Genomic DNA, 84287 nt, shown 5'->3' with positions numbered 1-84287 from the left:
AACAATGAAAACCGAAAGTGTCAGAAAGTGTCAACTTGACTTGTTAATAGTCCAGATAAATACAATTTTTTATTGGATACTCACTCTTTGCACATATTCCATTGCAAGTGCAGATTAGCATGCCAATGACAACAATTTACTATTAACCACAACCTCCACCGTGGAGCAATCCTCTACCACTTTTTCATTAACTCGTGGGCTAATGAATCCTTGAAAAGTATATGCCAATGCCTTAGCCTATGAATAAAAGCGATTTAAAAGCAGGTGATGTATGGATGAAAGCTTTAGTTGAAAAGTTGATTTCGTGGATACGGGAGCAAGTACACTTGGCTGGTTGTGAAGGAGTCGTAGTGGGATTGAGCGGAGGCCTTGATTCGTCGGTGACGGCCGTTCTTTGCAAGAAGGCTTTTCCCGACAACTCACTGGGTGTAATCATGCCTTGTCATAGTAATCCTAGAGATACAGAGGATGCCAGATTGATTGCCAAGAAGTTTGACATCGATTCCAGGACCGTGGTTTTGGATGAGGTCTTTGATCTGTTCTTATCTAAGCTTCCCAATACCGTCGATGATTCTAATTCGCCACGAAAGGAAATGACCGTTGCCAATCTGAAACCGCGTCTGAGAATGATCACCCTCTACTACTTCGCCAATTGTTTGAATTATCTTGTGGTGGGGACGGGAAATAAAAGCGAAATTTCCGTGGGTTACTTTTGTTATGATGAACACACCAGGGCGGTGACAACCGAGGGCCTGAAGACTTACAAAGATTTGAAGCCTGGTGACAGGGTGCTCAGTCTCGATCTGAATACAGGACATGTTATCGAGTGCCCTGTGGCGGGTGTATATGTCTTTGATTACGAGGGAGAGATGCTGGCCTATGGTGGAGGACGAGGTTCCAAGATAGACCTGATGGTTACACCAAATCATCGGATGTTAAGAGAGTGGTACGGTCGGCCGCGGTTTTGCCGGGCTGATGAATGGCCTCGGCGTCCAACGCTAACACCTACCCCTAGGCCTTGGAAGGGGACACAGCCACCATCGGTGTTCGAATTTGATCACGAGGGTATCGGGGCTAATGCACGGCGCTTCGCACCGATGCCAATGGATGAATTTCTTTATATCTTGGGTTTGTACATTGGCGATGGACATGCCCAGACTTCCACCGTAGTGCAGTCCGTGAAGGGCAGCGGGGATACTAATCGCGATCCCGAAACGGGCCGATTTGTAACTGTAGATACCCCTGCGATCCCGAGGGACTACACCGGCTATAGAACATGGTTTGCTCTGCCTGAGGGTAGCGAAGCCCGCTCTAAACTGATCGCTCTGCTTGAGAAAAATGGTATCGCATATGGAACGACCGATATGCAAGTCTGGGTATACGGCAGGCCATTCTACCGCGCAATGGAGGCCTGCGGGACATCAGCCCAAGCGAAGCACATTCCATCTTGGGTTATGAACTATCCAGCCGAATACCTGATGCGGCTAATGGAGGGCTTAATGGATAGCGATGGGGATGGACGCGGCTACTATTATACCGCTTCACAACGCCTGGCCGAGCAAGTTGTGGAGTTAGCATGTAAGATAGGGACAAACGTCACCCTTAGAACACGCCCCGCGAAAACGTGTGTCCGAACTGATGGTGTTGAGATAAAACCCTCAAAGAGCTATGAGCTCTCGATTTATGGCAACGGTCGGCGCTGGTTGCATGGTGCCAAGTTTAAGCGGGTATTTTACAAGGGGGTGGTGTGGTGCCCTGATGTACCGGGAACACACAACTTGCTAGTGGAAAGAAACGGGAGGTTTTTGTTTTGCGGCAACACCAAGTATGGTGATGGTGGGGTGGACATCCTACCCTTGGGCAACCTCCTAAAGACACAGGTGCGCCAACTAGCCAAGGAGTTAGGCATCCCCGATGAGATCATCGCCAAGCCCCCCAGCGCTGGGCTGTGGAGGGAGCAGACCGATGAGGAGGAATTGGGTGTCACCTACGAAGAGTTGGATCAATATCTCCTCACAGGGAAGGCTTCCAGGGAGATAAAGGATAAGATGGATCGCCTAATCGAAGCCAGCATCCATAAGAGGCAGATGCCACCCGTTCCCTCCTTTTGAGGGCAGAACCTTCAGAATGCACCACTCATATTTTTGGATCAAATCTTAAATTTGCTCGCCAGCGAATCAGCCAGTCTCTGTTTGCCTATAACCTGTGGATTTGGATTGACGATTGAAAATGCCTAAAACAGGAATCTTTGGGAGGAGAATGATGCATGATAAATAAGAGCACCGAGAGCATAGATCCAGCAGCATTGCAGATGATCGAGAGGGCAAAGGGCGAAGGTCTTTCAACTTGTTTCAGTCGAGTGGATGAAATTGAGCCATGCCCCATCGGCATTGGTGGAGGTTGTTGCAAGGTATGTTTCATGGGTCCGTGCCGTTTAGCCATTAGGCAGGAGGGGGGAAAGAACGGGCGTTTGTGGGGCAACCCTGGACACCATAGCAGCAAGGAATTTAGCCAGAGCTATAGCTGGAGGTTGCGCTGCTCACGCCGATCATGGTCGTGATCTTGCTTTTGCTCTACTTGCAATTGCTGAGGGCAAAGCTCCTGGTTTAAGAATAAAGGATTTCAAGAAACTACGCACCGTAGCCAAGCATATGGACGTAGAGGTTAACGATGCTTCCCAGCGGGAGATTGCCCTGCGGGTGGCAAATACCGCTCTTGCGAATTTCGGCCAACAACGGGGTGAACTTGCCTATATCTCCCGAGCTCCTCAAAGGCGTCAGGAACTTTGGCGCAAGTTGGGCATCGTCCCCAGGGGATCGACCGCGAAGCGATAGAGCTAATGCATCGAACCAATATGGGAACCGATCAAGACCCAGAGCATATTCTACTGCAGGCGTTGAGGGCTTCATTGGCGGATGGTTGGGGAGGATCGATGCTGGCCACGGACCTTTCGGATATATTATTTGGCACTCCCAATCCACTAAATGCCAAGGTCAATTTGGGAGTATTGAAAGAAGACGAGGTAAACATAGTGGTGCATGGACATGAACCCATCCTTTCAGAAATGATTGTGAGAGCTGTCAAAGATAAAGATTTACTTAAGTTTACCAAGTCAAAAGGGGCTAGAGGAATAAACCTCGTGGGCATTTGCTGCACCTCGAATGAGATTTTAATGCGCCATGGGATACCCCCGGCTGGTGACTTTCTCCACCAAGAGTTAGCCATCATTACCGGGGCCGTCGATGTCATGGTTGTGGATGTGCAATGCGTGTTGCAAGCATTAGCTAGGTTGGCAAAGCATTTCCACACCAAGCTCATCACCACCTTCCAAAGGCAAAAATCCCCGGCGCCATTCACATCGAGTTTGACGAGCAAAGGGGTCTCGATATCGCCAGGGAAATTGTGAGGATGGCCATCGATAATTTTCCCAGGCGAAAAGAGGTGCAAATCCCTCAAGTCAGCGGTGACCTAGTGGCGGGTTTCTCTCATGAATACGTGAGATATATGTTGGGAGGTACTTATCGAGCATCCCTTCGACCGCTAAATGAAGCCATAATCGCCGAGCGAATCAAGGGCCTCGTGGCTGTAGTTGGATGCAATAATCCACGTGTTACCCAAGACATGGTCATAACTACGTTGTAAGGGAACTTATTCGCCACAATGTCATAGTTGTTCAGACGGGATGCGGAGCCCTTGCCAATGCCAAATATGGCTTACTTGCCCCTGATGCCATGGAGTCCGCTGGTCCGTTTTTGAAACAGATCTGCAAGGTTGTTGGAATACCTCCAGTACTTCATCTCGGTTCTTGCATCGATAATTCACGAATCCTTACCATATTCGCGGATATGGTAGCTGAGGGAGGACTGGGAGAGGACATCAGTGACTTACCCGTGGTGGCGGTCGTTCCCGCGTGGGTTTGTGAAAAGGCCTTGGCCATCGGGTCATATTTTGCCGCCTCGGGTTGCCATGTAATTTTCGGAGTTGGTTCACCGGTGAGTGCCAGCGAGAAGGTAACGAACATCATCACCCGTAATTGGGAGGAAAAGCTCGGTGGTAAGCTTGAATTCGAACCTAGGTATTCTAAAATCGTTGAGAAAGTCTTGGCTCGTATAGAAAGGAAGCGAAAATCCCTGGGGATCAGTCCGGGAACGGAAAGGGGACTCCCCGAAACTGAGAAAAGGAGAGTTTTAATAGAATGGCAAAAGAGGTTAAAGAGTTTATTTCGGCCGCAATAAAAGGTGCCCATGCAACCGTAGAGGAGGCAACGGAGAAGCTTGAGAAGGCGATTGATATCAAAGGATCGAACCATCTTGTTGCATTTCCAAACACTGATTATTATCTACCTTTAATTTATGGATTAACTGGGACAAAAGTTGAGAAGCTTTCCCATGTGGAACAAGTTCTCAGGCAGGTCAGGAAGCTTTCTTCGAAGGTTCCGAGGAAAAAACTCTGGTTGCCATACCTGGGCGATGCTCTGGATGCCGGCATGGCTGCTCTCTTCGCAGGAGAGATTATTGAAGCTATTAAATATGTTATCGGTCCCGAGCCAGAAGATAATATATGGTTAGGGGCTCCCGATGATGCTATTGTGCGCAAGCATAGTAGGAAATTTGTCGATGGATCGGCCTCCGGTTTTGTCGTCGCGATAGGAGCGGCTCCTGAAGCTGAGATGGCGGCAAAACTCGTTCGTGAGAATCTATGGTCATGCCCACTCCTTTGGTTTTGCCACTCGTGTTGCCATGATCTTTGGCGGGATAAATCCGGGAGACTATGGGAAGATACTACATTATATCAGGGATCGAATTTTTGGGTTTGTGCTCTTGCTTAAAGGTTTCGATGATGAGGCATGTGCCTTTTCTGCGGGTGCGACCAACTTTGGTTTTTCAACCATCGCCCAGGAATATGTTCCTCAACTCCTACCAATTCATCATTACAGATCCTTCATTCCCCGCTAAGGGTTAGGTTTTTTGCTGGTGTCTGACACTATCCAAATCTGTTACCTGGCATAATAAAAGACTAACCTGTATTTTTATAAGTTATTCCACAAAGGTATTCAAACTATTCACTAAATTCACTACCGACTCTTTTGAGCGCTACGAGGTAAATGTTTGATTTTTTTCCATCCCTTAAGGTGAAACTGACCTCTTTGATTGAAAATCCAGCCTGTTCCGCTAACTTCTGGAGCTCTCCCCTGGTGAAGGCATGACAATAGCGCTGGACTACCGAACCATCCCTTTTCTTCCAGGGAATGAAGACATCCTTGAAGTCCAACCCCGTTCGACCGAGAATTTTGAGCCAAGGTGTACTCAGAATATGCTTTATGTACCTCTTTTGCCACAGATTCCACACCGTAGCCACGAAGATGCCATCTCTCTTCAGAACGCGACGGACCCCATTCAATATCTTTAGCCGAAAAGAGGCGGAGGGAATATGGTGGAGAAGGGCAATGGCATACACGGCGTCGAAGGAATGTTCATCAAAGGGTATATCCAAAGCGTCGCTGAGGACAAAGCTGACATTCGGACCTGTATATCTTGATCTGGCTATATTTAGGAGTTCTTCTGAGATATCCAGTCCCACATATTTGATATTCATGTCCTTGAATAATTCGAGAAGGCGACCATTCCCGCAGCCAAGATCGAGAACTCGATCTCCATCTTTGACCCATTCCTTGAGGAAGAGGATATCTTTCCAGGGAAAAAGGCGGGTCTCCGAATACTCGCGAGCTAAACGGTCGTAATCTTCTTTGACTTTTTTTAAGATGTGCAGTGCAAAATCCCTCTCCATCAGCTACCTCATTCAAGCCGTAAGCCTTGAGGATTAAGAATTAACCCCCTTAACCCTTATATAGCACATTCTTGCTCTATACACTAGTTGTCGAGTATAGTAAATACGAGGTGTTCTCATGAGCGATAAGAACAAGTTTTCCCTTGAGGAAACCATAATAAAGCGAGCCATTGAGGAGAAGGTATTTACCTTCGATGCATTTCAAAAGACCGAAAGGGCTGTGCTTAGGGCATTTAAACAACCCTTTCCAAAGGGTGCTGATCTGCTCAGAACTTACCGAAGGATGGTTGCACAGGGAAAAATCGGGAGGAATGAATCCCTTGAAAGGGTTCTCCGCTTGAACAGGATCAGGACTCTATCCGGGGTCGCCGTGGTGGCCATCCTCACAAAACCCTTCGAGTGCCCAGGTCTGTGCATTTATTGTCCATCCGAGAAGGATATCCCCAAAAGTTATCTTGCCGATGAACCCGCAGTGATGAGGGCGGTCTTGAACGATTTTGATCCTAGAAGGCAGGTTGAGATGCGGTTAAGGGCACTTGAATTGACCGGACATCCCACGGATAAAATCGAACTCATCGTCATGGGAGGGACATTCTCTACGCTTGATCGCGATTATCAAGTCGATTTCATCAGGGGCAGCTTTGATGCACTGAACGAGTGCGACACGGAGGATCTCGATGAGGCTTTTGGGGTCAATGAAAGAGCACCTCATCGATGTGTGGGTTTAACGTTGGAGACCCGTCCGGATTGCATAGATGGTGAAGAGATCCTTTGGGTGAGAAGATTGGGAGCGACGAGAGTCGAACTCGGAGTGCAGAGCATCTATGATGATGTTTTGAAGCTGATCCAGAGAGGTCATCTCACGCAAGAAACCATAAGCGCAACTCGTCTTCTAAAAGATGCCGGATTCAAAGTGGGTTACCATATCATGCCCAATCTCCCTGGTTCTGAACTCAGTCGCGATGGTCAAATGTTCAAAATACTTTTTGAGAATCCGGATTTCCGACCGGATCAGTTGAAGATATATCCCTGTGTTGTGGTCAAGGAAGCCGAGCTTTATAACTGGTGGCGAGAGGGAAGATACGAGCCTTATGGTGAGGAAGAAGTGGTCTTCCTCTTGGCTGAGGTGAAGAAATCCTTGCCTTATTATGTCCGGATCTCCCGTCTTTTCAGGGATATTCCCTCACCAAGAATTGAGGCTGGGGTAAAGAAAGTGAATTTGCGTCAGCTTGTGGCGAAGGAAATGCGAAAGAGAGGTTGGCGATGTCGATGCATTCGGTGCAGAGAGATAAGGGGTGAGGTTGACTTCAGGGAGCTTGGGAATGCCATTCTCTTTCGCCATGATTATCAGGCCTCGGGGGGTCGGGAAATTTTCTTAAGTTTTGAAGATCCTCAGCGTGAGCACATTCTTTCCTTCTTGCGTCTACGAATTCCCTCCCATCACTTCAGCGGCGAGAAGCACTTCATTCCCGAACTTGAGGGAGCGGCTATCATTAGGGAAGTGCACACCTATGGTGAGCTTGTCCCCTTGGGGGAAATAAGAGAAGCCGCACAGCACCGAGGCCTGGGCATGAAGCTGATAAAAGAGGCCGAAGATATCGCCCTAATGGAATTTGGAATAAGAAAAATGGCGGTGATCTCCGGCGTCGGAGTCCGGGAATATTATCGACGGCTTGGTTATGACCTCCATGGAACTTACATGATCAAACTCCAAGGGTCAGACCTCCACACCACCATTAATCAGGCGCAATAAATCATTAATTACATTTTTTGACGACTAATATCGATTTTAGAAGACCCAATGGTTGCTAATTCTCTAAAATTTGAAATAAGGTTTTAATACCGCAGGTAAATAGCTATGGAGAGGTCTGACCCTAAAATAAAGAGGAAAAATATACTCTGTGGAAGAAATAATTTAATATGCTCTTTTTACTCATCTATTTCAATTTTTTAGATGGATTATTGACGATTTTAGAATCACATTTTGGTCTCGCCGTGGAGGCCAATCCATTGCATGGATTATCCACCCACTTATTTTGGGGTTATAAATTTCTCATGGTCCCTATACTCATATATTTACTTTGGAGACTTTCACCGCGGGCAACCCTAATCCCCCTAACCATCTTTCTCCTTGTGGTCTTATATCATCTCGTGGGTCTATTTTCGGTTGTAGTGGTCTAACGCCAGCTGGCCATTAATGTCCAAAAAGCATAAGGAGTTGATCTAAACTCCTACAATCGATTTATTCCTCCATTTATATCAAATCTTCCAAAATTCTTAAGAATATTAGAATATAATGAATGGGGTTACACCTGCACGAGGGCTTGCAGAAGACTTTATCGGGGTATCTCCCATGAGCAAAGCGTTTATATTCCACTGGTTGCGGGTCAGCCATGCGAGCCTCTTCCATAGGATTGCTCTACCCTGATAATTTCGACAAGTTGAAGAAAGCTGCCATAGAGCAGAGCATCCCTACCCACAAGGATCCGAGGGACATTGGCCGGCTCTGCAGCGGTTGCCTTCTCCATAGCTTAGTGTCTTCACCAGATGAGATTTAACCCTACCCACCTTTTTATCCGAGGTCTCTCAATTTATTTCGGATCAGCATTTTTCATGATATCATCGCCTTGGTGGAAAATATGCAATGGGAAATCGCCCTTGAGAAGATGTACAGGTTTCTGGAGAAGCTGGGAATCCAACTATTCTCTCCCTCAGAATCTCTCATAAATTGGGAGGTTGCCACGGGTATTGCCTTCGACCTCTCGGATACGGGAACTAAAGCTCCTTTCGATCGTGAAAGCTTAATGGATGCTTATTGTAACATGTTGGAAATGGTTCGACCCAAGATTGCAGATTATGTGGGAAACCCATGGACATCCACCGATCTGGTTTGCGTATTTGATAGGACCGAGTGGATTGTTATGAACATGGGGAATATTAAATCTCTCCTTAAGCCATTGGCGAAGAGTTACTGGGAAGCTTTACAGACCTACCTATCCTCAGTTTATCCCGGTGGGAAGGTATTAAGAAAGGTGGGTCAGATATCCATCACCACTGAGATCGGATTGATGATGGGACATTTGTCCACCAAGGTTTTAGCTCAGTATGATTTTGGTCTTCCCACAGCGGAAGGCGTTTTTCCCGAGCGATTCCTTTATTTCGTGGAGCCCAATATCGTGAATTTAGAGCGAGAGTTGAATCTCGACCCCTTTAACCTTAGACTCTGGATTGTCCTTCATGAATCCACGCATAGCTTTCAGTTCCATGTCCACCCCTGGCTTCGAGATTACCTGAACTCGCTTTTGAAAGAGTACCTCGCACTGGCAAATAAAGCTGTTTCACAACTTGAGCTTGAGATATTGCGGGGCTCAAGACCACTTTCCTGGTCACAATTTTGGTGGAAGCATCTTTTAGGCCCAGAGCACCGAGAGCTCGCTGGCAGGATCCAGGCTCTAATGTGTCTCATCGAGGGATATAGTGAGCATGTAATGGTAGAAGTTGGGAGGCAATTGCCGGATTACGATAAACTCTTGGCGGTGTTTAGGGAAAGAAGAAAAAGAAAGAGCTTATTTCAATTGATCCTCGAGAAGTTAATTGGACTTGATATTAAGCTAAAACAATATATCCTGGGTGAGAGGTTTGTTTCTTATGTCGTCAAAAGCGAGGGGGTCGAGTTCCTCAATCGGATCTGGGATGACAGGGATAATCTGCCCACCTGGAGAGAGATTTACTATCCCGATGAGTGGATTTCTAGGATCAAGAGTTCTTCTTAAAGACCCTGTACCTTGAAAAATGTCCATGTTGGGATATAATCATAATTGCAAATTAAGTTTATATCAGGGCCCATAGCTCAGTTGGCAGAGCAGCGGACTCATAATCCGCGGGTCGTAGGTTCGAATCCTACTGGGCCCACTAACATCGGTCGCTTATGGTTTCCAGGGGGGTGAGCAAAGCGAGCGTCCTCAGGGGGACGGAGTCCCCATAGGAAGGCGCGTAAGCGCCTAAGAATCCTACTGGGCCACTAACATCGGTCGATTGTCGATGTGCCACTAAACACTAAATTAATTTTGGGAGGAGAGAGCATTCGATGAAAATATTTATATTCTTTGGATTCGTGCTACTTATGGGGTTAATCCTCGCTGGCGCCTATGGCTTTTATATGGAGAAGATAAAGGGAGTAGGGCATGGACATATGGGACACGAAGAGGCAGAGCACGGACACATGGAAGGTCACGAATCTGGACATTATTAATTTGAGAGGGCGATTGGCTCAGGGGGAGAGCGCTGCCTTCACACGGCAGAGGTCGCAGGTTCAAATCCTGCATCGCCCACATTCTCTTTTTGGCTTTATAAAGCCATTTTCTTTTGGCCCAGGTCAAGACTTCTAAATCTTTCCCAAAAGTTCAAGTATTTTTTTTGCAGTCTTTGTTTTCGATCCGAAGTAACCCATGTTGTGTTCAATGACATGAGGTTTTTAAAAAAGTAGCAGGATTTGTTGGAGCAGGAGCGAAAAAGCTCATTTGAGAGGAAACACAGGGGATATATCGTAGCAGCAATAGACGGAAGAAGGTTAGTAGCAATGAGAATAGCACAGGTTGCACCCATTTGGGGAAGATGTCCTCCGGAGAAATATGGTGGAATTGAGTTAATAGTTTCCCTTCTCACCGAGGAATTGGTGAGAAGAGGTCATGATGTAACGATATTTGCTACTGGAAATTCCATCACAAAGGCAAACTTAAGGAGCATCTACGATAAACCCCCGAGAGAACTCGTGGGTAGTCCAATCCCTGGTCTTCTCCATGCGCAATATGCTTTTCAGACTTGTAAATTTGAGACTCCAAGGTTTGACGTCATCCACAGTCACATCGGTATCCTGGGAATAGTTTTAAGCTCCTTTCTTCCCACCCCCACCCTACACACATTGCATGGTATTTTCCCCGAGTCTGCCAAAAAACTATTCTTGCTTAATAAAGATAAGTTCTATAACTCCGTCAGCGATAGCCAACGAGTAGGTTGTCCAGAATTAAATTATGTTTGTACAGTCTATAATGCCATCGATGTAGAAAAATTTGAGTTCAATCCCAAAAAGAAGGATTACTTCATCTTTATTTCGAGGTTTAGTCCCGAAAAGGGGGTGCACTTGGCCATTGAGATCGCCAAGCGAGTGGGAATTAAGCTCATTATCTCCGGGAAAGTAGACCCCTGTGATAGGGAATATTACCAGACCAAGATCAAACCATTTGTTGATGGTGAACAAATTATCGAGGTCCCAGAGCTTGAGTTTCAAGAAAAGGTCAAACTTTATGGTGAAGCAAAGGCTTTTATTTTTCCACTTCAATGGTCTGAGCCTTTTGGACTGGTGATGATCGAAGCCATGGCCACGGGCACACCCGTTATAGCGTTTAAAAGAGGTTCGGTACCGGAGATTGTAAAAAATGAGGCAACTGGGTGGGTAGTTGATACCGTGGATGAGATGATCTCGATCGTTAAGACGGTGGATTCACTTTCAGATGGTCGCAGAGCAGCCATAGCAATGGCTTGCAGAAAGCATGTTGAGAGCAATTTTTCCGTGGAGAGGATGATCGACGATTACGAGAGAGCTTATGAGGTAATCACCAGGTAATTTTCCTCCTGTGTCCCAGCACGCCCATGCAAATAAATTTTGAAATCGGATATGCGGAACAGTTCCATAAGTATCTCCGTCGGACATAGGACTTAATTTTGAATTTTACATGGACTATTAACAAGTCAAGTTGACACTTTCTGACACTTCTGACACTTTCGGTTTTCATTGTTCTTTGAAAACTTAATCTTTGGACTTTCAAGAGCCGGGCATCTTTTACCATTTAGGAACTTCTCAGCTGGTGTCTTCCCATTGAGCTTCCATCCCTGATGAGTGCGTTTGAAGTTGTAATGGTGTAAGAACTCATCGAGATCCTTTTGTAATTCTTCTAGGCTTGTGTAGATCTTCTTGCGAAATGCTAGTTGATAGAAGTCATTGAGCAAGGTTTTGTGGAAACTCTCGGCGTATCCATTTGTCCAGGGATGCTTAAGCTTAGTGTAGCTGTGTCTTATGCCATATTTCCTCAAGGCCTTCTCGAAGATGTGTATCTTTTTACCTCTCTTGCTAAGTGCCGTGTATTCTTTTCCGTTGTCGGTGAGCACTCTTAAGAGGGGAATGGAGAATGCTTCATAGATGGGAAGAACGGAACTCTCAAGGAAGTCACAAGAGGTCTTGGCTTTCTTAGAGAGATAGAGCTTGGCAAAGCCAAAGGAAGAATCGCAGTCCACAGCAACCTGATGATAGATTTTCCCGATGCCTTTAATTCTTCCCACTAGCTTCACATCCATGGAGAGAAGTTCTCCGGGATAGTGCGTCTCAACATGGTTTTCTTTTCTCCTCTCAAGTTCCCTTTGTAGGAGTTCAGTGAATATCCCATTTCCATGCTCCTCAGCATAGAGAAGTCTTTCAAATCTTCTGTTCAAGCCGTTTCTCTTCAGAACGTTGTAGGTTCCACCACCGCTGTAGCTGATGCGACCAAAAGTTTTTCTCTTGAGTTCATTGGCTATTCTCTCCGGACCATGGGTAGGATATTCTCTGACGTAATCCAAGATCTCCTTCTCTACCTCTTTCTTGATCTGGTTGGGCATCTTGGGTTTTGGTCTCTTCTTAGGAGCAAGACCTAGTCTTCCATACTTTTTGAAGTCCTTGAGAAGCTCATAGTACCTGGTCCTTGAGATTCCAAAGATTTGGCAGGCAGCTTTGACATTATGCCTCTTGGCATATTTGAAAAGCTGCACACGATGATGGATAATTAAATCATCGTGGGACATGATTGACCTCCTTTCGGTTTTAGGTTTGAATAATCTAATTTTAACCGAAAGCGTCAACATGTCCTGCGTTTGTCAAAGGGCAAAGTGTTAACCTAACTCGTTAATAATACATTTAAACATTTTGAATTTTGGATTGTCATTTTACAGTTTTCATTTTAAATTTTGAATTTGAGATGAGCTTAATTGAGATTTATGTCTAGCCTACAAGCATTAAATGTAATATAGCTTACTCTCGATATAATTACTGTGAACCATGTAAGGAAGTAACCATGTCCGCGATTAATACAGTTAGGGGTTAGAGGGAGCAGAATATGAGCGAAAAATTTGCGATTTTACAAAGATGGTTTTCTGCACTTTTAATATCCCTCCTCTTATGCGGATCTTTATCGGGTTGCAGATACCAGGTTGGGGAGGCAAGTAAATGGATAGGAGAAGCGAAGGAACACAGGCGAAGGGTGGAAAAGATTCACCGGAAGATAGGATCTTTGATGAAATTTGAGAATTTGAACGAGGAGAATGTGGATGAGCTTCGGAGCAATCTCAGGAAATGCACGGACTTAATCGTCGAAGCCAAGATGAGCCTGAGAATGGCTGTTGAAAATCTGAAAAAGACCAAAAAGTTAAGGCTGCCTAAAAATCAAAGGCGCCAGGTTAGTTTACTCTTGGAATCTTACCAGTCTCGACTCGAATATTTCCAAACTATGGAAAAATTATACACCGCGTTCGATGAGATATTATCCGTTCTTCCCTCTATATCCACGGGTTTAGCAAAACTCGAAGAGGCTTCAGGTAGTTTTGATACTGTCACCAAACATTCAAATGCCAAAAATTGGAAGGAAGCTTTAACTTGTGCTCAGAGAAGTCAACAACTATTTGATGACGCTCTTCAGCAATTTTCCATTGCAAATGAAAAAATGGAAGGAATCAATCTCGATACCCTCCTGCAGCAAATAAATAGGCTGAAAGAAGCAGCGAGATTGATGGGGGAATTAGCCCAGGCCAATGAGGCCGGAGATGAAGCAAGGATTAGGGATATGGCTTTAAAGCTTGAAATCCTTTCAAAGGAATTGACGGAGTTTAAGCGATTGGATGTTGAGGATGTTGGCTTATGGATAAACCATCAAGTTGAGCCCTTCCTCAAGGAAATGGAGAGACATGCCAGGAAAGCTGATTACTTGGAAGAGGAGGCGAAAAATGTGGATTAGAGTTTTAATAGTTAAGGGTCCTAAGATGGGGGAGGGGCGCACCCATCTTGGGACCCTTATTTTTATCGGTTTTAATTGAGAAAAACTTAAGGGCTCGAGAGAAAAGAAATTGACCTTTGCTACCTTTCCCCTATAATGAAGAAGTGAGAACATATGTTCGAAAAATTTACTTTGAAGGATAAAAAATACGCCGAAATAATCGTAGATATTCCCCCTCATGAAGTGGATCATCCCTTCGAGTATTTAATTCCAGCCGAGCTATCCTCCAGAATTTGCATTGGATCAATGGTGTTAGTTCCCTTCGGTCCGAGTCTTAAAATTGGTTACGTAGTGGGTTTCAAATCCAAATCCACCGTTTCCCATCTCAGTTCCATAATAGATATCTTGGACGAGACCCCAGTTTTCAGTGAAGAGATGATCAAACTTTGCCAATGGATCGCTGACCATTATCTCTGCACGCTAGGAGAAGCTCTTAAGCTCGCCTTCCCACCTGGGAGGGGGCGTAAACTCTCTCAAGAGATAATCCTCAATGGTAAACTCGTAGACCTGCTAAAGCAAATCTCACCCACAGCTCCTAGACAGCGGGAAATTCTTCGTAAGATGGCAGTCCTTGGAGGAAAAATTTCACTTCGGGCGTTAAAGAAATCATGTGGCGGGAAAATCTCCTCGGCTTTAAAAGAGCTAGAGGGGAAAAAGTTTATTCTCAAGAAATATTGGATATCGCAACCCAGGGTTGATGTCAAAAAAGAACGGTATATTCGGCTCAATTTATCCAGTCAGGAAGCTGAAACGGTAGCTAGATCTTTAACTACTAAAGCACCCAAGCAGCAAAGAATATTGGAGGTCCTTTCGGAAGAACCCAAAATGCCCGTCCACGAGTTGCTATCCTTGGTGGATGCTTCTTATACCTCCCTAAAATCGCTCGTGGGTAAGGGAATTGTGAAGATTTTCGATCATCCAACATTTCGAGATGCAGATTTTTATTATCCCGAAAATTTTCAAACTCCTTCCACTTTGACCTGCGAGCAAGCCGAGGCTCTTCAAAGGATCACGGAATCAATCGATGGAGAAGCACCCTCCGTTTTTCTCTTACAAGGTGTCACCGGAAGTGGAAAGACGGAAATCTATCTTCAAGCCATCTCCCACATCCTCAAGAAAGGAAAGACCGCCATCGTCTTGGTCCCAGAGATTGCTCTCACCCCACAAATGGTGCATCGTTTCCGCTCAAGGTTTGGTGAGATCGTGGCCATTCTCCACAGTGGATTGGGTTTGGGTGAGAGATTTGACCAGTGGAGAAGGGTCAGGGAAGGACGTTATAAGGTGGTAGTGGGTGCTCGCTCAGCATTGTTTGCCCCCGTAAGCAATTTGGGATTGATTGTTGTGGATGAAGAGCATGAGAGCACCTATAAGCAAAATCGAAATCCTAGATATCATGCCCGAGATGTAGCATTAAAACGAGCTCAGTTGAACAACGCTTGTGTGATTTTGGGAAGCGCTACTCCATCAGTGGAGAGCAAGTTCAAAGCGGAAAGGGGAGAGTATGAACTAATTTATTTGACCAGACGCATTGAGAACAGACCATTGCCAGGTATACAGCTGGTGGATATGAGGAGGGAAATCAATAAAGGCATATTCAGTTCAACTCTACGCGAACGGATGAAGGAATGTATCAATTCCAGAGGGAAAATGATATTATTCTTGAATAGACGAGGTTACTGCGGTTTTCTGCTGTGCAGGGATTGCGGTTTGGTGATAAAATGTAAAAGATGTGCCGTTTCGCTGACTTATCATCAGGATAAGAGGGTTTTAAAGTGCCACCACTGTGGTTATGTAAGACCCGCTCCTTGTGTCTGTTCTAAATGTAAGGGTCATCGGATTCGCTATTTCGGCGTTGGAACTCAGAGGGTTGAAAGCGAACTCAAAAATTTATTTCCAGATTTGCCCATAATCAGGATGGATGCTGATACTACGGTTCGAAGAGGTGCCCATCGGCGCAGGTTGATTGAGTTTAAGGAAGAGAGGGTGGGAGTGCTCCTGGGTACTCAGATGATCGCCAAGGGACTCGATTTTCCTGAGGTCACCTTGGTAGGAATCATAAATGCGGATACCGCTCTTAATCTCCCAGATTTCAGGGCAGCGGAGCGAACTTTTCAACTATTAATGCAGGTTGGTGGAAGAGCTGGTAGAGGACAACGACCCGGAACCGTGGTCGTTCAAACATATTGTCCCGAAAATTATGCCATTAAGGCGATGCTCCGAGGAAATTACGATTCCTTTTACCTGAAAGAGATAAGTTTGAGGAAGGAGTTAAAATATCCTCCCTTCTGCGAATTGATTAACATTCTGATATCGGCAAGGGATGAAAGGAGGGCAAGGGAAGTAGCATTAAGCATTGGAAGGTTTCTCCAAAGCAAACTCGACGGTCTTTTTGATCTCCTCGGTCCAGCACCCGCCCCTCTTCAGAAGCTGGGAAATAAATATAGATGGCACATTGTCCTTAAGATATCAAATCCTCGTGCCGTTAAGACTTTTCTTAAGGAAAATCACAAACGATTATTACCGGAGAAATATTCCAAAGATGTGACCCTATTCATAGATGTGGATCCCGTGTGGCTACTCTAAATTTAGTCGGTAGTGAGGAGTTGGGAGTAAAAAGATAATTTCACTTTTGGCTACAGCCTAAACGGGTGATTGCGTGGTCGATTAAGAGATCGGACTTTGAGGTGAGCATAGGTGGCGGTTCTGGAAATTAGGAAGTTTGGTGATCCCGTGCTACGGGAAAAGGCATTTCCCATAGAAAAAATCGATCAAGAGGTCAAAAAGCTGGCGAAGAATCTCATCGATACATTGCACAATGCTCCTGGAATGGGACTGGCTGCTCCTCAAATAGGGATTTTAAAGCGGGTTATAGTCTCTGACTTAGGTGATGGGCCATCCGTTTACATCAATCCTCAAATTATTTGGCGAAGTAAGGAAACTGAGGTGCAGGAGGAAGGCTGCCTAAGTCTTCCGGGTGTCAGAATTCTCATAAGCCGCCCCCAAAAGATTAAGGTTAAAGCCCTTAGTCCTCAAGGAAAGGGACTGGAGTTATCCATGGAAGGGTTGCAGGCCAGGATTATTCAGCACGAGGTCGATCATCTTGATGGGATACTCATCCTTGACCGGGCAAGTAAAAGCGAGCGTCAAAAGGCTCTGCAACAGATAAGCCAATATATTCGTATTCAGTAATTTAACTTGCTCGACTTAATTCTTGCTTAATTAATGAAATTTGGGGTGATAGATGATTATGAGAGTATTATTCATGGGAACTCCGCACTTCGCAATCCCTAGTCTCGAAGTTCTCCTCAAGGCTGGTTATGGAATAGTTACCGTTGTTACTCAGCCGGATCGTCCCAAGGGAAGGAGCTTGAAACCCACCCCACCTCCTCTGAAAGAATTTGCCCTCCGACATGGAATCCCCGTTTTTCAACCTGAGACCTTGAGAAGTGATGAAGTGCGAAGGGAAATTAGCTTGTTAAAGCCCGATATCATCGTGGTAGTGGCTTATGGGAAGATCATACCCAATTGGTTGATCGAGTTGCCCAGGTATGGTTGTGTCAATGTTCATGCCTCTCTTCTCCCTAGGTATAGGGGGGCTGCTCCCATCCAAAGGGCGATCCTTGATGGTTGCACGATGACGGGTATCACCACGATGCTCATGGATCAAGGTTTGGATACTGGGGACATCCTTTTGCAATCTGCCATTCCAATTTCCCCCGACGATACCTCGGGAAACTTGGAGGATAAACTTTCCAAGCTAGGAGCGGAGTTACTCTTATCGACCATTGAAGGGTTATCGAAGGGAGCCATTACCCCCATTAAGCAAGATCACAAGAATGCAACCTATGCTCCCAAAATAGAAAAAGATGAAATGATAATAGACTGGGCTCTTCCCGCAGATGGAATAAGGAATCTCATTAGAGCTTTGAATCCTTCCCTAGGTGCTTTCACCTTTTATAAAGGTAAGAGGCTTAAAATTTGGTGGGCAGAAGTGATGCCAGATGCCAAATTTCAGATATCGATCCGTGAACCGGGAATGATCATCGATGTCGATGCCAACAAAGGTTTTATAGTTGCTTGTGGACGGGGCCAACTTCTCATGGTCGAAGTTCAACCCGAAGGCAGGAGAAGGATGATCGCTGCTGAATTCTGCAGGGGATATAGAGTAGAAGCTGGAGAGAAACTCGAGAGGCGAATTGCATGAAAACTGCGAGGGAAGTGGCTTTGGAGGCAATATGCAGGGTTCATGAGACTGGGAGTTATGCCAATCTCGTTCTCTCCAGACTTTTGGCGGAAAGTGATCTATCAAAGCGCGACAGAGCTCTAGTTGCTGAACTCGTGCGGAACCCTTAGAAATGAAGGCACTTTGGATTGGATTTTAACCCGCTTTTACCCGCCAAAGCCGAGCAAGATTCAAGAGAAAGCCTTGGATATCCTTAGGCTTGGTTGTTATCAAATTCTTTACCTCGATAAGATTCCCAATCACGCCTTCTGCAACGAAACTGTCGAATTAGCCAAGAAATACTTTCACCCCGCTATGGGGAGTTTCGTCAATGCGATCCTGCACAGGGTCATTCGAGGCAGGGAAAAACTTCCCTGGCCCGACCACCAAGATGACCCATTGGGTATATCTCCTTTAAGCATTCCCACCCGTGCTGGATTGTAGAGATGTAGGTAAGGGATTTCGGTTTTGAGGAGACCGCTTTACTGTGCCAAACAAATGATGTTCGCCCTCGAATGGTTATTCGAGTGAACACCCTCAAAATTTCCCTCTCAAATTTGGCTCGTCGCCTTGAAAGTGAAGGACTTAAAATTAGCTCAAGTTGGTTGCCCGAAGCCCTGATTGTCGAGGATATGGGGAGTGTAACCGAGCTCACAGAATTCAGAGAAGGGCTATTCTTATTACAGGATGAGAGTTCCATCTTGGTTGGTCATATAGTAGACCTCAAACCCGGGGAGGTTATTTTAAATACTTGTGCAGCCCCGGGAGGAAAGACCACTCACCTTGCTCAGTTAATGGGGAATGAGGGAAGGATAATCGCCGTGGACATCCATCAAAATCGCTTAGGATTGGTTAGGGATAATTGCTCACGCTTAGGTATCAAAAACGTCCAAATCATTCAAGGTGATTCCACAAGGCTTGGAGAGATTGTGGAATCACCCGTGGATAGAGTCTTGGTGGATGCCCCTTGCTCGGGATTGGGTGGCTTAGCCAGGCGACCCGATGCTAGATGGCGGAAAACTCCTCGGCAGATTGATGAACTTTCCCTTCTACAATCGAGACTGTTGGATTCGGCTTCAAAATTTTTAAAAGAAAGGGGGTGCTGGTGTACTCCGTGTGTACCATCTCGAAGAGGGAAAGTGAGCAGGTGGCGAAGGAATTCTTGAAAAAGCATCCTGAATTTTCCCTTGAGGATATCTCCTCTTTCTTTCCTCCCTCCTTAAGGGCTGAAATGCCTCTTAAATTCATTCAGCTCTTGCCCCATAGGCATGGAACCGATGGTTTATTTGTTTGTAGATTTAGAAAGGAGAGTTAGTTGGGAATTCGGGACTTGGAATTTAGGTTCGGGACAAGATAAGAGTTAGGCAGAAAGTTCTTGAAGGAAGGAAAACTCAATGTTAAAATTACTTTTACCTTAAGAGAGGAATCCCTATGGTAAAAAGGGTAAAGATTGCTCCCTCAATTTTGTCGGCGAATTTTGCATGCCTGGGAGAGCAAGTCAAGCGAGCTGAAGAAGCCGGAGCGGATTACATCCATATCGATGTCATGGACGGTCATTTCGTGCCCAATATCTCCATCGGTCCCTCCGCAATTTCTGCTATCAAGCGGTATGCCAATATCCCCTTTGATGTGCACCTGATGATCGAGAACCCAGAATTCTTCATCGAGGATTTCATTGAAGCTGGAGCCAATCTCCTCTCCGTCCACTTTGAAGCCTGTACTCATCTACATCGAGTAATCCAGAGGGTTAAGACTTATAGTAATCTAGGTGTTGGAGTAGCCCTAAATCCTGCAACAACTCTAACAAATCTCATCAACATTCTACCGGAGATACATTTCGTGGTCATTATGTCAGTTAATCCTGGTTTTGAGGGACAAGAGTTCATTCCTCAAACCCTAGAGAAGATACGTCTTCTTAAAAATATGATTGAAGAGCGCAATCCTTCGGTAGCAATAGAGGTTGATGGAGGGGTTTCTCAGAAGAATGCCCTGGATATCGTAAAGGCGGGGGCGGATATCCTAGTTGCAGGTTCTGCCATTTTTAACCACATTGATATCGGCGAGGCCATAAGGAACTTAAGAAAAGTAATTTCCCCTGCCTGTCGGCAGACAGGCTTGCCTAAGCTGTAATCTTTTGTTATAGTTTTTGCAAATGAAATATGGGAAACCTTCGGGGCAGGGTGACCTACTGCCAAGCTACTTTGCTCTAAGTGAGGAAGAGAGTGGCAGCAAGTATTGGTGGTGGGAAGTCCCGACCGGCGGTAAAGCCCGCGAATCCCATTTGGGCAATTAGGTCACTAGGTTATTGGGTGAATAAGAATAATATACCAATTACCAAATAATTAGCACTAGTGCTTAAGGTGGGGTGGATCTGGTGACCCGAAAGGGAATTCCAGAGCCGACAGTATAGTCTGGATGGGAGAAGGTTCCTTGAGTATTGGCTATTGCCAAGGACCTCTCCTTGGCATTTCTTTTTAATAAGAGACAAAAATATTGGAATGGCTATTTTAGCTGTGAGGGAATTCTCATGCATGGACAATACATGAGGCGGGCAATCGAGCTAGCAGAGAAGGGGCGAGGAAGAACCAGCCCCAATCCCCTTGTGGGAGCGGTAATAGTTAAGGATGGAGCAATAGTGGGGGAAGGTTTCCACACCAGAGCTGGGGAGCCTCACGCTGAGATAAACGCCCTTAATGAAGCTCAGGAGGAGGCAAAAGGGGCTACGATGTATATAACTCTGGAACCCTGTTGTATTTATGGAAGAACTTCTCCCTGCACTGAAGCGATCATTGAGTCTGGAATTTCAAGGGTTATAGTGGGATTAATCGACCCCAATCCCAAGGTTTGTGGAAGGGGTATCGAGCAGCTTAAACTCAAAGGAATCGACGTCGAAGTGGGCATTTTAAGCCAAGAAATCGCTCATCAAAATGAGATCTACATTAAGTACATAACGACGGGTTTGCCCTTCGTTTTAATGAAAGTGGCCATGAGTATGGATGGGAAAATTACGGCAAAAAGAGGGAGTGCTACCCGGATAACGAGTGAGAAATCCCGCAAGGAAGTCCATCGCCTCCGCGGTGAATACGATTCTATCATGGTTGGAATAGGAACCGTTCTTCTGGATAATCCCCTACTTACGGTGAGACTTCAGGGTGGAGAAACACATAATCCCATTCGCATCATCATAGACAGTAAAGCAAGAATCCCCCTGGATTCCAAGATAGTCAAAACGGCTTCAGAGATTCCCACAATTCTGGCCGTTGCTAATGCTGATGAAGAAAAAATTCAAACTCTTCGCCAATACGGGGTTGAAGTTCTCCCCGTCCCCAGAAAAGATGGAAGAGTTGACCTGGTCAAACTCATGAAGGAACTGGGAGAAAGGGAGATAACCAGCGTTCTTTTGGAAGGAGGTTCGCTGCTCAGCGCATCGGCCATCAAGGCTGGAATCGTGGATAAATTTTTGTTCTTTATCGCTCCAAAACTCATAGGAGGAGATGATACCCCTGGAGTTATAGGCGGAGAAAGCATTGAAGCCATTGACCAGGCACCCAACCTTAAAATAACGGACGTGAAAAGGGTCGGCGAAGACCTGATGATAGAAGCCTACCCTAAGAAGGGAGTAAGTCTAGAGGGAGTAAGTCTAGAGGGATAAGTCTAGAGTGAAACAAGAATTCTTCTTTCTCTTTTCACTTATGACTCATAACTCATCCCTATCTTTCAAGGGAGTTGTGGTATGTTCACGGGCATAATTGAGGAACTTGGAGGAGTTAAAGCACTCACGAAAAGCGGAGGTAAATGCACTTTGGAGGTATTTGCCCCAAAGGTGACGGAGGATTTGAAGATTGGAGACTCCATCGCTGTAAATGGAGTCTGCCTCACGGTTACCGAGCGAAGGGGGAATGGATTTCGAGTGGATATTTCGCCCGAGACGCTGGAAAGGACGAATCTGGGCGAGTTAAAATCCGGAGATGTCGTGAATTTGGAAAGGGCTTTGAGATTCCATGATCGTCTCGGTGGGCATATGGTAACCGGGCATGTTGATGGTGTAGGAGCAATCCTCAACAAAATTAGGAAAGGTAATGCAATTATCCTTAAGATCGAGGCTCCGTCTCAAGTTAGTCGATATTTAATACCGCAAGGCTCAATTGCGGTAGATGGAGTGAGTCTGACCATAGTCGATATTTCTACTTCCGCTTTCACTATTTCCATTATTCCCCACACGGCAAGGGTAACAACATTGGGTTTTAAGGGTCCAGGTCTCAAAGTAAATTTGGAAGCGGATATTTTCGGAAAGTATATCGAAAGCTTCTTAAGAAAATCGGTTAAGGGCAATCTAACTTTAGAAACGCTTTTAAAACACGGTTTTACTTCAGGGGGGTGAAGAGGTGGCTTTTAGTTCCATCGAAGAAGCGATCGAGGAGATAAAAAGGGGTGGGATGGTCATCGTAGTGGATGATGAGGATCGTGAAAATGAGGGAGATTTCTGCGTGGCTGCGGAGAAAGTTACCCCTGAGGCTATAAATTTCATGGCCAAACACGGGAGAGGTCTCATTTGTCTACCCTGTACCCTCGAGAGATTGGACCAGCTTAAAATCCCCACCATGGTTCCCAACAATACATCATCTCATGAAACTGCCTTTACGGTTTCCATCGATGCGAAGCACAACACAACTACGGGCATATCCGCACGCGATAGAGCAATCACCATCCGAACGGTCGTAAATCCTAAGACCAAGCCGGAGGATATCTCCATGCCCGGTCACGTTTTCCCGCTTCGAGCCAAAAGAGGCGGGGTTTTGGAGAGAGCCGGCCATACCGAAGCAGCCGTGGATTTGGCAAAATTAGCGGGACTTTTCCCAGCGGGTGTCATCTGTGAGATCATGAATGAGGATGGAACCATGGCCCGGGTTCCCCAATTGGAGAAAATCGCAGGAAAATTTGGTCTGAGGATGATAACCATTGCAGACCTAATTAGATTTCGCCACCGCACCGAGAAACTCGTGAAACGCATCGCGGAGGTAAATCTACCCACAAAATATGGGATGTTTACAGCTATCGGTTATGAAAGTATTTTGGATGGAAAATGCCATTTAGCACTGGTCAAGGGGAAAGTTGAAGGCGGAAATGATATCCTAGTTCGAGTTCACTCTGAGTGCTTGACCGGAGATGTATTTCGCTCCCTTCGCTGCGATTGTGGAGGTCAATTGGAGGAAGCTTTAAAGAAGATAGCTCAGGAGGAGCGCGGAGTCTTTCTGTACATTATAGGACAGGAGGGGAGAGGCATAGGACTTGTCAATAAACTCAGGGCTTATGAGCTTCAGGAAGAAGGGAAGGATACAGTAGAAGCGAATAAAGAGCTGGGTTTCCCGCCAGACCTCAGGGACTATGGCATTGGGGCTCAAATATTGGTCGATTTGGGCATCACATCGATGCGTTTAATGACCAATAACCCCAGAAAGATAGTGGGATTGGAGGGTTATGGTTTAAAGATCACCGAAAGGGTACCGCTGGTTGTACGACCTAGTTTTCACAACATCGACTACTTACGAGTCAAAAGAGATAAATTAGCTCACCTATTTGAGCTAGAAGACTAGTCGCTCGAAAAAGCAATTCTTAACTCACTGCAGGCGACGATTTTTGAGTAACCAGGGTCGATAATGGAAGGGAGGAAATCATGAAAATTTATGAAGGGAAACTTATTGCGCGGGATTTTAAATTTGGGATTATCGTCAGTCGATTCAATGAGTTTTTAAGTAAAAGACTTTTGGAAGGGGCAATGGATGCCCTCAAGCGACATGATGCTCGGGATGAAAACATCGAGGTGGTTTGGACTCCGGGTTCCTTTGAGATACCATTGATCGCCAGGAGGATGGCCCTCTCCAAGAGATACGACGGTCTCATCTGTCTGGGGGTGATTCTTCGGGGTGATACCCCCCATTTTGAATACATCTGCAGCGAGGTAGCCAAGGGCATTGCCAAGATAAATTTGGATACCGGTGTCCCCATCTCCTTTGGGATAATTACCGCCGATACCATCGAGCAAGCAATAGAGCGCGCTGGCACTAAATCCGGCAACAAGGGTTGGCAGGCAGCCATGTCCACCATTGAAATGGTCAATCTTTTGAAAATTTTATAGATCGAAGGTTTGATTTTGATTTGCGCTATAATGTGAATGAATATGGTAGAAGAATGAAGGTGGTGGTCATGAAGGTCGATAAGCCTTGGGGTCATTTAAACATTTATGCTCTCAATAAAACCTGTTCCGTGAAGCTCATCACCATACAACCCAATCAAGAAACCAGTTTGCATTGGCACAACTTAAGGAGCGACACCTGGGTGATACTGGACAAGGGTTTAAGGGTTCAAATCGGCGATGAGATCCACGATGCCAAGGTGGGTGAAGAGTTTTTCATCCCAGCGGGTCAGGTTCACCGCATATCCTCCAAGGGAAAAAGGGGGAGGATATTGGAGGTTGCCTTCGGCTATTCCCTTGAGGATGATGTCCACAGGCTCGCAGATGATTATGGAAGGGAATTGGAGATTTAAAATTAATGGATGGTGATTATTTTGAAGTTAGAAATTATCCAACCCTATCACCCAACGAATGTGAGGTTATTTGGAAAGATGTATATGAGTTCCTTAACTCCACCCATTTTAGCTGGGTTGAATCCCCCCGACGTTGAAGTCTCCATCACCGATGAGAATGTGGAGGAAATCGATTTCAATAAACCGGTTGATCTGGTTTGCATTACCACTCTTACCCCAAGTGCCCCCCGGGCCTATGAGATCGCCGATGAGTTTCGCACTCGAGGGGTAAAGGTAGTGATGGGAGGCGTTCATCCTACCCTCGTACCGGAGGAGGCAATTGCCCATGCCGATGCTATTATCCTGGGAGAAGCGGAGGGAGTCTGGCAGAAGATGCTCGATGATTTCAGAAGAGGGAGTCTTCAAAAATTCTATCGTTCAAAGAAGAAACCCGATCTGACGAATCTGTCAAGGCCTCGTCGAGATTTAATGAATGAAAAAGCTTATGTGAATGTCCCCAAAGTAGAGACATCAAGGGGCTGTCCCTTCAACTGCAGTTTTTGCTCTACCACGACTTTTTTCGGTAACAACATCCGCTATCGACCCATCCAGGAGGTTGTACAAGAGATAAAGGATTTGAAGGAGAGGTTTATATTCTTCACCGACAATAATATTGTGGGAAATCCCAAGTATGCTAAGGAGCTTTTCAAAGCCTTAATCCCTTTGAAGATAAAGTGGATAAGTCAAGGTTCCCTCAATCTGGCAAAGGATTGGTCCTTGCTAAAGTTGGCTGCAAGCAGTGGCTGCGTTGGAATACTCATGGGTTTCGAATCCCTGGTGAACGAGGCCATCGAAGCCATGGGCAAAAAGGTGAATAAGATAATCGAATACGCAGAAGCCATTCGCAGGATACACTCCCAAGGAATAGGGATTATTGGTTGCTTTGTCTTCGGGTTTGATGAAGAAGATCCGGGTGTATTTAAAAGAACCGTGAATTTCATCAAACGGTTGAATATAGAGGTTCCCCAACTTACTGTGTTAACTCCCTATCCGGGAACTGCTCTCCGCGAGAAGTTGGAGGAAACCGGACGCATTCTGCACAACAGGTGGGAGAAATATGACACTACTCACGTGGTGTTCCATCCCAAGCTCATGTCACCCGAGGAATTTCGAGCCCATTATGATTGGGCCTGCCAGAAGGTTTACTCCTATTGGGCAATCTTCATGAGAATGCTTAAATCCTTACGGCACCTGCGTTCCATATACAAGTTTTTTGTATTCTGGCAAATAAATGTGGTCTACCGAAGGCTTTATCAGATTAGCCTAAGAGATCACCATCTGTAAGTTTTCCCGAGCATCTTGCCTAGACATAAATCTACAGGCTGAGTCGTAACCTGGACTATTAACGAGTTAGGCTGACACCTTAGACATTAGGGAAGGGTAACACACTTTAACCATTTTATGTTCATATGAAAGGATTGAGAGGAGACAAATGGGACCCATTATAACATTCTTAAGCGATTTTGGCTTAGCTGATGGATGGGTTGGAGTCTGCAAAGGTGTCGTGAAGGGGATTGCTCCTCACGCTGAGATCATCGATATTTCTCACGAAGTTCCAAATTTCAATGTAAAGAAGGGTGCTCTACTACTCGCTAGTGCAGTTCCCTTCATGCCCAAGGGGATTCATTTAGCCGTAGTCGATCCCGGTGTGGGAACCAAGAGGAGGGCTATAATAATCTTGACCAAAAGGGGAGATTACTTGATAGGACCCGATAATGGGCTGCTCATTCCCACAGCTCAAAGATTAGGAGGGATTAAAAGGGTTGTCGAGATAACCAATGAAAGATATATGCACAAACCAATTTGCCCCTCCTTTCACGGAAGAGACATCTTCGCCCCTGCTGCTGCTCACCTAGCTGCAGGGAAGGATATAGATGAGTTTGGACCGGAAATCGATATAAATGACCTTGTCCAAACCCCTTGGTCCAAAGCAAGGATTTCAGGAGAGGAAATAATTTGCGAGGTCATTGATGTAGATAAATTTGGAACCCTTCGCTTAAATGTAACCCTACATGAGTTGATGAAATGTGGCATAAGATTGAAAAACCAAATTTTGGTAAAATGGGATGAGAAGGGTATAATCCTGCCCCTTTTGAGGACTTTTGGCGAAGTAAAGGCTGGTGAGCTCCTCTTATTGGTGGATTCATCTGATCATCTTTGTATTGCTGTAAACCAGGGAAGTGCCTCCGTCAAGTTAGGATTAAAAGTTGGGAGTAAAATTACCCTGATAAGAGAGCGTGACCCGTTGTCAAATTGAAACATGGACATAATCACTATAGCTAGACATAAATCTCAATTGAGCTCATCTCAAATTCAAAATCCAAAATGAAAAGTGCAAAATGACAATCCAAAATTTAAAATGGTTTAAAAAATAACAATTTTACATTTTGATTTGTGATTTTTATTTTTGATTTTTACATTTTGCATTGACCTGATAAACAGCGTGGTGGAAGAAACTCCCGTGAATGAATTATGTCCAGGGTTAATAATTACTAAAACGGTGGGATGCATGAGTAAGAAAAAGAAAATCTCCGACGAACTGGATATCTACAAGTCAATCAGAAAGCCGATGCCCCCTCCCACGAAAGTAATTCCCGACAAAAGACGCAAGCTCGAGGAAGAATGGCTCGAAAAACAAATAGAACAAGATCTGCGACAGGCAATAAGGGACAAAGGGCAAGCCGTCCGTGTCCGCTTTGCTCCCAGTCCCACCGGTTATTTGCATATCGGAGGAGCCCGAACAGCCCTCTATAATTGGCTTTTTGCTCGAAAGAATAAGGGAAGTTTCATTCTCAGGATAGAGGATACCGATCGCACTAGATCGACGGAGGAAGCGATAGAAGTGATCATTTCCTCCTTAAAATGGCTCGGTCTGGATTGGGACGAAGGCCCCTATCGCCAGACCGAACGATTCTCACTCTATCACGAGGCTGTCCAGCGTTTGCTCGATGAAAAAAAGGCTTACTTTTGTTACTGCACTCCAGAGGAGCTTGAGACTCGACGCGAGGAAGCTCTCAAGGCGGGCATCCCGCCTCGCTACGACAGAAGATGCCGAGCTTTAAGTTCTGAGCAGAGGAGGGTGCTCGAAAGGGAGCGAAAACCGGCTATAAGATTTGCTTGTCCCCTTGAAGGGGTAACCACCATATCCGATCTCATTCGAGGCGAAGTTCACTTCGAGAATAGACTCCTCGATGATTTCGTCCTTCTTCGAGCCGACGGCAGCCCAACCTATAACTTCGCCGTAGTCGTCGACGATAAAGCCATGGAGATTACCCACGTAATTCGGGGAGAGGATCACCTGCCCAACACACCAAAACAGGTTCTTCTATACAACGCTCTGAACTCGGAACCTCCGCTATTTGCGCATCTACCGATGATTGTGGGACCTGATCGGAAACCTTTGAGTAAGCGTCACGGAGCTACATCCATTGAAGAATATCGAAATAAAGGATATCTACCGGAAGCGATGGTCAACTACTTAGCTCTCTTGGGCTGGTCTTTAGATGAGAAAACCACCTTGATAAGTAGGAATGAACTGATCGAGAAATTTTCTCTGGAGAGGGTATCGAAAGCCCCAGCCGTTTTTGACATTGGAAAACTTGAGTGGATGAATGGTTATTATATCCGCCATGCTCCAGTTAAGAGGCTTGCGGCCGAGATTATTCCCTTTCTTGAAAGAGCGGGCTATTTAGCTGAGGCGCCGGATAAAAGGAAAATGAGCTGGTTAGAGAGGCTTGTTTTTTTAGAGCAAGAGAGGATGAAAAATCTCGCCGAGGTCGTTGAGCTCGCGGATTTCTTCTTCAAGGATGTGGAATGGGATCCAAAATCCGTTGAAAAGATCTTAAGTGCTCCTGAAGTACCCAAGGTTTTATCAATGGCTACAGAGAGGTTGGAATCTTTGGATAGGTTCGATTCAGGGGGGATCGAAAGGACCCTCAGGTCTCTCCAGAACGAGCTCGGACTTCACGCGCGAGAGGTTTTTCAGCCAATAAGGGTTGCGGTTACCGGAAGAATGGTGAGCCCACCCCTCTTTGAAACCCTTGAACTTTTAGGAAAGAGGCGCGCGATAGATCGCCTAAGGAGAGCACAAAAAATCCTGCCACGAAGCTCCGTTTAGATTTCCCAAAGTTTGTCTCCTCTTTCCATAATATGCTTACCATCTAAAAGTAGGGCCGATGAAGCCCTATACCTAGCAAAGCAGAGGGGAAAGAACCAGGTTCACTTTTACCCCTATCCGTATAGGCAACGCAAAAAATCCCCCCGGGCGTAATTTCCCGCTTTTTGAAAATTTTTTAGTATTGTTGGTGGCGCATGCGGGAGTCGAACCCGCGATCTCCGCCTTGAGAGGGCGGTGTCCTAGGCCACTAGACGAATGCGCCCTGTGGCTGGGGAGGCAGGGCTCGAACCTGCAACCTCCAGATCCAGAGTCTGGCGTCTTACCATTCGACCACTCCCCATCTCGGTCTGGTGCTAACCGATCTCGCTAGTGAATCCTCACTTAGAATATCATATGGTAGTTAAGCAGACAACGAGTAAATTTTAGTGCGGTAGGAAAAATCAGGACTGAGAATAGCTTTCTTAACTGTGACATGTGAAGACCTGAGAGGGTTGAAAGCCAATGCATTCCGAGATCTTCTCGGCGGAGTTGCTTACACTCCTCTCAGGTCTTCATTATTAATAATCGGCTAATTTAACTTTTATATAAAATAGCTCCGGGTAACTTTCAGAGTGCCTTCTTTCGAAGTTTCTCCTACTCGCTTCCCGGAGCCAATTTTTAAATTATACCCTTCCATCGATGAAGTCAAGGAAATTATTTACAAATTGATAAAATTTTAAAAATTATTTACCACGCAAAGCCATCTCCAAAATTTTTGATAAACAAAAAGGATAATCGCATGTATTGAAGAAATAATTTGTATTATTAAATAATTTTAAAACTTATTTAATCAAAATTTAAGGTGGGAGGAGCAATATGAAATCTTACATTGAAACAGTGCACTTTGTTTCCCTGGTAATTCAATTTGTTGCTCTTTATTACGCCTATCTCTCAAGAAAGCTCATTCCCCCGGAATTCAAAGCTCTGGATTTTGTGATCTTGGCGATCTTCGTCCAGTTTTTGCGAAGGTTGATGAATTTTTTGGTTAGCTATGCTCCCAGATTAAGTGTTTTCAATGTTTTCCTAGATCCCGCACTTGGGTTACTCATATCGATATTAATATTTATAGCATTTCGTGAGATATACCAGGGGCTTGTAAGTGCGCAGAGGAAAGAGCAGGTTAAGACAGCTGATATAACCGATATTAGATAAGGAGGGGATTTAAAGACAATGCCGGATTTGGCTGGAAAACGGATATTGATGGTGATAGCTAACAGGGATTTTAGAGATGAGGAATATCAAAAGCCCAGGACTATTCTCGAAAAAAGTGGGGCCCAGATCTCAGTAGCTTCCTCAGAGCGTTCCCCAGCAATGGGCATGTTTGGCTTGCGGGTGGAACCCGATATTCTTCTCGATGAAGCAGATGTAAAGGATTTTGACGCTGTGATCTTCGTTGGGGGTTCAGGTGCTTCTGAATTCTGGCACGATCCCCAAGCCCATGAAATTGCACAAACGATAGTAAAAGCTGACAAAGTGCTAGGGGCAATATGCATCGCCCCAGTAACCTTAGCTAATGCTGGAGTTTTAACCAGCAAAAAGGCGACGGTTTGGCCATCAGAAGCCGGTAAATTGACGGCGAAAGGTGTCTACTATACAGCGAGCAAGGTCGAAGTCGATGGGAAAATCATCACAGCAGATGGTCCGGAAGCCGCTGAGCAATTTGGGGAAGCATTGGCAAAAGCTCTGGCTCATTAAATCACTTTCTTTTGGCGAAATATTTTTCCAATTTTGCTGGTGCAGCAGCCGCTTTTATCACATTTATTAATTCTCCCACATCTATATTATCCAACGGTACCATCAATGTTACTACACCTTTATGATTGAGGTACCCTCCTTCCTTTAGTTGCAAAATTTGGTTGAAATTTTCATAGGAAATCACTCGCATCAAATGATATAAGTTCTGACTGCGGATAGCCGCTTTTAAGATATCGCAACTGATATTATCGCCGACTATGAACAACCCGGCATTCTCATTTCTTATTCTGCTTTGCTGAGTAGCAAGCTCACTTACATACTTACGGGCCTGATTGAAATTGAGACCGTCCTTTATTGCCTTCACGATGATGGTCATCCCGGTAGTTGATCTCCATAGATCACCCAAATTCACATCGAATTCCAACCTTTTGCCTATGGAATTGATGACCTTTCGGTAAACGCTGTGGGACTCTATCTCCGAAATCGATGGTATCTCCTCAAATCCCGATTCCTCTCGATCTGGCTCAGCTAATTTTTTCCTAAGCACTCGAATGTCCTCGGTTAGCACCTCTTTGGCATCCATAGTCAGAATTTTCGCAATTCGCGGATTTTTGACCTTTAATTTAATACCAAAGAGTTCCAAAACTTCATAGCCTTCATTGTTTTTTGATGCATCCATTTCCCATCCCTCCCAAATAGTTCCTCATTTCAAACATTTACTCGGCATTGGAGAAAAAGAGCTTTAATATCGCCGTGGGATGTCTTGAGGTATTTCGTTAGTTAATGATAAAGTTAAATAAGGTGATGGCTGATGAAAAAATATTTCAAGCCCAGGGATGGCAAACCGGTTCATAAAACAGAGGATGTTGAATGTTTACAGAAAATGCTCACAGAACTCAGGGGCGATAAAGTGGTGACTACCATATATTCTTCCACCACTGGGAACTGGCGATATGTAATAGTATCCCAATCCCAAATAGCCAAGAGAAGGATAACGGGACTGGGTCATATATATTTTAAAGAAGATTTACTCAATAGAATAAAGGAATTCAAGGAAAAGACCCAGTCTTAGATTCAGTCTTAATATCATCTCATCTAGAGGATGGGGAAGAGATGACTCGAGAACTTGACAAGTTTTGGGATGCTATTATAGAGAAAAATAAAAAGGAGCTTAAAGGTGATTGTGGGGAAAACTTTAATTTTAAACGCCAGTGCGGAGCCCCTCACTTTTGTACCAGTTAGACGGGCAATAATTCTGGTGCTTAAAGAAAAAGCAGAGGTTATAGAGGAACATGTGGAGAAGCGTATTCGCTCTGAAAAACGTGAGTATCCATACCCACTGGTGATTAGATTAATTAAATATGTGGAAATTCCCCGCAGGCTTCGCGGAATAGTTACCAATTCCATACTTTTTGCCCGGGATCACTATACCTGCCAATATTGTGGACGTCATAAAAGTGAATTTAGAAAGGGGGAGTATTTAACTCGAGAGCACGTAAAACCCCTCTGCAAAGGTGGTACAGATACCTGGGATAATGTAACCACTGCTTGCTCAGCTTGCAATTATTTGAAGGGAAATAGGCTTCCATATGAGGCTAAAATGTATCCCAAGGCCACTCCCTTTGAACCTCGATACATTGTCTTGGTCCTATTGGAGCAATCAGTCGACCCCGTGCAGCGTAGATACATAGAACCCTTCTTGAAACGCATCCACTGACGATAGTCTAGTTCTCCCAAAAAGTAGAAATAGGTCTTTAGACTCCAATTATTTTATGTAGAAACAGGTCTTTAGACCTGTTTAAAAGAACAGACTTTTACCAATTGATGGATAAAGAAAATGTCAAAAGTTCGCGCCCATGTTCTGATAGAAGGCAGAGTTCAAGGTGTTTTCTTTCGCTCTTATACTTGTCACCAGGCTGAAAAGCTCGATGTAGCGGGTTGGGTGAGAAATTGCTCTGATGGCCGAGTGGAAGCTGTTTTTGAAGGGGAGGAGGATAAAGTTCGCAGGATGGTGGACTGGTGTCATATAGGTCCACCCGAAGCTCATGTCAGAAATATTGATGTTCAGTGGGAAGATTACACTGGCGAATTTGACTCCTTTTATATAAGATATTACTAGTTCCCAAAAAAGTAGAAACGGGTCTTTAGACCCGTTTGATTTGGATTAGATAGAGTATAAATTTTGCGCTTGTAGCTCAGGGGATAGAGCGTGGGACTCCGGATCCCAAGGTCGCGGGTTCAAATCCCGCCAAGCGCACCAAGTAACGTTAATTGATCGCTCATTCCAAATGGTTGTAAATCTTGTAAACTGCCGCAGATTTGAAACCGTGACTAGGGGGTTTGCCCGTACGGGCAAGCATTTGGGGCAGCCTCCCGATTTCATCGGGGGCGTCCTAGGGGCGGAGCCCTGGAAGGAGCGAAGCGACTGGAGCGTGGTTCAAATCCCGCCAAGCGCACCATTCTAAGTTGGGGGTGAGGAGTCGGTAGTAGTCTTTAGATACATTTCAGGGGGTTCGCTTGATTCTCTTCGCAGTATCCTCAAAAATGCCTCGACTACGGTAGGATCAAATTGGGTACCTGAGTAATTTCTAAGTTCTTCGATTGCTTCCTCAATACTTAGTGCGGAGCGATAGGGACGTTCTGAAACCATCGCATTGAAAGCGTCAGCCACAGCAATAATCCGCGCTCCTAGAGGAATTGCTTTTCCAGCTATTCCTTCTGGGTAACCCATACCATCGAAATGTTCATGGTGATAAAGGATGAGTGGTATTGCCCCTTTCAAGAACTCCAATGATTTGAGGATGTTGACACCTATGAGGGGATGTAGATTGACCAGGGCTCTTTCCTCGGGAGTTAATTTACCCGGTTTATTCAGAATAGTACCATCCAACCCTATCTTGCCGATATCATGGAGCATACTCGCAATCCGAATGCTTTCGATCTCGCTCTCGGGTAAGGAAAGCTCCTTGGCAATGGCTATGGCGTACCTTGTAACCACCTGTGAGTGTCCGAAGGTATAATGATCCTTCGCTTCCACCGCAGCAGCTAGGGCGGAGATGGCACCCAAGAAGGTCATCTCCAAATCCTTGTATAACCTCGCATTTTCGATAGCTACAGCCACCTGGGCAGCAAATGAAGAAATCAGATTCAGATTTTCCTTGGTGAAGGGTTCTTTAGAAGTTTTACGATTTACACTTAAGACTCCGATGACCTTTTCTTTGGCTTTAAGGGGAACGGAAAGGGCGGATATAATCTCATCGCGTCGCAAGAGCTCTTTAAAGCGCCCATCTTCCGTGTCCGTTATGATCAGGGGCTCACTCGCCTTCACTACCCAACCAGCGATCCCTTGACCAACCTTCAACCTTGTCTTTCTCTGGAATTGGGGCTCAATGCCTCGAGCTGCTTTAATAGTGAGCGTCTGCGTCTCTTCGTCTAGAAGCATTATTGAACCTGAATCCGCTCCGGTTACAAGAAGTGCTTGATCAATAGCTTGATTCAAAATATCCTTTATATCCAACTCCGCACCCAATGAAAAAGCCAGCTTATTAAGGGCGCTGAGCTCTAAAATCCTTTTCTCTTTCTCTTCAAATAGCTCCGCATTCTTTATGGCAACTGCCACTTCAGGAGCTAAAACCCCCAAGAATTTCAAATCTTGAATGGTGAACATATCCCCCGATCGCTTTTCACCCAGTACTAATACCCCGATGAGGTTACTTTCCGCTTGTAAGGGAACCAAAACGGCTATTTCCAATTCCCTCAGGATATCCTTTTCCTTAGACTCTTCCATTAATTCATCGGCCACAATTATCTCTTTGTCTTTAATCAAACTGGCTACTTTCCTCCAGGAGGAATTCAATATTCTTCCGTATCCAATCGTTTTTACATGGATGATATCTCCATTACTCGTTAGGACAAAAGCTGCTTTGCCTATCCTCATCTCACTTACAATCATCTTCAACATCGAATTTAGCAGGTCATCGAGCTTCAATGTGGAACTCATTATTTTACTCAGCTTGCCCAATAGCTCTTGGGGATCATACATTTCCTTGAAGAAGATTTTATCCGTATATTTCTGCAGAAACCTTCGCAGAGGCTGGAATCCAAAGGCAACTGCAAATCCAGCAATGATAAACAATGTGTCTCGATTAATGTGCAAAGTGGTTTCATAACCGCGCTTTAGGAAGAAGATTATTGAAATGTAAATGGCACCTATAGCTAGAACTAATAGTGAGTAAACCACACTTCTGGCCACAACCAACCTAATATCCATGAGACGATACTTAACAATCGCATAAGCAGTGAAACCTACTAAAAATACAACGAAATAAGGACCAAACTTAGCCAGAGGATTCATGCCAGTTATTACTGGGAGAATTAGATTAGTTATCATCCCGATTCCAAGAAAAAAGAAAAAACCAGCAAATAAATACAAAAGTTGAATTTTTCTTATCCCCTGGAACTTGAAAAATTTTATGCCAAAATTAATAAAAGTAGCTCCAACAATACTCGAAGCCCAAATCAGCACAGGTATGAATAAGTATCCAGAAGCAATATTAATGCCCCAGTTAAAGTATTGGATTTCCTTGACAACTAAATCAGTGAAAAGGGTTGCCAGGATAAAAAGAAAGCCGATAAAAAAGTTTCCAAACTTATACCATGGAGGGAGCCAAACTTTCCTTTCTGGGAAAACCATAGAAAAATGAAATATGGTCATTCCCATTGAAACACCTGCGGCCATTACTATACGATTCCACAAAAGTGCTGCGCTATAACTCAGATGTAGATCAGATATATAGAGAGATAATATCCAAATGGTAATGCTAAGCGTCAGAGCAGCAAAAGCTCTGTGGGTACTACTTCTCCTATCTCTGAAATAGACAAATGATCCCATAATCACAATGGAGATTATTATTGCGCATAAAATACATAAATGAAAAAAAGGAAGAGGCAACTTTGAAATCCTCCTTTCGCAATTATCACATTAATTATCGGTATCAATTGTCAGGTACTTTAGGGGTTGCTTAAATTTGAGAAAGCCATAAAGCGGGAGGGTGAGAGGGATTTCGTCACAAAACTCGTTCATTTTTATCAAATGATGCGTTTTTGTTTAATTCTCCCAACATCTTCAGCAAATGGTCCTTGACCAAGCTTATAAATCTTAATTAAAGGATCGCAAGATTGGGGATTATCTTGGTACGATTTACGAAAATCATCGTTCAATTCCAGGAGCTTTTCTAAGAAAATATTATGATATAACTTTACCATTTCATCTTTCGGTTCTATACCTTCTCTCAACTCCACAAAAATTATAAAGCGCATATTTTGTTTTTCACCTTCCTCAATTGATAGCTTAAAATTATTGATTTCTTTTATTGCCTTTTCTGAAATAGCCTCCTGGATATCTTCGGCATAGATATTAGCACCATCGATTGAAACAGCGTCTCTCCGACCGAAGCAGTAAAAGAAAGGCAGACGCCAGATAGTTTTGTATCCCATTTGAGAAAGAAGTGAGATTACATCGTACCCATGCAAGTGAAGTATTTCTACCATTTTGTCAAAGGAAACCACTCCTCCTCGGTCATGAATATTGTAGCGGACTAATGGAATACCACTCTTGGCGGTAAGCACAATCTCACCATCAATTTCCTCTATAAAGTAGCTCATGGGTACAAACTGCATTAAAGTCGGCAATCGGATGCCTTTGAATAGTTCTACGCATAACTTCTCATTTTGGGAAGCCAGCTTTTTAATTAAGATAGTGAGTGCGGTTTCAAAACCAACCATTCCAGAGCCAGTATCAGATGAACCAAAAACACTAGTTACTCCAAGAAGATCATCCTTAGCTATCCCTAATCTTTCCTTAACTTTCTCACGCCAAGCTTCTGTGAATGGCTCACCCCCCGTTTGAATTCTTATCCGCATTTCTTGCCACTTGATCCCTGTTTCCTCTCCTTTTGATATAAGATGTTCAGTAAAAGGCGGGTAGCCAATTATTAAGATTTGGTCGTATAGCTTACCGAATCTCTCAATTAGTTCTAAAGCACTTTTAATATCAGACCCGGGGGAAACAATAGTTAGTTTATAATCGTCCTTTAATGCTATTTGTTTTAGATTTGTTGTGATTGTGATTCCAGCAACCCACGTACCCATAGCGAGAACGTTGACAATCAGTGTTGAATGCCTCAGATCAAGAAGATAGTTGTAATAAAGATCAAAGTATGCAGGTATCATTTTGTCCTTACTCGCTAACTGCGGCCAGTAAAATGGTTGTCCTGAATTTCCCGAGCTACGGTAAATAATGTCCATCATACCCAAGGGTTCTAAACAGAGTTCCTCAAATGGGTATTTCCTAAAATAATTCTCCTTGTCTGTAAGAGGAATTTCCTCCCAGTACTTTATTTTCCTAGGATCAATACTGTGCTCTTCGAGAAAATATTGGTAGGCTGATACCTTTTGAGCTGCCTCACGGAATACTGCTAAAGCATTTTTCCTTCCTAGCTTTTCTAAAAGCTTTGCAGGAGCATTTGAAAGGAACAAGTTTACTCTTTTGGGATTAACCATTATTAAATTTTGCATTAAACCTCCAAATTTTGACATTAATATAACTCCCCTTCCAAGTAGTTATCGCAAACAAATTCTTAGAAGAAAAAGGTATGAAATCTAACTACCGAGAATTATATCTTAAGACCTCGATGAGCGTTTGGATGGAAATTCCATCGATTCAAAATTAATGGACTGCATCCTCGTTTCTTGAGGAATGATTTCCGCCACTACTATAAACAAATTTTGATCCGCATAAGCGGGTTCTATTTCGATGCCCCCGAAACCATTTTGTTTAAATACTGTTACAAATTCCTCTTCTGGTAGAAAGTGATATTCCTGCTTTCTTCCCTTTTTATCGATTATAAATACATTTATTAGAATTGGGATAAGACCAATGGTGGATAACATTAGTAGTGTTTTTGCTAGAACCCCTGCTTTTCGAGAGAATCCCCAAATATTTCCAATCCTCTTAAAATGATCTTGAATAAGTGGTGCGAATCGAGAATCAGGTTTTGGATTTGTAAGAACCATCTTTCCTTCTGGTTTAAGTACACGAATAAATTCACAAATGGTATTTTGTGGATTCTCTAAAGCATAGAGGACATTTATACAAAGTATGCGATCAAACGTATCATCTGGATAAGGTAACTTTCCATCTAAGTTCACTAAAGCAAAATTAACAAACTTTAAATCCTTGCATTTCTTCCTCGCACGAGACAACATAATAGGTGAGAAGTCTACTGCTTCTATTTCGATAGGAGGAATGTTTCTACTCGAGATGAATCTTTCGAAATTACCTGTTCCACAGCCCGCATCTAAAATTTTGTGTCCTGGCCGGATATCAAGGTTTATATATGCATCAAAAAGGAGTTTGCGATAGGGCATAGCGATATTTATGCCATCATAACATATCCCATATAAATTCCAGAAAAATGTGCTTTTTGCAATATCTCCTTTTACTTGATCTCTTGCTCGCCCCCCCATCTCCCCTCCTTTAAGTAACAAAATCATTATTGCATTACATTCGCTATAAATTGCTAAAATCCTCCTAAACGAGTAATTTTTTAAAGCTGCTGGTAGTGAGTAAATTTTCGCGGCAAAATCTCTTTAGATATCGATTTTTGAATCGTGGGTGGGATTTGATTGTTTGCGAAATTTGATTTAAGCTGATAGTGATGTATAATATCCACATACACATTTTAAGGAGGAATTGAGATGTCTGAGCTCACTAAACGCCTACAAATATTATTATCGCCAGAGCAGTATAGGAAACTTGAATTGTATGCTAAAAAGCGTAAGAAATCAGTGGCTTCTGTTATTCGAGAGGCAATAGAAAAGTTGCTACATGAACGCACCAAGTTAGAGAAGAAAAAAGCGGTCGAACGTATGCTTTCGCGTGAATTACCCATAGATGATTGGGAAAAAATGGAAGAAGAGATAATGAAGGGAGCTATTCTATGAGCATATATTTCATTGACGCAAATATAGTGATGTATGCGGTTGGTAAAGGGCATGAGTACAAGCAATCCTGCTCCGCTATCTTGAGAGATATAGGCGATGAAAAAATCACAGCTGTTACTGATACTGAAGTATTACAGGAGATCTTATATCGATATTTTATGATAGGCAAAGGAAAAGATGGGTTAGAGACGGCAAAGGATTTTTCGGTTGCTGTTTCAGACGTTTTGTCTGTAACCAAAAGGGAAGTAGAAATAACCTTCGAACTCCTAAAAAAATATCCTGACCTACCTCCTCGTGACCATATTCACGTTGCAGTGATGATAAATAACGATATCAGGGAAATCATTAGCACAGATAAGCACTTTGACCAAATTGAAGAGGTTAGTAGGGTGGATCCTAAAGAGTTTGGGTAGTGGCAGGGATGGATATTAAGGATTTAGCGTATGAGTTAACTCAAAGGATTCAGAGGATAGTCAAGCCCCATTTGGGGAAAATTGCATCAAGAGTATCTCTTGGTCAAGCAGTGGGTGGGAATACCACCTTTGCTATCGATGAAATAGCCGAGAGAGAGGTTGAATCCTACTTAAAAGCTCAGGGGAATATCGCTTATTATTCAGAGGACAAGGGGCTCGTTATTTTCGGAGAGCCAGAGTATGTGCTCATCGTGGATCCGGTCGATGGTTCTCGCCCCGCAGCTGCCGGTCTGGAATCCTGCTGCGTCTCAGTGGCAGTTGCTACTTATAAACCCAAACCACTCATGAAGGATGTCTTTTATGGCTGTGTCCAGGAGATCAAAAATGACACTATGTTCACCGCCGAAAGAGGTAAGGGTGTAAGGATTGAGAGAAATGGGGAAGAAATGGAGCCCACTCCAAGCACAAATGTGGACCTCGCCACACTCTTCTGGACCTTTGGATTTCGAGGACGACCCGCCGATCTCCTTATAACGGTGCTTGGGGATTTAGTCAACATCTCTTCGGTTAATGGAGGAGTCTTCGATATAGGCAGTGCTTGCTTCTCCATCACACGTCTTCTCACTGGGCAGATGGATGCCTATGTTGATATCGGAAAGCGGATGATCGAAGAAGTTCCCTGGGTGAAAAGGGAATTTGAAAGGGTGGGGAAGGGGAACATCCTCAATAACAACCCCTATGATATTGCCGCAGCTACTCTGATCGCTCAAGAGGCAGGATGCATCATAACCGATGGATGGGGCAATCCTTTGGATGATCATCCTCTTTTAGGTTCAGGAGTTGAAGCCCAAGTCTCAACCATCGCCGCGAGCAATACCAAGTTGCATGAAAAGCTGGTCACCGAGATCGATAAGGGGATCGAAAGACTCAAGAAATTAAGCCCGAAGTAAAAATAATTGCCCATAATCATTTATTCACGTAGGGTGGGGTTTATCCCCGCCCAAAAGAATGCGGGAGATGAACTCCCGCGCTACTTTCAAGTGGTTTTCTTGCTTAAGAACGCAAGCTCAATTCCTAATCATTGAGCAGAAATTTTCTATAACTTGGATGCCCTCTCTGTGCTCCTCTCCTCGAATGTGGAATCTCTCGGCGTGAAATTGGATGCCATAAAGCGGTCTGGTATCGTGCTTTACCGCCTCAACCTCACAGGATGGTGAATCCGCCAGCAATCTTAAGTTCGCCTTGGGAAGACTATCCTTCTTTACATAGTCGTGGTGCCATTCCGCCAAGGGAATGCTCTGCCCAGCTTTAAATCCCTTAAAGAGATCATTCCTCCCGATAATTCGAACGAATTCAAACTTATCTACAACTCTCTCTAGTGCTCCCACCTCAGCTCCCAATGCCAAACACATAAGCTGGTGACCAAAGCATATACCCAAGAGGGGTATTTCAATGCGCCTTATCAAGTTAGCCACATGATTAAACTTCGCCACATGCTGAGTTTCAACGATCCTTGCCTCCGAACCGCTAAGGATTACCGCTCCTATATTTCCTTTAAGCTTATATTCCACATCTATCTCTCCATAGGACCAGATCTCATAATCGCAGAATATTCCAACCACTTGGGCGAGTTCCCTGACTTCCCTCGAATTGAGATAATTGTTGATGATCAAGGCTTTTGACATGAGTGCAAAACTCTCTAACTTACCTCGATTCCCTCCTTTAAGGCTTCGTCTAAGATAATTGAACTATCTTTTAAGCTTTCAAGCTCCTCAGGAGTGTAGCAGATATAATCGATGTGTTTTGGAAAGGGGATTTTCCTTAAAACCATCGGCATTCTCTTTAAAAATTTCACGTCCTTGAAGGTGCTTGAAACCAAGATGACGTCAAGATCGCTTTCTTTCCTCGCTTTTCCCTTCGCCCTTGAGCCAAAAATAATGACCTTTTGAGGAGAAAATTCTTTTCTTATTAGCGGCAGAGCTTTATGAACAAATCTATTAGCCCAAGGGTCAGTTAAAATTGTTTTAGCCATCTTCCTTCTCCTCCAACATCTTATACCTTGGCTTTAGAAGATGGAATACTTTTTTAGCCACAGACACTTTCTCCTCAGCGGTTGTCTTATCATATTATTCAAAGGGCACCACTTCTGCAACATCGGGATAGCGAGTGAAGATCATGTTTGACTTGCTTAACCCATTTATAAGCTGCTTTCTTCATAGTTTAGCTATTACCTTAATAAACAAAAATATTTTTTAACCAAAAGTTTGACGTCATTCTATCATAATGCAGTTTTATTCGTCTAATTTCTCTTCTGGAAATTTTAAAATTTGGAAGGAGTTCATAAGACTAAAGCGAAGGAACAATTTGATTAGATTTCAAGAATGGAGCCCTTAGGAATTTACGACGATGACCACTCGCACCATAGCTATATTAAAGAATAGATTTTTTGATCGGATTTTAACGGCTGCAATTGTTCTGGTCATTTTGGCTAATTTACTCGTAGCTCTGCTTTTTGTATCGGTGGTAGCTTTCCCCGAGTTTATACAAATCCGAGTACCCATTCGCAAAAGTGTATATAAGATTGAATATTGCTTCCCAGTGGCTGGTAACTGCAGTTACTCTAATGACTGGCATGCCCCGAGATATATCCCTTACTATCACTTACATGAAGGTACGGATATCTTCGCTCCAAGAGGAACCCCTGTTTATGCCTGTGTTGAAGGCAAGGTGGAGAAGATTGGCACCGAGCCCATCAGCGGCAACTTTATCGGAATCCGGGGAAGAGACAAAAGATATTACTACTATGCACACTTGGAAACTTGGGTCATTGGCATCGAAGAAGGAAATAAAGTTAGGTTAGGACAAATCATCGGGTATGTCGGAAACACGGGTAATGCGAGGGGGACACCTCCCCATCTCCATTTTGGAATCAAAGAAGATGACGTTTGGATAAACCCATATCCCATTTTGAAGAAAATGAAAACATACGATGAATTATAGTGGTCATAATTTCAGAATTTGCTGTTTAAGGCACGATCCAAAGATGGGTGGACTGCCCATACGGGCCTACTCCCTCGGTTCTCAGAGTGCGACCCGTACGGGGCCGCAGCTCTTCCCGTACGGGCTTAACGGTCGGCTGCACAGTGCCTCCTTAGCCCACCCACTTTAGAAAAATATGCAGTGATTTATGACTCATGTACAATGAATCACACCCGGAGTTAATCTCCAGCTGAGATAACTCGCGGTTCAAAATATCTTCGTGACCAGCATAGAAGCAGCACTAATTAAGGGAACGCTGAAATTATCATTGGGAAGGGGCAGTACTTCAGCAACGGCTGCAGCAAGGCTTCCAAGTGCGATCACCCAAAAGAGAAGATTCACATAAGGCAGGAGTAAATAACCAGCGAGCAAAGATGCCAGAAAATATCCCAACAGTCCCTCAACATTCTTCCCATCAAAAATCCGGTGTTTTCCATATAAAATCCCAAAGATTTTAGCGAAAATATCACCAAAGATCAAAAAGACCAAAGCTGCAAAGGCGATGTTCCTTTCAAAGAGGAGAAAAGTAAGAAAAGCTCCAATTAAAAAGAGCGTCATCGAGGAGAACTGGACCCTTTCCTTCTCCTTAAAGGCGAAAAAGAGATTTTTGAATAAAAATAGGTTGATCCTCTTGATCCCCAATCTCAAAATATCCACAGTTAAGAAGACTATTACGAGACCACCCACGAGTGTGAGTCCAAACGTCTTCCCAAAAAGATCGTAAAAGAGTAGGAAAAGCGGAGCCCCGGGACGCAATAATATTCGCCAGATTTTTATGTCCTCGAATTTCTTCTTTACCTCTAAAATTCGGTCGTATTTAACGATGGTATTGACCCAAAAAATGTAAGAAATGAGCAAAATGGCGAATACGGAGAATGGGTTCAGCGGAGCTTCCGAGAGAATAATTAAAACCAACAGAGGCAGGGCTGAAAGCCCTATCATTTCTCCCTTGGCACCCATACACACCAGGGCGAGGACCATGAGCCCCAAAATTATGAGGGGATATGGGGAGAGGGAAATATACTCAACCAAAATAAACAGGTACATGAATAGGAGCCCAACGGAGGTGGATAGCCCCCATCCTCCCTTATTAAAGTTGAGGTAGAAAGGGAAGAGATGTCCTAAGATGGCGCAAAAACCCGCTAAATTAGCAAAGAGGAAATTTGCCCCTAACCCATAGGCTAGTAGTATTGAAAGAATTCCTTTTGATAAATCGAAAAGAGCCACTACAACTGCGGGCCAAACGCCGAGAATGTAATAGGTATTGGAGACGCCAGCATCTTTAAGATGGACTTTTCTTATGTCAATTCCCGCCAAAATTTTTCCCAGAAAATAAGAGGGGGAGATCGAGCCAATGAGGTATCCTAGAACGAGGCAGAGAAAATTTATCATCATCGAATTCCTTTAAACCAGTGTAGAAAGTCCTTTTGGCCTAAATGTAAAAAGTATTATTAACAAGTTAGGTTAACACTTTGCCCTTTGACAAACGCAGGACATGTTGACGCTTTCGGTTAAAATTAGATTATTCAAACCTAAAACCGAAAGGAGGTCAATCATGTCCCACGATGATTTAATTATCCATCATCGTGTGCAGCTTTTCAAATATGCCAAGAGGCATAATGTCAAAGCTGCCTGCCAAATCTTTGGAATCTCAAGGACCAGGTACTATGAGCTTCTCAAGGACTTCAAAAAGTATGGAAGACTAGGTCTTGCTCCTAAGAAGAGACCAAAACCCAAGATGCCCAACCAGATCAAGAAAAATGACTTCTATCAACTAGCATTTCGCAAGAAGATCTACACAAGCCTAGAAGAATTACAAAAGGATCTCGATGAGTTCTTACACCATTACAACTTCAAACGCACTCATCAGGGATGGAAGCTCAATGGGAAGACACCAGCTGAGAAGTTCCTAAATGGTAAAAGATGCCCGGCTCTTGAAAGTCCAAAGATTAAGTTTTCAAAGAACAATGAAAACCGAAAGTGTCAGAAGTGTCAGAAAGTGTCAACTTGACTTGTTAATAGTCCATGTAAAATCCAATAAAATATTTTACCGAATTTCTGTAAAATATCCATTGCGAGAGCAAACTTATGAAAAAATAAAAGGAAATTTGGATGTAGATGTGAAATATGCTTGAGGGAAAGGATGAGTTAAGGGTATATAATCAACAAGCGAAGAACTGAGCAATTACGGGCAGCTGAAATTGCTGGAATTGCACCCTTCAAGAGGGAATAGCAAGAGGTTATGGAGCGCTTATAGAAGTGAAATATGGCGAAGATTATAGGAAAATAGAGAATATTTAGAGGTAAAAATGCGTTATGGGATTATCGCCGATATCCATGGAAATCTGGCTGCTTTCAAAGAAGTAATAAAGCATCTTAGGGGCGTTGACCAGATTTGGTGCCTGGGAGACGTGGTGGGTTATGGACCCGATCCCAATGAGTGTATTGAATTGCTTGCTTCATTTTCCCATCTTTGCATTGCTGGAAATCACGATCTGGGGGCAATTGGGAAGATAGATTTGGATGATTTTAGCCTTGATGCTCGAATAGCCTGTGAGTGGACGGGTAGGGAACTCACTCTGCAATCACTGAATTATCTTCAAAATTTACCTCTTGAGCTTAATCCCATCGATGATGTTACCCTAGTACATGGGAGTCCCAGGAATCCAATCTGGGAGTATATCATCTCCACCTGGGATGCTGAAGCAAATTTTCACCATTTCACATCCAAGGTAGCCTTTGTTGGACATACCCATATACCCATAGTTTTTCAGAAATTCCCTAAAGATACCCGCCTACCAGCAGGTCCGCCTACCGGACGGGCAGGTCAGGTCTGCCAAGCCATAGGCTTAGAAGAGAGGAAAGTATTTACCCTGCGAGAGGGTTTTAGATACATCATCAATGTGGGAAGCGTGGGACAGCCCCGCGATGGCAACCCAAAGGCGAGTTTCATCATCTTCGACTCCGAGAAATTTTCCTTTGAATATCATCGGGTATCTTACCCTATAGAAGAAACTCAGGAAAAAATGGAGAGCAATAAGTTGCCTGCTTTTCTCATATATAGACTCACCCATGGAATTTAATGAATGAAAAATTCAAAGGAGGAAATGACCATTCTTTGGTGAAAAACAAAAAAATTTGGGTATTTTGAAAGGAGGATGTTAAATGGAAGAAAAAGAGATTGGCAGGGTGACTCATTATTTCACAAGGCTTGGTGTGGCGGTGGTGGAGATAACCAATACTTTAAGCGTTGGTGATACCATCCACATAAAGGGACACACCACCGATCTCACACAAAAAGTGGAGTCCATGGAGATAGAACACGAGAGGATTCAAACGGCAAAGGCGGGGCAGGCTATAGGTCTTAAAGTCGATGAGCATGTGAGAGAGCATGATATAGTTTATAAAGTTCTTCCTTAATACTTTGGTTTTGTGACCTTTTAAATTAAATTCTTCCCAAATTTTTTCCGATCCTAATTCTTTTTTCATTTCACAGAAATGGTATAATTAAATTGTGAAAAAAAGAACAAGCTCTAAAAGCAACGATCAAATAATGGGAGGCGATAGGAATGAAGGCAAAGGACATCATGAGCAGAGATGTAATAGTCGTAAAAAAGGAGGCTACCATTGAAGAGATTGTAACTCTTTTGCTCGATTATAAAATCAGTGGAGTCCCCGTTGTGGATGATAAATGTAAGATCATTGGAGTTGTTACAGAAGAGGACCTTCTATATAAAAAGAAATTACCAATATCTGTAACTTTAATCTACCAACATGGTCGATACGTCAATCATAAAAAATTAGTTGAGGAAATCCAGAAAATGACCGGAACCAAGGCTCAGGATATCATGAGCACGAACGTCATCTGTGTTAGTGAAGATACCCCCGCCAGAGAAATTGCATCCTTGATGATCACAAAGGGGGTAAAAAGGGTATTTGTGACCCGCAACGGAAGAGTTGTGGGCATCGTCAGTAAATCCGATATATTAAAGGGTATAATTATCCAGGGAAGGGAAGCCATCCATGCTGGCTAAAGATATTATGACCAGAAAGGTGATCACCATAAAGAGAGAGACATCGGTAAAGGAGATAATCGATATCCTGCTCAAAAATCGAATCACCGGTGTCCCAGTGGTTGATGATGAAAATAAGATCGTGGGTATAGTCTCTGAAAGTGATCTCATCTATAAAGAGACCTCAATGCCAATCTCGGATTACTGGGCAAATCGGAAAAAATTTAAGGACGAATATTGGAAAATAAAGGGGACCAAAGCGAAGGAGATCATGACAACCGATGTGATATGTGTAGGTGGAGATACACCCGTGGAAGAGATCGCCACTTTAATGATAGAAAAACGCATTAAAAGATTGCCCGTTGTAAGAGGCAAGGAATTGGTGGGCATTATAAGTAGAGCTGACGTATTAAAGACCATCCTCTCAGAGCCTTCACGCTCGACTCCTCGTTGGTAAGATAAAGCAGCCATTGATTGGAGAGAAATTCGGTCATTGGGGTTTTCCTCGAAAAGTGGTAAAATATTAGGTTAATTGAGATAAAAATTAACCTTATTTTATTTACAGGAGAAGGAGAAAATGGGTTCTGTAGTTAAAAAGAGGCGCAAGAAAATAAGAAAGCATAAATATAAGAAGATGTTAAAGAAGACAAGATGGCAAAGGCGCCACAAATGATTTTAAAATAACCAGATTTTCCAATTAATTTGTTTTATGGCCCTCTTCACCTCCTCCTCGCTTAATGGACCAGGGATAATATAGATCATGAAGTTCTCACGGCTCCAAAAGTACTGAGCTTTCCCAGCGGGTAGTGTCAGATAAATTTCCTGACCATTTAATTTAAATTTCCGTAATTTTTCAAAGCCTCTCCCAAATTGAATCATTGCCCTTGCCATTCGCGTGGTTTCTCTCTCAGCAATGTTTGGATTTGGATACTCAGTGATCCAGATGCTCAAATCCCTCTCATAATATCCAATGGCTATATCCAAGACATCCTTGATCTCCCCTCTATGGGATGCTCTTGCCATCATCAGAGCTCGATGGCCCGAAATGGTCTTCATCAGATTGAGATTTTCTATCTCCTTGGGTAGATAATCCTCCAATGTCTCGGGGCGAATAATGTAATAAGCAATGGCAGCTATTGAAATGAATAGAAGCAGGAATACGGTGGTTAAGATGATTAATTTTCTCCTCATCTTTATCCTCCAAAATTGAGAGTGAACTCCAACTCAATATTTTTAATGCGGGAGTTCATTTCCCACAAGGATTAGGCGGGCACAAGACCCGCCTCTACTTTAAGGCATTTCTCATTGAAATTAAAGATTTTGGAAGGAAAAATGGAGAGGAAAAAGAATCATGCTTATTGGGTGTTTACTTTATGCATCGAATATCTAAGATTCTGCCTTTCCTGTTCCTATGCTTGATAATCCTCATGGTGGTGTCACACACCTCCTGTGTTCCTAAACGCGGGGAAAAAATCAAGGAACACCGAAAGCGCTTCATGACCCCAAAATTTAAAATAGGGGAAATCGAAACCGTGATTGCCGATGAAATTGCCACCTCAAAAGCTCAGGAGTTAGCACATCTTCGAGAGGTAGAAAGCCAGAAGATTATCGATTTCATCGAGGGCTATTACAAAGTTGGATTTTTTAGTCCTTCCCAGTGGGAGGGAGGAAGATTCACCAAATTGGGAAACTTTTTTGCCCCCCAGGTCCAAGAGACCGTAAAAACCAAAGATTTCAAAGCCCTCTGTCTCGCAGATTTGGCAAACAAGGTAAATTTCATTGAAAATGCGAGCGCTGAAGTATCGAGACTTTGGATTAACTTCGACAATAATCTCAAGCCAGCCCTGGCTGTGGCTGAAGTTGGAGTTAATGCAGTTTATGTCCTTAAAAGTGGAGACAAGGTTGTGCTTGAAAATGCGGCTACATTTCTCTTGGAACCGAGTGCCACGGGCGATTGGCAAATCTTCGATTATAAGGTGGATCAAAAATTGAAATCTCAAAAGACAAAGTAGGGATGGCCATGCCTTGCTGGAATCGCAAGATTCTCTGCTTGCTTCTCCTCTTTTTCCTCGTTTTATCGGGGCTGTGTTGCGAGCGGATCAAAACTGCGAGGAAAAAACCGACCATTAAGATTCAACGCCGGATTGAGGTTTCTCTAGACTCATATTCCAAAGAGTCCGTGCGTATCTTGCTTCTGGGAAGCGATTCTCGCACTGAAAGTATAGTTGGACGTAGCGATGCTATAATTCTGGTTCAAATCAATCCCTCAACTCAATCGGCTACTCTCGTATCCTTTCCCAGAGATTCCAGAGTTTATATTCCCGGGAGGGGCTATGGGAAGATTAATTCAGCCATGGCCTTTGGTAAACCCGAGCTTACGGTCCGCGCCGTCGAAAACTACAGTGGATTACAGATTCATTATTACATGGTCACCACCTTTAATGGTTTCATGAGAATGATCCAAAGTTTAGGGGGTGTTCAAATTACCTTGGACAAACCCTTATATGACAGATGGGCAGGGGCAAATCTTCCTGCCGGTCCTCAAAAACTCGATCCCGGTCAAGCCCTGGCCTACTGCCGAGCGAGACATATCCCCGGTGGTGACCTAGGGCGAGCAGCTCATCAGCAGCATCTGCTGGTAGCAATCTTTGAACAAGAAGGGCACAAGAATTCCCCCTTTGACCTGTTAAATTGGTTGCCCATAGTCACCAGCAATTGTGAAACTAATTTATCGAATAAGGAGATGTTCCAGCTCGCAAGATTGGTGGTCTCAGTAAAAAGGGAAAACATCGAGACCATCGTCCTTCCAGGGCGCATCGGCTCTGTGGGACGAGCAAGCTATGTTTTCCTAGACCAGGGTGTTGCTGGTCGGGTTTTCCAAAAGCTTAAGAGCGGTCAATAGTCGCCTGGACGGCTATATGGCTCGTCTGAGGTGCCTGCAGAGGTGATGGTCTAAGAGTATCCTGGAAGGCGCATCTTAAGAGAACCGTTAAGCCCCGACTCGTCTGGGAACAGCAGCAGCAACGGCCCCGACCGAACTAGGAGTATTTATGAAGATAAGCTATTTCAAATTGGCAACTTTTCAGCAATGTCCCCTCAAATACCGCTTTCTCTACGTGGATTGTTTGGGAAAGCAGTATAGAAAACCTCGTCCCCCCATGAGTATGGGGGAAAGTATTCACCGTGCCCTTCGCGATTTTTTCAGGATTTCAAATCCAGAGGACAGAAGCCTTGAAAAGCTTCATTATTTATTGCGCAAGAATTGGATTAGAGAGGGCTTCGGCAATCGAGATGAGGAAAGGATTTGGGGAAAGAAGGCTTTGAAAATTTTGGAACGGTTTTATCGCTCCAACGATTGTCGAGTCCAGCCCCTATTTACAGAACTTAATTTCGAAGTCAAGATAGAGGATCTAATCTTCGTGGGAGTTGTAGATCGAATTGATAGGCTGGATAATGGAATCTTCCAGGTAATCGAGTATAAGACCGGCGCTAAGTCTATGACCTCGGAGGAAGCCGATGGAGATCTCCAACTGACCTTTTATAATTTAGCCATTAGAGAAAAATATCACTTTGAACCAATTAAACTGACCATCTATTTTCTCCAGTCGAACAAGCAAATCGATACCTTCAGGACGGATGAGCAACTTCAAGAGGGTCTAAGAGAGATTGCAAATATCGTGGGGAAAATCAAGGGTACTCGGGAGTTTGAGCCTCAAAGGAATCACTTTTGTCCCTGGTGCGATTTCTTGGAGATATGTCCCATCAGAGGTGAAATACGGATACCCGTAAAGGAAACGGCGTATCCCGAAGATATTCCATTTTAAATTCCCTTTGGTCATGGGACATGAGTTATGAGTTATGGAGCTCTTGACATATTTTGGCTTTAGCTTTGCTAGTGCAGAGCATAATCGGTAATCCTCTCCATGTCTGCAATCGATTCCCATTTGAATTTAAGCTCACTAGCATCGTGGATTCCTAACTCGAGTTCCATCGCCCTTCTAATTTGTGGCTGATCCCACACACTTCTTTTTTCAATTCTTGACGTGGTGCCCAAGGTTTTTAAAAGGGCCAATCCCACAACATCTGCAGCCACTCTATCCCTCGTAGCCACAATGATCCGTGGCTCTTTTATCCTTCCCCTCGCCGGTCCCCCGGTAACAAAAACCCTGCTTGCATCCATGACTATGAAACTCGGTTTAAAAGCCAGATTTAAATCCGCGATCATCTCCTGAAGATGAGGTGAAGCGTGCATCACCCTTCGATCATGAGGTGAGATAAGTCCAACAAAATTTTTAAGAGACATGGAGAAAACCGCGGCTTCATGGGTCTTTACCACCGGCAGATTAATGATGTAATCCACCTCTTGAACAAGTTTGGGGATGGTGAATCCCTCCTTCCAGTGAGTCGCACCTTCCGGTCTTATATGAATCCACTCGGTGTTCTCAAGAGCTATCACCGTTGCTCCCGCCTCCCGAGCTGCTCTTTCAATCCCAACTCGGCGCATGTTATACATGGTATTAGACCAGGGGCCGTAAATGCTGGATCTATCAGCTACGATTACCCTTCCTGCACCAGCCTCAAAAGCCATCTTCACTACCTCTTTTACCACCTCAGGATTTGTAGTTCCAGGATAGGGATCATATGAATTTGCGTTGACCTTAACCAGAATGGTTTCACCGGATTTGATGAACCCAAAACCACCGGCGAGTTCAACGGCTTTTCTCGTGGATTGAGACATGGTTGCTTCATGGGTCAAGGCAACTAGACCTTGCTCGATAATCTCTTGCTTTTTTGAAACTTCTTCAGAAATCTTTGGTATCTTCTTTTCCCATCTCCTGACTTCAGCTGGTTTTTCTCGCTTCTCCTTGACCACTGCTTTTTCCTTCAAACCATGCTTTGCACATCCAAAGATGGTGATGATACTCAGAGCAGTCGCTCCAAACACAAAAGACTTGGGATTTTTCCCTGGTTTTTTGCTCACGATCTCACCTCTTTTGCTTCATACATAGTGGGGCATAAAACCATAAACTTCTGCTCAGGGCCGCTTCTGTCCAAAGTCAAAAATTATAAGACTTGAACGTTGAACATTGGACATAGGACCTTAATTTTTGGTTCTTACTTTGTCATTTTTCATTTTGAGTTTTAATTTTTGAATTTGAAACGGGCTCCTTTCCCCTCTCTTCATTGGATTTTGTGACCATCCTCACCAGGAGATAACGAACGAGGATCATAATTGCGACACCGATGGCTAGTGGTATTACAACTATGACAAAGAATCTCATTTCACATTCCCTTTCCTCTGATTCTATTTGCTCCATTAGATTATAAAGAAAGGAGAAATTTCTTGAGCAATGAAAATTGTGACCATGTACTTCATACAAATAGTTTATCCTCATCATAATGAGAGTGCAAAGCAAGAGAGATGGATTTGGTAAGAGTATTTTAGGTTGACATTTTTTGCTCTTTTATGATATTAAAAGGAGAGTCTGGCTTTTGGATACCTCCTGGGGGCGATGGAAATCGAATCAAGGGATATTCCCATCTTTAGAATCTTTCAAATTGTTTCCCTCTTTTTGATCCTCTCCCTCATTGTCCCCACAATCTCCATTGCTTCCCCCGCAAAAAAGAAAAGGTTACCGACATCCCAGATTAGAAATCAAATCTATAACCTGAACAAGAAATTAAATAAACTGGCAATGGAGTATAATTCCGCCCAGATAAAATTGGCTAGAATTAATGCCGATATCGAGAAAACCACAAAATTGGAAGCCGCCAAAAAAGAACTTGAGCACCGCCAGGTTATTTTGAATTCAAAGGATCAACTTCCTTTATCGCCATGGTCATGTTGAATTTCTGGATGTATTATTCGGATCCAAGACATTTTCTGAATTTCTAATGCGCTTCGATTTGATGCAGGCAATTGGTGAACAAGATCTAAATAATCTCGTTGAAATTAAACGAAACCTGGCTGAGATTGAAGGGATGAAGAATGAACTCACCGCCCAAAGTATTCGACAAAGAGTACTCGTGAAATCGCTTAAGATAAAGCAGCGTGAGATGGAGAAAGAATTAGCCAAACAAAAGTCTTTATTTTCGAGAACTCAAGCTCAATTGATTCGACTGCAAAAGGAATCGACACAGACCTCGAAAATTTGTAGCCGCTGCCCGTTCACAAAGATATCGTATAGGGGGGTTTCATTTTCCCGTGGCGGGACCCCATGCCTATTGTAATTCTTGGGGAGCTCCCAGAAGGGGACACCGCCACCAGGGTTGTGATATCTTTGCCCTACGTGGCACCCCCTGCGTGGCTTGTGTCAGTGGTACGCGTAAAAGCGACCTATATATCTCTATGGAGACGACGGGAATACCTACTGTTATATGCATCTCAGCAGCTATGCTGTAACGGAAGGTCGCGTTGAAGCCGGTCAAACAATTGGTTACGTGGGCAATACTGGAAATGCAAGAGGTGGATCATCCCACCTTCACTTCGAATTCCACCCAGGCGGGGGAAGAGCCATCAATCCTTATCCCATATTGAAAACTTCCGAATAGTTTTAAGTGAGATTTTACCTCTTATCTATTTTACTGCAAAAGTCCCCTTGTTAGTCCCTCCCGACAGTAACCAAGGTCAAACCATTCACAACCCCCACACATCCGCTCCAAATCCTTCTCATCGATCTTCCTTTGAATCAACGGAAACAGAGCCTTTACCGATATAGTAGATCCAGGCTTCAACCCTAAGCAACTTAATACCTCACCGTCAAGTTCCCTCACTTTCTTTTCACACGAAAACCCATCTTTGACGCATTTATTGCCAAGCTTATGAGGACAAGCGAAACAGAGGATGTCGCATTCATTTGTGAGTTCGATTAATAAGTTTTCATTCGCCTTAATGATTTGAATCGTTCTCCTCAGAGTATCAACGAATGCAGAGGTGTAACCCAATCCCCGAAACCCATGGATGCACAGCAGATGATGTGCTCGAAGTTTCAAAGTCAATCCCTCCCAACCACTCTTTAATCCTGTATTTGCCCATAGCTTACGCGCGAAGAAATCAGGAATTAATTTACTAATATCCATAAAATCTATTTCCTTTGCTCGTGAGTTTTCTGGGTTCAATTATTATCCTTCTCTCCCTACCCCTTACACAACCAATTTGATAGCCCTTTATATCGTGTTTCTTTATAATCTCCAAAGCAGGTGCCAGATCATCTGGTGCCATAACCAGGCAAAAACCGATGCCCATGTTATAAACTTTGTACATTTCTTCATCGGTTACGTTGCCCAGCTTTTTAATCAAAGAAAATATCGGTGGCGGTTCAGGTAGGTAATTTATTACATATCCTACCTCCGAGGCCACCCTAGTTAAATTGAGAAAACCATCCCCCGTGATATGTATCAAGGCTCTCACGTTTAAATCCGAATTTAGAATTTCCGTGACCTCGGGAACATAAATCCTGGTAGGTTCCAGAAGCTCCTCGCCAATGGTCCTTCCCAACTCATCGAAGTACTCGTTGACATCAAAACCCATCTTGTCAAAGAAAATTTGACGTGCCAGCGTTAAACCATTGCTGTGGATACCGCTGCTTTCCAAACCCAGCACAATATCCCCCTCTTGGATATCCTGCCCCATGATCACCTTATCGAGAGAGACAATGCCAACGCATGTACCCACCAAATCAAAGCCATAGGTTTCTCTCTTGCCCTTAATTAACTCCTTTAGTTGGGCTATCTCCCCGGCGGGAATGGTTATCCTCGCCATTTGAGCCCCTCGATAAAGTCCTTTTCCAATCCCTTCCAGTAGGTCAGGGTGTGGTTCCTGAACTGCTATGTAATCCACCATGGAAATCGGCTCTGCTCCTACGCAGAGGATGTCATTGACATTCATGGCTACGCAGTCAATTCCAATGGTGTCATATTTGCCCATCATTTGTGCGATGAGAACCTTTGTCCCCACTCCATCGGTTGAAATGGCGATTCCCATATTCCGTCCGATATCGATGACATTGGCAAAGTAACCCATCTTAAGTTTCGCCACTCCAACTTCCTTCCTCAATCGAAAGGTCTTCTTGATCCACTTCAGCAGCTCCTCCAAGGCAACCTCCTCCCTGGCGGAATCGACGCCGGCCCGTGTGTATGTAAAGTGTTCAGATTTCCCGATCTCATCCGGTCTCTTACCCTTTAAATCCATCGAATGCCTCCAAATCTCCGCTTATAAGTTAGCATATCAAGGGAGTGAAATAAATATGCATTTGCAAAGGGCATTGAATTTGTGTATAATCATGAAAACTTCACAGATTTCAGGGGAGCTCGTGTTACGGGCTGAGAGGTTCGATATCATCGAACGACCCTTTGAACCTGCTCTGGGTAATGCCAGCGGAGGGATAATATCTTTAAAACCGTATTTCCGCTGGAAATACGGTTTTTTTTTATCTCGATCTATTAAAAGTTCTTTCAAAGGAGGTCATCGTGGTAAAGGATCTTAGCACTCGGGAAGCCTTGGAAGAAACTGTGGTGACCAGAGCCATAATTGACGGATTCTGGAGTGATTTTTCCAAACGTCTCGATTTGGATGTGGCCATTGCTGGGGCTGGTCCTGCCGGATTAACTGCAGCTCGATATTTGGCTCAAGAAAATTATAGGGTCGCAGTTTTTGAAAGAAATCTCTATGTTGGAGGAGGAATGTGGGGAGGAGGTATGCTTTTCCCAAAGATCGTGATACAAGAAAGGGCCAAAGGGATTCTCGATGGACTAGGAGTGAAGTTAGAACAGTATCCAGGCGGCTACTACAGAGCCGACTCGGTGGAAACGGTTTCAAGATGTACAACTGCAACCATCGAGGCAGGAGCCAAGATATGGATAGGTATGAGCGTCGAGGATGTAATAATCCGTGAAGGGAACAGGGTTACCGGTGTAGTTATAAATTGGGGTGCCGTTGAAGCTGCACATCTCCATGTCGATCCTCTCGCCGTAAAATCGAAACTCGTAATAGATGCCACGGGTCATGGAGCTGAGGTGGCTCGCGTTGTTTCTCAAAAAATCTCGGAGGCTAATTTTCCCACACTTACGGGTAAGGTCATTGGAGAGAGTTGCATGTGGTCCGAAGCAGGTGAGAAAGAAGTCGTGGATAGAACATGCGAGATCTTTCCCGGTCTTATAGTTGCCGGTATGGCTGTAGCCACGGTCTTTGGTTCTCCACGGATGGGTGCCATATTTGGAGGGATGTTCCTTTCGGGAAGAAGAGCAGCCGACATAGCATCCTTCATCTTAAAAAGTAGATTTAAAGGTGAAGAATGATTCCAAAGAGGAGAATATGAATTTAGATCTCTACGTGATCACCACGGAAATACCGGTTCTGAGCCGGACACATATCGATGTCGCTCGAGATGCGATCGCAGGAGGAGCCACTGTAATCCAATTGCGGGAGAAGGACAGGTACACGCGAGATATCCTGAGAATAGCAGCGGAGATTAAAAAGTTGACCCACCGGTCTGGGACTCTCTTTATAATCAATGATCGAATCGATATAGCTTTAGCCATCGATGCCGATGGGGTGCACTTAGGTCAGGAGGATATGCCCCTCCTTTATGCTCGGAGAATCCTGGGGAAGGAAAAAATAATCGGCGTTTCTGTAGGTGGCATTGAAGAGGCAGTTCGAGCGGAAAGAGAGGGTGCAGATTACCTTGGAGTTGGCTCGATCTTTCTCACTCCGAGCAAAAGCGATGCCGGTCAGCCCGTGGGATTGGGTACTTTATCTGAAATAAGGAGTTCCGTGAAAACTCCAATCGTTGCCATAGGTGGGATAACCCTGAATAACATCGAGGATGTGCTCAAAGCGGGAGCAGATGGAGTGGCGGTGATCTCTGCTGTGGCTTGTGCCACCGATGTGAAGAGAGCAACCTCAGAACTTCTAAGAAAGATCAGAGAGGTCAAAGCTAAGCTAAAGGAGGAGTAATATGGCCACGTTGGTGACTAGGATCAAAGCGGGGGAAATCCCCGAAGAAATAAAGAGAGTGGCCCGGGAAGAAGGGGTAAATTTAAATTTGATCCTTCAAAACATTACTCAAGGCAAAATCGTCATCCCCAGAAACATCAATCACCCCTCCGCCCGTCCCGCAGGGATAGGAGAGGCTTTGCACACAAAGGTCAATGCAAATATCGGTACATCAGAGGATTTCCCCCTCATAGATGAGGAGCTTGAGAAACTTAAGGTAGCTGTAAAAGCTGGTGCTGATACCGTCATGGATTTGAGTACGGGGGGAGATTTAAACAAGATAAGGAGAGCGATAATTACCAAATCTTCCATCCCCATAGGCACCGTACCCATCTACCAAGCAGCCATAGATGCCAAGATTAAATACGGAAATATTGTAAAAATGACCCCGGACCATATCTTTAATGTCATAGAAGTCCAGGCAAGGGATGGCGTGGATTTCATGACCATTCATTGTGGTGTTACCTGGAAGGCTCTCAACGCCTTAACTCAAGAAGGACGCATAACTGATGTGGTCAGCCGGGGGGGAGCATTTATAATCGGCTGGATGCTCCACAACGATAAAGAGAATCCCCTCTATGAGCAATTCGATAGGTTACTTGAGATAGCGAAGAGGTACGATGTTACCTTAAGCCTTGGTGATGGCATGAGACCTGGATGCATAGCCGACGCCTCAGATAGAGCTCAAGTCGAGGAGCTTTTAACCTTAGGTGAACTGGTAGATAAGGCGAGAAAGGCTGAAGTTCAGGTTATGGTCGAGGGTCCAGGTCACGTGCCCCTTGACCAAATCGAGGCTACAGTAAAAATGGAGAAATCCATATGCAAGGGTGCTCCTTTCTACCTTTTGGGACCGATAGTTACTGATGTAGCACCCGGTTATGATCACATTACCTCTGCAATTGGCGGAGCGATCGCTGCTGCTTCAGGTGCCGATTTTCTCTGCTACGTGACTCCCCGAGAGCATCTCGGCCTTCCCACAATCGAAGATGTAAGAGAGGGTGTCATTGCTGCAAAAATTGCAGCCCATGCAGCCGACATCATTAAGGGTATCCCTGGTGCAGCGGAGTGGGATTTACAGATGTCCAAGGCTAGAAAAGCCTTAGACTGGAAAAGACAAATGAAACTAGCCATCGATCCTGAAAAGGCCAGAAAAACTCGTGAGGAAAGAAGGGGTCTACAGGAGGATGTGTGCACGATGTGCGGGGAATTTTGCGCCATGAAGTTAGTAGCTGAATTCTTTAAATCGCCGCGAATCAAAAGATGCTAAAACTATATTGAGGAAATGGACTAGATGTCACCATGCTCATCGAGGATATTGGCGAGTTTGGTCTTATAAGGAGAATTTCAAAGATGGCTGCAGTAAAGGATAAGCGCATCATTGTTCCTATAGGAGACGACGCTGCGGTGGTGACTTCTGATCCAAATCTATTATTGATCTTAACCTCCGATATTCTCGTCGAAGGTGTGCACTTTAAATTGGACACTACTTCCCCCAATGAGCTCGGTTACAAGGCAATGGCCATAAACATCAGTGATATTGCTGCCATGGCGGGTATTCCTCGCTTTGCTTTAGTTTCTATGGGTTTAAAAACTAAAACAAGCGTAGAATTCGCCGAGGCGATCTACAGGGGGATGATGAAGGCAATACGCAAATACCATTTAACACTAGTTGGGGGAGATACCACCGAGGCTCCCCACATAACCTTGAGCGTCACAATAATCGGCGAAGTTGAACCGGCATATCTTAGGAGAAGGAGCGAGGCTACAATCGGAGATAAAATTTTAGTCACGGGGAGACTAGGTGCATCCAAAGCTGGATTAGAGCTACTTCTGAATCCTCAGTTTAAAGGCTCTTTTCGATACGAGAAGAGCTTAAGGAGAGCTCACCTAGTACCTATACCAAGGGTAGTCGAGGCAAGAATCGCTTCAAAGCATGGTGCTCACGCCATGGAGGATATAAGCGACGGGTTAGCAAGCGAGATTAATCACATCTGTGAGGAAAGTCGAGTGGGAGCAAGAATCCTTGCTTATCGAATTCCGGTGGCCAAGGGAGTAAGGGAAATAGCTTTGGCTCTGGGAAAGAAACCATTGGATTTTGCACTTTATGGTGGAGAGGACTACGAGATAGTGTTCACCGCACCTCCATCTAAAGCGGAAGAGATAAAGAATTGCTTATTAGGGGAAACGGGCACCCTGGTTACGGAGGTTGGGGAAATCGTCGATCGAAAAGAGGGAATATGCTTAGTCAATAAAGAGGGAAAGGTTTCTCAGCTTACTACGTTTGGCTATGAACATTTCAAGAGAGGAGATAAAAAATGCAAATCAGGAAGGTGCTCACCATAGGAGGTTCGGATCCAAGTGGGGGAGCGGGAATACAAGCCGATATTTTCAACCTCCTTGAACTAGGGATTTTTCCTCTCTCCGTGATAACATCGGTTACCGCTCAAAATAGCTCCGGGATAATGACCATCCATAATGTTTCTCACCAAATCGTCGGTGATCAAATTAGGGCAATTCTCACCGATGCCAGGCCGGATGCAGCTAAGATAGGAATGCTGGGAACGAGGGAAAATGTTAAAACCATTGCGGAAATTTTTGAGGATTATGGAGTTGAAAACCTCGTGGTGGATCCGATTATTGAGGCCACCGATGGTACCATTCTTTTGGGACCAAGTGGTTCTTCCTTGATGAGAGTTCGTCTCTTCCCACTGGCGAAAGTGGTGACACCAAACATCCCCGAGGCTCAAAAATTGGCGGGATTTCCCATAAGGGATTTTGACGACATGCGAAGAGCTGCTCAGGCGATTCACCTTTTTGGATCCGAGTGGGTATTGATTAAAGGAGGACATCTTGAGGGAGAAAAGTGCATGGATATCCTGTGGAATGGAACTACATATTACGAATACATGCACGAAAAAGTGGAATCAAATGTCCGAGGGACGGGTTGCGTTTTTTCCTCCGCTTTGGCAGCTCACCTCGCTCAGGGTGTGGAAGTCCCAAAAGCCGTCGAACTAGCAGAGGAATATGTACTTCAAAAAATCAAATCCGCTTATTTAATAGGTAAAGGAAGATCCCAAATTTTGCCAATGGCCATCAAGGGGTGAGTTTCAAGTCCAACTTTGCTTCCACTCAAGCTCTTACAACTTTGCCTGCCTTAAGACATTTGGTACAAACACTTATCTTTCTTGGCGAGCCATCTATTATCGCTCGAACCTTTCTTAAGTTTGGACTCCACCGCCGGGGAGTTTTTCGATGCGAATGGCTGATCCTATACCCAAGGGATGGTACCTTACCGCAAATTTCACACCTTCTTGCCATTTCTACGCTCCCAATAAACCCATATAAAGGCCATTGAAATCCCTAAAAGGATAACATCACCTTACCATTTTGGCAAGAAAATACCTCCCTTTGAGGGTCAATGATTATGATGTATAATAAATTTGGTAATCCCTTGGTGGTTCTCGATGGGAAGGAGAGATCCATGCAATTCAACAAGGAGATGAGAATTCGAGAAGCTCTCCTAGCACACCCAAGGGCAAGGGAAATCTTCATAAAGCATGGCATGGGATGTATCGCTTGTGTAGCAGCAACTATGGAAAGCATTGAAATTGGGGCCTTAATGCACGGTGTAGATGTAGATGCAATCGTGAAAGATTTAAATGATTTGGAGTCCATCGATGATAATAAACAAAGCAAGAATTACTCCTAGGATGCTTGGGTGTGTTCAATTCACCTTTGAGTAAAGGTGGAATCATAAGGAGGAAATTTTGGAGGCAGGCTCCGTCCACGGTATCTTTAAAGCTCTAGCGTTAGAGAAAAGGTTAGGAGCTCAAAATAATGCAGTAATCGGAGGTTTTGGTAGCTATTTAAAAAATAAGGAGAGTATTATATCAAGAAATCTGGATGAGCAATTTTCCGAGGCATTTCGGAATTATTCGAAGATTTCAATTCCGTATCGGTTAATCTTACTGAATAGATTTGATTCTACAAAATTCCTTCTCGATGAATCTCTTCCGAAGCGAAGATTATCTCACAACCAGATTTTCCTCGACTCCCCCGTCCGCTCATTAAAATATGTGGGGGCTGCCAATGCTCGGTATCTAAAACGGCTCAATATTGAGGATATTGAGGATTTATTATATCATTTTCCCTACCGCTATTTAAATCTGGCCAAGTTGAGGGCGATTTCAGATGTTAAAGTGGGAGAAGAAGTCACCGTAGTGGGCGTTGTACGAGCCATCCGCCGGGTTAAAGGGCGTAGGGGCACTCGATTGTTAAACATTGGAATCTATGATGGAACAGCTTACCTTTATGGAGTATGGTTCTCAAAAGCCTCCGCTCGATATGATTATCAGAACTCTATTGCTGAAAGATTAAGGGGAGGAACAATCGTTGCCTTCAGTGGAAAAGTTTCCTACAGGTTTGGACAGTTACAGATCGAAAGTCCGCTCTTCGATATTCTCGACGAGAAGACGGATTTAGGACAGGATACCGTTCACACCAGTAGAATCGTGCCCTTACATCCAGCCACACAGAAACTTTCAGTAGGTATGATACGTCGGATTATAAAATGCCTGATAGACAATTATGCAGATTTACCTGATGCTCTTCCAGCCTGGCTCCGCGTAAAGTTTGATTTACTCCCCAGATCCCTTGCCCTTCAAGAAATTCATTTCCCAACTACGGAATCCTTATGCCACAGGGCGAGATCAAGACTTCTATTTGAGGAACTTTTCCTGATGCAGCTTGGCTTAGCCATTCGAAAAAAGCGTTTGGAGCGAGAGACCAATGGAATCAGGCATATCATCGAAGGCGAGCTCCTAAAGAATTTTTATTCATCATTGCCTTACGAACTAACCGGAGATCAAAAAAGAGCAATCGCCGAGATACAGGAAGACTTAGCCAGTCCCCATCCCATGAATCGACTTTTGCAAGGAGAAGTGGGATCGGGAAAGACCATTGTTGCTGTAGCCGCTTTGCTCATCACCATCCAAAATGGGCATCAAGGGGCAATAATGGTTCCCACCGAGGTTTTAGCCGAGCAACATTTCCACAAAATTAGAGATTTGGTAGAGTCCCTTGGTATTAGGGTAACCCTGCTTACTGGGAGTACATCCCCCAAAGAGAAAGGGGAGATTCAAGAGAAAATCCGCCAAGGAGAGGTGCATCTCGTCGTGGGCACCCATTCCCTCATTCAAGAAGGAGTTCAGTTTAAATCTTTGGGATTGGCGGTAATCGATGAACAACATCGATTCGGGGTGAGGCAAAGAGTGAACTTAAAGGAAAAGGCCCCAAAACACGGCGGGCGAGGATATAATCCAGATGTTCTCATCATGACGGCTACTCCGATCCCTCGAACGCTTTCCCTCACTCTCTACGGCGATTTAGATGTATCCATCATTCGTGAACTTCCCAAGGGAAGAAAGCTAGCGGAACATGTGGAAACCATCATTTGTGATCGCGAACATCGACGGTGGGCTTATGAGAAGATGAAAAGCGAAATAAAACGAGGGCGACAGGGCTATATCATTTGTCCTCTAATTGAGGAGTCCGATAAATTAGAGGTAAAAGCGGTGATGGAAGAAGTCGAGAGGCTTAGAACTCAAATCTTCCCCGACTTAAGAGTTGGTTTCATCCACGGCAAGCTTAAACCTGCGGAGAAGGAAGAAGTCATGCGAAAGTTCCGAGATGGTTCACTGGATATACTCATCTCGACGACGGTCATAGAAGTGGGCATCGATGTACCCAATGCCTCAGTCATGATAATCGAGGACGCTGAACGGTTCGGTCTGGCTCAACTGCATCAATTAAGAGGTAGAATCGGTAGGGGAAAGTATAAATCTTACTGCATCCTCTTCGCCGATCCGGTTACTGATGAAGGCAAAAGACGCATTGAGGCCATTGGAAATATTATCGATGGTTTTAAACTCGCCGAAGCCGATCTTGAAATCCGTGGCGAAGGTGAGCTTTTTGGTACCCGTCAATCGGGTCTGCCCGATTTAAAACTGGCTAAACTCACAAGGGATATCAACATCCTCTTAAAAGCCAGAAAAGAGGCATTTGAATTGGTTGAAGGTGACCCCAATTTATCCCAACTGGAACATCGTTTATTGTTAGGCGAGGTAAAAAGGAAATTTGCAGCTAATTTAGAGTGGCTATTCCACAGCTAATATAACGAACTGATTTTAGATGAGGGTTATTGCAGGTATTGCGAGGGGAAGGAAATTAGTAGCTCCAAGGGGAAGAGAGGTACGTCCCACCGCGGATAGGATAAAGGAGGCGCTCTTTGATATCCTTGGAGAAAAAGTCAAGGAATCCAAAGTCCTTGATTTATATGCGGGGGCGGGTAGCCTTGGTATCGAAGCCTTGAGTAGAGGAGCGGAATTTGCGGTTTTTGTGGATGATAATCCCTCCTCAATTCGGGCTTTAAAGAGAAATTTAGAACACACGGGTTTTTCCCAAAAAGCTAGAATCCTTAAGAATAAGGTTGAGGAAATTGTTAAGCGTCTACTTGAGGAAAATGAAGAATTTAATTTGATTTTTCTAGACCCTCCCTATAAAATTAACGTTGTCGAATTAAATTCAGTCCTTAACAAAATCGCAGGTTTTCTGGCTCCTGAAGGAGTAGCGGTTTTAGAACATTCTTCTCGCAGGGCTCCGATTCCCAATGAAAATTTGGAAATTCAATTTACTCGGAGATATGGGGATACAGCGTTGAGTTTTTACAGTAAGATCAAATGTGGCGAACACCCCAGATGCTAATGAGAAAATAGATATAAATTCCACAAAGGCGAGGGAGAAATTTGAATTTAAGGAGGCCACCATGCGAGTAGCAGTTTGTCCAGGAAGTTATGATCCCATTACTACAGGACACCTGGATATAATCGAAAGAGCCCTTAATCTTTACGATAAAGTCGTAGTGGGCATAGCTAAAAGCCCTCCCAAAAAGCCACTTTTCTCATTGGAGGAAAGAATAAGATTCGCAACGAACGCCACCTCAGGCATGAAGAATGTCGTCGTCGATACCTTTGATACTTTAGTTGTTGAATTTGCCAGGAAACACAATGCTCATGTAATAATTAGGGGTTTGAGAGCAGTCTCCGATTTTGAACACGAATTTCAAATGGCTCAACTCAATCGAAAGCTCGATCCCACAATTGAAACTCTATTCATGATGGCTAGCCCAGAATGTGCCTACTTGAGTTCCAGTGCTGTAAAGGAGATAGCCGAATACGGCGGTTGCGTCAAAGGACTTGTTCCTTCGGAAGTTGAAGAGAGCTTGCTCAAAATACACTCTCCATCAAAGAGAGGGGGTCTATAACCATGGATATCATGGCTCTAATCGACAAATTGGAAGATCTTATCGCTCGTGGCAAAAAGGTTCCACTTAGTTCAAGCGTTGTAATTAGCGAACAAAAGCTTTATGAAATCATTGATCAGGTGCGGGGTACGCTTCCCGAAGAGTTAAAACAAGCTCGCTGGATTGTAAAGGAAAGACAGGAGATGCTGGCGGAAGCAGAGAAGGAAGCGAATCGCATCATAGATGAGGCTAGACAGAAGGCACAAGCCATCACATCCGAAACCGAAATTGTAAAATTGGCTGAGCAAAAAGCGGCGGAAATCATTGAAATGGCCAGAACAAAGGAGAGAGAAATTCGATTGGGCGCTGAGGATTATGCTGATGAGATGCTCGCCAATCTAGAGGTAAATCTGGGAAAACTCCTCACAGCTGTGCAAAGAGGAAGAGATAGACTTCAAGGGAAGATGGAATCCAAAAGCTGAAAGTCCTTTTTATCGGTGATAAAACCTTTATTTTCCCGATCTTAATTTCAAAGTTCTTGTGTATCCTTCCCCTTCCACAAGAATTTTTTCGATTTTTTGGGATTAAACTTTAGCGGATGCAAGATTATGATATAATTTTTGTCTAATGAGGAAAGGAGAAAAGTGGCTGAATTAATAATTGATGTATCCGATTTATTAAGAGAATTGGGAAAAGAATTGGAGATCAAGATGAGCAAGGAATTTTCCCCTCTAAACCTGGGAACGCGGGAGGTCAAATTCGCCAAACCAGTGGATTTGAATTTAACCCTTGAGAATGTGGACTCCGGCGTGCTCGCTCAAGGAACCGCTGAAGGAACTTTAATTCTGCAATGCAACCGCTGTCTTAAAGAATTTGCTTGTCCTATGAAAGTGAAGATAGAGGAAATATTCTGCCATCCATCAAAATCACAAGAGCTTGAGGAAAGTGAAACCTTTCCCATCATGGGCGAGAGGGTAGATCTAGCTCCAGTCATTGAACAGGCATTTTTGTTGGTCATTCCCATGAAGGTACTTTGCAATCCCAAATGCAAAGGTTTGTGCCCAATATGTGGAAAGAATTTAAACGAGGGGATGTGTGATTGTTCAAAGCAAGAAATCAATTCTCGATTCTTAATCCTTAAGAAATTACTGAAGAAGTAAATCATCGGTGATCGATAGAGTTAAATTCAGTCAATTGTCGATAGCCTATAATCAATGGTTTAAAACCACCGACTATGAACGGGGGTAAAAATGGCTGTTCCAAAAAGAAAGATATCCAAATCCAGACGAGGTAAGAGACGAGCACATTGGAGGATTTCCATGCCCACTTTCTTGGAATGCCCACAGTGCCATCAACCAAAACTAGCTCACCGCGTTTGTCCGAACTGCGGTTATTACGGCGGCAAACGCGTAATGGAAATAGAATAAATTCATGGAAGAGGGATTGCACTGGCATTTGGGGATAAGATGGTGAGAATAGCAGTAGATGCAATGGGAGGCGACTATGCTCCAGAGGAGATTGTTAAGGGAGCAATTCTGGCTGCCAAGGAAGAAACCGGCGTTGAACTAACATTGGTGGGTCGTCTTGATATCTTAGAGGACAAGCTGACCGGGTTTGGTGCCCCCGGTAATATTACCATTGAAGCGGCTCCTGAAGTAATTGAAATGGGCGAAAACCCCTCTTGGGCAGTGAGAGCCAAGAAAAATTCCTCTATAGTTGTAGGAATGAAGTTGGTCCAGGAAAAAAAGGGAGATGCAATCGTTTCTGCTGGCAACACTGGGGCTGTTGTCGGTGCAGCTTTCTTGATTCTAGGTCGCATCAAGGGAATTTCCAAGCCGGCTATTGCCACCATCATTCCTACTCCTAGTAAACCCGTTCTTTTGCTGGATGTTGGAGCTACCACGGATTGTAAACCTCAAAACATATTCCAATTCGCTAAGATGGGTCAAGCCTATCTCACAAATGTACTGAGAATTGAGAATCCTTCCATCGGAATCCTAAATATAGGGGAGGAAAGAGGTAAAGGAAATGAGCTAGTTCAAGAGGCTTATGGACTATTGGAGAAATCCAAATTGAAGTTCATAGGTAATATGGAAGGGAGAGACATTCTATTTGGAAAAGCGGATATCGTAGTTTGTGATGGATTCACAGGCAATGTAGCTCTTAAATTGATGGAAGGTATGGCAGAAATGTTTTTCTCTAAGGTGAAATCGACTATTACCGAATCCTTTGCCTCAAGATTGGGAGGACTTCTTCTAGCCCCAGGTCTCAAAAAGTTGAAAAGAAAACTCGATTATCAGGAATACGGTGGAGCTCAACTTTTGGGCATAAACGGGGTTTGTATCATCAGTCATGGTAGTTCTAAAGCAAAAGCCATCAAGAATTCGATAAGATTAGCTGCAGATACCGTTAGAAAAGATGTTGTCTTGGCAATAAAGGAAAGCATCGAAAATGATCGTGAGAGGGAATAAGATTAATTCTAAACCTTCCGTGGGAATAGTGGGGATTGGCTCTTATGTTCCCGAAAGAGTGTTAACAAATTTTGATTTAGAGCAGATTGTGGACACCAGCGACGAATGGATTAAGACCCGAACTGGTATCATCCAGAGACGAATCGCCGACGAAACCATGTGTACTTCAGATTTAGCATCGGAAGCGGGTCGAAAGGCCCTCATTGATGCTAATGTTGATACCGAAGATATTGATCTCATCATCGTGGCTACCGCTTCACCCGATATGATTTTTCCCTCCACCGCCTGTCTTACCCAGCATAAATTGGGAGCAAGTTGTCCCGCTTTTGACATTTCTGCCGCTTGCACCGGATTCATTTACGGTTTATCCGTTGCCTCTCAATACATAGCCACGGGGACATTTGAGACGATTCTTCTCATTGGGGCTGATGCCCTAACTCGTTATGTAAACTGGTTGGATAGAATTACTTGCATACTTTTTGGAGACGGTGCAGGAGCAGTAGTTCTTCAACGTGCTGAAGAAGGATATGGGATATTGGCCAACTATTTGGCCGCCGATGGCTCTGGTTCAGATTTACTCAAGATACCAGCTGGTGGTGCTCTCATTCCCGGAAGTGAAAAATCCGTCAAAGCTGGACTCCACCACATTCATATGAGTGGCAATGAAGTATTTAAATTCGCCGTTCGTGCCATTTCAGATGCAGCGAAAGGAGCACTAAATTTAGCCAATCTTTCTATCGAGGATGTAGATTATTTCATCCCCCATCAAGCGAACAAGCGTATTATTGAGACGGCAGTGGAAAAATTAAAGATCAGTCCAGACAAAGTGGTCACCAACATTCACAAATACGGAAATACTTCTACTGCTTCCATTCCTCTAGCTTTGGATGAAATTTGGCGAGGAAGGAAATTAAAGCGGGGAGACATTTTACTCTTCGTTGGATTCGGTGCCGGACTCACCTGGGGAGCAAATGTGGTCCGATGGAGCAAGGAGGTCACCAATGGACTTTAGGACTGAGATTTGCGATCTGCTAGGGATAGAGTTTCCCATTATACAAGGAGGGATGGCCTGGGTTGCCACAGCCGAATTGGCAGCTGCTGTTTCAAATGCAGGTGGTTTAGGGATTATTGGTGCCGGGCACATGCCCGCTGCGGAATTGGAAAGGGAAATCCTCAAGGCAAAGGAGCTCACGGATAAACCTTTTGGTGTAAACCTCATGCTACTTGCCCCGCATGTAGACGAACTGTTCAAAGTCGTTTTAAAAGAAGAAGTACCCATTGTGACGACGGGCGCGGGAAATCCAGGACGGCATATGCCCGCTTTAAAGGAAAGGAATATAAAAGTTCTACCCGTATGCGCCTCCGTTGTTCTAGCACAGCGACTGGAGGGGGTGGGAGCCGATGCGATAATTGCTGAAGGAATGGAGGCAGGGGGACATATCGGAGATTTAACCACTATGGTATTGGTACCGCAGGTTGTGGATGTGGTAAACATCCCAGTCATTGCAGCCGGCGGAATCGCAGATGGAAGAGGATTGGCTGCTGCCCTTGCCCTGGGCGCTAAGGGTGTTCAGATGGGAACAAGGTTTATGTGTGCTGAAGAGTGTATCATTCATCCAAACGTCAAGGGGAAAGTGGTCAAAGCCAGGAACAGAGATACAGTGGTTACTGGATATTCCACAGGACATCCTGTGCGGGTACTCAAAAATAAGCTGGCTAAGCAGTTTCAAAAGATGGATGCGGAGGGTCGTGGTGAGGATTTAGAGAAAATGGGGGTGGGCAAGCTCCGATTGGCCATGCGCGAAGGCGATGTAGAATGGGGAAGTGTAATGGCTGGTCAATGTGCTGGATTGATACATGAAATTAAAAGCGCTCGAGAGATCATAAGCGATATCGTCACGGAGGCCCGTCGGGTTTTAACCGAATTAAGCGAATGTTAAGGTAAATAAAACTTGAAATAGTAAAGCTCGTTTCACTCGCTAACGGGGTAAACGGCCATACTGCGCCTGCTCCGTGGGCACGACAGTGCCTCTTCGGGTGTTTTCGGAGCACTTCACCCCCACCATAGCGTTAATCCGTCTTGTGAATAATACAAATTAATTCAAAAGATGGGGGAGAATTCGATTCGGAAAATTGCCTTTATCTTTCCCGGACAAGGATCTCAATATGTTGGGATGGGAAGGGCTTTAGTCGCTTTTCCAAAAGTGGCCCAGTTCTTCAAAGAGGCAGAGAAAATTCTCGGAAGAGATCTTTCCCTCCTATGCTTTCATGGCCCAAGACAAAAATTAGTAGAAACCGTAAATACGCAACCCGCTGTATTCATCATTAATTTCATTTGCTGGTTTCTCTTGAACAAAGAGGGTATTAAACCCGATATCGTTGCGGGCCATAGCCTCGGCGAGTACTCCGCGTTGGTAGCCGCGGGGGTATTGGATTTTTCGGAGGCCCTAAAGCTCGTTGCCAAGCGAGCTGAACTTATGGAAGAAGCTTCGAGAGAATTACCGGGAAAGATGCTTGCGGTATTGGGCATGGATTCGACATTCGCCGCAGATATCGTGGGCTCTCTGAGAAGCAATGGGATTATTAACATCGCCAATTATAACTGCCCCGGTCAAGTAGTAATCTCAGGAGAAAAACAGATGGTCGAACGGGCAGCCAAGTTGTTTAAAGAAGCTGGAGCCAAACGCGTTGTGGAACTAGAGGTAGGCGGGGGATTTCACTCCCCCTTAATGAAGAAAGCGGAAAGACGATTCGCTAACCACCTGGATGCTATTTCCTTTAAAGATGCTAAAATACCAGTGGTCTCCAATTACACGGCAAGACTTTCCACAGAGGGTGAAGAGTTGAAAGATGCATTGCGCAAACAAATTACCGGTTCGGTACTCTGGGAGCAATCCATTCTGCAAATGCTCAAAGTGGGAATCGATGTCTTCATCGAAGTAGGACCAGGCAAAGTTCTTTCCGGACTAGTTAAAAGAGCTGCTCCTTCGGTCAAGATTTTAAATGTTGAAGACGCTGAATCTTTTCGTCAAACCATACAAGCTCTAACCTAGATAATAAATTTGGGGGTGTGAAATGTTTGATTTGCAAGATAGAGTGGCCCTGGTCACCGGGAGTGCAAGGGGAATTGGACGGATAACTTGTTTAAAATTGGCGAAGCTCGGAGCTCACATCGTTGTCAACGATATAACCGGCAAGGAAGCGAATGAGCTCATTCAAGAGATCGAAAAGCTCGGAAGAAAAGCCACATTCATTGAGGCAAATGTCTCCATCCTTGAGGAAGCAAGAAAACTTATCGAGGAAACGGTCAAAATCTTCGGTGGAATCGATATTTTAGTCAACAACGCTGGAATTACCCGGGATAATCTTCTCATTCGAATGAAGGAAGAAGAATGGGATGCCGTTTTGGCTGTCAATCTTAAGGGTACCTTCAATTGCACACAGGCGGCGGCAAAATATATGTTGAAGCAACGCCGGGGAACCATAGTAAATATTGCCTCTGTTGTGGGAATCGCTGGAAATGCGGGGCAAGTCAACTATTCAGCCTCCAAAGCTGGGGTCATTGGACTGACCAAAACGGTGGCTAAAGAACTAGCCTCACGGGGAATTCGAGTTAATGCCATAGCCCCAGGATTCATCGAAACAGATATGACCCGAAGGCTCTCGGATGAAATAAGAGAACGGATAATTGGACAGATTCCTCTGGGAAGATTGGGTCGACCGGAGGAAGTCGCAAACCTCATCGCCTTTTTAGTCTCTGATGAAGCCAGCTATATCACGGGACAGGTAATTCAGGTAGATGGAGGAATGCTAATGTAATTAATGTATATATCACTTTAAAGTGGAAATTAATCGAAAAGGAGGAGAAATGAAAATGAGCGATGAGATCTATGACAAGGTGAAGGATATCATCGCAGAGAAGCTGACTGTGGATGAAAATAAGTTGGCGCCAGAGACCTCGTTCGTCGATGATTTGGACGCTGATTCCCTAGACATTGTGGAGTTGATTATGGCCCTGGAGGAGGAGTTCGGCATCGAAATATCAGACGAAGATGCAGAGCGAATCACCACGGTGAAAGATGTGGTGGATTACATTGAAAATAAGCTCGCTGGGTAGCTGCGAATCTACTTAAACAGCAAAATTGTTTTTATTGGGGGAATACCTTGTGGAGTTGCCCAAATTGAAAATCGGAGAATGGCAGACTTCACTGCCAATTATACAGGGAGGCATGGTGGTTAGAATCTCCCTTGCCCCTTTGGCTGCAGCTGTGGCTAATGAGGGGGGAGTTGGAATTATTGCTGGTTCGGGTTACACTCTCCTGAACTCGTTGAACATATTCGTCGTGCTCGAAAACTGACTGATGGAATTATCGGAGTAAATATCATGGTGGCGCTGGGAGAGTTTGCTGAACTTGTTCGGACTGCCATTCGAGAAAAAGTCGATTTAATCATATCAGGAGCAGGCTTTTCCCGTGATGCTTTTAAATGGTGTCACAATGCCAACATACCCTTCGTCCCCATTGTATCCTCAGAAAGGGTTGCTAAATTGGCCGAAGGATTCGGAAACCAGAAGATGTCGTAATCATCGAAAGCCCGGTGGGCATGCCCGGGAGAGCTCTTCTAACTTCCTTCACTAAAGCTCTTTTCGTTGGGAAAGTCCCCAAACCGGTCGATTATAAAAGATGTGTGAAATGTCTTAAACATTGCAAAAAGAACTATTGCATCATCGAAGCCTTGGTGAGAGCACAGCGGGGTGATATGAGGAGGGGTTTGGTCTTCTGCGGCGAGCGAGTGGGAGAAGTAAAGGAGATTTTACCCGTCGGGGAAATTATAAAAAATCTAATCGAGGGAATTTAAAGAGGCGACCTTGAGGGTGGTGTAAAGTGCAGAGAAGGGTCGTAATCACGGGTCTTGGACCGGTGACTCCAATTGGAATTGGTAAGGAAGCTTACTGGCAATCTTTGGTGATGGGTAAATCGGGTATCTCTGAAATCACTCACTTCGATGCCAGTGAGTATCCCACCCGTATAGCAGGAGAGATACGAAATTTTGATCCCTGCGATTTCATGGAACCCAAAGAGGCAAAACGCATGGATCGCTTCACCCAATTCGCCATCGCCGCCACTAAACTTGCTTTGGACGATGCAAAACTCAAGATTACTCCATCCATAGCCGAGCGGGTGGGTGTCGTAATCGGTTCTGGAATTGGGGGACTGGGAACCCTCGAGGAACAACACAAAATCCTGTTAGAAAAGGGACCACGCAGAGTGAGCCCATATCTTATCCCCATGATGATCTGTGATTTAGCTGTGGGGCAGGTTTCCATCTTCTTCGGAGCCAAGGGTCCAAATACCTGCGTGGTTACCGCTTGTGCCACAAGCACCCATACCATTGGCGATGCCTTCGAAATGATCAAAAGGGGAATCGCCGATATCTGCATCGCTGGAGGCTCAGAGGCTAGTATCACCCCTCTTGGTGTTTCTGGTTTCTGCGCCTGCAGAGCGTTATCGAGACGCAATGACGAACCCACGCGTGCCAGCAGACCCTTTGATGCCGAGCGAGACGGATTCGTCATGTCCGAAGGTGCGGGCATCGTTATTCTTGAAACCTTGGAAAGTGCTCGATCCCGAGGTGCACACATCTATGCAGAGGTCGTTGGATATGGTCTAACGGGGGATGCTTATCACATCACTGCACCATCTCCAACCGGAGAAGGAGCGGCTCGAGCAATGCAGATGGCCCTAGACGAGGCTAGTCTTTCCCCCAAACAAGTGGATTACATAAATGCACACGGAACTTCCACCCCTTATAATGATGAATTTGAAACTATGGCCATAAAAAAGGTATTTGGAAAGCACGCCTATGAACTCGTGGTGAGCTCAACAAAATCGATGACAGGACATCTTTTGGGAGCAGCGGGCGCTATAGAACTGATCGCCTGTGCCATGTCCATCGAAACTGGGATTGTTCCTCCCACCATAAATCTGGAAAATCCCGATCCCCTCTGCGATTTAAATTACGTTCCCAATGTAGCCATAGAAAGGACTGTTTCCGTAGCCATGTCTAACTCTCTTGGATTTGGTGGACATAATGCTACACTGGTTATAACAAGATTCCAATAGAAAGGTTGTGAGATGTTCTGCAGATCGAGGAAAAAGATAGGATCGCAAAAGCGGAGAAGCATCTCGGCATCACCTTCTCCAATAAGAACTTACTCAAACGGGCTTTAACTCATAGTTCTTTCGCCTTTGAAATGGGCATGGACGCAAGGGAAGTTTACGAAAGAATTGAGTTCTTAGGCGATGCCATCCTTAATTTCGTGATCACGGATTTTATCTTCTACCGCTTCCCCGGATTTAATGAGGGAGAATTGGCAAAATTCAGGGCAAACTTGGTTAACTCTGAAGTTTTGGCTAAAGTGGCTCAAGGGATAGGCTTGGGTGAATTTATTTTTATGGGCAAAGGAGCCGAACTCACTGGAGGGAGAGAAAGGACATCCATCCTTGCAGATTGTTTTGAAGCCGTATTGGGAGCTATATACCTTGATCAAAGTTTAAGCGCAGTTAGAGAATTCATTCTCAAAAATTTCAAGGATATAATCTTTGAGCAAACCTTAAAGGAATTCTCGGATTTTAAAACGACTCTCCAAGAATACACCATGGAGAAGCTAGGGGCAGTGCCCGAATACCAAATTACCCGTGAAGAAGGGCCCGTTCACGAAAGAATTTTTCATGTAGAAGTTCTGGTTCAAGGCAAGATATTAGGCAAAGGAATGGGTCGGAGTAAGAAAAAGGCAGAACAAAGAGCAGCCCAAGAGGCTTTAGAAACACTACGAGGAGAAAATAACGATTAATCCCTTATTTCCACGGTAACCCAGCGTTTTCCGAATCTTGCAGCCTCAGCGTGGGTGTTGAAACATAGATCAATCCTATAACCTTTGATGGATCTGCCAACATCGCCCGCTATCGCCTCCCCGTAACCTGAGATATAAAGCTTAGTGCCGAGGGGAATGACACGGGGGTCAACAGCGACAACGCCGTATCCGGCGAGCATACCCGTGGCTGTTCTTCCATTTCCAGAGCCCGTACAAATCTTGCAGGGACAGTATGCAGTTGCCAGCATCCTAAGGCTCCTTGCCTCGATGCCTCTACTCGGAGGTTGTAGTTGATGCATCCTGCTTCTGATCAAAGAGGTCCTAGTTTTAAGTATCCTTAATTTCCCGTAGCTTAATCTCTTCTCCCGCCGTATTTTATCTAGAAAATTTCTTTTCTCCTTAAGTTTTTGAGATAGCAACTCTCGCCTTGATTCGTACTCGGATTTTAAATGGGTAAGATATTCACACTTCCCTTCGATCTCATCTTTGAGATATTCAAGACGTTCCTTTTCCTGGCTTACAGATCTAACCAATTCCGCATCGTTTGCGGCAATGATTTGCATATAGGTTAGAATCTTAAGAAGGGTATAAAAATCATTTGAATTAAAGAGGAATTGGGCAGGACTTACTTCTCCATTGATATAAATATTCTTGATCCTCTCATTGAGTATCTCGGTTTTCTCACGAAGTTTTTCATTTGTTCGCTGCCACTCGCCCTCTAGTTGGAGGAGTCTATCTCGGGTAGTCGAAAGTTTCGCGCTGAGGGATTCAAGTTCTTCCTCATTGCGCTCTAGACTGGTATCGATGGCTACTAATTCGATGAGGATACTCTTCTCTTGCCCCTCTAATGATGAGATCCGTGTTTGTTGCCTTTGAATTTCTAATTCTGCATTGCTTAATGGATTAGAGGCGGTGGGGTTAGCTACACTTAGTGGTAAAAGTAGTGCAACGACAAATGCCAGAACTAAAGCAAGAGGTCTCTCCCTCAGCATACAACCTCCTTTAGGCGGGGCAGGCGGTTGTATTCTAGACCCAAACCAGAAACCAATTTATCACATTTCTCCCCTTTGGCGAAACACCTTTTTGAAAAAAATTTTAAACCCGCAGCTGATAAGGAGGAAAAAATTTTTCCACCATTTTAGCAGCTATAACACCTTTTAAGCGTATGAACAGGGATGATTTATCGCAAGATTTATCTATGGTAGAATACCTTTGAGTTGAAGCCAGGAGGTAGTTTTGTATCTTAAATCTCTTACTCTTCGCGGATTTAAATCCTTCGCCGATAAGACACTCTTTAAATTCGAGCCAGGGGTAACTATTATTGTCGGACCCAATGGCAGCGGTAAGAGTAATATAACCGATGCCATCCTCTGGGTATTGGGTGAACAAAATCCCCGAGCACTTCGGGGTTCCTCCATGGAGGATATAATATTTGCAGGGAGTCGCTTAAGACCAGCTCTGGGTTTAGCGGAAGTTTCCCTCTATCTCGATAATTCCGATGGTTTCCTCCCCGTTGAATTCTCCGAAGTCGTCATCACTCGAAGAATATTGCGTTCAGGGGAGAGTGAATACCTCATAAATGATTCACCCTGCCGCCTTGTGGACATTCAAGATCTCCTCTCAGAAAGCGGTTTGAATAAGGATTGTTCAATCGTCGGTCAAGGCAAACTCGAGGAGATCTTGACCAGTAAATCCGATGAAAGGAGGATACTCCTTGAAGAAGCTGCGGGAGTCTTGAGACATAAAAAGCGTAAGGAAAGAGCCCTACGGAAGCTAGTTTCCATGGATCACAATCTGGTTCGAATAAAAGATGTATTACAAGAGGTCAATCGTCAACTAAAACCATTAAAAGTTCAGGCAAATCGAGCTCAGACTCATGAAAAGCTTTCAAAGCAGTTAAGGGATCTTGAGGTTGAACTTTGCATCATGAAGCTTCAGGAGCTTCAATCCAAATGGAATGATCTCAAAATAAAGAAGGAAAATTTCAGTTCTAAGATCGATGCCTTAAGAGAGGAACTCACATCGGAGAAAAGAAAACTGGAGTGGCTGCACAATAGCTTGGAGGAGAAAGGTATCCAGGTCAGTGATATTGGAGAGCAACGCCGCCATCTACAAGGAATCTACGAGCGGTTAAATAGTAGGCTTCTCCTTCTCGAAGAGAAGGGCAAGAATTTAATCGAACGTTTGAGTGAATTTCGACAGAAAATTCATCAGCTTGAAAAGAGAAAAGACCAAAGAGAAAGGGAGATAGCCCAGCTAAAAGAGGAGAGGTTTGTTACCGATACGGAGCTCAAGCGAATTCACACCTATCTTTCCGAACTTCACCAAAGGATGGAAACCCTTGGAACAAATAGGAAAAAGATTGAGGAGAAAATTGAGCAAATTGAGCAGGCAATCTATTCAAAACAATCAAAGCTCGCACAGAAAAAAAGAATATGGGAAGAGGAAGCGACATGGATTGCATTGGAACGCACTTTGGCCAAAGTCCTTTCCAGTTTAAGGAAACAAGCCAAAAAATTGGCACTCTGCCAACAAAATTTGCTGGATTTATCACAAAAACTTGAGGGAAGAGGATCTTTAAGAGATTTGACCCAATTATGTCAGGATGTAAAGGCAAAACTCGAAAAAATCCAAGATGAACAGGAAACGATCCAGGAAAATTTCCTTAAAGTTTTGGAGAATCTTCCCAGACGTGCCACCGCCATCGGAGACAAGCCCCAAAAAAAGCTGAAGGACGAAATTGCATCTCTTGAGGAAGAAATCACCATTTTAGACTATAAAATGCAGGTCCTTGAAAAGGAAAAAGGTCTTTCCTCAGAGGAAGGAGATAAAATCCGTAAAGAGATTACCCAATGCCAAGCTGAACTTGCTTCCCTGGAAGAGCGAAGAGTTTATACAGAGAAACAACTGGTTACAGCCAAGAGAGAGTTAAATGAGGTTGAAGATCTTCTAAAATCAGAATATGGAATCGCTCGATCACTAGAGCATTTAAGAACGCGAATTCAACCCCTCCACAATCTTTTTTGTCAGCTGGTAAGTGAAATTGAGCAGTGGGATTCCAAACTAGAGAACATAGCCACTGATGAAGAAAATGTTTCAAGGGGGATTCGAAAATCCATCAAGGAATCCCAAACCAAAGCGGGCTTCTTGGACGGACAAATAGAACAACTACGGGAAAATGTACATCATCTCGAAGTTTCCCAGGCTCAACTGGAGCTCGAAGTCAAAACCTTGGTCGAAAAGATCGTGAGGGAATATGGTGTTTCCCTTGAAAAAGCCCTTAAAGATAGCCCAAGGGGTTCCAAAAGAACCTATGAATTTCAAATTCAAAAGCTAAAAGAGGAAATCGCTAAATTGGGGCCAGTCAACCCCATAGCCTTGAAAGATTTTGCCGCCTTGGAAGAAAGGCAAAAGTTTCTTAATACCCAAATCAATGACCTTTTAGAAAGCAAGCGAGCTTTGGGGAAGGTCATTAGAGCCATTGACAAAAAAATCGAGGATAGAATCCTCGAGACCTTCGAGGAAGTTAACCTAAATTTCCAATCAATCTTCTCCTATTTATTTCCAGGTGGAAAGGGTGAACTCACCTTAACTGACAGAGATGATGTACTGAATACGGGCATCGATATTGAAGCTCAACCCGGTGGAAAAAGATTGCAGAAATTATCATTATTATCAGGGGGAGAAACTGCTCTTGTGGCTTTGGCGTTTCTGTTTGCAATTTATCATACGCATCCCAGCCCCTTTTATGTACTCGATGAAGTCGAAGCCACTCTGGATGACGTAAATCTACAGCGCTTTATCGCCCTTGTAAGCAAGCTTAGGGGTAAGGTCCAATTCCTCATCATCACCCATCAAGGGCGAACCATGGAAATAGCTGATGCAATCTACGGTGTTTCCATGCAGGCTGATGGGATATCCAAACTCATTTCACAGAAATTTAAACCGGAAGAGGAAGTAGCGTATGAAAAAGCGGGGAGAACTTAAACTGAGCGACTCATCAAAGGGTTGGCTTAAAAGGTTAAAAACTGGTTTAAGAAGGAGTCGGGAAAAACTAACCGACCAACTTTTCGATATTTTTTCGAGAGCAATAATACCCGGCGAAAAGGTATGGGATGATATCGAAGAAGTTTTGATTCAAGCGGATGTCGGCATCAAGGCCACCCTTAAAATAGTCCAGGACCTTCGAGAACGCGTTGAGATCGAAAGGATCCAAGATCCTCTCCAAATCCTTGGACTACTTAAAGAAGAACTCATCCGCATTCTTGGTGACTCCAAAGAGCCCCTTTTCCTGGCAAATAAACTCAATGTCTTAATAATCGTTGGGGTCAATGGTGTGGGCAAGACAACTGCTATAGCCAAAATCGCTCATCGAGCTATGAAAGGAGGTTTAAAAGTCCTCCTCGCCGCCGCGGATACTTTTAGAGCAGCCGCCATTGAGCAACTGGAAATATGGGGGGAGAGAGTTAGAGCTCCCGTTCTAAAACACCAGAAAGGATCCGACCCAGCAGCTGTGGTCTACGATTCCATCCACGCCTCACAAGCCAGGGGAGTTAACGTTCTTTTAATCGATACCGCAGGTAGATTGCATACCTATGTGAATTTAATGGAAGAACTGAAGAAGATCAAGCGCATAGCGGCGAGAGAGGCGTCCGAGGCTAATATAAGAACTTTACTGGTCATAGACGCTACAACCGGTCAGAATGGAATCGCTCAAGCCAGATTGTTCGATGAAGCTCTCAAAATCGATGGAATAATCCTCACCAAATTGGATGGCACAGCTAAGGGTGGCATAGTGGTCGCCATTGCTGATGAGCTTAGAATACCCATAAAGCTCATCGGAGTGGGAGAAAGGCTCGAAGATTTGTGTGAATTTGATGCCAACGAGTTCGTTGAAGCCCTTTTATCCAGGAACGTTTAGGAAATCTTTCTCAAGTGCCCTAATGATTTTGCTCTCAATTTTCTTTTGGACCTCGATGGGCAGATTTGCGAGCCTATACAAAGCCGTTGTCAAATTGGGTTTTAACATCAGATATCGGGAAACTTTTCGAACCCGATATTCCATGAAATAATCGGGTGAGATTCCAAAACCAGCGGCGATTCTTCTGATAACCTCGTCTGAAGGTGCAGGCATCCTGCCTCTTTTTAATTTACTCAAATAGGTATAATCAACTTTGCACCTGCGCGCAAACTTCCTCAGGCTGACTCCGCACTGCTTAAATAACTCCGTTAGTGCTTCGTGAAAAAGCTCGTGAGAATACTTCATTCTTTCTCCCTTGATTTTGAAATTAAATTCCAACTTTATTATCGTTTGCAATCGATTAATACTTTATACTGGATAAAAGATTGTAAGGATAATAATTTCCAGAATCCACTTATGAAGGTTACCTTGAACTATTAACGATTTAGGTTGACACTTTTGACATTTAATAATACAGGTTTACCTACTAATGGATAGAAACGGAGTTTACCTTGGCGGATAAGAAATAGGGAGAGAAAATGAGAATCTATGGGATCATTGGTTCATGCACGCTGTAACAAAAAAATGGCCTCTAGCTTGAATCTTTGAGATTTTGGACCAGAGGATATAAACATCCCCGTTTGGTCTCACCAGACCGGATTCCAAAATAGTGTCTTTGGGTGAGGAAGAAAGTGGGATAAGAAGATTTTTACCCTTGCGAGTAATTTTCGCCAAGTAAATGGTCTTGGATTTTGAAGCAACCGATTTTGTTCCGGCAAAGTATAGGCTACGCTCCCTGTCCATCCCAAGGCAGATACCGGTAAGTCCCAGGGACTTCCAGGATTCTGAGAGTGTAGTTTTTTGAGTGAAAATGTCCACCATTTTCAATGATTCTTTCTTACCATCCAAAAAAATGAGGTAAACATCATTCCCATGAACAACCCAGGCTATAGGGTATTCCTCCTTGGAAAGGGAGAGGGTTTTTACCTTTTTAAGCTCCCCTTTCCTGTTGAGAATTTGTACCGTTAAAGAAGATTGAGATATAGATGAGGTGATTATGCTCCCATTTTTGTATGCTAAATTATTGTGAGAAAAATATAATATTGGATTTCCGATCACCCCCAGGGCTTGTTCTTCAGTTAAAGGATGGATTCTCCCCAGGAATTTTCCTTGTCTGTCAAACTTCTGAATTTCTATACTGGCAGAGAGGGGCTTATTCGATTCAGAAACCAGCGTCTTGCTCACCCCCATATAAATATTTTCCCGCTCATCGACACAACATCCCCAGATGCGATAGGCGGAATATTTTACCTCATTCGAATCGGTCTCTGGTACGATGGCGAGTTTCTTTCGAGGAACTATCTTCAAAAGTAGTTTCCCTTTGGGATTGAATTTTCTCACCGCGAAATCTCCTTCGGCAACGTATATATTCCCGGCATTATCCAGTATCAGAAAAGGTGTTCCCCGAGCTTCTAGATAATTTAAGGTATAAGATACCGAGGTAATAATCTTTGGCTTACCATATTTGCTGGATATGGATTTTCCTCCACAACCCATTAAACTAAAGATCAATGGGAGGATTATACTCACAACTATTTTCCGAGACATTTTCACTTTACAAACACCCTAAATTGGATATTACCATAAACTCCCTCTTGTGATATAAGCTTTTTGGCTGCACCCTTGCTTGACACCTACCTTCCGCTTCTATAATATGGTCGGTAGCTTGTAGGTATCAGGAGGCAGAAATGTTTGAAAATCTATCTACCAGATTACAAACCATATTTGCCAAGCTAAGATCTCGTGGAAGATTAAGCGAGAGAGATGTCGACGATGCTCTTCGCGAGGTCCGCCTCGCTCTTCTTGAAGCAGATGTCAATTTTAAAGTGGTGAAAAACTTCGTCCTAGCGGTTAGAGAGCGGGCCGTGGGAAGTGAGGTCTTTGAAAGCTTGACCCCTGGGCAGCAGGTTGTAAAGATCGTGTACGAAGAATTGACAAAGCTCATGGGACTCACACCCAGTAAGCTGGTCTTCGCCCCAAAACCTCCCACAATCTTCATGCTCGTGGGGCTTCAGGGATCGGGGAAGACTTCAGCAACAGCAAAATTGGCCTACTATTTAAAATCCCTGGGCAAGAGAGCGTTTATGATCACCACGGATATTTACAGACCAGCTGCGGTAGCCCAACTCAAGACCCTCGGTGAAGAACTCAAAACACCCGTATTTTTCATGGATTTAAGGACACCGCCTTTGGAAATAGCCAAGCATGGGATCAAGGAAGCTATCCTCAATGGTTACGACGTTGTCATTTTGGATACCGCCGGACGCTTACATATCAATGAAACGATGATGGAAGAATTGAGGAAGTTGAGGGAGGAGATTCATCCACATCAAATTCTTCTCGTTGTAGATGCGATGACTGGTCAAGATGCTGTGAATCTGGCTCTTGCTTTCAAAGAAAAAATAGATTTCGATGGAGTCATATTGACGAAATTGGATGGCGATGCTCGTGGGGGAGCAGCTCTATCCATTAAAACGGTCACCAATAAGCCAATCAAACTCGTCAGCGTGGGCGAAAGATTGAATTGCCTTGAGCTCTTTCATCCCGACCGCATGGCCTCCAGAATATTGGGGATGGGTGACATACTGACCCTTATTGAGAAAGCAGAGGCAGCTGTAGATGCCCGTAAAGCGCAAGTTTTAGAGGAAAAATTAAGAAAGGGTCAATTTACCTTGGAAGATTTTCTCAATCAAATGCAACAACTTAAAAAGATGGGACCCCTAAATCAGATTTTAGGGATGCTGCCAGGTATATCTGGATTGCCGGCTCCGAAGAATTTGCAGATAAGCGATGATGAGCTCACCCGGTTACAAGCTATAATTCAGTCAATGACCCCCGAGGAAAGAAGGAATCCTAATATCATCGATGGAAGCCGGCGCTTAAGGATAGCGAGAGGCAGTGGAAGTACCACCCAGGAGGTAAATCGGCTTTTAAGGCGCTTTCACCAAATTAAAAAACTCATGAAACAATTCGATAGTTTTCAAGGGATGAGGCTAGGACGAAAAATCTTCCTCAGTTAAAGTTAGCCGGTTGGCTTGTTAGCTAGTTAGTTGGTTTGCTGGGTAGTAATTGTTGAAATTTTAATCTTATGAGCAAATCAGCAAAGGTGGAGGTGATATATTGGCAGTTAGAATAAGATTGAGTAGAGTAGGAGCCAAGAAAAGACCCCTTTATAGGATAGTGGTTGCAGATTCAAGGATGCGCAGAAATGGCAGGATTATTGAGATCATTGGGCGGTATAATCCCAAGACTGAACCCTCTTTTATTGAAATAGAAAAGGAAAAAGCACTGAAGTGGCTTGCTCAAGGGGCTCAACCCTCAGAAGCCGTAGAGCGGTTGCTCGAAATAACGGGTATTCGAGAGGAGTTTGAAACTCACAAAGATAAATACCTACCTTCGGGTAAAAAGAATCAGGAGGTGACATCGTGAAAGAGTTGTTAGAGGTTCTTGCCCAAGCTCTTGTAGACAAACCAGAGGAGGTAAATGTAAGCGTTGTGGAGGGGGAAAGATCGGTAATTTTACAGCTCCATGTAGCTCCCGAAGATGTGGGCAAGGTCATTGGAAAACAGGGACGTATCGCCAAGGCACTTCGAACAGTCGTCAAAGCCGCCGCCGTGAAGGAAGGGAAGAAGGCAATCGTTGAGATCATAGATTAACTGGCGTTTTGCCATGGACATTTACATGTCCGACAAATAGTGGGCTGACACGAATAGGGTCAGCCCGTTTTCCCTTTAAAGGATTTTCAATGAAACCAAAATTTTTAACAATAGCGCAAATCATGCATCCACGAGGCACAGAGGGCGAGGTTAAAATAAAATCCCTCACCGATTTCCCATCGAGATTTAAACGGGGCTTAAGCGTTCATATAACCCCGCCACTCCTCTACAAAGAGCAGTTGACGATAGAAAATGTAAAATTTGAAGGTCGGGGTATAACCATAAAATTCAAGGGAATCGATAACCGTGGCAAAGCGGAGCAATTGAAGGGTTGCTTTCTCCGAGTTCCATTGGAGGAGGCAGAATCCCTCCTTCCTAAGGGTGCTTATTGGTTTCACCAGATAATTGGTCTTGAGGTACTGACCGAAGAGGGTGAATCTCTGGGAACCATTACGGAAATCTTAAGAACCGAGGCAAATGACGTATATGTCGTAAGTCCCACCGGCAAAGGCGCCAAAGAGATTTTGATACCGGCGATTAAAGATGTAGTGAAGAAAATCGATCTAAACCAGGGAAAAATGATAATCAAACCCCTGCCTGGACTTCTCGAATAAAATAGTGGGGACTGGTGAGATGACATGAGAATTGATGTTCTAACGATATTTCCCGAGATGTTTGAGTCGCTCCTGAAATGCGGTATGGTGCGCATCGCCCGAGAAAAAAACTTAATTCAAATAGTCATTCATGATTTACGAGATTATACTCCTGATAAACACCGGCAGGTTGACGATACCCCCTATGGCGGTGGACCAGGGATGATCATGAAGCCCGAACCCTTCTTTGAAGCTGTTCTATCTATCGCGCAATGCACTCTAGAAGACCTGCCGAAAATCGCTCGAGTTATCCTTTTTACCCCTCAAGGCAAAATTTTCAATCAGCATCTCGCTGGTGAACTAGTCGGAGAGAAACAGCTCATATTGCTATGTGGAAGATATGAGGGGATCGACGAAAGAGTGCATGAGCATCTGGCAACCGATGAAATCTCAATTGGAGATTACGTGCTGGGTGGGGGAGAGCTTCCAGCAATGGTCTTGATAGACGCAGTAACTCGCCTTATACCCGGGGTTTTGGGGGATGAATGCTCTCTTGCTGAGGAAACCTTCTCCCGTGGTTTGCTCGAATATCCACAATATACCAGACCAAGGGATTACAAGGGTTGGTCCGTGCCAGAGGTCCTTTTAAGCGGAAACCATATGGAGATTACAAAATGGCGGAGGAAAAAATCCTTGGAACGCACCCTGCGAAGACGCCCGGATTTGCTAAAAAATGCGATCTTGAGTGAGGAAGATAAGAAATTACTCCAGGAAATCAAGGCGCAACTTGAAATATAAGCGCTTTTTCCCGATTCGAAGATATGCTATAATGACGCTGTTTACTCGGAGGGAGAAACCATGGATCTCATAGAAACCATCGAAAAAGAACAGATTCGGAAGGATTTACCGGAGTTTAGAGCCGGCGATACGGTCAAGGTCCATTATAGGGTTATAGAAGGTAGCCGAGAGCGCACGCAGGTATTCCAAGGAATAGTAATACAAAGGCGGGGCGGTGGGCTTAGGGAGACCTTTACGGTGAGGAAAATCTCCTTTGGAATTGGTGTTGAAAAAACCTTTCCTCTACATTCTCCAATGATTGCCAAGATAGAGGTCGTCAGCCGAGGTAGAGTTCGTAGATCCAAGCTTTATTACCTTAGAAAGAGAGTTGGAAAGGCGACACGCGTCAAGGAAAGAAGATAACGGGTTTCGGTGAGAATAAATTGTTCATAAACTACGATGAAGGGGAAGAAGAAAAATCAAGGGTCGAAAGGGAAGCTTACGTAGGGGAGGAGACAGGGTCGAAGAGAGACTCATTTTTGGCATTTTTAAGGGAACTCCCCATTTTAATAATCACCGCCATTATCGTAGCCTGGCTCATTAGAACATTCATTGTCCAGCCCTTTTATATACCCTCTGGTTCCATGGAACCCACACTTTATCCCGGGGATCGAGTATTGGTGAATAAATTTATCTATCGATTCAAGGAACCCGAACTCGGAGAAATCGTGGTCTTTGAACCTCCCCATGATATCCATAAGGATTTCATCAAGAGAATCATCGCCACTGAAGGTGAGATCATAGAAATCAGAAAGGGTCAGGTTTTCATCGATGGGAAAGTCCTTGAGGAGCCTTATGCCGCATCAAGTGGGGATTACAGCAATTATGGTCCCGTGAAAATGCCCAAGGATAATGTCTTTGTAATGGGAGATAATAGAGCAAATAGTATGGATAGCCGGATGTTCGGTCCCATGCATGAGAAATACCTGGTGGGTGAGGCTTTTCTCATTTATTGGCCTCTACACCACATCAAATTACTTCCCTGATGTAAGGTGATGTCATGAAAAGACTAGCCCCCTTTCAAACCTCCTGATATAAAGGAGGAAAAACAAGGAAAGGAGGCAGTCATGTTATATGTTGGTTTAGACCAACACAAGAAACACTCATATTTTACCGTAAAAGGAGAGGAGGATGAAGTGGTTTTCCAGGGAAAAATTCCATCTACTCCTTCGGGGATAGATGATTTCTTGGAAAGAGATTGGAGATGTCTTGCGCTTTAGGAATGCCAAGAGGCTTTTCTCCTATGCCGGAATCGTCCCTTGGGAAAAATCCTCCTGAGAGAGAATAAAGAGAGGACCAATAACCAAAGAGGGTTCCCCTTGGCTTAGATGAGCTTTGCTTGAAGTGGCTCAGAGACAGGAAGTGAAGAACGGTCCCTTTTCTTCCGACTTCAGAAGAATTGCCAAAAGGAAGGGAAGAAACATAGCTAAAGTGGCGGTGGCAAGAAAAATCCTTAAAACTATCCATGAGATGCTCAAAGAGTACAGACTTGAAGCCGAACGGGTAAGGGGTGGGCTCCGTATTTTTCATGGTTTGTCTCAGGCAAACCC

Annotated in this window: 93 protein-coding genes, 5 tRNA genes, 6 pseudogenes and 1 riboswitch; of the genes and pseudogenes, 83 read left to right on the top strand and 21 right to left on the bottom strand. The window is 44.2% G+C overall.

Annotated features, from left to right (window positions below; translation table 11 throughout):
• The first annotated feature begins 275 nt into the window (after nucleotides 1-275).
• The 4 genes and pseudogenes from nadE (QMD66_04900) (at nucleotide 276) to QMD66_04885 (ending at nucleotide 4828) form a co-directional block, all read left to right on the top strand.
• A pseudogene (nadE, locus tag QMD66_04900) lies at nucleotides 276-704 on the top strand (NAD(+) synthase).
• Between the two features lie 1116 nt (nucleotides 705-1820).
• A pseudogene (nadE, locus tag QMD66_04895) lies at nucleotides 1821-2111 on the top strand (NAD(+) synthase).
• Nucleotides 2112-2266: 155 nt separating this feature from the next.
• Nucleotides 2267-4235, top strand: a pseudogene (gene cooS, locus QMD66_04890) (anaerobic carbon-monoxide dehydrogenase catalytic subunit).
• On the top strand, nucleotides 4196-4828 hold the full coding sequence (locus QMD66_04885; GenBank protein MDI6822184.1) for a hypothetical protein: 633 nt from the start codon (nucleotides 4196-4198) through the stop codon (nucleotides 4826-4828). The pseudogene cooS and the gene QMD66_04885 overlap by 40 nt, the downstream one beginning before the upstream one ends.
• A gap of 230 nt (nucleotides 4829-5058) precedes the next feature.
• On the opposite strand, the gene QMD66_04880 is transcribed toward QMD66_04885, so the two are convergent.
• Complete coding sequence (locus QMD66_04880; GenBank protein ID MDI6822183.1) at nucleotides 5059-5787, bottom strand: class I SAM-dependent methyltransferase; 729 nt, start codon at nucleotides 5785-5787, stop codon at nucleotides 5059-5061.
• 118 nt (nucleotides 5788-5905) lie between these two features.
• Here QMD66_04880 and QMD66_04875 point away from each other — a divergent pair, with 118 nt between their 5' ends.
• The gene (locus QMD66_04875) at nucleotides 5906-7540 is read left to right on the top strand and encodes a tRNA uridine(34) 5-carboxymethylaminomethyl modification radical SAM/GNAT enzyme Elp3 (GenBank protein MDI6822182.1); all 1635 of its coding nucleotides are present in this window, start codon (nucleotides 5906-5908) and stop codon (nucleotides 7538-7540) included.
• Nucleotides 7541-7707: 167 nt separating this feature from the next.
• Entirely contained in the window at nucleotides 7708-7968 is a 261-nt protein-coding gene (locus tag QMD66_04870) for a DUF5658 family protein (protein ID MDI6822181.1), read from the top strand.
• Nucleotides 7969-8174: 206 nt separating this feature from the next.
• On the opposite strand, the gene QMD66_04865 is transcribed toward QMD66_04870, so the two are convergent.
• Nucleotides 8175-8315, bottom strand: coding sequence for a hypothetical protein (locus QMD66_04865; GenBank protein ID MDI6822180.1), 141 nt, complete (start codon nucleotides 8313-8315; stop codon nucleotides 8175-8177).
• Between the two features lie 111 nt (nucleotides 8316-8426).
• Between QMD66_04865 and QMD66_04860 the strand changes: the two genes are divergently transcribed.
• From QMD66_04860 to QMD66_04840, 5 genes are all read left to right on the top strand, one after another.
• Complete coding sequence (locus QMD66_04860; GenBank protein MDI6822179.1) at nucleotides 8427-9560, top strand: zinc-dependent metalloprotease; 1134 nt, start codon at nucleotides 8427-8429, stop codon at nucleotides 9558-9560.
• Between the two features lie 66 nt (nucleotides 9561-9626).
• Nucleotides 9627-9699 (top strand) — tRNA-Ile (locus QMD66_04855).
• Between the two features lie 175 nt (nucleotides 9700-9874).
• Nucleotides 9875-10039, top strand: coding sequence for a hypothetical protein (locus tag QMD66_04850; protein ID MDI6822178.1), 165 nt, complete (start codon nucleotides 9875-9877; stop codon nucleotides 10037-10039).
• Between the two features lie 7 nt (nucleotides 10040-10046).
• Nucleotides 10047-10118 (top strand) — tRNA-Val (locus QMD66_04845).
• A 248-nt stretch (nucleotides 10119-10366) separates the two neighbouring features.
• On the top strand, nucleotides 10367-11410 hold the full coding sequence (locus QMD66_04840; GenBank protein MDI6822177.1) for a glycosyltransferase family 4 protein: 1044 nt from the start codon (nucleotides 10367-10369) through the stop codon (nucleotides 11408-11410).
• Between the two features lie 125 nt (nucleotides 11411-11535).
• On the opposite strand, the gene QMD66_04835 is transcribed toward QMD66_04840, so the two are convergent.
• Nucleotides 11536-12621 (bottom strand): IS481 family transposase, encoded by a 1086-nt coding sequence (locus QMD66_04835; protein MDI6822176.1) that lies wholly within the window; start codon nucleotides 12619-12621, stop codon nucleotides 11536-11538.
• Nucleotides 12622-12932: 311 nt separating this feature from the next.
• On the opposite strand from QMD66_04835, the gene QMD66_04830 reads away from it, so the two are divergent.
• The 17 genes from QMD66_04830 (at nucleotide 12933) to gltX (ending at nucleotide 28789) form a co-directional block, all read left to right on the top strand.
• Nucleotides 12933-13826, top strand: coding sequence for a hypothetical protein (locus QMD66_04830; GenBank protein ID MDI6822175.1), 894 nt, complete (start codon nucleotides 12933-12935; stop codon nucleotides 13824-13826).
• Between the two features lie 153 nt (nucleotides 13827-13979).
• A complete protein-coding gene (priA, locus tag QMD66_04825) occupies nucleotides 13980-16448 on the top strand; it encodes a primosomal protein N' (GenBank protein MDI6822174.1) in 2469 nt (822 codons plus the stop codon).
• Between the two features lie 111 nt (nucleotides 16449-16559).
• Nucleotides 16560-17054 (top strand): peptide deformylase, encoded by a 495-nt coding sequence (gene def, locus QMD66_04820; GenBank protein MDI6822173.1) that lies wholly within the window; start codon nucleotides 16560-16562, stop codon nucleotides 17052-17054.
• Nucleotides 17055-17112: 58 nt separating this feature from the next.
• The gene (fmt, locus tag QMD66_04815; GenBank protein MDI6822172.1) at nucleotides 17113-18069 is read left to right on the top strand and encodes a methionyl-tRNA formyltransferase; all 957 of its coding nucleotides are present in this window, start codon (nucleotides 17113-17115) and stop codon (nucleotides 18067-18069) included.
• A complete protein-coding gene (locus tag QMD66_04810; GenBank protein MDI6822171.1) occupies nucleotides 18066-18218 on the top strand; it encodes a hypothetical protein in 153 nt (50 codons plus the stop codon). Before fmt ends, QMD66_04810 begins: the two co-directional genes overlap by 4 nt.
• A 13-nt stretch (nucleotides 18219-18231) precedes the next feature.
• On the top strand, nucleotides 18232-18531 hold the full coding sequence (locus tag QMD66_04805) for a transcription antitermination factor NusB (GenBank protein MDI6822170.1): 300 nt from the start codon (nucleotides 18232-18234) through the stop codon (nucleotides 18529-18531).
• 83 nt (nucleotides 18532-18614) lie between these two features.
• Nucleotides 18615-19253 carry a methyltransferase domain-containing protein gene (locus tag QMD66_04800; GenBank protein MDI6822169.1) on the top strand — a complete coding sequence of 213 codons (639 nt, stop codon included), beginning with the start codon at nucleotides 18615-18617 and terminating at the stop codon, nucleotides 19251-19253.
• Nucleotides 19202-19402 (top strand): hypothetical protein, encoded by a 201-nt coding sequence (locus QMD66_04795; GenBank protein MDI6822168.1) that lies wholly within the window; start codon nucleotides 19202-19204, stop codon nucleotides 19400-19402. The genes QMD66_04800 and QMD66_04795 overlap by 52 nt, the downstream gene beginning before the upstream one ends.
• 116 nt (nucleotides 19403-19518) lie before the next feature.
• Complete coding sequence (rpe, locus tag QMD66_04790) at nucleotides 19519-20217, top strand: ribulose-phosphate 3-epimerase (GenBank protein ID MDI6822167.1); 699 nt, start codon at nucleotides 19519-19521, stop codon at nucleotides 20215-20217.
• Between the two features lie 397 nt (nucleotides 20218-20614).
• A complete protein-coding gene (gene ribD, locus QMD66_04785) occupies nucleotides 20615-21739 on the top strand; it encodes a bifunctional diaminohydroxyphosphoribosylaminopyrimidine deaminase/5-amino-6-(5-phosphoribosylamino)uracil reductase RibD (GenBank protein ID MDI6822166.1) in 1125 nt (374 codons plus the stop codon).
• A gap of 81 nt (nucleotides 21740-21820) precedes the next feature.
• On the top strand, nucleotides 21821-22468 hold the full coding sequence (locus tag QMD66_04780; protein MDI6822165.1) for a riboflavin synthase: 648 nt from the start codon (nucleotides 21821-21823) through the stop codon (nucleotides 22466-22468).
• A 4-nt stretch (nucleotides 22469-22472) separates the two neighbouring features.
• Entirely contained in the window at nucleotides 22473-23681 is a 1209-nt protein-coding gene (locus QMD66_04775; protein ID MDI6822164.1) for a bifunctional 3,4-dihydroxy-2-butanone-4-phosphate synthase/GTP cyclohydrolase II, read from the top strand.
• A gap of 80 nt (nucleotides 23682-23761) precedes the next feature.
• Nucleotides 23762-24223 carry a 6,7-dimethyl-8-ribityllumazine synthase gene (gene ribE, locus QMD66_04770; protein ID MDI6822163.1) on the top strand — a complete coding sequence of 154 codons (462 nt, stop codon included), beginning with the start codon at nucleotides 23762-23764 and terminating at the stop codon, nucleotides 24221-24223.
• Nucleotides 24224-24255: 32 nt separating this feature from the next.
• Nucleotides 24256-24633, top strand: a complete 378-nt coding sequence (locus QMD66_04765) for a phosphomannose isomerase type II C-terminal cupin domain (protein MDI6822162.1) — start codon at nucleotides 24256-24258, stop codon at nucleotides 24631-24633.
• Between the two features lie 21 nt (nucleotides 24634-24654).
• Nucleotides 24655-25956: a radical SAM protein gene (locus QMD66_04760; GenBank protein MDI6822161.1), complete on the top strand. Its 1302-nt coding sequence runs from the start codon at nucleotides 24655-24657 to the stop codon at nucleotides 25954-25956.
• A gap of 148 nt (nucleotides 25957-26104) precedes the next feature.
• Nucleotides 26105-26929 (top strand): SAM-dependent chlorinase/fluorinase, encoded by an 825-nt coding sequence (locus QMD66_04755; protein MDI6822160.1) that lies wholly within the window; start codon nucleotides 26105-26107, stop codon nucleotides 26927-26929.
• 252 nt (nucleotides 26930-27181) lie between these two features.
• Nucleotides 27182-28789 carry a glutamate--tRNA ligase gene (gltX, locus tag QMD66_04750; protein MDI6822159.1) on the top strand — a complete coding sequence of 536 codons (1608 nt, stop codon included), beginning with the start codon at nucleotides 27182-27184 and terminating at the stop codon, nucleotides 28787-28789.
• Nucleotides 28790-28974: 185 nt separating this feature from the next.
• On the opposite strand, the gene QMD66_04745 is transcribed toward gltX, so the two are convergent.
• Both QMD66_04745 and QMD66_04740 read right to left on the bottom strand, forming a co-directional pair.
• Nucleotides 28975-29051 (bottom strand) — tRNA-Glu (locus QMD66_04745).
• Nucleotides 29052-29054: 3 nt separating this feature from the next.
• Nucleotides 29055-29129 (bottom strand) — tRNA-Gln (locus tag QMD66_04740).
• 515 nt (nucleotides 29130-29644) lie between these two features.
• On the opposite strand from QMD66_04740, the gene QMD66_04735 reads away from it, so the two are divergent.
• Both QMD66_04735 and QMD66_04730 read left to right on the top strand, forming a co-directional pair.
• Nucleotides 29645-29980 carry a hypothetical protein gene (locus QMD66_04735; GenBank protein MDI6822158.1) on the top strand — a complete coding sequence of 112 codons (336 nt, stop codon included), beginning with the start codon at nucleotides 29645-29647 and terminating at the stop codon, nucleotides 29978-29980.
• 18 nt (nucleotides 29981-29998) lie between these two features.
• A complete protein-coding gene (locus tag QMD66_04730; GenBank protein ID MDI6822157.1) occupies nucleotides 29999-30523 on the top strand; it encodes a DJ-1/PfpI family protein in 525 nt (174 codons plus the stop codon).
• A gap of 1 nt (nucleotide 30524) precedes the next feature.
• Here QMD66_04730 and QMD66_04725 read toward each other — a convergent pair whose 3' ends face one another.
• A complete protein-coding gene (locus QMD66_04725; protein MDI6822156.1) occupies nucleotides 30525-31202 on the bottom strand; it encodes a hypothetical protein in 678 nt (225 codons plus the stop codon).
• Nucleotides 31203-31334: 132 nt separating this feature from the next.
• Here QMD66_04725 and QMD66_04720 point away from each other — a divergent pair, with 132 nt between their 5' ends.
• The 4 genes from QMD66_04720 (at nucleotide 31335) to QMD66_04705 (ending at nucleotide 32783) form a co-directional block, all read left to right on the top strand.
• Complete coding sequence (locus tag QMD66_04720) at nucleotides 31335-31595, top strand: hypothetical protein (protein ID MDI6822155.1); 261 nt, start codon at nucleotides 31335-31337, stop codon at nucleotides 31593-31595.
• A 105-nt stretch (nucleotides 31596-31700) separates the two neighbouring features.
• Nucleotides 31701-32240: an HNH endonuclease gene (locus QMD66_04715; GenBank protein MDI6822154.1), complete on the top strand. Its 540-nt coding sequence runs from the start codon at nucleotides 31701-31703 to the stop codon at nucleotides 32238-32240.
• A 120-nt stretch (nucleotides 32241-32360) separates the two neighbouring features.
• On the top strand, nucleotides 32361-32642 hold the full coding sequence (locus QMD66_04710; GenBank protein MDI6822153.1) for an acylphosphatase: 282 nt from the start codon (nucleotides 32361-32363) through the stop codon (nucleotides 32640-32642).
• Nucleotides 32643-32707: 65 nt separating this feature from the next.
• A tRNA-Arg gene (locus QMD66_04705) sits at nucleotides 32708-32783 on the top strand.
• 201 nt (nucleotides 32784-32984) lie between these two features.
• Here QMD66_04705 and QMD66_04700 read toward each other — a convergent pair.
• The 3 genes from QMD66_04700 to QMD66_04690 form a co-directional block, all read right to left on the bottom strand.
• Nucleotides 32985-35414: a GAF domain-containing protein gene (locus QMD66_04700; protein MDI6822152.1), complete on the bottom strand. Its 2430-nt coding sequence runs from the start codon at nucleotides 35412-35414 to the stop codon at nucleotides 32985-32987.
• 197 nt (nucleotides 35415-35611) lie between these two features.
• Entirely contained in the window at nucleotides 35612-37120 is a 1509-nt protein-coding gene (locus QMD66_04695) for a hypothetical protein (protein ID MDI6822151.1), read from the bottom strand.
• 84 nt (nucleotides 37121-37204) lie between these two features.
• Complete coding sequence (locus QMD66_04690; GenBank protein MDI6822150.1) at nucleotides 37205-38050, bottom strand: methyltransferase domain-containing protein; 846 nt, start codon at nucleotides 38048-38050, stop codon at nucleotides 37205-37207.
• Between the two features lie 231 nt (nucleotides 38051-38281).
• Here QMD66_04690 and QMD66_04685 point away from each other — a divergent pair, with 231 nt between their 5' ends.
• Genes QMD66_04685 through QMD66_04675 form a run of 3 tightly spaced genes read left to right on the top strand, consistent with a single transcriptional unit; the run spans nucleotide 38282 to nucleotide 39890 of the window.
• Nucleotides 38282-38527: a ribbon-helix-helix protein, CopG family gene (locus QMD66_04685; protein ID MDI6822149.1), complete on the top strand. Its 246-nt coding sequence runs from the start codon at nucleotides 38282-38284 to the stop codon at nucleotides 38525-38527.
• On the top strand, nucleotides 38524-38940 hold the full coding sequence (locus QMD66_04680) for a type II toxin-antitoxin system VapC family toxin (GenBank protein MDI6822148.1): 417 nt from the start codon (nucleotides 38524-38526) through the stop codon (nucleotides 38938-38940). The genes QMD66_04685 and QMD66_04680 overlap by 4 nt, the downstream gene beginning before the upstream one ends.
• An 8-nt stretch (nucleotides 38941-38948) precedes the next feature.
• Nucleotides 38949-39890: an inositol monophosphatase family protein gene (locus QMD66_04675; protein ID MDI6822147.1), complete on the top strand. Its 942-nt coding sequence runs from the start codon at nucleotides 38949-38951 to the stop codon at nucleotides 39888-39890.
• A gap of 117 nt (nucleotides 39891-40007) precedes the next feature.
• Here the strand turns inward: QMD66_04675 and QMD66_04670 are convergent, their stop codons facing one another.
• Nucleotides 40008-40625: a gamma-glutamyl-gamma-aminobutyrate hydrolase family protein gene (locus tag QMD66_04670; protein ID MDI6822146.1), complete on the bottom strand. Its 618-nt coding sequence runs from the start codon at nucleotides 40623-40625 to the stop codon at nucleotides 40008-40010.
• Nucleotides 40626-40639: 14 nt separating this feature from the next.
• Nucleotides 40640-40972 (bottom strand): nucleotidyltransferase domain-containing protein, encoded by a 333-nt coding sequence (locus QMD66_04665; GenBank protein MDI6822145.1) that lies wholly within the window; start codon nucleotides 40970-40972, stop codon nucleotides 40640-40642.
• A gap of 374 nt (nucleotides 40973-41346) precedes the next feature.
• Between QMD66_04665 and QMD66_04660 the strand changes: the two genes are divergently transcribed.
• Nucleotides 41347-41940 (top strand): M23 family metallopeptidase, encoded by a 594-nt coding sequence (locus QMD66_04660; protein ID MDI6822144.1) that lies wholly within the window; start codon nucleotides 41347-41349, stop codon nucleotides 41938-41940.
• 246 nt (nucleotides 41941-42186) lie between these two features.
• On the opposite strand, the gene QMD66_04655 is transcribed toward QMD66_04660, so the two are convergent.
• Entirely contained in the window at nucleotides 42187-43374 is a 1188-nt protein-coding gene (locus tag QMD66_04655; GenBank protein ID MDI6822143.1) for a glycerol-3-phosphate acyltransferase, read from the bottom strand.
• 160 nt (nucleotides 43375-43534) lie between these two features.
• Between QMD66_04655 and QMD66_04650 the strand changes: the two are divergent.
• The 7 genes and pseudogenes from QMD66_04650 to QMD66_04620 all read left to right on the top strand — a co-directional run bounded on the left by QMD66_04650 (nucleotide 43535) and on the right by QMD66_04620 (nucleotide 46665).
• Nucleotides 43535-43699: pseudogene (locus QMD66_04650) on the top strand (helix-turn-helix domain-containing protein).
• A gap of 42 nt (nucleotides 43700-43741) precedes the next feature.
• Nucleotides 43742-43990, top strand: a pseudogene (locus tag QMD66_04645) (hypothetical protein).
• Nucleotides 43991-44288: 298 nt separating this feature from the next.
• Complete coding sequence (locus QMD66_04640; protein MDI6822142.1) at nucleotides 44289-45062, top strand: metallophosphoesterase family protein; 774 nt, start codon at nucleotides 44289-44291, stop codon at nucleotides 45060-45062.
• An 82-nt stretch (nucleotides 45063-45144) separates the two neighbouring features.
• Nucleotides 45145-45399 (top strand): U32 family peptidase C-terminal domain-containing protein, encoded by a 255-nt coding sequence (locus QMD66_04635; protein ID MDI6822141.1) that lies wholly within the window; start codon nucleotides 45145-45147, stop codon nucleotides 45397-45399.
• Between the two features lie 149 nt (nucleotides 45400-45548).
• On the top strand, nucleotides 45549-46013 hold the full coding sequence (locus QMD66_04630) for a CBS domain-containing protein (protein ID MDI6822140.1): 465 nt from the start codon (nucleotides 45549-45551) through the stop codon (nucleotides 46011-46013).
• Nucleotides 46003-46449 carry a CBS domain-containing protein gene (locus QMD66_04625; protein MDI6822139.1) on the top strand — a complete coding sequence of 149 codons (447 nt, stop codon included), beginning with the start codon at nucleotides 46003-46005 and terminating at the stop codon, nucleotides 46447-46449. The genes QMD66_04630 and QMD66_04625 overlap by 11 nt, the downstream gene beginning before the upstream one ends.
• A gap of 120 nt (nucleotides 46450-46569) precedes the next feature.
• Nucleotides 46570-46665, top strand: coding sequence for an AURKAIP1/COX24 domain-containing protein (locus QMD66_04620; GenBank protein MDI6822138.1), 96 nt, complete (start codon nucleotides 46570-46572; stop codon nucleotides 46663-46665).
• A gap of 2 nt (nucleotides 46666-46667) precedes the next feature.
• Here QMD66_04620 and QMD66_04615 read toward each other — a convergent pair whose 3' ends face one another.
• Entirely contained in the window at nucleotides 46668-47183 is a 516-nt protein-coding gene (locus QMD66_04615; GenBank protein MDI6822137.1) for a hypothetical protein, read from the bottom strand.
• Between the two features lie 182 nt (nucleotides 47184-47365).
• Here QMD66_04615 and QMD66_04610 point away from each other — a divergent pair, with 182 nt between their 5' ends.
• From QMD66_04610 to QMD66_04600, 3 genes are all read left to right on the top strand, one after another.
• The gene (locus QMD66_04610; GenBank protein ID MDI6822136.1) at nucleotides 47366-48004 is read left to right on the top strand and encodes a hypothetical protein; all 639 of its coding nucleotides are present in this window, start codon (nucleotides 47366-47368) and stop codon (nucleotides 48002-48004) included.
• A gap of 8 nt (nucleotides 48005-48012) precedes the next feature.
• Complete coding sequence (locus QMD66_04605) at nucleotides 48013-48894, top strand: LCP family protein (protein MDI6822135.1); 882 nt, start codon at nucleotides 48013-48015, stop codon at nucleotides 48892-48894.
• 148 nt (nucleotides 48895-49042) lie between these two features.
• Nucleotides 49043-49816: a PD-(D/E)XK nuclease family protein gene (locus QMD66_04600; GenBank protein ID MDI6822134.1), complete on the top strand. Its 774-nt coding sequence runs from the start codon at nucleotides 49043-49045 to the stop codon at nucleotides 49814-49816.
• Nucleotides 49817-49884: 68 nt separating this feature from the next.
• On the opposite strand, the gene QMD66_04595 is transcribed toward QMD66_04600, so the two are convergent.
• Nucleotides 49885-50973 (bottom strand): DUF362 domain-containing protein, encoded by a 1089-nt coding sequence (locus QMD66_04595; protein MDI6822133.1) that lies wholly within the window; start codon nucleotides 50971-50973, stop codon nucleotides 49885-49887.
• A gap of 142 nt (nucleotides 50974-51115) precedes the next feature.
• Nucleotides 51116-51274: a hypothetical protein gene (locus QMD66_04590; protein MDI6822132.1), complete on the bottom strand. Its 159-nt coding sequence runs from the start codon at nucleotides 51272-51274 to the stop codon at nucleotides 51116-51118.
• A 231-nt stretch (nucleotides 51275-51505) separates the two neighbouring features.
• Here QMD66_04590 and QMD66_04585 point away from each other — a divergent pair, with 231 nt between their 5' ends.
• The 3 genes from QMD66_04585 to QMD66_04575 all read left to right on the top strand — a co-directional run bounded on the left by QMD66_04585 (nucleotide 51506) and on the right by QMD66_04575 (nucleotide 52544).
• Nucleotides 51506-51841 (top strand): hypothetical protein, encoded by a 336-nt coding sequence (locus QMD66_04585; protein ID MDI6822131.1) that lies wholly within the window; start codon nucleotides 51506-51508, stop codon nucleotides 51839-51841.
• Between the two features lie 356 nt (nucleotides 51842-52197).
• Nucleotides 52198-52395, top strand: coding sequence for a hypothetical protein (locus QMD66_04580; GenBank protein ID MDI6822130.1), 198 nt, complete (start codon nucleotides 52198-52200; stop codon nucleotides 52393-52395).
• On the top strand, nucleotides 52371-52544 hold the full coding sequence (locus QMD66_04575; protein ID MDI6822129.1) for a M23 family metallopeptidase: 174 nt from the start codon (nucleotides 52371-52373) through the stop codon (nucleotides 52542-52544). Before QMD66_04580 ends, QMD66_04575 begins: the two co-directional genes overlap by 25 nt.
• A 30-nt stretch (nucleotides 52545-52574) precedes the next feature.
• On the opposite strand, the gene QMD66_04570 is transcribed toward QMD66_04575, so the two are convergent.
• Together QMD66_04570 and purM are read right to left on the bottom strand one after the other, a co-directional pair.
• Nucleotides 52575-52985: a DUF1284 domain-containing protein gene (locus QMD66_04570; GenBank protein ID MDI6822128.1), complete on the bottom strand. Its 411-nt coding sequence runs from the start codon at nucleotides 52983-52985 to the stop codon at nucleotides 52575-52577.
• 76 nt (nucleotides 52986-53061) lie between these two features.
• A complete protein-coding gene (purM, locus tag QMD66_04565; GenBank protein ID MDI6822127.1) occupies nucleotides 53062-54183 on the bottom strand; it encodes a phosphoribosylformylglycinamidine cyclo-ligase in 1122 nt (373 codons plus the stop codon).
• A 101-nt stretch (nucleotides 54184-54284) separates the two neighbouring features.
• Nucleotides 54285-54395: riboswitch (TPP riboswitch) on the top strand.
• Between the two features lie 66 nt (nucleotides 54396-54461).
• On the opposite strand from purM, the gene QMD66_04560 reads away from it, so the two are divergent.
• From QMD66_04560 to thiD, 5 genes are read left to right on the top strand one after another with little or no spacing between them, the layout of a single operon-like run.
• Complete coding sequence (locus QMD66_04560) at nucleotides 54462-55289, top strand: sulfide-dependent adenosine diphosphate thiazole synthase (protein ID MDI6822126.1); 828 nt, start codon at nucleotides 54462-54464, stop codon at nucleotides 55287-55289.
• Between the two features lie 16 nt (nucleotides 55290-55305).
• Entirely contained in the window at nucleotides 55306-55947 is a 642-nt protein-coding gene (gene thiE / locus QMD66_04555) for a thiamine phosphate synthase (protein MDI6822125.1), read from the top strand.
• Nucleotide 55948: 1 nt separating this feature from the next.
• Nucleotides 55949-57253: a phosphomethylpyrimidine synthase ThiC gene (gene thiC, locus QMD66_04550; GenBank protein MDI6822124.1), complete on the top strand. Its 1305-nt coding sequence runs from the start codon at nucleotides 55949-55951 to the stop codon at nucleotides 57251-57253.
• 32 nt (nucleotides 57254-57285) lie between these two features.
• Entirely contained in the window at nucleotides 57286-58329 is a 1044-nt protein-coding gene (thiL, locus tag QMD66_04545; protein ID MDI6822123.1) for a thiamine-phosphate kinase, read from the top strand.
• The gene (thiD, locus tag QMD66_04540) at nucleotides 58302-59090 is read left to right on the top strand and encodes a bifunctional hydroxymethylpyrimidine kinase/phosphomethylpyrimidine kinase (protein MDI6822122.1); all 789 of its coding nucleotides are present in this window, start codon (nucleotides 58302-58304) and stop codon (nucleotides 59088-59090) included. Before thiL ends, thiD begins: the two co-directional genes overlap by 28 nt.
• A 25-nt stretch (nucleotides 59091-59115) precedes the next feature.
• Here the strand turns inward: thiD and rpmB are convergent, their stop codons facing one another.
• Nucleotides 59116-59304, bottom strand: a complete 189-nt coding sequence (gene rpmB, locus QMD66_04535; protein MDI6822121.1) for a 50S ribosomal protein L28 — start codon at nucleotides 59302-59304, stop codon at nucleotides 59116-59118.
• A 106-nt stretch (nucleotides 59305-59410) separates the two neighbouring features.
• Between rpmB and QMD66_04530 the strand changes: the two genes are divergently transcribed.
• From QMD66_04530 to rnc, 16 genes and pseudogenes are all read left to right on the top strand, one after another.
• Nucleotides 59411-59695 carry a DUF1858 domain-containing protein gene (locus QMD66_04530; GenBank protein MDI6822120.1) on the top strand — a complete coding sequence of 95 codons (285 nt, stop codon included), beginning with the start codon at nucleotides 59411-59413 and terminating at the stop codon, nucleotides 59693-59695.
• A 58-nt stretch (nucleotides 59696-59753) separates the two neighbouring features.
• On the top strand, nucleotides 59754-62156 hold the full coding sequence (recG, locus tag QMD66_04525; GenBank protein ID MDI6822119.1) for an ATP-dependent DNA helicase RecG: 2403 nt from the start codon (nucleotides 59754-59756) through the stop codon (nucleotides 62154-62156).
• Nucleotides 62157-62175: 19 nt separating this feature from the next.
• Nucleotides 62176-62748 carry a 16S rRNA (guanine(966)-N(2))-methyltransferase RsmD gene (rsmD, locus tag QMD66_04520; protein ID MDI6822118.1) on the top strand — a complete coding sequence of 191 codons (573 nt, stop codon included), beginning with the start codon at nucleotides 62176-62178 and terminating at the stop codon, nucleotides 62746-62748.
• Between the two features lie 61 nt (nucleotides 62749-62809).
• Complete coding sequence (gene coaD, locus QMD66_04515) at nucleotides 62810-63307, top strand: pantetheine-phosphate adenylyltransferase (protein ID MDI6822117.1); 498 nt, start codon at nucleotides 62810-62812, stop codon at nucleotides 63305-63307.
• 2 nt (nucleotides 63308-63309) lie between these two features.
• A complete protein-coding gene (locus QMD66_04510) occupies nucleotides 63310-63768 on the top strand; it encodes an ATPase (GenBank protein MDI6822116.1) in 459 nt (152 codons plus the stop codon).
• A gap of 162 nt (nucleotides 63769-63930) precedes the next feature.
• A complete protein-coding gene (locus tag QMD66_04505) occupies nucleotides 63931-64446 on the top strand; it encodes a DUF177 domain-containing protein (protein ID MDI6822115.1) in 516 nt (171 codons plus the stop codon).
• A 90-nt stretch (nucleotides 64447-64536) separates the two neighbouring features.
• The gene (rpmF, locus tag QMD66_04500) at nucleotides 64537-64713 is read left to right on the top strand and encodes a 50S ribosomal protein L32 (protein MDI6822114.1); all 177 of its coding nucleotides are present in this window, start codon (nucleotides 64537-64539) and stop codon (nucleotides 64711-64713) included.
• 42 nt (nucleotides 64714-64755) lie between these two features.
• A complete protein-coding gene (gene plsX / locus QMD66_04495; protein MDI6822113.1) occupies nucleotides 64756-65757 on the top strand; it encodes a phosphate acyltransferase PlsX in 1002 nt (333 codons plus the stop codon).
• 1 nt (nucleotide 65758) lies between these two features.
• A complete protein-coding gene (locus QMD66_04490; GenBank protein MDI6822112.1) occupies nucleotides 65759-66769 on the top strand; it encodes a beta-ketoacyl-ACP synthase III in 1011 nt (336 codons plus the stop codon).
• The gene (gene fabK / locus QMD66_04485; protein MDI6822111.1) at nucleotides 66759-67697 is read left to right on the top strand and encodes an enoyl-[acyl-carrier-protein] reductase FabK; all 939 of its coding nucleotides are present in this window, start codon (nucleotides 66759-66761) and stop codon (nucleotides 67695-67697) included. The genes QMD66_04490 and fabK overlap by 11 nt, the downstream gene beginning before the upstream one ends.
• Nucleotides 67698-67865: 168 nt before the next feature.
• The gene (fabD, locus tag QMD66_04480; protein ID MDI6822110.1) at nucleotides 67866-68810 is read left to right on the top strand and encodes an ACP S-malonyltransferase; all 945 of its coding nucleotides are present in this window, start codon (nucleotides 67866-67868) and stop codon (nucleotides 68808-68810) included.
• Nucleotides 68811-68832: 22 nt separating this feature from the next.
• A complete protein-coding gene (gene fabG / locus QMD66_04475) occupies nucleotides 68833-69576 on the top strand; it encodes a 3-oxoacyl-[acyl-carrier-protein] reductase (protein MDI6822109.1) in 744 nt (247 codons plus the stop codon).
• Nucleotides 69577-69631: 55 nt separating this feature from the next.
• Entirely contained in the window at nucleotides 69632-69874 is a 243-nt protein-coding gene (acpP, locus tag QMD66_04470) for an acyl carrier protein (GenBank protein MDI6822108.1), read from the top strand.
• Between the two features lie 49 nt (nucleotides 69875-69923).
• Nucleotides 69924-70614: pseudogene (locus QMD66_04465) on the top strand (nitronate monooxygenase).
• Between the two features lie 26 nt (nucleotides 70615-70640).
• Nucleotides 70641-71879, top strand: a complete 1239-nt coding sequence (gene fabF, locus QMD66_04460) for a beta-ketoacyl-ACP synthase II (protein ID MDI6822107.1) — start codon at nucleotides 70641-70643, stop codon at nucleotides 71877-71879.
• 41 nt (nucleotides 71880-71920) lie between these two features.
• Entirely contained in the window at nucleotides 71921-72610 is a 690-nt protein-coding gene (gene rnc, locus QMD66_04455; protein ID MDI6822106.1) for a ribonuclease III, read from the top strand.
• On the opposite strand, the gene QMD66_04450 is transcribed toward rnc, so the two are convergent.
• Nucleotides 72607-73623 carry a 3D domain-containing protein gene (locus tag QMD66_04450; GenBank protein MDI6822105.1) on the bottom strand — a complete coding sequence of 339 codons (1017 nt, stop codon included), beginning with the start codon at nucleotides 73621-73623 and terminating at the stop codon, nucleotides 72607-72609. The genes rnc and QMD66_04450 overlap by 4 nt on opposite strands.
• Nucleotides 73624-73867: 244 nt before the next feature.
• On the opposite strand from QMD66_04450, the gene QMD66_04445 reads away from it, so the two are divergent.
• Nucleotides 73868-76618, top strand: a complete 2751-nt coding sequence (locus QMD66_04445; GenBank protein MDI6822104.1) for an AAA family ATPase — start codon at nucleotides 73868-73870, stop codon at nucleotides 76616-76618.
• A complete protein-coding gene (ftsY, locus tag QMD66_04440; GenBank protein MDI6822103.1) occupies nucleotides 76596-77552 on the top strand; it encodes a signal recognition particle-docking protein FtsY in 957 nt (318 codons plus the stop codon). The genes QMD66_04445 and ftsY overlap by 23 nt, the downstream gene beginning before the upstream one ends.
• On the opposite strand, the gene QMD66_04435 is transcribed toward ftsY, so the two are convergent.
• Nucleotides 77535-77897, bottom strand: a complete 363-nt coding sequence (locus QMD66_04435) for a helix-turn-helix transcriptional regulator (protein MDI6822102.1) — start codon at nucleotides 77895-77897, stop codon at nucleotides 77535-77537. The two genes, ftsY and QMD66_04435, sit on opposite strands and share 18 nt — an antisense overlap.
• A gap of 249 nt (nucleotides 77898-78146) precedes the next feature.
• Nucleotides 78147-79199 (bottom strand): hypothetical protein, encoded by a 1053-nt coding sequence (locus QMD66_04430; GenBank protein MDI6822101.1) that lies wholly within the window; start codon nucleotides 79197-79199, stop codon nucleotides 78147-78149.
• A 140-nt stretch (nucleotides 79200-79339) separates the two neighbouring features.
• Between QMD66_04430 and ffh the strand changes: the two genes are divergently transcribed.
• The 9 genes from ffh to QMD66_04385 form a co-directional block, all read left to right on the top strand.
• Nucleotides 79340-80671, top strand: coding sequence for a signal recognition particle protein (gene ffh, locus QMD66_04425; protein MDI6822100.1), 1332 nt, complete (start codon nucleotides 79340-79342; stop codon nucleotides 80669-80671).
• Between the two features lie 100 nt (nucleotides 80672-80771).
• Nucleotides 80772-81080: a 30S ribosomal protein S16 gene (rpsP, locus tag QMD66_04420; protein ID MDI6822099.1), complete on the top strand. Its 309-nt coding sequence runs from the start codon at nucleotides 80772-80774 to the stop codon at nucleotides 81078-81080.
• The gene (locus QMD66_04415; GenBank protein ID MDI6822098.1) at nucleotides 81077-81307 is read left to right on the top strand and encodes a KH domain-containing protein; all 231 of its coding nucleotides are present in this window, start codon (nucleotides 81077-81079) and stop codon (nucleotides 81305-81307) included. Before rpsP ends, QMD66_04415 begins: the two co-directional genes overlap by 4 nt.
• Before the next feature lie 89 nt (nucleotides 81308-81396).
• Nucleotides 81397-81921 carry a ribosome maturation factor RimM gene (rimM, locus tag QMD66_04410; protein ID MDI6822097.1) on the top strand — a complete coding sequence of 175 codons (525 nt, stop codon included), beginning with the start codon at nucleotides 81397-81399 and terminating at the stop codon, nucleotides 81919-81921.
• A 24-nt stretch (nucleotides 81922-81945) separates the two neighbouring features.
• Nucleotides 81946-82698 (top strand): tRNA (guanosine(37)-N1)-methyltransferase TrmD, encoded by a 753-nt coding sequence (trmD, locus tag QMD66_04405; protein MDI6822096.1) that lies wholly within the window; start codon nucleotides 81946-81948, stop codon nucleotides 82696-82698.
• Between the two features lie 60 nt (nucleotides 82699-82758).
• Nucleotides 82759-83100, top strand: a complete 342-nt coding sequence (gene rplS, locus QMD66_04400) for a 50S ribosomal protein L19 (protein MDI6822095.1) — start codon at nucleotides 82759-82761, stop codon at nucleotides 83098-83100.
• 20 nt (nucleotides 83101-83120) lie between these two features.
• Nucleotides 83121-83723 (top strand): signal peptidase I, encoded by a 603-nt coding sequence (lepB, locus tag QMD66_04395; protein ID MDI6822094.1) that lies wholly within the window; start codon nucleotides 83121-83123, stop codon nucleotides 83721-83723.
• Nucleotides 83724-83804: 81 nt separating this feature from the next.
• Complete coding sequence (locus QMD66_04390; GenBank protein MDI6822093.1) at nucleotides 83805-83957, top strand: hypothetical protein; 153 nt, start codon at nucleotides 83805-83807, stop codon at nucleotides 83955-83957.
• Between the two features lie 124 nt (nucleotides 83958-84081).
• The coding region (locus QMD66_04385; protein ID MDI6822092.1) for a hypothetical protein at nucleotides 84082-84287 on the top strand (206 nt) is incomplete at its 3' end.

This window comes from Actinomycetota bacterium (assembly GCA_030018275.1).
Lineage (GTDB): Bacteria > Actinomycetota > Aquicultoria > Subteraquimicrobiales > Subteraquimicrobiaceae > Subteraquimicrobium.
This window is presented reverse-complemented; position numbering and strand designations above follow the sequence as displayed.

Bases quoted from the DNA above. Each gene is read 5' to 3' on its own strand.
- QMD66_04880 (MDI6822183.1), bottom strand. From the start codon at position 5,787: ATGGAGAGGGATTTTGCACTGCACATCTTAAAAAAAGTCAAAGAAGAT.
- QMD66_04450 (MDI6822105.1), bottom strand. From the start codon at position 73,623: ATGCTGAGGGAGAGACCTCTTGCTTTAGTTCTGGCATTTGTCGTTGCA.
- rpmB (MDI6822121.1), bottom strand. From the start codon at position 59,304: ATGGCAAGAAGGTGTGAAATTTGCGGTAAGGTACCATCCCTTGGGTAT.
- acpP (MDI6822108.1), top strand. From the start codon at position 69,632: ATGAGCGATGAGATCTATGACAAGGTGAAGGATATCATCGCAGAGAAG.
- ffh (MDI6822100.1), top strand. From the start codon at position 79,340: ATGTTTGAAAATCTATCTACCAGATTACAAACCATATTTGCCAAGCTA.
- QMD66_04435 (MDI6822102.1), bottom strand. From the start codon at position 77,897: ATGAAGTATTCTCACGAGCTTTTTCACGAAGCACTAACGGAGTTATTT.
- QMD66_04600 (MDI6822134.1), top strand. From the start codon at position 49,043: ATGAAGATAAGCTATTTCAAATTGGCAACTTTTCAGCAATGTCCCCTC.
- QMD66_04875 (MDI6822182.1), top strand. From the start codon at position 5,906: ATGAGCGATAAGAACAAGTTTTCCCTTGAGGAAACCATAATAAAGCGA.
- QMD66_04665 (MDI6822145.1), bottom strand. From the start codon at position 40,972: ATGGCTAAAACAATTTTAACTGACCCTTGGGCTAATAGATTTGTTCAT.
- fabG (MDI6822109.1), top strand. From the start codon at position 68,833: ATGTTTGATTTGCAAGATAGAGTGGCCCTGGTCACCGGGAGTGCAAGG.
- QMD66_04780 (MDI6822165.1), top strand. From the start codon at position 21,821: ATGTTCACGGGCATAATTGAGGAACTTGGAGGAGTTAAAGCACTCACG.
- QMD66_04885 (MDI6822184.1), top strand. From the start codon at position 4,196: ATGGCAAAAGAGGTTAAAGAGTTTATTTCGGCCGCAATAAAAGGTGCC.
- QMD66_04605 (MDI6822135.1), top strand. From the start codon at position 48,013: ATGCCTTGCTGGAATCGCAAGATTCTCTGCTTGCTTCTCCTCTTTTTC.
- QMD66_04390 (MDI6822093.1), top strand. From the start codon at position 83,805: ATGTTATATGTTGGTTTAGACCAACACAAGAAACACTCATATTTTACC.
- QMD66_04850 (MDI6822178.1), top strand. From the start codon at position 9,875: ATGAAAATATTTATATTCTTTGGATTCGTGCTACTTATGGGGTTAATC.
- QMD66_04700 (MDI6822152.1), bottom strand. From the start codon at position 35,414: ATGGGATCATTTGTCTATTTCAGAGATAGGAGAAGTAGTACCCACAGA.
- trmD (MDI6822096.1), top strand. From the start codon at position 81,946: ATGAGAATTGATGTTCTAACGATATTTCCCGAGATGTTTGAGTCGCTC.
- rimM (MDI6822097.1), top strand. From the start codon at position 81,397: ATGAAACCAAAATTTTTAACAATAGCGCAAATCATGCATCCACGAGGC.
- thiL (MDI6822123.1), top strand. From the start codon at position 57,286: ATGCTCATCGAGGATATTGGCGAGTTTGGTCTTATAAGGAGAATTTCA.
- QMD66_04835 (MDI6822176.1), bottom strand. From the start codon at position 12,621: ATGTCCCACGATGATTTAATTATCCATCATCGTGTGCAGCTTTTCAAA.
- QMD66_04720 (MDI6822155.1), top strand. From the start codon at position 31,335: ATGAAAAAATATTTCAAGCCCAGGGATGGCAAACCGGTTCATAAAACA.
- QMD66_04610 (MDI6822136.1), top strand. From the start codon at position 47,366: ATGCATCGAATATCTAAGATTCTGCCTTTCCTGTTCCTATGCTTGATA.
- QMD66_04585 (MDI6822131.1), top strand. From the start codon at position 51,506: ATGGAAATCGAATCAAGGGATATTCCCATCTTTAGAATCTTTCAAATT.
- QMD66_04660 (MDI6822144.1), top strand. From the start codon at position 41,347: ATGACCACTCGCACCATAGCTATATTAAAGAATAGATTTTTTGATCGG.
- thiE (MDI6822125.1), top strand. From the start codon at position 55,306: ATGAATTTAGATCTCTACGTGATCACCACGGAAATACCGGTTCTGAGC.
- QMD66_04510 (MDI6822116.1), top strand. From the start codon at position 63,310: ATGGATATCATGGCTCTAATCGACAAATTGGAAGATCTTATCGCTCGT.
- gltX (MDI6822159.1), top strand. From the start codon at position 27,182: ATGAGTAAGAAAAAGAAAATCTCCGACGAACTGGATATCTACAAGTCA.
- QMD66_04685 (MDI6822149.1), top strand. From the start codon at position 38,282: ATGTCTGAGCTCACTAAACGCCTACAAATATTATTATCGCCAGAGCAG.
- QMD66_04680 (MDI6822148.1), top strand. From the start codon at position 38,524: ATGAGCATATATTTCATTGACGCAAATATAGTGATGTATGCGGTTGGT.
- QMD66_04840 (MDI6822177.1), top strand. From the start codon at position 10,367: ATGAGAATAGCACAGGTTGCACCCATTTGGGGAAGATGTCCTCCGGAG.
- QMD66_04755 (MDI6822160.1), top strand. From the start codon at position 26,105: ATGGGACCCATTATAACATTCTTAAGCGATTTTGGCTTAGCTGATGGA.
- fabD (MDI6822110.1), top strand. From the start codon at position 67,866: ATGGGGGAGAATTCGATTCGGAAAATTGCCTTTATCTTTCCCGGACAA.
- QMD66_04630 (MDI6822140.1), top strand. From the start codon at position 45,549: ATGAAGGCAAAGGACATCATGAGCAGAGATGTAATAGTCGTAAAAAAG.
- QMD66_04810 (MDI6822171.1), top strand. From the start codon at position 18,066: ATGAAAACTGCGAGGGAAGTGGCTTTGGAGGCAATATGCAGGGTTCAT.
- QMD66_04620 (MDI6822138.1), top strand. From the start codon at position 46,570: ATGGGTTCTGTAGTTAAAAAGAGGCGCAAGAAAATAAGAAAGCATAAA.
- QMD66_04575 (MDI6822129.1), top strand. From the start codon at position 52,371: ATGCATCTCAGCAGCTATGCTGTAACGGAAGGTCGCGTTGAAGCCGGT.
- ribD (MDI6822166.1), top strand. From the start codon at position 20,615: ATGCATGGACAATACATGAGGCGGGCAATCGAGCTAGCAGAGAAGGGG.
- rpmF (MDI6822114.1), top strand. From the start codon at position 64,537: ATGGCTGTTCCAAAAAGAAAGATATCCAAATCCAGACGAGGTAAGAGA.
- QMD66_04695 (MDI6822151.1), bottom strand. From the start codon at position 37,120: ATGTCAAAATTTGGAGGTTTAATGCAAAATTTAATAATGGTTAATCCC.
- ribE (MDI6822163.1), top strand. From the start codon at position 23,762: ATGAAAATTTATGAAGGGAAACTTATTGCGCGGGATTTTAAATTTGGG.
- QMD66_04655 (MDI6822143.1), bottom strand. From the start codon at position 43,374: ATGATGATAAATTTTCTCTGCCTCGTTCTAGGATACCTCATTGGCTCG.
- ftsY (MDI6822103.1), top strand. From the start codon at position 76,596: ATGAAAAAGCGGGGAGAACTTAAACTGAGCGACTCATCAAAGGGTTGG.
- QMD66_04730 (MDI6822157.1), top strand. From the start codon at position 29,999: ATGCCGGATTTGGCTGGAAAACGGATATTGATGGTGATAGCTAACAGG.
- QMD66_04690 (MDI6822150.1), bottom strand. From the start codon at position 38,050: ATGGGGGGGCGAGCAAGAGATCAAGTAAAAGGAGATATTGCAAAAAGC.
- thiC (MDI6822124.1), top strand. From the start codon at position 55,949: ATGGCCACGTTGGTGACTAGGATCAAAGCGGGGGAAATCCCCGAAGAA.
- QMD66_04590 (MDI6822132.1), bottom strand. From the start codon at position 51,274: ATGAGATTCTTTGTCATAGTTGTAATACCACTAGCCATCGGTGTCGCA.
- QMD66_04870 (MDI6822181.1), top strand. From the start codon at position 7,708: ATGCTCTTTTTACTCATCTATTTCAATTTTTTAGATGGATTATTGACG.
- QMD66_04675 (MDI6822147.1), top strand. From the start codon at position 38,949: ATGGATATTAAGGATTTAGCGTATGAGTTAACTCAAAGGATTCAGAGG.
- rplS (MDI6822095.1), top strand. From the start codon at position 82,759: ATGGATCTCATAGAAACCATCGAAAAAGAACAGATTCGGAAGGATTTA.
- QMD66_04625 (MDI6822139.1), top strand. From the start codon at position 46,003: ATGCTGGCTAAAGATATTATGACCAGAAAGGTGATCACCATAAAGAGA.
- QMD66_04530 (MDI6822120.1), top strand. From the start codon at position 59,411: ATGATGTATAATAAATTTGGTAATCCCTTGGTGGTTCTCGATGGGAAG.
- QMD66_04830 (MDI6822175.1), top strand. From the start codon at position 12,933: ATGAGCGAAAAATTTGCGATTTTACAAAGATGGTTTTCTGCACTTTTA.
- QMD66_04735 (MDI6822158.1), top strand. From the start codon at position 29,645: ATGAAATCTTACATTGAAACAGTGCACTTTGTTTCCCTGGTAATTCAA.
- QMD66_04615 (MDI6822137.1), bottom strand. From the start codon at position 47,183: ATGAGGAGAAAATTAATCATCTTAACCACCGTATTCCTGCTTCTATTC.
- priA (MDI6822174.1), top strand. From the start codon at position 13,980: ATGTTCGAAAAATTTACTTTGAAGGATAAAAAATACGCCGAAATAATC.
- QMD66_04430 (MDI6822101.1), bottom strand. From the start codon at position 79,199: ATGTCTCGGAAAATAGTTGTGAGTATAATCCTCCCATTGATCTTTAGT.
- QMD66_04670 (MDI6822146.1), bottom strand. From the start codon at position 40,625: ATGTCAAAAGCCTTGATCATCAACAATTATCTCAATTCGAGGGAAGTC.
- fmt (MDI6822172.1), top strand. From the start codon at position 17,113: ATGAGAGTATTATTCATGGGAACTCCGCACTTCGCAATCCCTAGTCTC.
- rpe (MDI6822167.1), top strand. From the start codon at position 19,519: ATGGTAAAAAGGGTAAAGATTGCTCCCTCAATTTTGTCGGCGAATTTT.
- QMD66_04710 (MDI6822153.1), top strand. From the start codon at position 32,361: ATGTCAAAAGTTCGCGCCCATGTTCTGATAGAAGGCAGAGTTCAAGGT.
- QMD66_04725 (MDI6822156.1), bottom strand. From the start codon at position 31,202: ATGGATGCATCAAAAAACAATGAAGGCTATGAAGTTTTGGAACTCTTT.
- coaD (MDI6822117.1), top strand. From the start codon at position 62,810: ATGCGAGTAGCAGTTTGTCCAGGAAGTTATGATCCCATTACTACAGGA.
- purM (MDI6822127.1), bottom strand. From the start codon at position 54,183: ATGGATTTAAAGGGTAAGAGACCGGATGAGATCGGGAAATCTGAACAC.
- QMD66_04640 (MDI6822142.1), top strand. From the start codon at position 44,289: ATGCGTTATGGGATTATCGCCGATATCCATGGAAATCTGGCTGCTTTC.
- fabK (MDI6822111.1), top strand. From the start codon at position 66,759: ATGGACTTTAGGACTGAGATTTGCGATCTGCTAGGGATAGAGTTTCCC.
- rsmD (MDI6822118.1), top strand. From the start codon at position 62,176: ATGAGGGTTATTGCAGGTATTGCGAGGGGAAGGAAATTAGTAGCTCCA.
- QMD66_04635 (MDI6822141.1), top strand. From the start codon at position 45,145: ATGGAAGAAAAAGAGATTGGCAGGGTGACTCATTATTTCACAAGGCTT.
- thiD (MDI6822122.1), top strand. From the start codon at position 58,302: ATGCAAATCAGGAAGGTGCTCACCATAGGAGGTTCGGATCCAAGTGGG.
- QMD66_04865 (MDI6822180.1), bottom strand. From the start codon at position 8,315: ATGGAGAAGGCAACCGCTGCAGAGCCGGCCAATGTCCCTCGGATCCTT.
- QMD66_04860 (MDI6822179.1), top strand. From the start codon at position 8,427: ATGCAATGGGAAATCGCCCTTGAGAAGATGTACAGGTTTCTGGAGAAG.